Annotated in this window: 111 protein-coding genes, 8 pseudogenes and 1 riboswitch (1 of these 120 only partly in view); of the genes and pseudogenes, 45 read left to right on the top strand and 74 right to left on the bottom strand. The window is 32.8% G+C overall.

All coding sequences use genetic code 11. The features are described from left to right. The first annotated feature begins 30 nt into the window (after positions 1–30). On the top strand, positions 31–1,248 hold the full coding sequence (locus RBB48_RS18725; RefSeq protein ID WP_088063927.1) for a methyltransferase domain-containing protein: 1,218 nt from the start codon (positions 31–33) through the stop codon (positions 1,246–1,248). A gap of 93 nt (positions 1,249–1,341) precedes the next feature. Here the strand turns inward: RBB48_RS18725 and RBB48_RS18720 are convergent, their stop codons facing one another. Continuing rightward, positions 1,342–2,526, bottom strand: a complete 1,185-nt coding sequence (locus RBB48_RS18720) for an MFS transporter (protein WP_088063928.1) — start codon at positions 2,524–2,526, stop codon at positions 1,342–1,344. Between the two features lie 58 nt (positions 2,527–2,584). Further along, positions 2,585–2,684, bottom strand: a riboswitch (purine riboswitch). 496 nt (positions 2,685–3,180) lie between these two features. Here RBB48_RS18720 and RBB48_RS18715 point away from each other — a divergent pair. Together RBB48_RS18715 and RBB48_RS31865 are read left to right on the top strand one after the other, a co-directional pair. Beyond that, on the top strand, positions 3,181–4,476 hold the full coding sequence (locus tag RBB48_RS18715; protein WP_088063609.1) for an MFS transporter: 1,296 nt from the start codon (positions 3,181–3,183) through the stop codon (positions 4,474–4,476). Between the two features lie 69 nt (positions 4,477–4,545). Then, positions 4,546–4,701: pseudogene (locus RBB48_RS31865) on the top strand (methyltransferase family protein); the annotation flags it as partial. A 49-nt stretch (positions 4,702–4,750) separates the two neighbouring features. Here RBB48_RS31865 and RBB48_RS18710 read toward each other — a convergent pair. Further along, positions 4,751–5,464: a hypothetical protein gene (locus RBB48_RS18710; RefSeq protein WP_097890153.1), complete on the bottom strand. Its 714-nt coding sequence runs from the start codon at positions 5,462–5,464 to the stop codon at positions 4,751–4,753. Positions 5,465–5,959: 495 nt separating this feature from the next. Here RBB48_RS18710 and RBB48_RS18705 point away from each other — a divergent pair, with 495 nt between their 5' ends. Beyond that, positions 5,960–6,760 (top strand): GNAT family N-acetyltransferase, encoded by an 801-nt coding sequence (locus RBB48_RS18705; RefSeq protein WP_088063611.1) that lies wholly within the window; start codon positions 5,960–5,962, stop codon positions 6,758–6,760. Positions 6,761–6,805: 45 nt separating this feature from the next. Continuing rightward, positions 6,806–7,684, top strand: coding sequence for a glycerophosphodiester phosphodiesterase (locus RBB48_RS18700; RefSeq protein WP_088063612.1), 879 nt, complete (start codon positions 6,806–6,808; stop codon positions 7,682–7,684). A gap of 256 nt (positions 7,685–7,940) precedes the next feature. Here RBB48_RS18700 and RBB48_RS18695 read toward each other — a convergent pair whose 3' ends face one another. Then, positions 7,941–8,402: a hypothetical protein gene (locus tag RBB48_RS18695; protein WP_000021531.1), complete on the bottom strand. Its 462-nt coding sequence runs from the start codon at positions 8,400–8,402 to the stop codon at positions 7,941–7,943. A 175-nt stretch (positions 8,403–8,577) separates the two neighbouring features. Between RBB48_RS18695 and RBB48_RS18690 the strand changes: the two genes are divergently transcribed. Continuing rightward, positions 8,578–9,108 carry a DUF4269 domain-containing protein gene (locus RBB48_RS18690; RefSeq protein WP_060486812.1) on the top strand — a complete coding sequence of 177 codons (531 nt, stop codon included), beginning with the start codon at positions 8,578–8,580 and terminating at the stop codon, positions 9,106–9,108. A gap of 45 nt (positions 9,109–9,153) precedes the next feature. On the opposite strand, the gene pdxR (RBB48_RS18685) is transcribed toward RBB48_RS18690, so the two are convergent. Continuing rightward, positions 9,154–10,587, bottom strand: coding sequence for a MocR-like pyridoxine biosynthesis transcription factor PdxR (pdxR, locus tag RBB48_RS18685; RefSeq protein ID WP_088063614.1), 1,434 nt, complete (start codon positions 10,585–10,587; stop codon positions 9,154–9,156). 148 nt (positions 10,588–10,735) lie between these two features. On the opposite strand from pdxR (RBB48_RS18685), the gene RBB48_RS18680 reads away from it, so the two are divergent. The 15 genes and pseudogenes from RBB48_RS18680 (at position 10,736) to RBB48_RS18610 (ending at position 23,188) form a co-directional block, all read left to right on the top strand. Next, on the top strand, positions 10,736–11,650 hold the full coding sequence (locus RBB48_RS18680; RefSeq protein ID WP_306007968.1) for a DMT family transporter: 915 nt from the start codon (positions 10,736–10,738) through the stop codon (positions 11,648–11,650). Positions 11,651–11,772: 122 nt separating this feature from the next. Next, the gene (locus tag RBB48_RS18675) at positions 11,773–13,134 is read left to right on the top strand and encodes a family 8 glycosyl hydrolase (RefSeq protein ID WP_306007967.1); all 1,362 of its coding nucleotides are present in this window, start codon (positions 11,773–11,775) and stop codon (positions 13,132–13,134) included. Positions 13,135–13,327: 193 nt separating this feature from the next. Next, positions 13,328–13,786, top strand: a complete 459-nt coding sequence (locus RBB48_RS18670) for a GNAT family N-acetyltransferase (RefSeq protein ID WP_088063617.1) — start codon at positions 13,328–13,330, stop codon at positions 13,784–13,786. 60 nt (positions 13,787–13,846) lie between these two features. After that, positions 13,847–14,293 (top strand): annotated as a pseudogene (locus RBB48_RS18665) (NUDIX domain-containing protein). Positions 14,294–14,491: 198 nt separating this feature from the next. Then, complete coding sequence (locus tag RBB48_RS18660; RefSeq protein ID WP_060486806.1) at positions 14,492–14,755, top strand: heterocycloanthracin/sonorensin family bacteriocin; 264 nt, start codon at positions 14,492–14,494, stop codon at positions 14,753–14,755. Between the two features lie 102 nt (positions 14,756–14,857). Next, a complete protein-coding gene (locus tag RBB48_RS18655; protein ID WP_088063618.1) occupies positions 14,858–15,874 on the top strand; it encodes a serine hydrolase domain-containing protein in 1,017 nt (338 codons plus the stop codon). A 31-nt stretch (positions 15,875–15,905) separates the two neighbouring features. Continuing rightward, on the top strand, positions 15,906–16,049 hold the full coding sequence (locus RBB48_RS18650) for a hypothetical protein (protein WP_087984441.1): 144 nt from the start codon (positions 15,906–15,908) through the stop codon (positions 16,047–16,049). A gap of 284 nt (positions 16,050–16,333) precedes the next feature. Further along, positions 16,334–17,542, top strand: a complete 1,209-nt coding sequence (locus RBB48_RS18645) for an L-lactate MFS transporter (RefSeq protein ID WP_306007966.1) — start codon at positions 16,334–16,336, stop codon at positions 17,540–17,542. 235 nt (positions 17,543–17,777) lie between these two features. Beyond that, entirely contained in the window at positions 17,778–18,404 is a 627-nt protein-coding gene (locus tag RBB48_RS18640) for a cadmium resistance transporter (RefSeq protein WP_088609366.1), read from the top strand. 179 nt (positions 18,405–18,583) lie between these two features. Next, positions 18,584–19,000, top strand: coding sequence for a GNAT family N-acetyltransferase (locus RBB48_RS18635; RefSeq protein WP_306007965.1), 417 nt, complete (start codon positions 18,584–18,586; stop codon positions 18,998–19,000). A gap of 216 nt (positions 19,001–19,216) precedes the next feature. Further along, positions 19,217–19,732 carry a DinB family protein gene (locus tag RBB48_RS18630; protein WP_088063621.1) on the top strand — a complete coding sequence of 172 codons (516 nt, stop codon included), beginning with the start codon at positions 19,217–19,219 and terminating at the stop codon, positions 19,730–19,732. Positions 19,733–20,013: 281 nt separating this feature from the next. Further along, complete coding sequence (locus RBB48_RS18625; protein ID WP_088063622.1) at positions 20,014–20,457, top strand: NUDIX hydrolase; 444 nt, start codon at positions 20,014–20,016, stop codon at positions 20,455–20,457. Positions 20,458–20,487: 30 nt separating this feature from the next. Continuing rightward, on the top strand, positions 20,488–21,618 hold the full coding sequence (dnaN, locus tag RBB48_RS18620) for a DNA polymerase III subunit beta (RefSeq protein ID WP_088063623.1): 1,131 nt from the start codon (positions 20,488–20,490) through the stop codon (positions 21,616–21,618). A 22-nt stretch (positions 21,619–21,640) separates the two neighbouring features. Continuing rightward, positions 21,641–22,152, top strand: a pseudogene (locus RBB48_RS18615) (NUDIX hydrolase). Positions 22,153–22,249: 97 nt separating this feature from the next. Next, positions 22,250–23,188, top strand: a complete 939-nt coding sequence (locus RBB48_RS18610; RefSeq protein WP_088063624.1) for a hypothetical protein — start codon at positions 22,250–22,252, stop codon at positions 23,186–23,188. A gap of 60 nt (positions 23,189–23,248) precedes the next feature. On the opposite strand, the gene RBB48_RS18605 is transcribed toward RBB48_RS18610, so the two are convergent. Continuing rightward, positions 23,249–24,211: an MBL fold metallo-hydrolase gene (locus RBB48_RS18605; protein ID WP_088609368.1), complete on the bottom strand. Its 963-nt coding sequence runs from the start codon at positions 24,209–24,211 to the stop codon at positions 23,249–23,251. Between the two features lie 293 nt (positions 24,212–24,504). Here RBB48_RS18605 and RBB48_RS18600 point away from each other — a divergent pair. Both RBB48_RS18600 and RBB48_RS18595 read left to right on the top strand, forming a co-directional pair. Continuing rightward, positions 24,505–25,500 (top strand): annotated as a pseudogene (locus tag RBB48_RS18600) (LAGLIDADG family homing endonuclease). Between the two features lie 152 nt (positions 25,501–25,652). Continuing rightward, a complete protein-coding gene (locus tag RBB48_RS18595; RefSeq protein WP_306007972.1) occupies positions 25,653–26,048 on the top strand; it encodes a RidA family protein in 396 nt (131 codons plus the stop codon). Positions 26,049–26,780: 732 nt separating this feature from the next. Here the strand turns inward: RBB48_RS18595 and RBB48_RS18590 are convergent. From RBB48_RS18590 to RBB48_RS18565, 6 genes and pseudogenes are all read right to left on the bottom strand, one after another. Then, positions 26,781–27,596, bottom strand: a complete 816-nt coding sequence (locus tag RBB48_RS18590) for a YwqG family protein (RefSeq protein ID WP_097890145.1) — start codon at positions 27,594–27,596, stop codon at positions 26,781–26,783. Positions 27,597–27,674: 78 nt separating this feature from the next. Further along, on the bottom strand, positions 27,675–28,082 hold the full coding sequence (locus RBB48_RS18585; RefSeq protein WP_097890144.1) for a DnaJ family domain-containing protein: 408 nt from the start codon (positions 28,080–28,082) through the stop codon (positions 27,675–27,677). A 21-nt stretch (positions 28,083–28,103) separates the two neighbouring features. Next, positions 28,104–29,302: pseudogene (locus tag RBB48_RS18580) on the bottom strand (alpha/beta hydrolase). Between the two features lie 80 nt (positions 29,303–29,382). Beyond that, positions 29,383–29,748 carry a hypothetical protein gene (locus tag RBB48_RS18575; RefSeq protein WP_088063628.1) on the bottom strand — a complete coding sequence of 122 codons (366 nt, stop codon included), beginning with the start codon at positions 29,746–29,748 and terminating at the stop codon, positions 29,383–29,385. Positions 29,749–30,016: 268 nt separating this feature from the next. Continuing rightward, positions 30,017–30,367, bottom strand: a complete 351-nt coding sequence (locus tag RBB48_RS18570) for a YxiJ-like family protein (RefSeq protein ID WP_306007964.1) — start codon at positions 30,365–30,367, stop codon at positions 30,017–30,019. Positions 30,368–30,379: 12 nt separating this feature from the next. After that, positions 30,380–31,231, bottom strand: a complete 852-nt coding sequence (locus RBB48_RS18565; protein ID WP_088063630.1) for a patatin-like phospholipase family protein — start codon at positions 31,229–31,231, stop codon at positions 30,380–30,382. A 179-nt stretch (positions 31,232–31,410) separates the two neighbouring features. Here RBB48_RS18565 and RBB48_RS18560 point away from each other — a divergent pair, with 179 nt between their 5' ends. After that, complete coding sequence (locus RBB48_RS18560) at positions 31,411–31,788, top strand: PH domain-containing protein (protein WP_000522465.1); 378 nt, start codon at positions 31,411–31,413, stop codon at positions 31,786–31,788. Positions 31,789–31,909: 121 nt separating this feature from the next. On the opposite strand, the gene RBB48_RS18555 is transcribed toward RBB48_RS18560, so the two are convergent. The 5 genes from RBB48_RS18555 to RBB48_RS18535 all read right to left on the bottom strand — a co-directional run bounded on the left by RBB48_RS18555 (position 31,910) and on the right by RBB48_RS18535 (position 35,686). Beyond that, positions 31,910–32,383: a GNAT family N-acetyltransferase gene (locus RBB48_RS18555; protein ID WP_097890143.1), complete on the bottom strand. Its 474-nt coding sequence runs from the start codon at positions 32,381–32,383 to the stop codon at positions 31,910–31,912. Between the two features lies 1 nt (position 32,384). Next, positions 32,385–32,906: a YfiT family bacillithiol transferase gene (locus tag RBB48_RS18550; RefSeq protein WP_087984454.1), complete on the bottom strand. Its 522-nt coding sequence runs from the start codon at positions 32,904–32,906 to the stop codon at positions 32,385–32,387. A gap of 13 nt (positions 32,907–32,919) precedes the next feature. After that, the gene (locus tag RBB48_RS18545; RefSeq protein WP_087984455.1) at positions 32,920–33,450 is read right to left on the bottom strand and encodes a GNAT family N-acetyltransferase; all 531 of its coding nucleotides are present in this window, start codon (positions 33,448–33,450) and stop codon (positions 32,920–32,922) included. Between the two features lie 62 nt (positions 33,451–33,512). Then, positions 33,513–34,835, bottom strand: a complete 1,323-nt coding sequence (locus RBB48_RS18540) for an FAD-dependent oxidoreductase (RefSeq protein WP_199694276.1) — start codon at positions 34,833–34,835, stop codon at positions 33,513–33,515. A gap of 71 nt (positions 34,836–34,906) precedes the next feature. Further along, a complete protein-coding gene (locus RBB48_RS18535) occupies positions 34,907–35,686 on the bottom strand; it encodes an undecaprenyl-diphosphate phosphatase (protein ID WP_060486786.1) in 780 nt (259 codons plus the stop codon). 132 nt (positions 35,687–35,818) lie between these two features. On the opposite strand from RBB48_RS18535, the gene RBB48_RS18530 reads away from it, so the two are divergent. Then, positions 35,819–36,025: a hypothetical protein gene (locus tag RBB48_RS18530; protein WP_000267713.1), complete on the top strand. Its 207-nt coding sequence runs from the start codon at positions 35,819–35,821 to the stop codon at positions 36,023–36,025. Positions 36,026–36,078: 53 nt separating this feature from the next. On the opposite strand, the gene RBB48_RS18525 is transcribed toward RBB48_RS18530, so the two are convergent. The 4 genes and pseudogenes from RBB48_RS18525 to RBB48_RS18510 form a co-directional block, all read right to left on the bottom strand. Continuing rightward, entirely contained in the window at positions 36,079–36,459 is a 381-nt protein-coding gene (locus tag RBB48_RS18525) for a nucleotide excision repair endonuclease (RefSeq protein WP_001048941.1), read from the bottom strand. A 77-nt stretch (positions 36,460–36,536) separates the two neighbouring features. Beyond that, on the bottom strand, positions 36,537–37,100 hold the full coding sequence (locus tag RBB48_RS18520) for a GNAT family N-acetyltransferase (protein WP_306007963.1): 564 nt from the start codon (positions 37,098–37,100) through the stop codon (positions 36,537–36,539). Positions 37,101–37,139: 39 nt separating this feature from the next. Then, positions 37,140–37,728: pseudogene (locus tag RBB48_RS18515) on the bottom strand (YybS family protein). Between the two features lie 74 nt (positions 37,729–37,802). Then, entirely contained in the window at positions 37,803–39,233 is a 1,431-nt protein-coding gene (locus RBB48_RS18510; protein ID WP_098133366.1) for a PQQ-dependent sugar dehydrogenase, read from the bottom strand. 201 nt (positions 39,234–39,434) lie between these two features. Here RBB48_RS18510 and RBB48_RS18505 point away from each other — a divergent pair, with 201 nt between their 5' ends. Next, entirely contained in the window at positions 39,435–39,692 is a 258-nt protein-coding gene (locus RBB48_RS18505; protein WP_098133367.1) for a hypothetical protein, read from the top strand. A 48-nt stretch (positions 39,693–39,740) separates the two neighbouring features. Further along, the gene (locus tag RBB48_RS18500; RefSeq protein WP_306007962.1) at positions 39,741–40,190 is read left to right on the top strand and encodes an NUDIX hydrolase; all 450 of its coding nucleotides are present in this window, start codon (positions 39,741–39,743) and stop codon (positions 40,188–40,190) included. 43 nt (positions 40,191–40,233) lie between these two features. Here the strand turns inward: RBB48_RS18500 and RBB48_RS18495 are convergent, their stop codons facing one another. The 6 genes from RBB48_RS18495 to RBB48_RS18470 all read right to left on the bottom strand — a co-directional run bounded on the left by RBB48_RS18495 (position 40,234) and on the right by RBB48_RS18470 (position 45,056). Further along, the gene (locus RBB48_RS18495) at positions 40,234–41,349 is read right to left on the bottom strand and encodes an NAD(P)/FAD-dependent oxidoreductase (RefSeq protein ID WP_306007961.1); all 1,116 of its coding nucleotides are present in this window, start codon (positions 41,347–41,349) and stop codon (positions 40,234–40,236) included. 126 nt (positions 41,350–41,475) lie between these two features. Beyond that, entirely contained in the window at positions 41,476–42,129 is a 654-nt protein-coding gene (locus tag RBB48_RS18490) for a YdeI/OmpD-associated family protein (RefSeq protein ID WP_088063640.1), read from the bottom strand. Positions 42,130–42,273: 144 nt separating this feature from the next. Then, positions 42,274–43,044, bottom strand: a complete 771-nt coding sequence (locus tag RBB48_RS18485; protein ID WP_088609376.1) for an arylamine N-acetyltransferase family protein — start codon at positions 43,042–43,044, stop codon at positions 42,274–42,276. Positions 43,045–43,182: 138 nt separating this feature from the next. Then, positions 43,183–43,686, bottom strand: a complete 504-nt coding sequence (locus RBB48_RS18480; RefSeq protein ID WP_141555565.1) for a MepB family protein — start codon at positions 43,684–43,686, stop codon at positions 43,183–43,185. A gap of 105 nt (positions 43,687–43,791) precedes the next feature. Next, complete coding sequence (locus RBB48_RS18475) at positions 43,792–44,163, bottom strand: DUF4180 domain-containing protein (protein ID WP_088609378.1); 372 nt, start codon at positions 44,161–44,163, stop codon at positions 43,792–43,794. 200 nt (positions 44,164–44,363) lie between these two features. Continuing rightward, a complete protein-coding gene (locus tag RBB48_RS18470; protein WP_189339445.1) occupies positions 44,364–45,056 on the bottom strand; it encodes an HAD family hydrolase in 693 nt (230 codons plus the stop codon). 447 nt (positions 45,057–45,503) lie between these two features. Here RBB48_RS18470 and RBB48_RS18465 point away from each other — a divergent pair, with 447 nt between their 5' ends. From RBB48_RS18465 to RBB48_RS18450, 4 genes are all read left to right on the top strand, one after another. Beyond that, positions 45,504–46,169, top strand: coding sequence for a response regulator transcription factor (locus RBB48_RS18465; protein WP_000800743.1), 666 nt, complete (start codon positions 45,504–45,506; stop codon positions 46,167–46,169). Continuing rightward, on the top strand, positions 46,162–47,634 hold the full coding sequence (locus RBB48_RS18460) for a sensor histidine kinase (RefSeq protein WP_088609380.1): 1,473 nt from the start codon (positions 46,162–46,164) through the stop codon (positions 47,632–47,634). The genes RBB48_RS18465 and RBB48_RS18460 overlap by 8 nt, the downstream gene beginning before the upstream one ends. A 357-nt stretch (positions 47,635–47,991) precedes the next feature. Then, positions 47,992–48,924 carry a class A beta-lactamase gene (gene bla, locus RBB48_RS18455; RefSeq protein ID WP_088609381.1) on the top strand — a complete coding sequence of 311 codons (933 nt, stop codon included), beginning with the start codon at positions 47,992–47,994 and terminating at the stop codon, positions 48,922–48,924. A 328-nt stretch (positions 48,925–49,252) separates the two neighbouring features. Further along, positions 49,253–49,435, top strand: coding sequence for a hypothetical protein (locus tag RBB48_RS18450; protein WP_060486771.1), 183 nt, complete (start codon positions 49,253–49,255; stop codon positions 49,433–49,435). Positions 49,436–49,730: 295 nt separating this feature from the next. On the opposite strand, the gene RBB48_RS18445 is transcribed toward RBB48_RS18450, so the two are convergent. Continuing rightward, positions 49,731–50,408: an ABC transporter ATP-binding protein gene (locus RBB48_RS18445; protein WP_306007960.1), complete on the bottom strand. Its 678-nt coding sequence runs from the start codon at positions 50,406–50,408 to the stop codon at positions 49,731–49,733. 11 nt (positions 50,409–50,419) lie between these two features. Beyond that, positions 50,420–51,850: pseudogene (locus RBB48_RS18440) on the bottom strand (ABC transporter permease). Between the two features lie 155 nt (positions 51,851–52,005). Here RBB48_RS18440 and RBB48_RS18435 point away from each other — a divergent pair. After that, positions 52,006–52,173 carry a hypothetical protein gene (locus RBB48_RS18435; protein WP_162862808.1) on the top strand — a complete coding sequence of 56 codons (168 nt, stop codon included), beginning with the start codon at positions 52,006–52,008 and terminating at the stop codon, positions 52,171–52,173. A 312-nt stretch (positions 52,174–52,485) separates the two neighbouring features. Continuing rightward, positions 52,486–53,442, top strand: coding sequence for an alpha/beta hydrolase (locus tag RBB48_RS18430; RefSeq protein ID WP_097857633.1), 957 nt, complete (start codon positions 52,486–52,488; stop codon positions 53,440–53,442). Between the two features lie 111 nt (positions 53,443–53,553). On the opposite strand, the gene RBB48_RS18425 is transcribed toward RBB48_RS18430, so the two are convergent. The 7 genes from RBB48_RS18425 to RBB48_RS18395 form a co-directional block, all read right to left on the bottom strand. Continuing rightward, positions 53,554–55,008 carry a pyridoxal phosphate-dependent decarboxylase family protein gene (locus RBB48_RS18425; RefSeq protein ID WP_262719965.1) on the bottom strand — a complete coding sequence of 485 codons (1,455 nt, stop codon included), beginning with the start codon at positions 55,006–55,008 and terminating at the stop codon, positions 53,554–53,556. A 55-nt stretch (positions 55,009–55,063) separates the two neighbouring features. After that, positions 55,064–62,074, bottom strand: coding sequence for a non-ribosomal peptide synthetase (locus RBB48_RS18420; RefSeq protein WP_306007959.1), 7,011 nt, complete (start codon positions 62,072–62,074; stop codon positions 55,064–55,066). A 32-nt stretch (positions 62,075–62,106) separates the two neighbouring features. Continuing rightward, the gene (locus RBB48_RS18415) at positions 62,107–63,084 is read right to left on the bottom strand and encodes a SagB/ThcOx family dehydrogenase (protein WP_061672242.1); all 978 of its coding nucleotides are present in this window, start codon (positions 63,082–63,084) and stop codon (positions 62,107–62,109) included. Positions 63,085–63,956: 872 nt separating this feature from the next. Then, positions 63,957–66,521: a type I pullulanase gene (gene pulA, locus RBB48_RS18410; RefSeq protein WP_306007958.1), complete on the bottom strand. Its 2,565-nt coding sequence runs from the start codon at positions 66,519–66,521 to the stop codon at positions 63,957–63,959. Positions 66,522–67,006: 485 nt separating this feature from the next. After that, positions 67,007–68,710: a M4 family metallopeptidase gene (locus RBB48_RS18405; protein ID WP_087984479.1), complete on the bottom strand. Its 1,704-nt coding sequence runs from the start codon at positions 68,708–68,710 to the stop codon at positions 67,007–67,009. An 893-nt stretch (positions 68,711–69,603) separates the two neighbouring features. Beyond that, a complete protein-coding gene (locus RBB48_RS18400) occupies positions 69,604–71,550 on the bottom strand; it encodes a bifunctional metallophosphatase/5'-nucleotidase (protein WP_306007957.1) in 1,947 nt (648 codons plus the stop codon). A gap of 553 nt (positions 71,551–72,103) precedes the next feature. Beyond that, a complete protein-coding gene (locus tag RBB48_RS18395) occupies positions 72,104–72,619 on the bottom strand; it encodes a DinB family protein (RefSeq protein WP_098089966.1) in 516 nt (171 codons plus the stop codon). A 505-nt stretch (positions 72,620–73,124) separates the two neighbouring features. On the opposite strand from RBB48_RS18395, the gene secY reads away from it, so the two are divergent. Then, a complete protein-coding gene (gene secY / locus RBB48_RS18390; RefSeq protein WP_048547274.1) occupies positions 73,125–74,429 on the top strand; it encodes a preprotein translocase subunit SecY in 1,305 nt (434 codons plus the stop codon). Between the two features lie 17 nt (positions 74,430–74,446). Here secY and RBB48_RS18385 read toward each other — a convergent pair whose 3' ends face one another. Beyond that, a complete protein-coding gene (locus tag RBB48_RS18385) occupies positions 74,447–75,484 on the bottom strand; it encodes a DnaA N-terminal domain-containing protein (protein WP_306007956.1) in 1,038 nt (345 codons plus the stop codon). Between the two features lie 134 nt (positions 75,485–75,618). Next, positions 75,619–76,536, bottom strand: coding sequence for a DMT family transporter (locus RBB48_RS18380; protein WP_060486758.1), 918 nt, complete (start codon positions 76,534–76,536; stop codon positions 75,619–75,621). A 146-nt stretch (positions 76,537–76,682) separates the two neighbouring features. Here RBB48_RS18380 and pdxR (RBB48_RS18375) point away from each other — a divergent pair, with 146 nt between their 5' ends. After that, positions 76,683–78,116, top strand: coding sequence for a MocR-like pyridoxine biosynthesis transcription factor PdxR (pdxR, locus tag RBB48_RS18375; protein ID WP_087983905.1), 1,434 nt, complete (start codon positions 76,683–76,685; stop codon positions 78,114–78,116). Positions 78,117–78,237: 121 nt separating this feature from the next. On the opposite strand, the gene RBB48_RS18370 is transcribed toward pdxR (RBB48_RS18375), so the two are convergent. Further along, complete coding sequence (locus RBB48_RS18370) at positions 78,238–79,167, bottom strand: NADP-dependent oxidoreductase (RefSeq protein WP_048547280.1); 930 nt, start codon at positions 79,165–79,167, stop codon at positions 78,238–78,240. A gap of 195 nt (positions 79,168–79,362) precedes the next feature. Between RBB48_RS18370 and mleBCA the strand changes: the two genes are divergently transcribed. Further along, the gene (gene mleBCA / locus RBB48_RS18365; protein ID WP_306007955.1) at positions 79,363–80,217 is read left to right on the top strand and encodes a BCA family alpha/beta fold macrolide esterase; all 855 of its coding nucleotides are present in this window, start codon (positions 79,363–79,365) and stop codon (positions 80,215–80,217) included. 118 nt (positions 80,218–80,335) lie between these two features. Here the strand turns inward: mleBCA and RBB48_RS18360 are convergent, their stop codons facing one another. Then, positions 80,336–80,671 (bottom strand): hypothetical protein, encoded by a 336-nt coding sequence (locus tag RBB48_RS18360; protein WP_001257747.1) that lies wholly within the window; start codon positions 80,669–80,671, stop codon positions 80,336–80,338. An 11-nt stretch (positions 80,672–80,682) separates the two neighbouring features. Further along, on the bottom strand, positions 80,683–81,852 hold the full coding sequence (locus RBB48_RS18355; RefSeq protein WP_000025617.1) for a ParM/StbA family protein: 1,170 nt from the start codon (positions 81,850–81,852) through the stop codon (positions 80,683–80,685). Positions 81,853–82,062: 210 nt separating this feature from the next. On the opposite strand from RBB48_RS18355, the gene RBB48_RS18350 reads away from it, so the two are divergent. After that, complete coding sequence (locus RBB48_RS18350) at positions 82,063–82,464, top strand: hypothetical protein (protein WP_088608801.1); 402 nt, start codon at positions 82,063–82,065, stop codon at positions 82,462–82,464. Positions 82,465–82,588: 124 nt separating this feature from the next. Here RBB48_RS18350 and RBB48_RS18345 read toward each other — a convergent pair whose 3' ends face one another. From RBB48_RS18345 to sleB, 9 genes are all read right to left on the bottom strand, one after another. Beyond that, positions 82,589–83,170 (bottom strand): SMI1/KNR4 family protein, encoded by a 582-nt coding sequence (locus RBB48_RS18345; RefSeq protein ID WP_088608802.1) that lies wholly within the window; start codon positions 83,168–83,170, stop codon positions 82,589–82,591. A 91-nt stretch (positions 83,171–83,261) separates the two neighbouring features. After that, positions 83,262–83,690 carry a hypothetical protein gene (locus RBB48_RS18340; protein WP_088608803.1) on the bottom strand — a complete coding sequence of 143 codons (429 nt, stop codon included), beginning with the start codon at positions 83,688–83,690 and terminating at the stop codon, positions 83,262–83,264. An 89-nt stretch (positions 83,691–83,779) separates the two neighbouring features. Continuing rightward, a complete protein-coding gene (locus RBB48_RS18335) occupies positions 83,780–84,316 on the bottom strand; it encodes a DUF1697 domain-containing protein (RefSeq protein WP_088608804.1) in 537 nt (178 codons plus the stop codon). Position 84,317: 1 nt separating this feature from the next. Then, on the bottom strand, positions 84,318–85,400 hold the full coding sequence (locus tag RBB48_RS18330) for an aromatic acid exporter family protein (protein ID WP_088608805.1): 1,083 nt from the start codon (positions 85,398–85,400) through the stop codon (positions 84,318–84,320). A 109-nt stretch (positions 85,401–85,509) separates the two neighbouring features. Continuing rightward, positions 85,510–86,007, bottom strand: a complete 498-nt coding sequence (locus tag RBB48_RS18325; protein ID WP_088608806.1) for a GNAT family N-acetyltransferase — start codon at positions 86,005–86,007, stop codon at positions 85,510–85,512. Positions 86,008–86,033: 26 nt separating this feature from the next. Continuing rightward, entirely contained in the window at positions 86,034–86,390 is a 357-nt protein-coding gene (locus RBB48_RS18320; protein ID WP_088608807.1) for a hypothetical protein, read from the bottom strand. Positions 86,391–86,497: 107 nt separating this feature from the next. Continuing rightward, positions 86,498–87,094, bottom strand: a complete 597-nt coding sequence (locus tag RBB48_RS18315; RefSeq protein WP_048547299.1) for a YhcN/YlaJ family sporulation lipoprotein — start codon at positions 87,092–87,094, stop codon at positions 86,498–86,500. 26 nt (positions 87,095–87,120) lie between these two features. Next, positions 87,121–88,461, bottom strand: a complete 1,341-nt coding sequence (ypeB, locus tag RBB48_RS18310; RefSeq protein ID WP_087983897.1) for a germination protein YpeB — start codon at positions 88,459–88,461, stop codon at positions 87,121–87,123. Positions 88,462–88,476: 15 nt separating this feature from the next. Next, positions 88,477–89,256 (bottom strand): spore cortex-lytic enzyme, encoded by a 780-nt coding sequence (gene sleB / locus RBB48_RS18305; RefSeq protein ID WP_048547302.1) that lies wholly within the window; start codon positions 89,254–89,256, stop codon positions 88,477–88,479. Between the two features lie 144 nt (positions 89,257–89,400). Between sleB and RBB48_RS18300 the strand changes: the two genes are divergently transcribed. Then, on the top strand, positions 89,401–89,733 hold the full coding sequence (locus RBB48_RS18300) for a DUF3889 domain-containing protein (protein WP_048547304.1): 333 nt from the start codon (positions 89,401–89,403) through the stop codon (positions 89,731–89,733). Positions 89,734–89,830: 97 nt separating this feature from the next. On the opposite strand, the gene RBB48_RS18295 is transcribed toward RBB48_RS18300, so the two are convergent. From RBB48_RS18295 to kynU, 4 genes are all read right to left on the bottom strand, one after another. Beyond that, positions 89,831–90,748 (bottom strand): serine hydrolase domain-containing protein, encoded by a 918-nt coding sequence (locus RBB48_RS18295; RefSeq protein ID WP_088063661.1) that lies wholly within the window; start codon positions 90,746–90,748, stop codon positions 89,831–89,833. A gap of 117 nt (positions 90,749–90,865) precedes the next feature. Then, positions 90,866–91,705 carry a tryptophan 2,3-dioxygenase gene (gene kynA, locus RBB48_RS18290; protein ID WP_087983895.1) on the bottom strand — a complete coding sequence of 280 codons (840 nt, stop codon included), beginning with the start codon at positions 91,703–91,705 and terminating at the stop codon, positions 90,866–90,868. A gap of 32 nt (positions 91,706–91,737) precedes the next feature. Continuing rightward, positions 91,738–92,367: an arylformamidase gene (gene kynB / locus RBB48_RS18285; protein WP_088608810.1), complete on the bottom strand. Its 630-nt coding sequence runs from the start codon at positions 92,365–92,367 to the stop codon at positions 91,738–91,740. Between the two features lie 2 nt (positions 92,368–92,369). Continuing rightward, positions 92,370–93,656 (bottom strand): kynureninase, encoded by a 1,287-nt coding sequence (gene kynU / locus RBB48_RS18280; protein ID WP_088608811.1) that lies wholly within the window; start codon positions 93,654–93,656, stop codon positions 92,370–92,372. A 159-nt stretch (positions 93,657–93,815) separates the two neighbouring features. Here kynU and RBB48_RS18275 point away from each other — a divergent pair, with 159 nt between their 5' ends. After that, positions 93,816–94,427 (top strand): TetR/AcrR family transcriptional regulator, encoded by a 612-nt coding sequence (locus tag RBB48_RS18275; RefSeq protein WP_088608812.1) that lies wholly within the window; start codon positions 93,816–93,818, stop codon positions 94,425–94,427. A gap of 271 nt (positions 94,428–94,698) precedes the next feature. Here the strand turns inward: RBB48_RS18275 and RBB48_RS18270 are convergent, their stop codons facing one another. The 6 genes from RBB48_RS18270 to RBB48_RS18245 all read right to left on the bottom strand — a co-directional run bounded on the left by RBB48_RS18270 (position 94,699) and on the right by RBB48_RS18245 (position 99,160). Continuing rightward, positions 94,699–94,938 carry a DUF3953 domain-containing protein gene (locus tag RBB48_RS18270; RefSeq protein WP_073515272.1) on the bottom strand — a complete coding sequence of 80 codons (240 nt, stop codon included), beginning with the start codon at positions 94,936–94,938 and terminating at the stop codon, positions 94,699–94,701. A gap of 21 nt (positions 94,939–94,959) precedes the next feature. Continuing rightward, positions 94,960–95,205 carry a DUF3977 family protein gene (locus tag RBB48_RS18265; RefSeq protein WP_088608813.1) on the bottom strand — a complete coding sequence of 82 codons (246 nt, stop codon included), beginning with the start codon at positions 95,203–95,205 and terminating at the stop codon, positions 94,960–94,962. A 112-nt stretch (positions 95,206–95,317) separates the two neighbouring features. Next, positions 95,318–97,168, bottom strand: a complete 1,851-nt coding sequence (locus RBB48_RS18260) for a sigma-54-dependent Fis family transcriptional regulator (protein WP_106383331.1) — start codon at positions 97,166–97,168, stop codon at positions 95,318–95,320. Positions 97,169–97,482: 314 nt separating this feature from the next. After that, a complete protein-coding gene (locus RBB48_RS18255) occupies positions 97,483–97,821 on the bottom strand; it encodes an NIPSNAP family protein (protein ID WP_088608815.1) in 339 nt (112 codons plus the stop codon). A 4-nt stretch (positions 97,822–97,825) separates the two neighbouring features. Next, positions 97,826–98,377, bottom strand: a complete 552-nt coding sequence (locus RBB48_RS18250) for a GNAT family N-acetyltransferase (protein ID WP_306007954.1) — start codon at positions 98,375–98,377, stop codon at positions 97,826–97,828. Between the two features lie 12 nt (positions 98,378–98,389). Further along, positions 98,390–99,160 carry a DeoR/GlpR family DNA-binding transcription regulator gene (locus tag RBB48_RS18245; RefSeq protein WP_088608816.1) on the bottom strand — a complete coding sequence of 257 codons (771 nt, stop codon included), beginning with the start codon at positions 99,158–99,160 and terminating at the stop codon, positions 98,390–98,392. 250 nt (positions 99,161–99,410) lie between these two features. Between RBB48_RS18245 and RBB48_RS18240 the strand changes: the two genes are divergently transcribed. Beyond that, positions 99,411–99,902, top strand: coding sequence for a hypothetical protein (locus RBB48_RS18240; protein ID WP_073515277.1), 492 nt, complete (start codon positions 99,411–99,413; stop codon positions 99,900–99,902). 49 nt (positions 99,903–99,951) lie between these two features. Here RBB48_RS18240 and RBB48_RS18235 read toward each other — a convergent pair. Further along, positions 99,952–100,573 (bottom strand): annotated as a pseudogene (locus RBB48_RS18235) (DUF4085 family protein). 220 nt (positions 100,574–100,793) lie between these two features. Between RBB48_RS18235 and RBB48_RS18230 the strand changes: the two are divergent. Then, positions 100,794–101,390 carry a hypothetical protein gene (locus RBB48_RS18230; protein WP_088063671.1) on the top strand — a complete coding sequence of 199 codons (597 nt, stop codon included), beginning with the start codon at positions 100,794–100,796 and terminating at the stop codon, positions 101,388–101,390. Between the two features lie 82 nt (positions 101,391–101,472). On the opposite strand, the gene lpdA is transcribed toward RBB48_RS18230, so the two are convergent. The 5 genes from lpdA to RBB48_RS18205 all read right to left on the bottom strand — a co-directional run bounded on the left by lpdA (position 101,473) and on the right by RBB48_RS18205 (position 106,791). Then, positions 101,473–102,852 (bottom strand): dihydrolipoyl dehydrogenase, encoded by a 1,380-nt coding sequence (lpdA, locus tag RBB48_RS18225; protein WP_306007953.1) that lies wholly within the window; start codon positions 102,850–102,852, stop codon positions 101,473–101,475. A 15-nt stretch (positions 102,853–102,867) separates the two neighbouring features. Beyond that, complete coding sequence (locus RBB48_RS18220; RefSeq protein WP_306007952.1) at positions 102,868–104,064, bottom strand: dihydrolipoamide acetyltransferase family protein; 1,197 nt, start codon at positions 104,062–104,064, stop codon at positions 102,868–102,870. Positions 104,065–104,091: 27 nt separating this feature from the next. Continuing rightward, positions 104,092–105,126: an acetoin:2,6-dichlorophenolindophenol oxidoreductase subunit beta gene (gene acoB / locus RBB48_RS18215; protein WP_088608819.1), complete on the bottom strand. Its 1,035-nt coding sequence runs from the start codon at positions 105,124–105,126 to the stop codon at positions 104,092–104,094. A 17-nt stretch (positions 105,127–105,143) separates the two neighbouring features. Next, complete coding sequence (acoA, locus tag RBB48_RS18210) at positions 105,144–106,142, bottom strand: acetoin:2,6-dichlorophenolindophenol oxidoreductase subunit alpha (RefSeq protein ID WP_088063675.1); 999 nt, start codon at positions 106,140–106,142, stop codon at positions 105,144–105,146. A 169-nt stretch (positions 106,143–106,311) separates the two neighbouring features. After that, positions 106,312–106,791 (bottom strand): DinB family protein, encoded by a 480-nt coding sequence (locus RBB48_RS18205; RefSeq protein ID WP_060486729.1) that lies wholly within the window; start codon positions 106,789–106,791, stop codon positions 106,312–106,314. Between the two features lie 187 nt (positions 106,792–106,978). On the opposite strand from RBB48_RS18205, the gene RBB48_RS18200 reads away from it, so the two are divergent. Then, positions 106,979–107,824 carry an oxidoreductase gene (locus RBB48_RS18200; RefSeq protein WP_218824977.1) on the top strand — a complete coding sequence of 282 codons (846 nt, stop codon included), beginning with the start codon at positions 106,979–106,981 and terminating at the stop codon, positions 107,822–107,824. 41 nt (positions 107,825–107,865) lie between these two features. Continuing rightward, positions 107,866–108,384, top strand: coding sequence for a GrpB family protein (locus RBB48_RS18195; protein ID WP_306007951.1), 519 nt, complete (start codon positions 107,866–107,868; stop codon positions 108,382–108,384). A 72-nt stretch (positions 108,385–108,456) separates the two neighbouring features. On the opposite strand, the gene RBB48_RS18190 is transcribed toward RBB48_RS18195, so the two are convergent. The 6 genes from RBB48_RS18190 to RBB48_RS18165 all read right to left on the bottom strand — a co-directional run bounded on the left by RBB48_RS18190 (position 108,457) and on the right by RBB48_RS18165 (position 111,321). Continuing rightward, positions 108,457–108,837, bottom strand: coding sequence for a DUF4181 domain-containing protein (locus tag RBB48_RS18190; protein ID WP_060486726.1), 381 nt, complete (start codon positions 108,835–108,837; stop codon positions 108,457–108,459). A gap of 22 nt (positions 108,838–108,859) precedes the next feature. Continuing rightward, the gene (locus tag RBB48_RS18185; RefSeq protein ID WP_088063678.1) at positions 108,860–109,300 is read right to left on the bottom strand and encodes an NUDIX domain-containing protein; all 441 of its coding nucleotides are present in this window, start codon (positions 109,298–109,300) and stop codon (positions 108,860–108,862) included. Between the two features lie 61 nt (positions 109,301–109,361). After that, a complete protein-coding gene (locus RBB48_RS18180; RefSeq protein ID WP_000558206.1) occupies positions 109,362–109,724 on the bottom strand; it encodes a DUF4181 domain-containing protein in 363 nt (120 codons plus the stop codon). 17 nt (positions 109,725–109,741) lie between these two features. Next, complete coding sequence (locus RBB48_RS18175; protein ID WP_137035753.1) at positions 109,742–110,584, bottom strand: PP2C family serine/threonine-protein phosphatase; 843 nt, start codon at positions 110,582–110,584, stop codon at positions 109,742–109,744. Next, the gene (locus tag RBB48_RS18170; protein ID WP_142291774.1) at positions 110,562–111,113 is read right to left on the bottom strand and encodes an HIT family protein; all 552 of its coding nucleotides are present in this window, start codon (positions 111,111–111,113) and stop codon (positions 110,562–110,564) included. Before RBB48_RS18170 ends, RBB48_RS18175 begins: the two co-directional genes overlap by 23 nt. Positions 111,114–111,153: 40 nt before the next feature. Beyond that, positions 111,154–111,321 (bottom strand): septum formation initiator, encoded by a 168-nt coding sequence (locus RBB48_RS18165; RefSeq protein WP_142291755.1) that lies wholly within the window; start codon positions 111,319–111,321, stop codon positions 111,154–111,156. 216 nt (positions 111,322–111,537) lie between these two features. Between RBB48_RS18165 and RBB48_RS18160 the strand changes: the two genes are divergently transcribed. After that, positions 111,538–111,774 (top strand): hypothetical protein, encoded by a 237-nt coding sequence (locus tag RBB48_RS18160; protein WP_137013974.1) that lies wholly within the window; start codon positions 111,538–111,540, stop codon positions 111,772–111,774. A 48-nt stretch (positions 111,775–111,822) separates the two neighbouring features. Here the strand turns inward: RBB48_RS18160 and RBB48_RS18155 are convergent, their stop codons facing one another. Both RBB48_RS18155 and RBB48_RS18150 read right to left on the bottom strand, forming a co-directional pair. Beyond that, on the bottom strand, positions 111,823–112,659 hold the full coding sequence (locus RBB48_RS18155; RefSeq protein WP_000095064.1) for an ABC transporter permease: 837 nt from the start codon (positions 112,657–112,659) through the stop codon (positions 111,823–111,825). Further along, positions 112,652–113,857: a quaternary amine ABC transporter ATP-binding protein gene (locus tag RBB48_RS18150; protein ID WP_000370614.1), complete on the bottom strand. Its 1,206-nt coding sequence runs from the start codon at positions 113,855–113,857 to the stop codon at positions 112,652–112,654. The genes RBB48_RS18155 and RBB48_RS18150 overlap by 8 nt, the downstream gene beginning before the upstream one ends. Before the next feature lie 171 nt (positions 113,858–114,028). Here RBB48_RS18150 and RBB48_RS18145 point away from each other — a divergent pair, with 171 nt between their 5' ends. Continuing rightward, a complete protein-coding gene (locus tag RBB48_RS18145) occupies positions 114,029–114,886 on the top strand; it encodes a glycine betaine ABC transporter substrate-binding protein (protein WP_306007950.1) in 858 nt (285 codons plus the stop codon). 44 nt (positions 114,887–114,930) lie between these two features. On the opposite strand, the gene clpP is transcribed toward RBB48_RS18145, so the two are convergent. After that, positions 114,931–115,343, bottom strand: partial view of an ATP-dependent Clp endopeptidase proteolytic subunit ClpP gene (clpP, locus tag RBB48_RS18140; RefSeq protein ID WP_000991621.1) — the 3' portion only. It continues 169 nt past the right edge of the window; 413 of the gene's 582 nt are visible here — the last part of the coding sequence; its start codon lies beyond the right edge, outside the window; it ends in the stop codon at positions 114,931–114,933.

The raw sequence follows: 115,343 nt of genomic DNA, 5'->3' as shown, positions 1-115,343 counted from the left end.
ATAAAAAAATATATAAATGGTAGTGATGCTATGAAAATAGGTAAATTTGGAGAATTAAATAACATAAGTATTGATACAATTAGACATTATATGGACCTGGGTCTCATTATTCCTGAAAAAAGGGGAGGGCATTATTTTTTTGATGAGTATTGTCAAATAGATTTAGAACTTATATTACATTACAAAGATCTAGGATTTAGCTTGAATGAAATTAAAGAACTATTTTTTTATAAAAATTTAGCGAAATCTATGAATTACGAAAATGATACTTTTTACCAATCTTTATTTAAATTGAAATATGACAAGATGGAACAGGAAATAGAGCTTTTGGGGAAGAGGCGGGATAAATTAAAGGAAGTGTTACAAGATTTATTATTAACAAATGAAACTTCAAATTCAATTATAGGGATAGATTTAAGCGTACTTCATTTACTTACATGTTCTAAGTGTAGCGAAAAACTAATTCTTCAAAATGGAATTATTACTAACAATCAAATTACTGAGGGGAAGCTAATTTGTAATTGTGGTGAAGAATATATTATTACTTCAGGAATTATAACTGCGGGTAAATTGTTTAAAGTAAATGAGCAAACGTCACTTGAAGATACTATTTCGGATTATATTCATGAAACTGATAATGCGTATTTGGAAAATATGCATAGGGAAGGGGAATGGGCGAAAAAGAAACTAGTACATTTAAATTTAAATAACAAATTAATACTGGATTTAGGATCGGGACTTGGATTCTTTTTGAGAAACATTTATGAAGAACTGCCCGAAAATTGCCTATACATTGCAGTGGATCGAGATTTAAATAAACTTTTATTTTTAAAAGATGTATTAGCGAGAAGAAATCCGAAAAGAAACATTCTCTTTATCTGTGCTGATTTTTTGAATATCCCTATTCAGAATCAGTCAGTTGATGTAGTAATTGATCATTCTGGTACGAGCAATTATAGTTTTGAGCATGAGGATTTTTTACTTCACGAATTAAATCCACTTTTTAAAACGGATTGTTATTTAGTAAGTTTATTTATTTTATTTAAAAATTTCAGCTCAAATAGCCAAATTACAAATAACTTTCGAGAAAATTTTACACTTTCAAAAGTAACGAAAGAAATCCAAAATCTACACTTTCAATCCATTGATGAAAGTACTTCAAATTATTTGACACGAGGAGGAAAGTACGAGGATTTCTTTGTTCAAGGAGAAGAAATTTATACATATTCATTTTTCGGAAAAAGATAAGGGCAATCCCGTCAAAAAAAGTCCGGTTTTATAACTGGACTTTTTTTGATGATTTATATTTATACTCTTTGCGATTAAAAGACAAAGAGGATGTTAATCTACATGTTTAGCACTCACATGACACTCTCTTATCGGTGTATGTCTAGTAAGAGAAAAGATAGCCAAAACTAAAGACAATAGAACTAGAGATCCACCAACCCAGGCCATGTAGGCAACATTCTCTACTTGTTTTAAAGCTATACCTCCAACTGCGGAACCGAGTGAGATTCCTATTTGTAGAGCTGAATTATTAAAACTTTGTTGTATATCTGACGTATCTGGGGCGGTTTGGATTAAATAACTTTGTTGAGGTGGTGCAAGTCCCCAACTTAATGCAGCCCAAACTATCATAACAGGAATAAATAGACCAATAGAAACTGTCGTGAACGGTAATATAAATAAGATTAGAGCAAATAAAGTAATAACTATCACAATACTTTTTGGAGCCCCTATTTTATCTGATAATATACCGCCGAACGCTCCGCCACTTACTGCAGCTATACCAAATACTAAATAAAATATGCTTATCCAATAAGGGCTTAGGTGAAACTTTTCTTCTAAGAAAGGAGTAAAATAAGCATATAAAGTATAGTGTCCTGCTAACATAAACATGGTAGCTAGATGAGCAGCACCTAGTTTTGGACTACACACGGCCTTTAATTGGATAGATAAAGGAGTTCGGTTTTCCTCACCAGGTATTTTCTCTAAAAATACTGAAATTAAGATAATAGATCCCAATGATAAAATAGCTATACAAAGAAAAATAACTCTCCAGCCAAATGTGTTTGAAATTAATATGCCTAGTGGTACTCCTAAAACAAGTGAAGAGCTAATACCCATATAAATTAATCCTAATGCTTTTGCTCGGTAAGAGGGATTTACAATCTTTGCTGCAATTGTAAGGGAAAGTACGACAACTAATGCTGTACTCATAGCAGTTAAAATTCTTGCTATCATCATAAAAGTAAAGTTTGGACTAAAATAAGTAAGTATATTACCAATTAGAAACATATAAAGTGAAATAATATACAATTTTTTTCTTTCCACTTTACTTGTAAAAATTAATAATACAGGACCTGCTATTGCATAAGTAAAGGCGAAGATTGTAATTAATTGACCAGCGGAACTTAATGAAACATTAAAATCTTTAGCGATGTCTGGCAATATTCCTCCAACAATAAGCTCTACAAGCCCTACTGCTATTGTTGCTAAAGCTAATATAAATACTTTGAAATTCATTTTTTGTATTCCCTTCTCGTCATTATTTACCTTAAAACAAAAAAACTCCTGACCACAAACGCTAAAAGACGCGTTTTGTAGTCAGGAGTTATTGGTTCCTGGTAGAGACCCCCAAGCCATATTCTTGGAGTTATACATGATTCTCATATGTAATTAGTCAATGTAATAGAAGATACCATATTACTTTTTACATTTCAATAAAAAAATTTCGTATTTGTACATGTGTACCTATATGAAAGAGATAAAATGGGCTTTCTGAAACTCTAATAATTTTACCTTTCGATGGAAGCGCGTCTAAATGATTCAACTATTGCTAACTTTCACTAATGAAGATTATATAAATAACAAACGTAAGTATTAAACGGCTATATAAAGTAAAAAAGCGACATCCTTTCTGTAGAATTAATTATAGAAAAGGGTGGCGTTTTTTATATGTATATTTTTGTATCTAATCAATTACAACTATTTGCTTAAGCAATTCTAAACTATTTATCTTCAAATCATTGACGGTAGATGAGATTAGTTTAATGGGCATGGGGTTAACCCCATCTTTTTTTATTTCTTTGTATTAATTTTTAAACACAATGTATTGATATTGGGTTAACCCAATAACTTACACTTAATGTAATACAAAGAAAAGTGGGGGGAATTGTTATGGGAAGTTTACGATTACATATAGAAAATAAAAAAAGAAACCAGGAACTAAGAAATATTTGTTTATATTCAATCGCAAAAACAGTATCAATATTCGGTACCGCTATGTATAGTTTCGCATTAGGATTATATGTTTTACAAATAACTGGATCTGCGTTAAATTTCGCGATTACGCTCATATTAGGAACGATTCCAATGATTGTTTTGAATCCCTTTGCTGGTGTAATTGCTGATAAGGTTGATAAAAAGAAACTAGTTATTTGTATGGATTTACTAAGTGGATACTTATTAATAGCTGTTTATATATTAAGCAGCTATTATGGATTAAACTTATTCATCATTTATACTACAACCTTTCTTATGACAGTGTTTACAACCTTTTTTGGAATAGGATTAGAGGCTGCAAAACCAAATATCGTCTCTAAAGAGAAGCTTATGAGTATTAATTCTATAAGTAAAATTATCGATTCTGTATCTTTAATTCTCGGCCCTATGTTAGGTGGCATCGTTTTTTCAGTATTTAATATTAAGACCTTTATAATTATAAACGGTATTTCTTTTATTCTTTCAGGGATAGCATTACTATTTATTCATTTTAGACTGTTCGAGTACAACATAAATGAGGGAAATTCAAAAAGAGGAGTTAATTTTATTAAAGATATAAAAGAGGGGTTTTCTTACTTACTTGAAAAGGAAAGCTTAAAGAATACGTTTCATATTTTAATTTCGTTTAATTTCTTCTTAGGCTTTGCTGTAACTGTTCCATTGCCATACATTATTAACACAGTACTCAATCTTGGTTCTAAGCAATTTGGTATCATTCAAGGGACTTTTCCAGTAGGGATGATAATTGGTGCAATTGTAGTAAAAAAGATAACTGATCGTTTTTCTTACTCTTATCTTTTGAAAAAACTAAGTTCTATGTTGTCAGTTTTTATGATTATTTTAGGAATTCCAGTTTTATTCAAAAGTTTTGAAGTGAATGATTTAGTATTCGTTATTACGTATTGTGTTGTTATGATCTTTTTAGGATTTATTATAGCGTTAATTGATATTCCTTTAATTTATTTCATGCAAAATGAGATTCCCGATGAATACAGGGGAAGGGTTCTCAGCATTGGATTAAGTATAGGTAAAATGATGCTCCCTATAGCAATGGCACTATCCGGTCTATTATTAAATTATATCCCAGCGTACACCATTCCAATTGTAGGGGGATTCTTATATTTCATAGTAATTAAAGTTTCATCAAATCGTTTCATATTAGAGGTTCATTCGAAAGATTATAGTGCTTAGTAGATTCTTAGATTATTTATAGAATGGATACTGCTACCTCTTTCAAGCTAAGAAAAGCAAATACTATAAAACGAAATTTATAGTTTGTTAATTCTTATAGGCCTATTCTTTGTATTTGTTTTTGACTATATTCCGCAATCTGATGATTACTTACAGAATAAGTACGGTGAACAATTTACAGTGTATAAACAGAAAACAAAAAAACTAATACCGTTTATTTGGTAAATCAGTTTCATAAATTATAAAAAGCGCAGGATCATCATCCTGCGCTTTTCTATCGTAATTCAGCTGTTTTTCTAATAACAATCTTATCAATATCATCTTCTTCATCACCATTAAATAACCCGCGTTCTTTTAAATACGCCTCAAAATATAAATCTGCTTCTGCACGTTCATCATACGGTTTTACAGATAGAACGAAACCTAATTTGTTTTGTTCCTCTAAATGAGAAGTGGAGATGTAGGCCGGTACATTGTGGCGTAAAAAGAGTTCTTTAACCGGAATAATCATATCTTTCATTAATTTCGTTAACATACCCATTTCAAACTCGAAATTAAAGCGATCTATGCTACATAAATCAGCGAATACTACACCGATAAAACCTGTATTAAATACTTCTTGATATTCTACTTCTTCATCATTACTGTAAAAATTCTTTTCGATTAAATAATTTACAAAATAAGCAACGCCGTCACTTTGTTCAAATGGTTTCGTTGAAAGAACGAAGCCGATTTTCTTTTGTTTATGTAAATACACACATGACATGTATGCTGAAATATTATGTTCTTTAAATAAAGAACTTGTTGCCCCAGAGAGGCCATCAAGTACGTGATGAACAATTTGAAGTTTTTTACGAGCGAAATAATAGGATTTCTTTTGTAACTCCAATGTATCAATAAAGACAGAGCCGATAAAGCCTGTATTTGAAATGATAGGTGTTTGCTTTTTTCTTCCTCTGCGCTTTGCTTGAGCCATTGTAAAAATCATCCCTTCATGTACAATTAAAATAAAAAGAACGTTTGTTCGTATATTTTTATTTTACTATTAAAACGCTATAAAGTAAAGGGTTTTTGACGAAAAAAACAACAAAAAGACACCTGTAAAAGGTGCCTTAAACGCTGTAGGGAAGAGGGTTCATCCCAACTATTTATATTATGATACAGAAACGATCTCTTCTGCATCTTCTACATCTAAATGACAGTCCATAGTACGAACATCTTGATCTTCATGACTTCCGAAATAAATAGTAATTTTCATATGTATCGCTCCTTTATTCTAGGAATACCTAAAATAATTACTAGTAATGTTACTATTTATTATATACCACTTTTTTCATTCCGACAACGTTATATCATTTTTAATTCTTTTAGGGCAAAAAGAGTAATGTATAGAGATATTTTTATAGAAATAGATACATTTCTTATGTGTTATATTTAATACTGAAGAATTCGAAAACGAATTTTTATGAAAGGAGCAAAATGAATGAATTATAAACAGTTACTAATAGATAACTTCACATATAAAACCTCATATATTGCGCGGCAGTTACATGGAATGAATGTAAAAGAAACGAAGGATTACATTGCTGTCGACTGTGGTTTACCGGCAGATACATTTAATATCATTACTATACTAAACAATAATTTAACGGAAGGTATTGAGAAACTATATAAAGTGGTAAACAACTATAATCAAAAGAAATTTCCAATGAGTGTTTGGTTTTGGGATGATAGGCATGAGCAGACTATAAAAAGCGAATTAATAAGGCTTGGCTTAAAAGAAACAGAACAAAATATCGCGATGATAGCAGACTTAAAAACAATTCATCCAACAATAAACATGCCAGAAGGTTTTACGATACAAAAAGCATCTTCGTCAGGACAAATTAAAAATTTTGGGGAAACGTTAGCTAATCTATTTGGTACTTCAGAGGAAGGTACACATGTACAAGCATTCTACAATGAAACTGCTTCTTTCGATTTATGGAATAGTGAGAATATGAAACTATATTTAGGGATTTTTAAAAATGAAGTCGTATCTGTTGGTTCGTTAGTATGTACAAAAGATAGTATTGGTATTTATGATATAGCAACGAAAGAAGAAATGAGAGGGCAAGGATTTGGCTCTACTATGTTTAATTACTTGCTACAAGAAGCAAAGGAATTAAACGTTTCTCAATGCGTATTACAAGCTTCACCTGATGGGATTAATATTTATAAAAAGGCTGGTTTTCAATCTGTTGGACAAATGACTGTATTTGAAAATAGACGTTTAATTGAATAAATTATTCAATCTAAATTGCTTTCATGTAGGAGTTAATACATCATTATGAAAAAAATATATATCGTTACAATCATTTTCACCTTTATAGTAATAGTCACTTTTGCTTTTCATAAAGTAAATGAACTTAAGTACACAAAAGCTATTAATCAATCAAATCATATAAAAAACATTGCACATAGAGGAGCTTCTGCGTATGCGCTGGAACATACAATACAAGCTTATAAACTAGGACAACAATTAAAAGGAGATTATATAGAAATTGATCTTCAAATGACAAAAGATGGACATTTAGTAGCTATGCATGATGAAACAGTAAACCGCACTACAAATGGTAAGGGGCTAGTTAAGGAACATACATTAGAAGAAATAAAGCAACTAAATGTAGGTTCTTTTTTCAATGAAAAGCATCCAGCTTTAGCAAAGAAAGAATTTGAGGATGCTACAGTTCCAACACTAGAGGAAATTATTGAAACGTTCAGGAATAGTACTAATTATTACATTGAAACAAAATCGCCAGATGAATATCCCGGTATGGAAGAAAAGTTATTAGAAATTATACAGTACTACGAAATAAGTGATAAAGTTATTATTCAATCATTTAGTAAAGTAAGTTTGCAAAAAATTCATAGTTTAGATGTTCATATACCTCTAGTACAATTACTACCTTACAAAAAGGCAGTTCAATTAACTGAATTAGAGATAAAAAAGTACAAAACATACTGTATCGGTATTGGGATGAACTATAAATATATTGATTCAGCTTATGTAAAGAGAATAAAGAAACACGGATTAGAAGTTCATCCATTTACTGTAGATAATGAAAAAGATATGAAAAAGTTACTTCTATGGGGAGTTGACGGGATGTTTACGAATTACCCGGATCGTTTACATTCGTTATTACAATCTTCAATTATAATGGTGTAATTATCACTGAATCAATACAACAAGTACCCACAAGTATACAAAGATAGTTTGTGGTCCAAATGGTAACATTATTGAATACATAGAGCCGATATTGAAATGAAATCCGAAAAAGAATCCAATATTTTTATTGGATTCTTTTTATTTAGCTCCAAGTGACGAACTTAAAGCAATTTGAATTTGAATTTGTTAATAAAATATTACATTGAGTATGATTTTTTGTAATTATCATTAGAAAGTAACGAAATTGTAATGAATTTTAACTACGCTTTTTATATTTTTTTGATACACTGACTACGAGAGGAATACCGATTAATGTAGGTAAAAACCAAAACCATATAGGCGGTAATAAATTAATTATGGGAATATGAATACCGACGTTTACTAAAAGTGCGGTAACGGCACCAATATAAGAACCTAACATACCTCTAATATGGTGATGAAGCCAATTTTTCCAACGTTTTTTTCGTGCGAGGTATCCATATATCGCAAATGAATAAGAGAAAATTGCTACATAAAATAAATATGCGATTTTATCCCAGCTTATAATGGATAATATAATTGCAGTAAGGGTGATGACAACATAGGATGCATGATATATTTCACCCCATTCCGTATGTTTTCCTTTCTTCTTTTGAGCAACCATCGCTACAATACCGGTGATTAAGCATATTGTTCCAAATAATATGTGGATGGTTAAAAGAATGTGAAAAATGCTCATAATAATTCCTCCTTTTTTATTTTTATAGTATTGCAGTATAGGAGGAAAGTTGAAACGCATTGTTTATTCACCTTAATATTTTGAAATAAATGTACTCCTAGCACAAATATAAACAGACAAATTTTTCTTGAACTTAGCGGAGACACGTATTACGTGAAAAGAAGGAGAGACTTCCATGTTTACATCTATTACATATTTACAATCTGGGAATGAGAAGCAACAAAAAGTGTATGATGTTTTGAATAAACTTAACATTATGGAGGATTTAATTTTGTATAGTCCGGTTCTTTGCGGGACAATTCCTATTAGAATTGATACTCTTCAATCTGACTTAGATATAGTAATGGAAGTACATAACTTTGATGTTTTTGAACAGGAAATGAGATCTTTATACGGTTCTTATAAAGGATTCAAAATAAAAAAGAAAAAAATTAAAACTACAGAATCGATAAAGGTAAATTTTGAATTTGAAGGTTTTAAATTTGAATTATTTGCTCAGCCTAAGCCAGTACGTAACCAAAATGCATATAGACATATGATAGTAGAGCACATGCTATTAATACAGCATCCCCATATAAGGGAAGAAATTCTTCGCTTAAAAGAGAACGGTTTAAAAACAGAACCTGCTTTTGCTCAAGTATTAAATATTGACGGAGATCCTTATGACGAACTTATTTTATTGGGACAGGAAATGAGATTGTGGTAAATACGATACACAAAAACTCCTCTATAGTTAAAAGAGGAGTTTTTGTTATGCCATGAGCTTACGGATTAATTCACTCAACAATTTAATTCCGCTAGTTATTTGCTCTGGAGAAACATATCCATATGATAAACGAATGTACCGATCTGATTCTTCTTCATATATACGTCCTGGGTTTAAAAGAATTCCTTTTGATAGCGCCTCTGAAAATAATTTCTTCATCGGAATGTTAGGTACAATCTTTAGCCATATAAATAATCCACCACTAGGAATATCCCACGATGCAACATCTGCGCAGTATTTATTTAAAGCTCGTATCATGAATTGTCTTCGTTCTTTTAATTGAATTCTTACGTTTGCAACATGTTCTTCATAAAAACCTTTATTTATCCATTCAGCAGCAACTCTTTGAGATAAAGAGCTCGATCCATAGTCTGTTTGCATTTTTATATCTGACAATCTATCAATAACTGGTTCGGGTCCAATGATCCATCCAATTCTAAGTCCTGGGCTAAGTGTTTTAGAAAGACTACCAACATATAATACATGTCCATGTTTATCTATCGACTTTAAAGGAGGTGGAGATGGTTCATCAATCCATAACTCTCGGTAAATATCATCTTCAATTATAGGTAACTGTTCCTTTTCACATATTTTTATTATTTCTTTTCTTCGTTCTTGAGACATTAATGCCCCTGTTGGGTTTTGAAAACTTGGGATAGAATATAAAATGTTTTTCTTTTGACTGTATTTAATACGTTTTAATAATTCGTTAGGTAAAATACCGTGATTATCCATACATATACCAGATAGATTTATATTTGCTGATTGAAATACATGAAGTGAATATAAGTAAGAAGGTTGTTCAAGTAAAACGGTTGATTCTCTATGCAAAAGACCAATTGATATTAATTGGAGTGCTTGTAATGCACCAGAGACGATTAATATAGAACTGGCTGAAGTATGTATTCCGAATGATTTTACGTATGTACTAATTGCTTCACGTAACGGCAAAAAACCTTTTTGTTCTTCGTATCCAAAATAATCTATTTCGTCACTTACGCTTTTCATAATGGACTGCATAGTTTCTAGCGGGAAAATTTGAGGCGCAAGTTCACCTTTACTAAGATGGATAAGTTCTTTATTTGCTTCTGCTTCATTGATTTCTCGTACCATTAACTTGCTAGGTTTGTGAATACCAGCTTTTACATAGTCACTCCAATCAGGCGGGGGATTCGTCGCTAATAATGACCATGTATTATTTGTTACAATTGTTCCTGCTCCAATTTTCCCTTGAATCAATCCATCTGCCATAAGTTCATCTAGCGCAGTTATTACAGTACTTCGATTTACATGAAATAATTTGGCTAACTGCCGTTGACTAGGAATCTTACTTCCAATAGGCCATTCTCCATTTTCAATTTTTTCTTTCATAAAGTTTACTATCTGCCGATACTTAGGCAGTTTTTTATTAGTTGTCATAAAAAAACTCCCTCGTTCACTTTATAAATGCCAAGTGGTTGGTTTTTACGATAAATAACTGGTTGAAGACATTGTAACAACTATTAAATATGATGAAAAGAAATAATTGGTAATTATAAAGTGGTTGGTTTGAAGGGGGAGAAAAAACATGAATTATAAAAAATGGGAATTTCGGATTATTTGTGCTCATGCTTTTACGATTTTAATATGGGGGACTGCCTTTCCAGCAATTCGTATGGGGCTCGAATCTTATACACCTGAGCACCTTACTTTACTACGTTTATTAATTGCTTCATTTATTCTTCTGTTGTTTTCTTTTATATACAAGTTACGACTGCCGGACTTAAAGGATATCCCAGCAATTTTTATATTTGGTGCTTTAGGATTTACTTTTTATCACATTGCATTAAACTACGGCGAAAAAACAGTAAATGCTGGATCTGCAAGTTTAATTGTTTCAGTCACACCTATAGTAACGGCTATTTTTGCATCTGTTTTTTTGAATGAAAAAATGAAATTAAATGGTTGGATCGGTGGTGTAATTAGTTTTATAGGAATTGCTTTCATATCATTTAGTCAAGGAGATGCTATTCAATTGAATAGTGGAGGATTATTTATTTTATTAGCAGCGATTTCAGAAAGCTTATTTTTTGTTTTCCAAACTTCTTACTTGAAAAATTATGGCTTCTTGCCATTTACTATATATACAATTTTATCTAGCACTGTATGTATGCTTATTTTCTCGCCAGGAGTGTATACAGAAATACTAGCAGCTCCTCTTGAAGTGAATATGAGTGTTATATATTTAGGTTTATTTCCAACAGTACTCCCATATATCGCAATGGCATATATCATATCTCATTCTGGTGCTGCTGAGGCAACGAGTTCTCTATATTTAACGCCAGTAACTGCATGTTTTATTGCTTGGTTATGGTTAGGTGAAGTACCGACTTTTGTTTCAATAATTGGCGGGGGAATTACTATACTTGGAGTTTTAATTACTCATATATCACTATCAAAAAAAGAAAAATATACAACTCTAGTAAATAATAAATCAATATAAACTCATTCCATAACCACTTTATTATACTTTCTTTTGTTGATAAATATAATATTTTGTATTTCAGTTAAATATTGTATGTTACATTTTATGTAGTAAGCATTTTAAAAGGAGATGACAACATAATGAATGGAAAAAGAAAAATTTTCACATGTATTTCTATTATAGGCATCGGACTAGCTAGTTTTTCTAATTCTAGTTTCGCAGCAAATGGAACGGACAATTCAGTACAAACTTCTATTCCCATAGTTAATCAACAAGTAGCTGCTGTAAAAGAAATGAAACCATTTCCCCAGCAAGTTAATTATGCAGGTGTTATAAAACCAAATCATGTTACACAGGAAAGTTTAAATACTTCTGTAAGAAGTTACTACGATAATTGGAAAAAGAAATATTTGAAAAATGATTTATCTTCTTTACCTGGTGGTTATTACGTAAAAGGAGAGATTACGGGTGATGCTGATGGGTTTAAGCCACTTGGAACTTCAGAAGGTCAAGGGTATGGGATGATAATTACAGTATTAATGGCTGGTTATGATTCGAATGCTCAAAAAATCTATGACGGTTTATTTAAAACAGCAAGAACTTTTAAAAGCTCTCAAAATCCTAATTTAATGGGATGGGTTGTCGCAGATAGTAAAAAAGCACAAGGTCATTTTGATTCTGCTACTGATGGGGATTTAGATATTGCGTATTCTCTTCTTCTTGCTCATAAGCAGTGGGGATCAAATGGAACGGTTAATTATTTGAAAGAAGCACAAGACATGATTACAAAAGGTATTAAAGCTAGTAATGTTACAAATAATAATCGACTAAATTTGGGAGATTGGGATTCTAAAAATTCACTTGATACGAGACCATCTGATTGGATGATGTCACACCTTAGAGCATTTTATGAATTTACAGGTGATAAAACTTGGCTTACTGTTATTAATAATTTGTACGATGTTTATACGCAATTTAGTAATAAGTACTCTCAAAATACAGGACTTATTTCAGATTTCGTTGTAAAAACCCCACCACAACCCGCACCTAAAGACTTCTTAGATGAGTCAGAATATACAAATGCATATTATTACAATGCTAGTCGGGTACCATTGAGAATTGTAATGGACTATGCGATGTACGGCGAGAAAAGAAGTAAAGTCATTTCTGATAAAGTCTCTTCATGGATTCAAAATAAAACGAATGGAAATCCTTCTAAAATTGTGGATGGTTATCAATTAAACGGATCCAATATTGGTAGTTATCCAACTGCTGTATTTGTTTCACCGTTTATTGCTGCAAGTACAACGAAAAGCGATAATCAAAAGTGGGTAAATAGTGGATGGGATTGGATGAAGAATAAGAAAGAAAGCTACTTTAGTGATAGTTATAATTTATTAACCATGCTATTTATTACAGGTAATTGGTGGAAACCAATACCTGATGATAAGAAAATAGAAAACCTAATAAATGATGAAACTCAAAAAGGATACGATAAATAACAAGGTTTTCTTTTTAGTAAAAGGAATTAGCACTATGCTAGTTCCTTTTTAATATTTCGTGAAACAATACAGCTTTACACTTAAATAAAGAAAAATTTAATAAGATCATGTTGTAGGTTGTTGTCGGAAAAAGGAGAATATGTCACTCTGTTGAATATAAAAATACAACCTATTTATAAAGGAGCCTAAAATATTGAATGTCCAGTTAAAGGTTGTTACGAGAGAGAATTGGGAAGATGCCTTAAAGCTACAAGTTAAAGAAAATCAGACGAAATTTGTTCCATCTGTAGCAGTTTCACTTGCTAAAGTATATATAAAACCAGATGGAGACAATGTGGAGTACATACCATTTGCGATATACGACGGCAATCTAATGGTTGGTTTTATTATGCATGCTGTTGTAAGAGAAACAACTGATATGTATTGGATAAATGGATTTATTATCGATCAAAAGCAGCAAGGGAATGGTTATGGAAAAGCGGCATTACAAGAAAGTGTTTCTTTAATAAAAAATACATGTAAGGCGTGTAAAGAAATAAGATTAACAGTACATAAAGATAATGTCTTTGCAAAGAAACTATATGAACGTTACGGTTTTCAACCATTGGGACATGAATATGATGGTGAGCAAGTATATCGTTTGTTCGTTTAAGTATTACGAAGTAAAGATGTGAAATGAAAGATGCTATTAAATGACTGGGAGGAATAGCAATTGAAAAATAAATTTCATCATATTGTACGAGCTGTTATGTTAAAGGATAATAGATTATTATTGGCTGAATATATTGGCCATCATTATTTTTTACCAGGTGGTCATGTTGAAGTTGGCGAGTCAGCTGAGAATGCATTAATAAGAGAACTATGAGAAGAACTCGGAGTAAATTGTAGTTTAAAACAATTTTTAGGCGTCATAGAAAACCAATGGCAAGACCATGAAGTTCTTCATCATGAAATCAATCATATTTTTGAAGTAGATTCGCAAGAGTTACATATTGATTTCATACCAAAATCTAAAGAATCTCATTTAGCGTTTCACTGGATAGATTATAATCAAGAGGCTTTACATACGTATAAAATCATGCCAGTACCTTCAGTTAAAGAGTTACTAGAAAGGAAATTAAGCGATGAACGACTAAACTGTTGGATTAGCAATTTTTAAACACCTCTATTAATAGTAAATACGTCCCTGAAAGGAGATTAAGAAAATAGGCTGAAAAACAAGGTACATCACCTAGTGTAAGTTCATATTTTGTTGATGTACGCATTTAGTCTATAGCCTTATTTCTACTTTGTTTGCAAAAATATATAAACTTTAACATTGGGACGGAATTTATTTTTATAAATGGAGGGTTTCGTAATGAATCAGTTTCAACAAGAACTACAATCATTAAACCTTAATGATTATCAATCTGGTAATGTTGTGTATTGGGATCAACTACAACAAAATCAATATCCATACTATTACATTCAAGACGATGCACGTCGTTGCGGCGGATGCGGAGGTTGTGGTGGTCGCTGTGGTGGATGTGGCGGCGGAAGATGTGGAGGATGTGGTGGTCGTTGTGTAGGCTGCGCTGGATGTTTCGGTTGTTTTAACTGCTGGAACTGGTGGATCATTTAAGTATAGAAAACTAACAATGGTGTACATGAAAGAAAGGTGTAAATACTATTTTATACTTTTCTTTCATGTTGTAATTTTTTATTCGTGTTAAGGGGGATTTATTTGTATACATACGATAAGTTAATTTCTTGGGTAGAAAATATAAAAGAAGAAAATCATAGTTCTGCTACAGCACTGTGTATAATAAAAGATAACAAAATCGTACTAGAGCATTATAGTGGCCATCATTCAAATACATCTATAAGTAAAAAAGTAACCGCATCTTCACAATTCAACGTTGCTTCTGCGAGAAAAAGTTATTTAGGTTTAATGGTAGCATTTGCGCTTTACGAGGGGAAAATAAACTCTATTGATGATGAAGCGATACAGTATCTTAAAGACTTTGATCCTGTATTACTTGGTAAAACAACAATAAGACATTTAGTAACCCATTCGCACGGTTTAGGAGAAACGCATGATGGGACAATTTTTCGTGAATTTGAACCTGGACAAGCATGGGCGTATAGAGATGTTAATGTCAGAATGATAACACGTCTTATTTATCAGCTATATAGCAAAAGTTTTCCTGAATTGTTAAAGGAGCGTGTATTTGATCTAGCTAACTTCAAAGAAACAGGTTGGAGAATTCAGGAAGATGAAAACTTAGTTAAAGTTGTTAATAATCCAAGTGAAGACGCGATTAGTGAAATCGGTACGGTAAATGATGGTACTGAAAAAAATCTATTTGTCTCAGCTAGAGAATTTGCTTATTGGGGCAATCTTCATTTAAATCAAGGTATGATAAACGGTAAACAAATTGTTCCAAAAGAAGTTATAAAAATTGCTACGAGTTTGCAAAGTCCAACATTTGCAAACAAAGAACTACCACAAAATGGGTTATTTTGGTTCGTTCAAAATGAACCTACGCTTTTAAGTGAACTTGGTGAACGAGTGCCGAAAGGAGCGTATCAAATATTAGGAATTACAGGACCGACTCTTTTAGTAATACCTGAATATAATGTAGTTGTTGCGAAAATGTATAATAAAAGGTATAACTACGGCGGTGATAATTATTTATATTATTTACGTGAATTTAGCAATTTAGTCGCTGATACATTTCGTAACGGTAATAGGGCATAATTACTCCTATAATGAAAAAGGAGTGAAAAAAATGAAAGATAAAATGAATAAAAATAAAAAACAAAATATAAAAGATATGAATACAGAACAAAATGCAATTTATAGCGATCCTAAAGATGCAGCTAATATGCAAACGGTACCGCAGCCGAAGGATTTTGATGAAATTGAATATTAATTTTTCGTTCATCCGACTATATGATGAATGAAAAATACATCTTAAGTCCCATCACATGATTGAAATCTTTTGGTATTCTATATACATAAGCATTTGAAAATGTCTTATCTTAACAAAGCTTTCTTTAAGTAAATCTAATATAACCTGCAGAAAGACACTTCATTATGGAGTGTCTTTTTGTGTACATGAATTCAATTTCCATTTTTCATTCAGTATCTTGCTTCTTATGATGGTTATACTAACTGTGAAAATTCATGTCATGATAAAAGAAGGGGACAGTTAGTATGAAACAAACTTCTATAAATCCGTTACTAATTGTTCTAGGTACAATCATTGTTCAAATTGGCCTTGGGACAATTTATACATGGAGTTTATTTAATCAACCCCTTGTTAGTAAGTTTGGATGGAACCTCAATTCCGTAGCGATAACTTTCTCCATAACAAGTTTTTCATTATCATTCTCAACCTTATTTGCAGGAAAGTTGCAGCAAAAATTAGGACTTCGTAAACTCATCGCTACTGCAGGGATTGTTTTGGGACTCGGTTTAATACTTAGTTCACAAGTTTCTTCCTTACCATTACTATATTTATTAGCTGGTGTCGTTGTTGGTTATGCAGATGGAACTGCTTATATTACATCACTATCTAATTTAATTAAATGGTTTCCAAATCGAAAAGGACTTATTTCTGGCATATCTGTTTCGGCATATGGAATGGGCAGCTTAATCTTTAGATATATAAACGGAAGTCTTATCGATAGTCTTGGTGTATCACAAGCATTTTTATATTGGGGTATCATCGTCTTGCTTTTAGTTTTAACCGGATCGTTCTTCTTACGTGAAGCAATCGTAAGTAACACTGTAACTGAATCATTAAACAATGACTATACGCCTCGTGAAATGATGCGAACGAAACAAGTATATCTTTTGTTTTTTATGCTATTCACATCGTGTATGGGCGGTCTATATTTAATCGGTATGGTAAAAGATATTGGGGTACAGCTCGTTGGACTTAGTGCAGCAACCGCCGCTAACGCCGTTGCAATGATTGCAATTTTTAATACGGTAGGTAGAATCGTTCTTGGAACGTTATCAGATAAAATTGGTCGAATGAAAATTGTTTCTGCAACGTTTATAATAATTGGATTGTCAGTCTTTACTTTAAGTTTCATTCCTCTAAATTACGGTATTTATTTCGCTTGTGTAGCAAGTGTTGCCTTTTGCTTTGGTGGTAATATCACAATCTTCCCAGCCATTGTTGGAGATTTCTTCGGATTAAAAAACCATAGTACAAATTACGGGCTTGTATATCAAGGTTTCGGGTTTGGTGCACTTGCAGGAGCGTTCATTGGAGCGTTACTGGGTGGATTTCAACCGACCTTTATTATAATTGGTGTTTTAAGCGTTATTTCCTTCATTATTTCGATATTAATTCGTCCACCAAAAGCAGAAAACAAAAAAGAAACACGACATTTATATCGGAAAGTAGCTTAATTATAAAAAGAGTCCTTGTATAGGGCTCTTTTTATATTACAAAATAAGTGAAAATGATTTGAAAGGTAATAAAGTAATTTATTTCTTTAGCAACTAAGTAGCAGATTAGTAAAATATTCATATTGTTTTATAAAGGCACTGAAATCATGTTATAAACCTACATTAACCACCTTTGTTATTAGATATGCAATTCATTTGTACACCATTATTTTATTATAAAGGTAGTTGGCTTATATTGGTTACAACTATAATTTCTTCTTTTATCGCATTCACTTTAACAAATATTGATGACATTTTTATACTTCTTGTTTTATTTTCGCAAGTAAGGACAGGAGTAATTAAGAAAGAAGGTAGTACTGTCCGAGGGAAAACTAAAATGAAAGAACTTTATATTGTTATTGGACAATATTTTGGGTTTAGTTTAATTATTTTTCTAAGTATCATCGGTTCTTTAAGCTCTTTTTTCATTCCTGTTTCGTGGATCGGATTATTAGGATTCGTGCCAATTTATATGGGAGTGAAAGGACTATTGTCACTTCGTTCTTATAAAAGTAACGAAGTCATTGCTAACGCTTCTAGTTCAATATTTAAAGTAGCTTCAATTACATTAGCTAATGGAGCTGATAATATTTCGATTTATATACCAATGTTTGCTAGTCAAAATCTTAATGCCAATATTGTTACATTAGTAATCTTTTATTGCATGATAGCAATATGGTGTTTTATTAGCTACAAATTGATAAGAGCTCCTATTTTAGCTAAAGTACTTGAGAGAAATTGTCATATTATCGTTCCAGTCGTTCTAATTGGTTTAGGAATGTTCATTCTTATCCGCAGTAATACAATTGAATTATTGTACTAATATGTTGAAACTTAGATTAAAAAGAATCAGACGCCATAAAAAGCCGTACTACAGATAAAATGTAGTACGGCTTTTCTTTATTTTAGTGAAATGAAACAGTGCTCTACGACTATTAAGTTAGACAGGATATTACGATTATTAAATTGAATAGATACTTTAAAAGGAGTGTGCTACTTAAAATGAAAATAGTAAAACAATGGGTCCAAGAAGATAGTGATTACATAAGAGAAAAAGTAATTGAATATAACCAAAAACATATTTCGGATGAAGAGAAAAAGCCTTCAGAAAAAATTAGTTTTATAGTGAGAAATGAAAAGGAAGAAATTGTAGGCGGAATAACTGCAATTACATTTTGGCACCACGTACATGTCGATTCCCTTTGGGTTTCTGAAGTGTATAGACACGAAGGCTACGGAAGCCAATTAATAAAGCTTATTGAAGAATTTGCAATTGAACAAGAGTGTAGGCTAATCAATTTAGATACTTTTAGCTTTCAGGCACCTGCGTTTTATAAAAAGCATGGATATAAAGTGATTGGAGTAAGTGAAGATCATCCGAAAGGACATAATCATTACTATTTAGAAAAACGTTTATAAAGTGTATATTGAATTAACATTAGTATTTTGAATACAAATTTATCCTTTTGGATTATGCATTTAAAGGAGAATCTTGAGTGAATTCATATTTAGAGGCACTTCTAAAGCAAAAAAAGATCGAAGTGGAATATTAGTTACGGGAAACTAATTATTTATAGCGAATATACCTAAAATAGGCATCTAAATATATGCATTCAGATGAAGGGGGGAAATGTTATGAATTCATTTGTAAATGATAGGTTTGATGAAACGAGAAAACATCTATTCGAGGAAATTATGATATTGGATGATGCTCAATTCAATAGTAAGCCAGACAAGAATAAATGGAGTATAGCACAAGTATGTCATCACTTAGTTTTATTGGATAAAGTGGTCATAAAGGTTATTTCATCTGGCTTAAAAAAGATTGATAGTACCCTAAAAGAGCGTCGAGAAATCCGCTCTATATTACAAGATAGATCGCTAAAATTTATAGCTCCAGGAATGATTGAACCAAGTTTAGAACCATTTGAAGTGCAGAAAATAATCGATATGTTAAACGAATCGAGAAAAGAATTAATGCGTTTCCTAAGTACAATAGAAGATGAATCTATATTAACGATTAAATCAGTGATGCATCCAGCTCTTGGAGAATTACATCTTGATCAGTGGATAGAACTGATCTATTTGCATGAACAGCGTCATATAGAACAAATCAAAGAGATAAAACTACTTTGTGAAATTGGGAAGTAAAAAATCTTTGGCTATTAACAAAAAATACGGGTTTCATATGTATACTTTTAAAATTGATCTAAAGAAACGTTAATTTGGAATCCGTTTGTTATATAAGTTTAACCTCGTCTCAAAATAGGAGCGGGGTTTTTACTAATTTAGGAGTTATTCTGGCATTTTCATTTAGTATTAATTTAATCAATTTTTATTCTAATACTTCGTGAACTTACTATTAAAACAAGTTAATGATAGAATGATAAATAGACAGAAAATTCCTTTTAGTAAAAACAGAGGAGGTACGTATGAAAAAAGTAAATGTTACATATGCACTTTTATACGATAAAACAAATGAAAAGATCTTAATGGTAAAAAATAAAGGAAAGAACGGTTCTTATTACACGCTACCAGGTGGCGCAGTTAAATTGGGAGAAACGTTAGAAGAGGCAGTAACTCGGGAAGTGAAAGAAGAAACCGGGCTACATATAACTGTAAACGGTATTTGTTACATTAGCGAAGCTTTTTTCGAAGAGAGAGGACACCATGCAATTTTCTTTAATTTTTTAGGTGAAATAATTGACGGGCAGGCAAATATAACAAGGCCAAAAGAAATTGAAGAGATTACTTGGATGGAATTACATGAAGCAGCACCGCATTTACGTATACCAGAACACTTACTTAATATATTACAAAGGAAAGAAACAGTGCCTTACTTTTTTAACGGGACAATCGTTCATCAATCTTCATAACATTATCAATTCATGTAAGGCGGGGAAAAAATGGAGTTTATCGTTAATCATAAACATTTCACTCAAGCACTTTCAGAAGTAAGTAAAGCTATATCTACCAAAGCTATAATCCCTATATTATCTGGCATAAAAATAACTGTAGATCAATCGGGAATTACTTTAATCGCAAGTGATTCAAATATTTTCATCGAAAAATTCATCCCTAGTTCCACTGAAGGCGACCAAATTACAACTATAGTAAAAGCAGGAACTATTGTAGTACCTGCAAAATATTTCATTGAAATTATAAAAAAAATGCCAAGCGATGTATCAATAAAAAGTACGAATGAGCAAATAATTACGATACAGTCAGAAGAAATCACATTAAACTTAAATGGACTTCCAGCATATGAGTTTCCGAAAGTACCACTTATAGACGATCATGCAAAAATACAAGCAGAAACAGAACAATTGATTGAAGTATTTAAACAAACTGTCTTTGCAGTAGCTAAAAATGAATCTAGACCCGTTCTTACGGGAGTACATATCGAATTAGAACACAACAAATTAATTTGTGCTGCAACTGATTCACATAGACTTGCTATACGCGAAACGATAATTTCTACAGAGGTAAAAGCAAGTTGTATCGTACCAAGTGCAACTATTAGTGAACTGCTAAAATTAATGAATAGTAATTCAGAATTCGTATACATCTATCTTTCAGAAAGTCACATTATTTTTACATTCGGTACAACTACATTATATTCAAGATTAATTGAAGGAAAATATCCTAATATATCTAGTTTAATTCCAAATGAATTTCAAACAGTCATTAACGTAGATAGAAAAAGAATTTTACAAGGTGTAGATCGATCCAGCTTATTATCAAGTGAATGGGCAAATAACAATGTTAACTTAGAAATCATAGACGAATCCACAATTAAAATTTCTTCTAACGCTTCTCAGATTGGAAAAATATCCGAGACACAACAGATAGATGAGATTCAAGGTGAAAAACAATTAAATATATCTTTCGATGGACGATTTATGATGGATGCTTTAAAGGCGATAAAAGAAGAAACGGTTACTTTAAGTTTCAGCGGTTCTATGAGACCAATATTAATTGAAGCAGGAACACCATCTGCAGCAGTACATCTTATATCTCCAGTAAGAGCTTATTAATAACAAAGGAAGGAATCACATTATGTACAAGCACACTTTATGTTTTATAAAGAGAAATGAAGAGATACTTATGTTAAATAGAGAATATGACCCTGTAAAAGGATTATGGAACGGGGTAGGTGGAAAGGTAGAAAAGGGAGAAACACCTTTAGAAAATGCGATTCGTGAAATAAAAGAAGAGACTAATATAGAAGTTACGCATGAACAAATTCAGTTTAAAGGCATTATTAAGTGGGAGGACTCATCTTACTCTGGTGGTATGTATGTTTATTTAGTAAAGCTACATAATGAATTTACATATCACACTCCAAAAAAGTATCAGAAGGAATTTTAGATTGGAAAGAGATTTCTTGGATTCTAAGTGACTATAATTACGGCGTAGGAGAGATGATACCTAAATTTTTACCGGATTTATTCCACAATGAATTAATATTAGAACACAATTTTGTTTTATCTAATCATAAATTAATAGATTATAGGAATGCGGAATTGATTAAGCAGGATAGTTCTATAGATAATATAGTTCAATTATAAAAAGCAGGAATTGTAATCTATAATACGCAGCACAATCATTATAACCTAAATATAAAAGCCATAGATTATTCGAAGAGTAGCTAAGGAGAAAACTTATATGAGGATGAGTGTAATGAAGAAAATAATTATTTTACTCATAGCTGTAGTTTTAATTACTTTTGCTTTTTATCAATACAACAAAAAAGATAGCGTAGCTAAAAATGATAAAGTGTATGTAGAAGACTTTAAAGGTAAAAATGATTCAAACAAAATACAATCTGCTATTAATAAAGCAGAATCAAGTACAATTAAAACAGTATTGCTTGAGGATAAGAAGTATAAAATCACGTCACCAATCGTAGTGAAAAAAGGTGTAAAATTATTATTCGGTTATGGAACACAGTTTGTTGTTGAAGGTAATTTCAGAGTTCTAGAATTAGAAAAAAACGCTTCTATCGAAGGAGCCTATATAGCTGTAAACGATCCTACATTTAATTCTGAAGTTATATATTTAGACGGCAAAAATAAGTATTATAACACTTGGCACAAAACACAAATAAAAGATATAAATATTATTAATTGGACAGAAACAAATAAAGGTACTGGAATTTCTTTGTATTCTGGTGGGAAAGAAAATGAAATTTCATTTATTAACTTTGAAAATATAAAAGTTGTAGGAATGGAAACTGGGCTGAAATTAGTAGCAAAGAAACCGCAATCTGGTTATGCTTGGATAAATGCCAACCGTTTTATAAACTTCTCACTTGAAGATTGTGTAAATATGATTTATATGGATAGTAATGTAACTACACCAAATGAAATTAGCGGTAATCAATTTACAAATCTACAATTACAGCCATCAAGTAAAACGAAAAATATATTAAGAGTAAGTGGACAACATAACGAGTTCAATGGAATGGTGTGGGATTTACAGAAAATCAATCACGAAAACGAACTTATTGAACTAACTGATAAAAGTATGAATACGGTTATTAATATTAACTCTGTACAAACAAATAGAGTTTTAGATAGCGGTAAAGCAAATATAGTGAAATAAGGTTAAATACAGAAAAAGAGCGAATTCCTTATAATAGAGATCGCTCTTTTTTATTTATAGTTAAATTTCTCTCCACCAAGTTGATGAAGGATAGTCTGTAGATTTTAACGTGATAGATTCACCAATTTGTGGCGTTGCAATATTAACTCCTAAACGCTTTGCTTCTTTTGTCACACGTTCAATAGGATCACTCCATTCATGTAATGATAATGTAAAAGCACCCCAATGAATCGGAAGAAGTAATTCTCCTTTCACGTCAATATGAGCTTGCACTGTCTCTTCTGGTAACATATGAATAGCAGACCACCTTGGATCATATTGCCCGCATTCCATTAACGTAAGATCGAATGGACCGTATTTATCACCAATCTCCTTAAAGTGAGGAGCATACCCGCTATCACCACTAAAGAAAACTTTAGTCTCTTGACCAAGAATAAGCCATGAACACCATAACGAACAATCTCTATCTGTCATACTTCGTCCTGAGAAATGCCTTGCAGGTGCGCAAACTAATTTTATATTATCAAACGTAATTTCGTCCCACCAATTATGTTCACTAATTTTGCTAGGTGAAACACCCCATTTAATTAAATATTGCGCAACTCCAGTTGGAACATAAAAATGCTTCGCACGATCTTTTAACTGCATAATACTCTTGTAATTCAAATGGTCATAGTGATTATGTGAAATGATAATCGCATCAATTTCTCGAAGGTCTTCACGTTCTAAAGAAAAAATACCACTATAACGTTTACTATTAAACAGAGGAAATGGGGAAGAGGCATCTCCAAACATTGGGTCTAATAACAATGTTTTACCTTCTATTTTCAAAAGAGAAGCAGAGTGCCCAAACCATGTCACACTCTCTAAAGACTCATTATTTTTATCCGATAAAACAATAGGTAAATTCTTTAAAGGACGCAGCTTTGATTTCATTTTAAAGTAATCAGTCATTAAACCGATTATATCTTTCGGTTTAAAATTTACATCAGTATGAATTTGATTCATATATTTCTTTTTCATTCGTTCTCCTTTTTACGTTTAACAATATACGTATGTTGTTATTGTAGCTATTTGTAGTTTAAACGAAATTAATTTACCTTTCATCTTAAATTCAGTACATTTCATAAATTTGTCAAATTCATTATTCTTATATATAAAAAATAAATCAGGCAGCAGATAAAACAAATATAAAGTAAATGTAAATTGTTTTAATTTGGTAAATACTTTCTTATAAACAACGAAGAACATACGTTTTGTTATATGTTGTAGAAGAAAATACGTCTCTAATTATTAAAAGGAAGGAGAGGATGTAAGTGCAAATAGAGAGAAAAAAGAAATCAAAATGTAAACTATCAAAATCTCAAATAACTCAGCTATATGCAGAAGGGAAGAGTACCTCAGAAATAGCTACGCTTGCCAATGTGTCTGCTAGATATATTCGTATGGTTTTAACAGACAATAACGTTCCAAGGCGTGCTATAGGGAGTTGGAAAAGGAAGTATGACATATCAGAAGATTATTTTAAAACATGGTCAAATAACATGGCTTATATTTTAGGATTTATAGCAGCAGATGGTGTTATACAGAAAGAAAATCAATGTGTCAGTATATCTCAAAAAGAAAGTTACATTTTAGAAGATATAAAACAAGAACTACACACCAACCAGCCACTATATCAAAATAAAAAAACAGGCGTATAGATGCTAAACATTAATAGCAAAACAATAAAAGACGACCTTATGAATATACATGGAATCATGCCATGTAAATCATTAAATATCAAATTCCCATTCGTGCCTGAAGAATATTTACATCATTTTGTTCGTGGATATTTTGATGGGGATGGTTACGTCAAGTATGAAACGTATACAGTCAGTTTTGTAGGAGGATCATATACTTTTATGAATTCTTTACATCAATTACTACAAAATCACAATTTATCAGCCGATTTACTAAATCAAAATAAACATTATCGCGTCATTTTAACCGGGAGAAAATCAATACAACTATTTTCAAATTGGATTTATACAGACAAAGATATTTATTTGTATAGAAAATATGAAGAATTTCAGAAAGAAAGTCTAAGTCTAGACCAATTAAAAGATCGAAAGCTAAAACAAACTTAAACCGCCGTTAAACAAAGAAAACAAAATTTCCTTAAAGCATACATGAAAGATAAGTGTAATGCTACAACTTGTTCAAATTTAGAAATAAGCGAATCGACTTTTAAACGTTGGTTAAAAAATGATAATCAATTTAAAACAGAGTATGAAAAGATTTGTTTGACAAGTTCCACTAGCGATAACTAAATATAAAACTCTAGAAAACCTTAGTATAGGTATGAAGATAGCAATACTAAGGTTTTTAATTTGAAATCATTAAAGGATTCTTAGTTTTATTTATAGAACATAACAAATACATAGATTTTATAATTAATTTGCTAAAAAAGGAGAGGGACACCCTGCAAAAGAAATTTATCAATCCAGAAACGATGCCACCAACTTTTGGATATTCGCATGTTGTCGAAGTTAGTAACGCTAAACGAACAATTTACATATCTGGACAAGTAGCAATCAATACTGATGGTCAAATAGTTGGCGTTGGTGATTTAGCTACACAAACACGACAAGTATTCGAAAACATTAAAAGTGCATTAGAAACTTCGGAATTACAATTTAATGATGTAGTAAAATTAACGTTTTTCTTAACAGATATTTCTCAAATGGCCATTGTTAGAGATATTCGAGATCAATACATTGATACTAAGAATCCACCAGCAAGTTCGGCTGCAGAAGTTAGAAAGTTAATTAACGATAACTTATTAATTGAAATCGAAGCAATTGCTGTAGCAAACTAATTTTAAAAACTTATTCGTAATCATATCAATGCAATTCGTTTAATGCGTTCATTTAAAACGAATTACATTTTTTATTGTCTTAAATATAATTTATATCTGGAGACATTTTTATCAACAACTTATAAAACAACAAAAAAACAAACAACTAAACAATCCATCACACAGAATGATTAAAAAGAACAAGGGGAGGCTAATCACCAATGCCAACATTTAATAAGTTTATTATTTTAAGTTAGTTAACATAATATATATTATAGGCAGTTGTAGAAAAAAGCGATATCAGGTATCAAAAACCAAGTAAACTATACTTAATGAGACGGAGCGGAGATTTTTAGTGAGATTTACATAAAATCGTATCTAAACGAATTTCTACAGTTTTTATCATTCTTTTTGTTATAAATCCATCACAGCAAATTCAAATCAATAATCCATTAAGAATTATCGAATCAAAAACATTTTTGATCGACAAGAAATTTTTATACAGAAAAATTATTTCTATACAAAATATAAATTATTAAATTCATTTTATGTTTTACTTAATAAATTTATATTGCTATTTACACACGTTTTATAACTTTAGATTATTTGTTGTTATTTCTGTCAGTTACACTTGACTTTTATTGTACTTACCGTTCTTTATTCTAGTTAACATAACGTTTATTTTTAACATAAAAAAATCTCCCTCACCTTTAGGAAGATTTTTTAGCTTGCTAGTATTTCAGTTATATGTTTTTAATAACAATCCCAATTGTAAATAACATTGGAAAAATCTAGATTTAATAAATCGTCTTTCTTTATAAAGAAATTAGCAACACCAGAATCTCCCCACATAATATTTAATGAATCATCTGTATCAATTTGCAACAATAACATGTCATGTTGCTGGTATTTTTCTTCCCATTCCCTTGGATCTGTCTGTGTGAAAAATGGATAACCACCAATTTTATGCCCTTGATCTTTACATAAATCATCATATAGTTCGCCTAATTCAGTATTATTTTCTTCATCAACAATTTTTTCCCAATCAATTTCCTCACTAAACATCTTTTCAAATCGATAATCCCTTGATGTTACTGGTTGATAACCTAATTCAAGCTTTAATTTCGCTGCTTCAGGAATGATAAAGTTCTCTAATTCTGAAGTGTTTAAATAACTAAAATCAGTAATTACCTTATTTAAATCTTCTATAATTGTAGAATGATAAATAATTCGAAAGTCTTTTTGGATTGTTGGATGATCAAAATCTGCTCCGTAAAGTTCATCTTCAGCACTTACGAAAAACTGTAGCATACCCTTTTGAGGCATATATTCAACATGCGGCATTTCTTCAAAGTTTAGCTGCGCTAGTAACATCATAGGTTGTCCATTTGAATCTTTAGGATGCTCTTGATCTATAGGTAAATACGGATAACCACCAAATTTACTTTCAAAAAGCGTTGTCTCTGCTAATGTTCCAGACACTTTAATATAAGGTTTCACACTTTCTTCTAAAATACTACGATACTGCTCTAGTTCTTTCGGAATTTGAAGCTGATACGTATTCTTCATTACATTTGCCTCCCTTTAATAATGAATTGAAAATGCCTTACTTAATTATATAGCAAAAGATAGCTTCATTGAAAATTGTTAAAAATCCGTTTTCACCCTCGTTTTTTGTGCACTTGGTGGACAAAGTAGATTATGTTCTAAAACCTTTTTATTAATAGTTCGAATTAAATCCGCTGCTTCTGTAGTATTTGTATTTTCTTTTAGCTTTTCTTTTAAATCATCAATTTCCTTTGAAAGCTCAATCCACCTAGGTAAAACATGATTATTCTTTAACGTTCTATAAAGTTGCTTTTCAGGATTGTATGAAAGGTCTTTATCAAGATTAAGAGGTTTCCCTTTACCTGGCAAATTATCAAAAGACCCTTTCTTTTCTGCTTCTTTAACGATAGAACTAATATGATCCTCATACGTATAAGACCAAACTTTCTCATCTTTTACTAATATCTCTTGCTTTTTTAGTTTTTTATCTAGTTCTTCTTGATTCATAAACTCTCTCTCCTTTTTAATTTAGAGTGTTGTTTTTGTAAGTTTTAATGCTTTCAATCCATCAAACAACTTTTCTCGCCACCAAACACCGTCATGTCCGCCTTGAAACTCTTCATAAGTAAAATTTGGTACCCTTTTTCTTTTAAAGCTTTATACAGGCGTCTATTAGCCGTTAAAAGAGGTTTGTTTTCAAGTTCTCCTGCTGCTATGTAAAAATGAGGTTGACTCGTATCGGAATCTATAGATGAAATTTGATTTTCAATCCAAGGAATTTGATTTTCATAACCATCCTTTTTCCAATGCACGGATCCAGACATTGACAACACGTTTCCGAAAACATGTGGATTTTGAAGTGCTGCATAAAAAGCTGCTAAGCCACCAAGACTGAAACCGGCAATTGTTGTATGTTTCGCTTCTTGATGCACACGATACTTAGCGTGAATCCACGAAAGTAATTCCTCCGTTAAAAATGCATTCATTTTATCGTTATAAGTTAGCTCTTCTAGTCGATCAACAGGATCTATTGCAACGGCAATACAAGATGGGATTTCTTTTTCGTATATTAAATAATTGAGTGTTCTTGCGATTGAAAGGTTATTAATGAATGAATTCTCATCAAATGCAATGAGAAGTTCTTGAAGATGTGAAGTGTGAGAATAGTCATGAGGCGTATAAATATGAATGTTACGTGTGTTATTTAAAATCGTACTATGAAAAGAATATGTTTCAATTTTTCCAGATGGATAATGATCTGAAGGGAAACGACTGCTATACTGCACTTCCATCCCTATACTTAACACTGATGCTTTATTAGCACCTTCTCCAAATGTATTTCCATTAAATCGGTCTAGTTCGTACTGTTCACTACGCTTTATCCAATCATTTTCGAAAAAATCGTTTACTGAAAAATAGTAAGTTGAAATAAAACTCTTATCCGTCCTAAACGTTTCATACCAAATATCTGTCTGTAACAATCGTTTTAATTGATTTACAGACAGATCCCAACCAGGAAAACTACCGAATACATAAACATTTTCAGTTTTTTGGTCCCCTAACCATATATACGTTATAAGCTTATACTGATTATTTACAGGACATTGTTCTATTAGTGGCGTATGATTTGACTTTATTTCATGCAAAAAAGTATAAAAAGCTTTCTCGTTTCCATTTTTTAATTGATTATTAAGCTCCTCTAATTTAGGACTAATTATTGAAGTCACCCATCTTCCTCCTTTGTATTTCTTTTCACTAGATTGCTTTTATAAAAATTAGGATTAGGATGATATTGTATTTAGATGAGTTATTTATTAGAAAGTTTATCAATTGCCTGAATAGAAAGTTCCAACGCTTTGATTCGTCTTGTTAAAAGAGTTCTTTGCGGACTACCTACTTTAGACTTATCATAGGCTCTCTCAATTGATGGAAGTAAACCAACAAGGACATTACGAGCTTCTGCTAACTCTTCTTGACTATACTGGTGACTTTCTTGATTCCAAACGTTTTCTAGTACTGCTAACCCTACACAAACGGCTTTAAGTCGTTTTTTCACTAATGTAGTATTTGCACCTTTTTGAGTCATCTGTAATAGTGCATTTTCAAGTTTACGAATAGTCGATTGTAAAGATTTTCTTGATTCCGATTTATCTATATTTGATACGTTTTCCATTTTACTGTTGTTCCTCCTGGCTTAACTTATTTAATACTGGATATAATAAGTACTTGATTTCACTCGAAATATTTTATCATAAATAACTAACGATATTCGAGTTGGACAATCCATTAAAGGAAAACAATCGCTAAACGCCTCTCCTCCCTTACTTCATTCTATAATTACTTCTTTCTGCACATTAAAATTCCTATATAAGCAAGGTATAAATATTGTCTTTTTTATGAACAAAATACGCACAAGCAGCATAACTTGTACGTTTTAATTTTTATTCAGTAAGATAATATAGTAATAGTTTTCGCGCTTTCTCATAATTCATGAAATCTCTATACAAAACGGGATACTTCACATATTGCGGAAACCATTCAAAAAACGATTTCCTTAACCACTTTATTTGCTGAAACGTAATGTTCTGTTCGTTTCCATTTAGTACAGAACTTAAAGTACTTGCTGTATGCATCCAATAATGATTAAAATCAGCGTTTATACAGTCATCATCTGTAAATTTACTTTTTAAGTCTCGTTGCAATTTTCCTGTAGCACGATACGGAAACGGTTTATGCAGCAGACTATGCATTTTCTGCAATTCATTAAAAATAACCATTTTACCTAATAGCAACTTTCCACCCCTTTATTTCTCTATCCAACTTAATAATTTTTCATAATGATATTGAGCATCTGTATAGCCAAGATTATATAAATTAACTAGCTTTTCTTTATTTCTTTCTATTCCGCTTATAGGAAGTTGTGAGCTAGGCTGAATTACATAAAAATTATCTTTCTGTTCGTTGCCATTCATATAAGTTACGGTTTCATTATAATAACGATAATGTTCTACTAAATGTTCTGCGATTTTCGGATATTTACTATATAAAATTTTAGCCAGACCAGAAAATTTATTCCGCTGCTTCTCATATCCTTCTGGCTTTGTCATAATCACGACGTTCTTTTGATAACCATCAGTTTGTGCTTTTAGAACCGGTATAGGATCTATAATCCCTCCATCTAGCAATTTTAGATTATCATATTCTACAGCAGGCGCTATAAACGGTACAGAACTTGATGCGCGAATGATTTTTAAAATATCATTTCCGTGTTCTATTTTATTGTAATAAACTGCTTTTCCTGAATCACAATCAGTCGTTCCTATAACAAATTGTTCATTGGAATTTAAGAAAGTTTGAAAATCAAATGGAACAACTTTATTAGGGACTTCATCAAATAAAAAGTCCATTCCAAATAATTCACGTTTTCGAATCAAATTTCGATAAGATATATATCGGTGATCTGACACTAGCTCTGTATTTACTTTTTTATTCCTTCCTTTTTGACGTGATAAATAAGTTGCGCCCATACATGCACCAGCGGATACGCCAACTACATACGGAAAGAATAAGTTCTTTTCCATAAAATATTCGAGTACTCCTGCAGTATATAGACCTTTCATTCCTCCGCCCTCTAATACTAAACCTATATTTTTCATGCTATATCCCTCTGCTTCTTTTTTCTTACTTACATGTTAACACAAGATTTTAAGACGAGGTTATATAAACGAATTGCAATAATAACCAGAAACTACTAAAGTAATGTCATAATTTCTTAGTAAATAGCATGGTACAATATAAGTAATACATTCCACAATTAACCGAGGAGGAATTTCATATGGGTTTATTTAGCGGTATTTTAGGAAATGCATCAAATGCGAGTACAGAAAGTGTAGAACGTGATTTAGAGAAGATTATGTTAGACGATGAGAAAGTTGAACATGCTTATAAATTAATTCGTGATTTAATCGTATTTACAAATCGTCGTCTTATTTTAGTAGATAAACAAGGGATATCAGGTAAAAAAACAGAGTATCATTCTATTCCTTATAAAAGCATTACACAATTTAGCATTGAAACAGCTGGGCATTTTGATTTAGACGCTGAGCTTAAAATTTGGGTATCTAGTTTGAGTACACCAATTACGAAAGAATTTAAAGGTGACGATAGTGTTTTAAGCATTCAAAAAGCGTTAGTAACATATACGACGAAATAACGCTTTTATGTATATTTATTCGGTTCCGAAATTACTAACCCGAGTATTTCGGAAGAATATGCATCGATTTTGTATATTTAATCTTAAGTAACAGAAAAAGGTAAAGCGTATTTCAAATGCTTTACCTTTCTTTTTTGTAATAAATGAGTGTAGTTTTATCATTTAATTTCTTTATTACTTCTGTTCTTTTATACCCCATTTTTTCGTATAGAAAACAATTTCTTTCTTCTTCTAAAATCGTAGCAAGTTCAAAACTCCTTGCTTTTGGAAACATCTTTTCAATTAAAATAAGTCCCTTTTGAGCGATTCCTTTCCCTTGATAGATTGGATGAATGAACATTGGACTGATCCAAAATTTATAAGGTAGTTCTTTTTGGGATATACATATCGCTCCAACAAGGTTCGAATCTATTATCATCTTATAAAAGTTGTTGCTTGGATTATTTATCCTTAAAATAGTTTTTTCAATAGTTTCATTTGCTGGATTTGTTTCATAGTCTTTATATTTATTTAATAAAGGGCTAAATGAGTCTATTTGCATTTGAAATAAAACTGCTGCATCATTTTCTGTTGCCTTCTCTAATGCAATCTCCATGTTACCAATTTAGTCGCTTTCTTAATGAAGTTATATGCGCTGTATGATGACGTCCATGCCATGCATATAGTCCAATTGCAGCAGCAAGTTTTGTTTCACCAGTTTCTGGATGATTAAATGTCTTTTCTAGATCTTCTAGTTCTAGAGAATATAAAAGGTTAACCCATCTTTTATGTAACGATTCTAACATTACTAGTGAAACGTCTACTGGTAATTTAGAATCAGGTAGTTCTGCCCACTTCTCTTCTTTATATGGTTTAATAGTAGGATTCTTTTCTGTTAGTGCTAATTTAAAGCGTATGTAGCTATTCATATGGCTATCAACAACGTGATGAACTACTTGACGAACCGTCCATCCACCAACTCGATATGGTGTGTCTAACTGCTTCTGATCTAAATCTTTAATTGCTTTTGCTAGTTCATTAGGTAAATCTTCAATTTCTTGAATCCATGTATCAATCATTTCTTCAGTTATAGGACGTTTGTATGTAAATTGCCCAATTGGATAACGTAAATCATTCATGTATAAGTCCCCCTTAATATAAGCGCGAAGTATTTCTCCATATATAATGTACAAAATTCACATGTTCTCCATTTAATTCTACAGATGTTGTATCTGCTTCGTTATGATAGGAAGAAAACCCGCTTTTTTCTAATACACTTTGTGATGCGAGATTATTAGTAGTTGTTTTAGCATGAATCTCATTAATTTTATTATTTTTCGCTACGTCTAAAACTAATTTTACAGCTGCTGTTGCAACCCCTTTTTTAGTAAACTTTTCTCCGACTCGATACCCTAATGAACTGCTTCGAGTTTCTGTATCAATATCTACTAAATTTATTCGTCCTACAATTTCTTTTTCTTCATTACGAATTAAATAAAAATAAGAATCTCCATCCGCTTGTTCTATTAATAAATCGTCTAGTAGCTTTCGGAAATATTCAAAATTAAAATATTGTGAGCCACGATTTGGTACCATTGTTTCAAAAAAAGATTTATTCGTAAGTTCAAACGTAAATAAATCTTTAGCATCGTGTTTCTTTAATTGTTCTATGTATATTTTCATCTCGCTCACTCCTTCTATATATACTAACTGTTATATATTCTTTTTAATCGATTATTTTCCTGCTATTTCTTTCGCTTCAGTAATACAGCAAGTAGTACTTTCGGATGAAATAGGTGCAATGGACTACGAATTAAATTCATCACTCTTACTAATCGAATATAAACATCAGAGTCAGTTGCAGATAGTTCATATATTTGTTTCGTATACCATAGCTGAAATTTTTGCTTCATCGATAATTTTCTTGTTAGCTGAGGATGACGTGATATTTCCGTTGTAGTCATTTCCCAAGGAGTTTGTATGATATTAGCGGTCTTTTTATAAAATCGCTGTGTAAATGTTTTATCAAGCTTTTGCCTCTTTTGCAAAAGTAACTGCAATTGGTGAGCTTCCATAGCTGCAACTGAAACACCTTGCCCAAAAACAGGATCAAAACGACAATGTGCATCCCCAACTACTAACAATCCTTCTGGTAAATGATTAACTAAATCAAATCGCCGACGTACTTGATAAGGAATTTTGTACGTTTTGATATTTGAAATTGCCTCAGCTTTATTTAGAAAATCTGTCACATTAGAAATTGATAGGTTTTCAGCAAAATCATAAAACTCATCATCTGTTTGTGGTGCTTTCTCATTTGCATATCCGCTGAAAGTAACAAAATAGCGATTATCCTCAATCGTTTGAATAAGAACACCATACGGATTGTCAGGGAAACTTGGAGACATTAGCATATTACAACAGTCTAATTTCTCATTTTCATTGAGTTTAAACATTCTAGTTGCGTAAAACAAATCAATGCGCACTTTCTCTTCTTGCACTTCAATATTGTATTCACGTAACCACGCTATACTTTTTGAACCGAATCCGCTTGCATCAACAACAATATCTGCTTGAATTTCTTCTTGCGTGCCCGTCTCTAAGCATTTAGCTTTTACTCCACTTACTTTGTTAAGCTTTCCATCTACTAATAAACCATCAACTAATGTTCCAAATTTAGTGGTAACATTTGAAATATCCTCAATTCGTTTTTGAATATGCCATTCAAGCAAAAACCTACTTTGTTGAATCATATGTACTTTACCTATGAATTGCTGTTTCCATAAACCAAATTGATGCCATTTTATATCACGAGTAAAGTTATTTACGATACTACCTGTTTCAATTAATTCATTAGTGATAGTAGGAAACAATTCCTCAATCGCTTTTTCTCCACCTTTTAATAACACATGAGGATGATTACTTTGTGGAACTCTTTTTCTCGAAGACTTTCCATCCCATCTTTCACCAGCTTCTATAATGATTACTTCTTTAAAAGTAGATGATAATGCTTTTGCTGCGAGTTTTCCTGCGATACTTCCGCCAATAACGATAGCCTTATTAAACATATTTTCCCCCTTAATGAAAGAAGACCCTGCCTTGTATGAATGAAACAGGATCTAAACGAATAGTTACTACATTAAAAAACATGAGTAAATTGTAACGTTAAAATTAAAATGCCTAATCCCCATACGTAATACGCGAATACTTTTAAGGAGTGACGTTTTAAATATTGAATCATCCATGAAACGGCTATATAACCGAAAAACGCTGCTGATAATGTGCCGACGATTAATGATGTACTAGAAATAGATTCTGCTTTCCCTTGATAAACATCTGCTAATTGCAAAATGATAGCTCCGACAATGGCTGGCGTTGATAATAAAAAAGAAAAGTAAGCAGCAGTTTCGCGGTCTAACTTCCTCCATAATGCAGCAACGATTGTCATACCAGAACGAGAAATTGCTGGGAAAATAGCAGCAGCTTGAAATGAACCGATAATAAATGCATCTTTATATGTAATGTCATCCATTTTTTTACGACCATTTTTTTGTTTATCAGCCATATATAGAAAGAAACCTGTCACTAAAAACTCCCATCCAATCGTAATGCCTGTTTTTGAAATATCCTCAAAAAAGTCTTTAAATAACAATCCGATTACAACTGCGGGTATCGTCCCGACAATAAGTAGTAGCATTAGTTTGGAAAATGGATTTTTAATTAAATATATAAATTCTTTTTTGTAATAAATAAACACTGCAAGCAAAGTTCCAATGTGCAGCATCGTATCTAAAAACAATCCTGCTTCATCTAATTGAAACAAATGCCTTCCTAAATAAAGATGACCCGTACTACTTATCGGTAAAAACTCTGTTAAACCTTGTATGATTCCTAATATAAAAGCTTCTAACCAATTCATGATGGTCCCCTTTCTCGTTTGCTTGTACCAATATATGAAGGTTAAATTTTCGATATGAAAAAAACTATATTTCTCTATGAATTTACTTTTATTTTATAGATATATATGTAAAAAGAGGTAAGGAGGGTTACTATGTGGCAACATACGAAATTCGGCAATGTATTACTGTGGGCAGGACCTATCCTTGTGTTTATAGGGTTATGTATGACAAATGTTATTTCTGATATTCCTTTTTTTGAGGGAAAACATAAATCGATTGGAATTGTACTTATATGTATAGGTGTATGCTGTTTTATTGTTGCTAATCATTTAAAAAAAGGAGAAAAATATGAGGACTAAATTTAAATAAAAAAACAATCCCAGTATATGCGCTAGGATTGTTTTTTTATTACTTATTTGTAGAATACTTTATCAACGTTATATTTTGCTTTATATTCATTAATAATGTAAGTTTCGTAAATTTCTCTTTCTGTTGGATCCTCTACGATACATGCATCGATGCGGTATACTTCATCACGGTGATTTTTAATTGGTGAAACATTGTCTTCAAAATGCTTCTTAATACGTTGTCTAATTTTACGAGCTTTACCTACGAAAAGAAGTTCGTCATTAATATTGTAAAACATAAAAATGCCGCCTTTATCTCTAGGGAACAAGTGGAAATCGATAAATCCATTAATTGGAGTAATTATTGGCTCGTCTCCTTTAATAACTTGTTTACGTTCAGTAATTGAAACATCAGCTTCAGGAATATTAATTTTAATCAAGTTCATTCACGTCCTCTTTTATTATAAAGATAAATAATAGCATACATATGTAAGAAAAGCTACGTTCAGAGGCATATTTCATTTTATAATTCAAATATTATAGGTGTATCATGTAAACTCTTCTTCCAAATCATATGATCGCTTGATTCTCCCCAATACTCCTTCAGTACATAACTAGGTTCTCCAAACTTCTTCGTCCATATACTTTGTGCTTTTTTGTATCCACTATCTAAACAGTATTCTGTTATTCCTCTGCTAAGTAACGTAATATACATTGCATGTAGTAATAAATTGCCTATGCCATTTCGTTGATATTCAGGTAGTACAAATACAGTTCCTATTTCATATAAATCTTTAAACACACCACCTGTACAACTATTAATCAATGTACTTGCTGGGCCGATTTCAATTGCTCCAATGATTTTATCGTTACTTGTATCAATTGCTAATAAAAAGTAACGACTTTCTCCATTACTCTCCAAATCATTTTTCAAATATTGTTTTTTCGTGTTAATTTCATTTTCTATGTCATCTAATAATTGTAATAACCCTTCATTTTTAAATGTATCAGTAATAACAAGACGAAAAAACATATTCAGTTCATCTACATCATCCGAATTAGGTCTTCTAATTTTAACGTTATACACGACTTGAATCTCCAATCTTTAAAAATATATGAGAAATTGTTAAGAACATACTTTATATACTCTATTCAACATTATTCTACAAATGCCTGCATAGATCCAGCAGTATAGAAAGCTCAGAATAAATATTAATAGAATAATTTTTATATCCAAAGTTGTATGAACAGTAGGACCTAATACAGGAAATCGAAAGATATCAAGTACAATTATAATACCTAGAAGTAGACATATTGCTGAAAAGGAAACAATCAAAATCCTTCTCTTGAATTGTATAAAGGATACTCCTAACGCTATACCTAATAAACCTGTAGTAAAAGGAAAGACAATTAGTTCGCTTGGCTCAATAATAAATAATAGGAGAATAGTAAGAATGTAAGAATGTAAGAATGTAAGAAAGTATTCCCGTGCGAGTAGAATAACAAATAGCGAAAAATATAGGCAGCGTCGCAAAAGGACTAATAAATAAGCCTATACCAGGGATTAGGTTCCCGGCAGATTGAAAAATAGCAGCAAGTGAACCGAGTAACGCTGTAATCACTAACCTCTTTGCTGGCGTCATCTTTCTTTTATGAACAAAATTCGCATCATGCGCGATCATCGGTTGATACCAATAGTTTCTAAAGTGATTCATCAAAATCCCCCTAAAGATATCTAATTATACAGTGGACGATTATATAATGAATAATTCCGAGAGTGTCTATCATATTAAGGAACGATTTCAAAAATAGTACCTTTGTTCAAATCAGTTACTTTCATAGAACCGTAAACTCCTAAATATAATCTAGTTTGATCCAAATTTGTTCCTAAACTCATAAAATAAGCTGCCTGCTCACCGAAATCATAATGGGTTTCAATAACATGAAAGTCAGTATGTTTACCATGCGTACCAGCTCTAGAATAAGCTAACGCACCTTTTACTGAAGACTGCGATTTTTCTTTTTTAGCAAGATCAGTAAACACAATACTACCAGTCAGACCAGGAATTGCAGTTCCCATATACGGTTGAACGCCAGTAAGTGAAGTTCCGTCAAATTTATCTGGTCTGGAATCATTATGATAATAACTAATTAGAGGCTGTATACGCTGCACTGATGTTTCTATAGTTTCATTATAATAAGCCGTTATCCTCTCATCCAAAGTAGGATTCTCAGAACAGTGCCTTATAAAAGAAGTAGGTAATTCCCCTTCCCATCCTCTCCACCCAAAATTAATAAATCCATATTGATCAGGAGTATCTCTTATTAAATGGGTTTGAACGATTTCGGTAACTGGTATTGATTTGTATTGAACAAAAGAAAAAATAGACTCTACAATGTCCTGTCCGACATTTCCGGCATATTTGATATATTGATTATAAAACCTTTGAAATGAAATACCTGTTATATTACGAACGCCTTTTGCAATTACTGTAAGTGTTTCTTGTATAGATAAAGGAAGTTCATTAAAGCGTGTAACTACTGGAGGATTGGTTATGAATGTATCTCCACTTACATCGATTTCAATTATTTTACCCGCTATTTCTAAATCATCCTGGCTTAAATTAAAGGGATCATAGCCAGAACCACCATCTCCATTTGTAAAAAGAAGTTTTCCAGTCTCAGGTGAAAAGTTTAAGCTATTTACGCCGTTATGATTAAAAAATGGCCTTTTTATATTAAGTAAAGTTCGTCGCTTTTGAGGTTGACCGTTTGATTGTAAAATCCATTCTTCAACTGTATCAATATGATCATATTGAGTATCTCTATTTGTCCACTTTAAATTTAAAGTTTTCGGGTCACAAGGATTCGGTTTAAATTGTTCTGAAAGCGCACCTGCTCCTTGCGTGCCGGCCATAGAATAATGAATATAAAACAAGCCGTTATGATTAAATTGCGGATGAAACGCTAATCCCAGCAATCCGCGTTCATCATAACCGCTACTAGAAACACCTTCTTCAAATGTACCTAATTTAATAATTCGGTGACGAATATTTAAAAATGTCTTTATAGCTCCGTCTCCTATGTAAAAAACCTCTCCTAATTGAGTTGCGATAAATAGTCTTTCGATCGATTCACCTGGAAGTATAGCTGTTTTCAATACAGTCGGTAAATTTATGTTATGAACGATGGGCCGTAAACGAACCTTAACTTTTGTCAATTAACTTTACACTCCTTATTATTCTTTTTAATAGAAGAATATGATGAGAGTAGTTAAATTAGTATCAAAACTATAGACGTAAAAGTGTGATATCCCTGTTCGTACAAGTCTGTTTTCTACTTAGCATCAATTAACTTACATTCCTTTTTATTACATTTTTGATATAATATAAGTATAAAATATAAATTAGGGGGACAATTCATGGCAATCTTACTACAAATCATCGTACCACTTATATGTGCAATATACTTATTTACCCTCTATCGTAATAGTACTATTGGAAAAGCTGCTTTTCTCTTAGCAGTCGTTATTGGGATTTTCGGTTTAGAGAATATCTTTCAATATGCTAGTTTAACAGACCATACTGTTTATCCGTATTGGGGGAGTTTGAAGGCTGTAATCTTTATTTTATCAGTGGTGTTTTTATTCAAAAGAACCCCCACTCCACATAATAATTAACAATTATTCATGTTTATTTAAAGCTTATTTTCAGAAAGAGGTTATGCAATGAGAGCACCATATCAAGTATTAATATTTCCCTATATAATAATTGAAGATTCTATTCAATACGCTATTTTTAACCGAAGTGATTATGGTTATTGGCAAGGAATAGCTGGTGGTGGAGAAGATGGTGAAACTCCTATTGAATCAGCAAAACGAGAAGCGTTTGAAGAGGCTGGTATTATAAAAGAATGTCCCTATATAAAATTAGATTCTGTTTCTTCACTACCTGTAGAGGATGTAGTCGGAGGATTTCTTTGGGGAGAAGATGTTTATGTAATAAAAGAATTTTCTTTTGGAGTTAATGTTCCTACAAAAAACATTTCATTATCCAAAGAACACTTCGATTATAAATGGTTATGCTTTGAGGATGCAGTAATGCTGTTGAAATGGGATAGTAACAAAACCGCGTTGTGGGAATTAAACAAAAGGTTATTAAAGCAATTAAAGAATTAGCTATAAATAAAAAAGATTAGGAGCGAATCCTAATCTTTTTTTGTTATTCAATTGCACCAGCAACGTCATAATCGTTTAAATCTAATTCAATTGTTTGTCCGAGTGCTAGTTTAGCTAATTCTGATCCTAAATATGGGCCAGCAGTTAAACCTGAAGCACCTAATCCGTTTGCAACGAGGATGCCTTCAAAGTTAGGTAGTGGTCCAATAACAGGTAAAAATCCTGGTGTAAATGGTCTAAATCCAACTCTCGTTTCAAGCATAGTACCATCTTCTAAACCAGGTGCAACTGTTAATGCTTTATGGAATACTTCATGTAAACCACCTGCTGTTATGCGATGATCGAAGCCAGTTTCGTTTTCATGAGTAGCACCAATTACGACATGACCATTGTCAAACGTTAAAATGTATTGATCATTTGGCGGCATAACAACTGGCATATTTTCGGTTGCTGTATTTTCCGTTTGTAAATGAACAATTTGTCCTTTTTGGAATGTAACTAAGAAATTGATTCCTAATGGATTCAATATTTCATTCGCCCATGCGCCTGCGGTTACAATTACCTTTTCTGCTACCATTGTTTCGTCATTTACTTTAACTCCAGTAATATGATTACCTTCACGGACTAATACTGCGTCTCCTTTTATAAAAGTTGCGCCATGTTTTTTTGCAGCACTTATTAATGCGTTACGTAATGATCTTCCGTTTACTCGTGCAGCGCCACTAATATGAACAGAACTGTATTCTTCAGATAATGCTGGGAATAATTTTTTCGTTTCTTCAGCTGATAAGCGAGTGATTTCACCAATCTCTGTTGCATCTTCACGTCGTTTATAAGCGCGCTCTTCCATTTTATCTAACTTTTTCTCATCAGTATGTAAACTAATTGCACCTACACGTTTGTATCCTGTATCCGTTTCACCGTCTGCTTCTAATTGCTGAATTAAAGAAGAATAGTAACGTGCACCGCCTTTAGCAATTTTATACCACGCTTTATTACGACGCTGTGAAAGCCAAGGACATACAATACCAGCTGCTGCATCAGTTGCTTGTCCTAATTGTTGTCGATCAACGATAGTAACATTCGCACCTGCTTTAGCAAGATGATAAGCAGTAGACGCCCCTAAAATACCAGCTCCAACTACAATATACGATTTCATTTCAAACACCTTTTCTCTTTTGCTAATTATTTAAATATAAGAACTTACTTTAGTATACTGAAAGGAATCCTTTTTTCAATGTGCTAAGCGTAATTAATTGTTGCATCATTGTGATTTTCCTAACCATTATTTTTTCTTCTTGCGGAATAATTCAATTGTTTTATAGCCTTGTGAAAGAATTTCAATCATTTTCTCAAGACGTTTGTCACGTGTTTTTTCTTGTTTTACAGAAAATAAATTACGCGCCCAATCTTTTTGATATCCAGGTGTTAAACTTTGATAAAATTTAAGTTCATTTGGATGATTAACTAATAATGCTTCAACATCTTTAATACGATCTGCATAATCGGCAACACATTGACTCATAGCAGGCGTTTTCTTCTCTTTTTTCTTTTCACGCTTTAAACCTACAACAGTAAAGACGTCGTCCATACTTACCATTCGTGCAAATTTAATATCACTCTGTCCTACATACCCATCTTCGCCAACGTTTAACGCTGGAAACATCTCATCACGGTGAATAAACGTACTGTAACGAGAATTACCTTTTTTCGGATATGCGAAGAATATGTAGCCTTTTTCAATTAGTAATTCTTCATTACTAATAATATAATTCGTTTGTTTCACCATTTCATCAAGTGTTTCTACAAAAATAAAAATGGCATCGTGTTCTTTTGAAAATGCAGTTTCTTTTCCTGTGAAAATGTCATAATCACTAGGTTCATTCATTACGACCATATTTGTATACTTATTAAGTTTCAATTTATCAATAATTGACATAAAAATCTTCCTTTACATTCAAAATTCATTGTACATACTGTTCTAGTGTATTATATCTATTAATAAAATCAAACTTTAATAGTTATTTTAAATTAAAGTTAATAAAATAGCCGATTCTGCGTAAGAACCGGCTAGCTATTCGTTTCATCTCAACTCAATAGCAAATAAAGTATTTAATAGCTCTCTATATTGATCTTCTGTAATTTCACATTTTATTTTTTCCCCATTAATCATTTCAGTAAAACTCGTATTCGTTAAAGAGACATGGCCATAGTCCGTTAATTTCACTGCAATTGGTCCCTTATTAAAAATAGATTTCTCATCTTCTATTACTCTTTTTTGAACATCGTTCACTACTGTCTCATCAATGATACGATTATAAAAGGCATGACAAACTTTCCACTCTCCGTTCGTATCTTTTCTTTCTAGAACGTAATTTCCTTTACTTGTGTCTCGTTTTCTCACTCGATACGAACCATTTTTAGAGGAAACAGGCTCTTCAGTAAAAGGTACAGGGATTAAAGGTACTAAGGAAGCAATACCTACATCAATTAAGTATCGTTCGTTAGCATACTTTAAAATAATCGTTATATGTCCATCTTCAAGTGCCCATGCATTGATTTCATTTTTATATACGGTTCCAAGTGCAAGTTGTACATCATAACCACAATCTTTTAAAAAGTAGTAAAAAAGAGTATTTAATTCATAACAAAGTCCGCCGCGAGATGTAGTTAAAATTTTATTCTGTAAATTTTCCATAGTAATTGTATTCGCATTGCGTGCTATAACATCTAAATTCTCAAATGGTATAGTGTGTGCAAATGCAAAGAGAATTGTATTTAATTCTTCAAACTTCACTTCAGTACGGTTTGTAAGATTCAATCTTGTAAACAGTTTGTATTGTAGACTTGTCATATTCAGCACCCCTTAACATTTATAAGTTAAAATAGTATATGCTGATTGTAAATTTGATGGGGTACTGAAACAATGTACATTTCGTTTAACTGTACCGGTACAAAAAGTCTAATTCACAAGATTACTTAAGAAAAGAAGCTACAAATACAAATGTAATAGTTTATCTATAGGTAAATTATTATGATCGCTTATATCAACAAAATATTGAAGTTGCCACATTTGGCTCTTTTTAGCTTGGTTGCTAACAGGGGTATCCCAAATTGGATAAACTCTCATAGCCATCTTCCCTTTTTGACTTTGCGTTTTTAATATTTTTTCTTTAAGAAGAATTTCTTTAGGGAAAATAAATTGTCCTAGTTGATTATCATCTATACAAGTGATAACTAATAAGTCAGGAGCAGCGTCATAAGAAAATGCTTGATTATGCATATTGTCATCTTTCTCCCAAAAAGAAACAAATTGACCAATTTTATTAGGCGTAATTTTTGATACTCTAAAACGGATAGTTTTGTTATTTAAGTGAAATAAACATCCTACATATTCTGCGTTTTGCTTTTCTTCTTTTAGATTCGTAATCATTAAATTGTTAGGTTTGTAAACTAAATTGTTTAAATTTCGGATTGTATCATTAAAATTGTACAAGAAAACTCCCCCTTTATTCATCTCTTAGTTTACCACAAACATCAGTTCTTATATGTTGTGAATAATAAGCGACGTGAAAAAGAGGGAGATTTTACTATGGTATTATTAATGCTTCAATGTACTTAGTTTTTCAATTGCTTGTTGTTCAGTTGCTAAGTAAAAAATGTCTTTCCCTTTATTACATTCATAAATAAAATCCTTGAAGCTTTTACTCGTATACATAGAGAAATCTCCAATAATAGCAACCTTTACTCTGTAATTTATAAACTTTTGAAGGATATCACCAGCAAGGCGTGTTTTTAAGTCAAAGAAACTTTCAGTTATTAATGATTTGTCGATAATAATATGTTTAGCATCTACCTCATATTGAACTGTTGCCATAAGATCCAACGCAGTTTGAACATCGGATATTAGTACTTTATCATTTTTTATGACCGCAATATTTATTCCATCGATAACTAATTTCTTTATTTCCATAGTCCCACCCCTTTATAATTTACACAGTATGAGTAAAATTATTTTAAAAACTTCGTATTAACCATAGATTAAATTAGCTGCAACTATTAAAATCGCCACTATTTTTTATTGTAAATATCTATTTTTTATTACTAATACGGTCAATGAAATTAATGATAGTTTCTCTTTTTATATTTTTAAATATATATATGAAATTGCTTTTACTTGTTATAAAAATATTGTGGATTAACATAACTTAACAAACTATCCAAAGTGTTAATCTCGGCATATGGTTGTATTTGGGTAGTATTCTTGATTTTCTGAGGGTTAAACCACACACCTTTTATATTTGCATTTTGAGGACCAGCAATATCCTTTTCTAAGTCATCTCCAATAAATAATACATCTTCTGGTTGCACATTAAGCTTATTTAATGCTAGTTCGAATATACGTTTATCAGGTTTACTCAATCCTACTTCTTCAGAAATAATAATCGTATCAAAGTAATTGTTTAAATTCGTGTTAATTATTTTAGCTTTTTGTCTATGCGTTGAGCCGTTTGTTATAATTCCAATTTTAAAGTGACTCTTTATATGATTTAAGAAATGAATAGTATTTTGGTCTATCGAAAAACATTTAGGGAAATTTAAATTCCAAAAATCTTGGATATAATCGCCTGGCAATCTATATTTCGGCGCGAATTCATCAAATAATGATTCTAAAACTATCGTTTTATCACTAATGCCGTATTCCCTTTTATCGTATTCTTTGAATTTCTGTAACATATTGTTTTTGACTGTATCACTAACATCCTCATAACATTTTTCTAAAACTAATAAAAACAAGTTATCTACTGCCTTATCCCTATCAATTAACGTATCATCTAAATCAAACAGCATCGCTTTATAACCTATCAAATAATTTCACAACCTTTCTCACATGATTTAAATAATCCCTTGTTCGCACCTTAGGCCTTTACTAAATTAGCAAAAAAACTAAAAAGTTTGTGGCGTACGCTATAAAATTTCGCTGGCTTCTTTTATATTTAAATTCATCTCCCTTTCCCCTTCTAGTAAAGTATCGAAAGTATATTTTCAAACAGTTTAAAAAACTACATGCAATTTACATTATTATACATTAGTTTTTTGTAAATATTAATCGTTTAGCTTTTTATATAATAAGTTTTTTCAAGCACACAAATATTTCTCCATAAAAAAGGAATATGGGTAATAATACTTTTTTGTGGAGAATACACAATCTTGAAAATGGAGTTACTACGTTAAACGTCCTATGAAGTTTCCTACTGTATCTCCACATAAACTACAGATAGTACGGCTATAATGACTACCAGAGGTGATATTATGAAAAACTATCATATCCTCGTGGTTGAGGACGATCAAGAAATTCAGGAATTAATTAAACAATTTTTAATGACACAACAGTATACAGTGGTAGTTGCTTCAGATGGACTAGAGGGTATGACACAATTTAATAAGCAATCCTTTGATTTAGTGCTTCTAGATGTAATGATGCCCAATCTTAATGGATTTGAAGTTGCTAAAATGATTCGAAGTCAGTCAAACATACCAATTATTATGCTAACTGCGTTAGAAGAAGAGGAAGATCAAATGAAAGGGTTCGATCTTGGGATTGATGATTATATAACAAAACCCTTTTCGTTTCATGTTTTGATTAGACGAGTCGAAGCTGTACTTAGAAGAAGTTATGATAAAAATGTAAATAATTATTTGGTATTTAAAGAAGTGCGCATTGATGTTGATGCATATAGAGTATATGTAAATGATGTTGAAATTTTGTTAACGACAAAAGAGTTCGAAATTCTACAACTACTATTTCAAAATGAAAGAAAAGTACTTACAAGAGAAAATATCGTAGAAAAAGTTTGGGGATACGATTATTTTGGAGAAACACGAATAATAGATACACATATTAAAAATCTACGTAAAAAACTAGCTATCCCCTATATTAAAACAATAAAGGGGATTGGTTATAAAATTGATGAATAGAATTGTAAAAATCATGAAGATGAAGCAAATTACTTATAAACTCTTTATGACTACATCTCTCATTTTGTTATCCTTTGCAGTGTTGATTTATTTAACTTTATATTTCTTTCTCCCTACGTTTTATGAGCAATACAAAACAGATCAACTTCAAACAGGGATAAAAGAAATAATTGATAAATCCAAAGATCTTACGTTTCAAGATGCGATACCACTTTTTGATGAATACGCAAAAAAAAATAACGCGATGCTTTCGCTTCAAAATAAAGAAGGAATAATTATTTACTCGCCTTCATTTTCTTTTATTCAAAGTGGTACACAAACAACAGTAGTTACTAAAGCAGCAAGATTTGAGAATGCAGGTACCATTAGCAATTCATATAATGTTACGGAACCAATTCAATTCCAAGATGGTAGTTTAACGCTTGTAGTGTTCGCAACATTTCAACCGATTGATGAAGCTTCGCAAGTATTAGTGCGCTTTCTCCCCTATATTAGTATCATTGTGATCGTAATTGGTATAGGGAGTGCTTATTTCTATTCCAGGTTTATTACAAAGCCACTTATTTATATTAACGAGGGTGCACAAAATATGGCAAATTTAGATTTCTCCGAAAAAATTGAGGTTCGCTCTACAGATGAGTTAGGAGAATTATCTAATAGTTTGAATGACATGTCTATTAACTTACAACAAGCTATGTTTGATTTAAAAAAAGCAAATGAACAATTAAAAAATGATATTGAAAAAGAAAGAGAAATAGAAACAAAACGCAGAGAGTTTTTTGCGATTGTAGCACATGAATTAAAGTCCCCTCTTACTGTAATGAAAGGATACTTAGAAGGGATGATATACAATATTGGCCCTTATCAAAATCGTGATCAATATTTAAAGAAAAATCATCAAATTATTGAAAGTATGGAACAATTAGTTCGTGAAATTTTAAGTATGTCAAAGTTAGAACAACACACTTTTAAACTAAAAATAGAAGAAGTTAATCTTTCAAAGTTAATAGGTACAATCACAAAAGATCTCGAATTTTTCGCTTCTCAAAAAAGCATCCAAATAATAAAAGAAATTGACTCTGACCTTTCTGTTTATACAGATCGTGTTCTTTTTGAAAAAGCATGTAAAAATATTATCCATAATGCAGTTATGTATTCACCACATAATGAAAAAGTCTATATAAAGTTAAGTAAGGATTCTAAACAAGGTCAAATTAAAATGCAAATTATAAATACAGGTATCAATATTAAAGATGAAGATATACAACAAATTTTCAAACCATTTTATCGAATTGAAAAATCAAGGAATCGAAATACTGGCGGAAGTGGTTTGGGGCTATATATTGTTAAACAAATTCTTGAAACGCTAAATATAAAGTATTCTATAAAAAATATGGAACATAGTGTGCAATTTTGCATGAACATTCCTTTATCTAAACAACAAACAAACAAACTCCCCTCTTAGTAGGACGAGTTTGTTTGTTTTTGTAGCAAGTATAATCTTATTAGGAATCAATAAGGGGGACTTTTCGTTTTTTAAGCTCTTTATTTCTACCATCCAACTTTATTAAGTGGAGTTCAAAAAATGGAGTTTGCGATGCTTAAAAACAAAGTTAATAGATATGTTAAAAACCTTAATCATAAATGGAACAAATGTGTTACTTAGATTGTCTATTACGTATAAAAAAGGTATTCTTGGTAGTCCTCTCATTTTGTAATGCAAGAAATACAAGAGAAGTGCTATCCAGTGCATTTGTTAATTGTATAGGTATGTAAAATACTTATACAAAATCCATATATTCTTGAAAGAGGTTGAAAATGTATGATAGTTTCAAAGAAGGTTTTTCACATTGCACAATATAAAAAGATGCTACCTGTAGTATTACTTTCATGTGTAATGCTTATAAGCTGTTCCAATAGTAATATTCAATCCGAACCATCGAAACAAACCAAACAAGAAAATATAAGTAGGCATTCTTTTGTAAAGCTTGAAAAAGAATATGATGCTAAACTTGGTATTTATGCATTGGACACAGGTACGAATCAAACTGTTACTTATCGTTCAGATGAACGCTTTGCATACGCATCTACCCACAAAGTCCTTGCTGTTGGAGCACTGTTACAAAAGAAATCAATAGAAGATTTAGATCAAAAAATTAAGTATACCAGCAAAGATCTAGTGAACTACAATCCAATTACAGAAAAATATGTAGGAACAGGTATGACTCTGAAGGAGCTTGCAGATGCTTCCATTCGATATAGTGATAATACTGCACAAAATCTTATTCTTAAACAATTAGGTGGGCCAAGTGAATTCAAAAAATCACTAAGAGAAATAGGAGATTCTGTTACAAATCCTGAACGTTTTGAACCAGAATTAAATGAAGTGCAGCCAGATGACACTCGTGATACTAGTACCGCAATGGCATTAGCTACTAGTCTTCAAACTTATGCGCTAAGTGATATCCTTCCAATTGAGAAACGGAACTTTTTAATAGATTTGATGAAAAGAAATACTACGGGAGACAACTTAATCCGTGCTGGAGTTCCAGCAGGATGGGAAGTAGCCGATAAGACTGGCTCTGGGTCTTATGGAACAAGGAATGATATCGCAATTATTTGGCCACCAAATAAAAATCCAATTGTACTTGCGATACTTTCTAATCATGCTAAAGAGGATGCGAAATACGATGATAAACTTATTGCAGACGCAACTAAAATAGCGTTAAATGCTTTAAAAATAACGAATAAATAATTACTCCTACTTTACGGTACTTATATTTTGAAAGACATACACGTGTCTAAACGCTAAGAAGTATTAGTGAATTTATCCGAATTAATCAATATCGAATAATAAGTATCTCTTGGTAAAGGTTTACTATATTTTAAATGAGCAAATACTTTAGTATATATAGCTTTTGAGTAATCAAATTTTCGTTTTTTGAAATATAGTATACTGTATTGGAAAAGAGAACCATCCACTATATTTGTCGAATCACTTTTATTTTGTCTAATATTCGGTACTTAGTTTTCTCCAGACTGATATATTATACATACAACTATTCTAGAAAGGTGATGATGTTATGTATGAACAACAAAATAATAGGGATAGAGATCAAAAAATGGTGTTTTCTATGCACGGAGTTCCCTCAAATAAAATTAACATGAATCAATTACCTAAATGGATTAGAATTTTTGGCTATTGTGCGTTTGGTTGGATGATAGTATTTAGTTTAATTATGATTGTAGGTTTAATTCTGCAATAACTATACAAATACACAGTTAAACGGGACAGCATTTAGATTATATATCTAGGTAATGTCCCGTTTTTTATGTGTGATTATCCCATGATATAGGTAACCAATTATAATAAAAAGAACTGGTAGAATATCCTACAAGTTCTTTTTCAAGTATTGTTAAAAAGGAAACAACAAACTATTTTAACATTCAGTACAGGGAGACCATTTTGATTATGGCTTGATTTTATTATATATCAAGTATAAGCTTTTGAAATGGATGGTTTTTGAAAATTATGTGAATTAAAAAGCTAAGATATTTGTATTAGATTTGGTTTACGACCAACTTCTTCTTACTTAAATACACTGCACGATCAGATTTTTTAGCAACTTCCTGTGAATGCGTTACAACAATAATACATTTATTCTCTTTATGTGCAAGTTCTTGAAACAGTTCTATAATATCCATCGCTGTTTCTTCGTCGAGGTTTCCTGTCGGCTCATCTGCAATAAGTAAATCAACATTACAAGATAATGCTCGAGCAATTGCTACACGCTGTTGTTGCCCGCCACTTAGTTGCAAGACATTTCGTTTCGCTTCTACTTCTGTGAGTCCTACCTTCTCTAATAATTCTAATGCTCTTGCTTTTTTATTATGTACCTTCACACCTGTAATTTCCATTGCCGTTAGTACATTCTGAAGAGCAGTCATATAGGTAATCAAATTATACGATTGGAAAATTACGGATACATTTTGATTACGGTATCGATCCAAACCAATTTTTCGAATATCCTTGCCATTGTATAGTACATAACCGTTTTTAGGTATGTCCAGCCCACAACCTAAGCTAAGAGTTGTGGTTTTGCCAGATCCAGAGGGCCCTAAAATCGTGTAAAAATGCCCTTTTTGAAAAGAAAAATTAACATTATCTAGTATCGTTACTTTTTTCCCGTTACTTTCATAATAATAATCTAAGTTTTTAAATTGTAAAATCGTCTCCATATCGAGCCTCCTTATTCATCTTTTAAAAGAATTTGTTTTGGATTTAAGCGTAGAATAGATAATGCTGGAAGAAGCGTTGCTAATATAGCAATAGTTAGTCCAATCCCTCCCATTTTCCCTAAATCCTCTCCTGTTACACTTACATCAATTTTATCAATTGGATCTTCATTTTGGTTTTGTGGAGTACCACCAGCTCCAACCATCATTACACTACCATTTTGTGAATTGTCTTTTTCTTCGCTTGCAATAGCAATTTCACTCGAAAGTAAATTATCCCCGATATATTGAGAAACCTTAGCTCCTGTTGTTATGGATAATCCAAATGCTAAAATAGCGACACATACTACTTCTACTACGAACTGCGCCATCAGTTTCCATTTTTTCTCTCCAATAGATAACAGAATTCCCATTTCCTTACGACGTCCTTTAATTGATAGCATAATGATTAACCCTAATATAATCGCACCTGCAATTGAAACAATATAAATAATCATTTGAGAAGTCGAAGAAATATTTTCGATAGGACCAATCATTTGCTTGTACAATGAATCATGCGCATCTAATTTATAATAATTAAAATCAATATTAGATTTTTTTGCTTCTTTTTTAAATGCATCAATATATTGTGGATCATTCAAGAAATACACGACTTGAACACTACTTATACCTTGGTCTACTTCTAATTTTTTCATAGTTGAATGCGGTATATATAGTTTATTAGCTGGATCCATAATAGGAGGAGCCTGTTGACCCATTGCTTGCTCATTCGTTTCGTAAATACCGATAATTTCAATCTCGAGGGTTTCCTTCTTATCCCCTGATTGCACTTTTACTTTGTCTCCTACTTTCAAATTGTTTAATTCTGCTAATCGTTTTTCCATTAAAGCTACATTCTGATCTTTCATCTGTTCTGTAATTGGTTTCCCATCAATGATTTTACTTTTTCCGTTTTTAAAGCTTTCTTGTAATGCAGTCTTGCGAACTCCCTCAATTATAAAAGAAGCATTCATATCTATTTCTGTACCGGAACTTGAACCACCTCGTACAGCCACCATCCCCGCTTTACCTTTCCCTTCGTCTTCTCTATCTGAAGCTCCTACTTGTTTAAGTCCATCAGAAATTCCAAAAGTGTTGCCTATGTAATTATAGTCTTTTACATATTTTGACTCCGCTAATTGATCTGCTTCTTTTGTGTTAAGCTTCGGCAGATTAGGCATTTCTCCAGTTTCACGAGCTTATTGACCTAATTTGTCAAAATCAAGACCTAAAGTAACATCTGCGCCCAGTTTTTTTCTTGCAGCATCCGCTGCTTTTTTTGATGCATTTTGGATTGTGAACCCTGAAAGAACCAAATTTGTAACAATCAGAAATACTGCCATCAAAATTAATGATGTTCCTATCCTTTTTTTCATACTGAGAATTGCGCGTTTCATAAAATTCATTTTCTCTTACCTCCTTGATAACTTGTATTCTATATATGTTATCTAGAGTCTATATGGAGCTAATCGGTAGTTTATCTAGAGATATAAGGAGTTTATGTGTAGTTAGTTAAAGTCCAATTGCAAAGTTTTGTATCATCAATACTGATGAGGAAATTGTGAAAGCATATTGCGGAGAGAATGCAATTAAACATGTAGCTGGAAATAAAGATGGTTCAGCGGATGAACTTCATACAGTTATTAAAGAGGCTACTAATAAAGTAAGACATAACTCTTATACAATTCCAAAATTAATCAACCTTCATTTAAGGAATACAAATGTATGAATTCTTACCGAGTATGAATTCGAACAGGTATCATTTGCAATATGTCATTAAAATAAAAAAGATCATCACTTGGTTTAGTTAGAAAACTAAGTGTACATAAATACAACGACATGAAAACACTTTGTTCCTAAATCCACTACTTGTATTATTGGTTGCGTGAAACTCCTTCTTGAGAAAGGTTATTATTTCTGAATATTCTGTTGACTGTTATAACATATCCAATTTACAATTTAATTATGGTGTTCTTTCACAATTAAACTACTTAGAATACACTTCATTTATTTGAAAATAATTACAAATAGAGGTGCTCAAATGAAAAATAGAGTAAATCCAGAATTATTACAAGGGTTAGAGATGTTTCCAGATCTCGATTTACGCCCGGAAAACTTGCAATCAATTAGAGAAGGAATAGCTCAAATGAGACCACCTACCGTTGTTGATGACTCCCTTTCGTTAACAGATGAAGTCATTGTTGGACCAGATGCTAATCCTTTACCATTAAGAATTTATCGTCCAAAATCAAATCATAAATCTTTACCTGTCTTATTATGGATACATGGTGGTGGTTATATCTTAGGTTCTATAGATGATAACGATGATACTTGTATGAGGTTTGCAAAAGAAGCTCGCTGTGTGGTCGTATCTGTAGACTATCGCTTAGCTCCTGAACATCCTTACCCAGCACCAATTGAAGATTGTTATGCAGCTTTAAAATGGATTGCTGATAATGCAGAGTTGTTAAACATTGATTCGAATCGAATTGGGGTTGCAGGAGTAAGCGCTGGAGGTGGACTAACAGCAGCATTATCATTATTAGCCCGAGATCGAAAATACCCTTCGATTTGTTTACAAATGCCACTCTATCCAATGATTGATGACCGAAATAATACACCTTCGGCCAATGAAATTAAAGAGGGATTTGTTTGGAATCAAAAGGCAAATGAAGCTGGTTGGAAAATGTATTTAGGAGAAATGTATGGAACGGATCAAATCCCTGCCTATGCAGCACCTTCTCGAGCTGAGGATTATAGTGGCTTACCATATACCTACACATTTGTTGGTCAATTGGATCCATTCCGCAGTGAAACATTAACCTATGTAAGCAATCTAGCGCAAGCTGGTGTTGATGTCGAATTTCATTTATATCCAAATGCCTATCACTGGTTTGAAGGATTGAATCCAAATGCCGAGGTATCTATTTACGCTGTGAACGAAATAGTACAAGCAATAAAAACTGGTTTCAAAAGAGTATCTAAAGTTGAAGCTTAATCCCTTTACAAGAGAAACATTCATGAATAGTTTGCATTGGTGAGTATTTATTTAAATATAATAGCCGATTTTTTTAAATCGGCTATTATTACGTAAAACTTACCTAATATATCAAGTCTGAGAAACAGATATAAGATGTTTAGACGAAGTGTTTATTTCCTCTGCCACTGCTTTTATGCTCATCATGATTTGAAGCATTTCTTCTATTGTTGTCCTTGGATTGATAGAGCAAAGTCGAATTACTACTTTTTCTTTCAATCTAGTCGTACTTAGCATAGAAAATCCTCTTTGATTAATTTCTTCCACCAGTTTTTTGTTTATTTCATGAATTGTATCTGTAGACGTTAGACCACAAGGAATGTAACGAAAAGTAACAATCCCTAATTGAGCAGGTGTTACTACTTCCCAATCTTTTTCTTTCCTTAAAAACTCTTCAACTTGTTCAGCCAACATAATACCATGATCTATTGCCTCACGAAAAGCTGTGATTCCAAATGCTTTAAAAGAAAGCCATACCTTTAATGCTCTAAATCTACGAGAAAGTTCAATTCCGCGCTCCCCAAAATTCACTTTTTCTTCTAAATTAGTTTCCGTATCCTTAATATACTCTGGGATCATACGGAACGTTTTACTTAAATATTGGCTATTTCGAATGAGTACACAACCAACATCATAAGGCTGAAAAAGCCATTTATGCGGGTCTAACGTCAAAGAATCAGCACGATGAATTCCTCTTAACAACTCCCTTCCTTTTTCACTGAGAATTGCTGCAGCCCCATAAGCCCCATCCACGTGTAGCCATACATCTTCATCACCACATAGATCAGCCAATTCATCGAGAGAGTCCACCGCTCCGCAATTCGTTGTCCCTGCATTGGCAATAACACAGAATGGTTTTTTCCCTTTTAATCGATCTTCTTTTATTTGCTTTTTTAAAGTACTAACTGAAATTCTTAGCTCTTCATCTGTTTCAATTCGGCAAATTTGATGATGTTTAAACCCTAATACTTTAAGTGCTCGATCTACAGAAAAATGAGTTTGGTTAGAGAAATACACAACCGCATTTTCTATGTCATTATTCAACTTGACCTGTCTCGCTACAGTAAGTGCAGTCAAATTAGCCATGGAACCGCCACTGACAAATAGTCCTTCTGCTGAATCAGGGAATCCTAGCATTGATTTTAACCAGTTGATTGTCGTTAATTCAATTTGTTCAGCACCTGCACCTACTATCCAAGCTGTAGGAAATACATTAAATCCACTTGCTAAAAAATCTGCTACTACACCAACATAATTATTAGGACCGGGCACAAAAGCCATAAAATGAGGATGATCCACATGAGTAATTTGATTAAACACATTGTTATTAAGGAAATGAAGTAACTCTTTTGGATTGGATCCGTTTTCCGGAATCGTTTCAATTAGCTTGTCTCTAAAAATATTACTATCAATCGTTTCCGAAACTGGTTTACTTTTTAAATGATTCATATGATCAACAATTAAGTCAACCGCTTGATATCCTAACTGACGCATCTCTTCAGCTGATAACTGCAGGTTTTTTGTCATTTGGTTTACCCCTATTCTATTTAAAAAGGCGAGTTCTTTCTCGCCTTTTTATTTTTTATAATTTGTATTCACCGATTGCCTGTATTGGATTTTGAAGAATCATGTTGATTAACTGATGGATGTGATTCAATATTTCTTGTATTGTCGCTGCTTCATATACGGTTTGATTATATCCAAACTTTATTGTAAGTGTCTCTTCAGGGAAGCACATAATTCCATACTTTACATGCGGCTCATCAACAACTTCGTAATCTGTGATAGCAAAATTTCTGTTTTCATTTGAAGAGAAGATAGCTTGGTTAGTTGGATAGTTTTCAAAAACCCAAAGATGGTCAGTCAACTCGGTTTTTAATTCACTTTGCTTTTGTATATCAACAAATGAATAATATGCATACTCATTACACTTCAATGTTTCTAGTTGTACTTTTTGCAGGAAATCTACAAAAGTTTGCGTTTCTGTCCATGCTAGTCGGATAGGCAAAACATTTGTGAACAGACCAAACATATTTTCAATTCCTTCTACTTCGGGAGGTCTGATTGATACGAGATTAGGTAATACTATTTCTCTTGTTCCATTGTATTTGCCAAGCAATATTCCCCATACAGCTAGTAATGCCGTATTCATAGTTATATTGTTTTTTGTTACAAATGCCTGTAACTGACTAGTCAAATCCTTATTTAATGTTAAATCCATAAATGTGAAGTTTAACCCTTCACTTTGAGTTATTACTTTCTTTTTAGGAATACTAATTTTCCGATTGTACCCTGATAAATAATCGCGCCAAAAATGACGTGCTCTCTCATGATCTTGTGCTACAGTCCAATTTATGAATGTTTCAAAAGGTTTTACAATAGGTAAATCCGCCATAGTTCCGGCATTTTTTGTTTCATAGAGTTGGAATAATTCGTCTATTAAAATGCTGACGCTCCAACCATCACATAACAGATGATGGGAACTCCAAACCACCTTATGCTCCTTATTACCTAGTTGGAATATACAGAGACGGTTCATGAGTTCATCATTTTTAAATCCTCGACTTAAATTTTCATTCATCCAATGGTCTAGGAATTGTTGCTGTTCTTGTTTCGTCATATCAACCAATTTTTTTATCTCTGAAATCATTTGAACATCATGTAGAACAGCTTGCCAAGGTTGTGCTTGTTCATCTTGCACAATTATTGTTCTTAAAGAATCATGACGATTAATTAATTGTTGGAAACACTGAATAAAGAGATCAATATCCAGTTCCCCCTCAAGTGACCAAATTATTTGTTCAAAATATGCATTTGTATCCGGTTCAGTCGCAGCATGTTCATAAATAACTTTCTGGAAAGGTACTAATGGGTAAATACGTTCTATATTTATATCCGGCATTTTTTCTTGTATTTTGGTAAGTATATGTTGATTAAGTTGTTTATCTTTAACATTTAGTAATGTAGCTTTATTATCGTTCATATTGTTTACATCATTTGTTTGTGAACTTGAAAGATGGTCTAGCTTTTTAACAAATTGAACCATGTCCCCTAATATAGGAAATGAAAATAGATTTTTTGGCTCTAGCTCAAATCCTTGTCTATATAGTCTGACGGACACTTGAATTGCTTTTATCGAATCTCCACCTAAGGCAAAGAAATGATCATTTACCCCAACTCGATCTACTTTGAGTACTTCTTGCCAAACACTAGTTAATATTTTTTCCATTTCAGTTTTTGGAGCAATAAATACTTCATTTTTTTGTTTCTCTGGAGTAGGGAGCGCTTTTCTATCTAATTTCCCGTTTGGAGTCAAGGGTAATTGTTCCAAATAAACAAAATAAGAAGGAATCATGTAATCCGGCAAGTGATCTCGCAAATACTTTCGTAGTTCTGTTGTACTAATATTTTGCTCATTTACCACATATGCAACTAAAAATTTTATTCCATTCTCATCTGTTTGATCAATTACAACAGCATGTTCGATTTGTTTGTAAGTTAGAAGACAATGGGCAATTTCTTCTAACTCTACTCGATATCCTTGAATTTTCACTTGATAATCTTGGCGGCCTAAAAATTCAATATATCCCTCAGGATGCATTTTTCCACAATCTCCTGTCTTGTATAAAAGACCAAAATCAGGATGTGATACAAATGCGGCATTCGTTTTCTGTTCGTCATTTAAATATCCTTTAGCAAGGCCCACTCCCCCGATATATAAATCCCCAATTACACCAACAGGGCACATTTTCTTTTCATAGTTCAACACATAATACGTTTGATTCGCCAAAGGCATCCCATATGGAATACTATTCCAATGTGATTCCACCTGTTTGACCGGATAATAAATTGACCAAATCGATGCTTCTGTTGCTCCTCCTAGTGAAACTACTTCTGCAATTGGAAAATGCCGTTTTATTTTTCCTGGCAAAGAAAGTGGAATCCAGTCTCCACTATGTAAAACTAAACGCAAAGAAGATTGTTCAAAATGAGAACCTACTTGATCCAATGCCAAATCCATGATTGCAGGCACTGTATTCCAAATTGTAATTCCTCTACGCTCGACGGTACGGATTAATTCTTGCATGTTTCTTGGATCACGAATCATTACCAACATTGCACCTGTGCTTAACGTTCCGAAAATATCGTATACAGATAGGTCAAAACAGATGGAAGAGATACCAATAATACGATCATCTTCATTTATCTGATATTTTTGATTAATGTCTTGAATGGTATTTGCAACCGCTTGATGAGTAATAATTACTCCTTTTGGTTTCCCTGTACTTCCTGAAGTGTATATGATATAGGCAAGATCTTCTGGACCAGCAATAGCGGGCATATCTTCTGTTGTATATAATGACAAATGTTTTTCTTCATAAAGACTAGGTTCTAATAAAAGTTTGCATGAGCTATTTTTTAAAATATATGTTTGGCGATCTAAAGGATGATCGGGATCAATCGGAACATAAGCGGCACCTGCTTTTAAAATACCTATCATATTAGCAATTGTGTCAACTTGTCTTTTTGCTAAAAGACCCACTTTGTCACCTAGACCAATGTCTTGCTCTTTTAAGAAATGCGCAATTTGATTGGAGCGTTTATGAAGTTCCGAGTATGTTAACCATTCTTGCTCAAATACCACTGCTACTTCATCCGGTGTACGTTTTACTTGGTCTGTAAATAATTGATACAGAGTAGTTAAAGGTATTTTTTCAGTTGTTTTATTATATTGCTCAATTAAAGTTTGATCCGATTCTTTCATCTGCAAAGATGTTACGTCGCTTTGTTTCACTAATTGTTCCAATAAGTCAACAAATTGGGAAAACATTGCTTCTATTACATCACCATCAAACAACTCTTCAACATAGTTCCAGCTAATTAATAACTCTCCATTTTTTTCAATTACTACATTATCCAAATACACTTGTGGAGTCCGAGCATGAATATGGCGAAGAGAACCAAGCTGTTCCCAAGCAAACGAACCCGCACCTGCTAGCATCGAGGTGAAAACAATTGGCATAACTGCTTTTGGCGTCATTTGGTGGTATCGAGTAAAATCTCGAATAAAGTTAACTCCATCGTAATGACGATGTTCAAGGCCATCCAATAAAGTAGATTGCGTTTCTTTTACTCTAGTAAAGAAAGATTGCTCTGGTTTTACATCAACATCCAACAAAATAAGCGATGTGAAATCTCCCACAATCTGTTCTACTTCTTCATGAACAGGATAACGGTTAAATACAGTCAAATTAATTGCAAATTTACGTTGATTACTCCAATATGCCAACACATCACCATATATTGTACAAAGCAGAGCGGAAGGAGTTACTTCTTTCTCTTGTGCTAACTTTCGTAGCTTTGTCCACTTTTCATTGTCCAGGATCTTAGTAAGTGATTGGAATTTAGGAGTAGCAATCTCTGCTGGATCCTTTTTTAACAGCAAAGAAGGTGCAAATGGAAAGTCAGGAAGCTTACTTGTCCAATAATCTTTTGCTGTTTTATATTCTTCACTTTGTTCCATTTCATCATAGATAAACATGTAATCTTGAAAATCAAAAGATAGAGATTCTAATTTTTGATTTGGTTTATAATAATAATGCAACAAATCCTGTCCAACTATGTTCATGCTTGCTCCGTCCATTAATAAAGCATCGTATCGAAAACATAATAAATACGTGTCTTCTTTTAAAAGAAAGGCTTTTAATTCAAACAAAGGCCATTTCCCCAAAGGGAATACATGGTTAGTCATTCGAGAACGTTCTTCTTGTAAGCGAGCATTTTGATTCCTATCATCTAAATCTATGAGACTAACTATTTCAATCTCGTAATCAGGAACGCTTTGTAATATTTGCTGTTCTCCCTCTGGTAAAATTACAGCTCGCAACATTGGATGACGATGAATTACCTTTTGAAAACTTTTTGAAAGACGATTAATATCCAATTTTGTTTCATATTCAAAATATGTTTGAGGTGAAATACCACTTAATTCAAACTGTGAATTCCTCCCTAACATGTACGCTGTCTGAACCTCTGTTAATGGAAATGACTTAGACAAATCTTTAACATGAGTTGGTCTATTTTCAAAGTTTTCCCCTTTATGCTCTACCTCTACACAAGAACTAAGTTGAGCAATCGTAGGATGCTTAAAAAAATCTGTTGTACTTATTTTTAAGCAGTCTTTTCTTAATAAATTAATTACCTGAAGTGCTTTAATCGATTCTCCTTTTAAAGCAAAAAAATTATCATGAATACCGATTCCCTCAATCTCCATAACTTTTTCCCATGCATGCACCAATGTTTGTTCAATTTCATTGCGCGGTGCAACGTATGGAATTGATATATAATCCGTTTGTGTTATATCTAATAATCTTTTCCTATCTACTTTCCCATTTGGATTCAGCGGAATCTCTTCCACCTGAATCATTTTTTCAGGAATCATAAACTCAGGTAATTTATCACTTAAATATTTTCTGATTTCATCAAAAGAGACCTTATTATCGGATACATAGTACGCAGCTAATAATTTCCTATTTCCATATACTTGATCAACAACGATAGCTTGCTTTATTTGTGGATATTCCCTTAACTGGCTTTCGATTTCTCTTAATTCAATCCGATATCCCCGAATTTTTACTTGATGATCCATTCGACCTAGATATTCAAGTTCTCCATTAGGCAACCAACGAACGAGATCACCCGTATGATACATCATTTCTCCTGCAGTAAAAGGACTCGGTACAAATTTTTCATCTGTCAGTTTAGATTTCCCAAGATACCCTCGTGCTACCGCCACGCCACCAATACAGAGTTCACCCGGAATTCCAAATGGTTTTAATTGACCATACTTATTCAATATATAGGAATGATAATTCGGATTGGGACTTCCAATCGTAACTTCTTTGGCGGAGCTCAAATCCTTTACTGTTGCACAAATGGTTGTTTCTGTAGGACCATAAATATTTAAAATTGTCGCTTCACTGATGCATCGAATTTTTTCAACCAAATCAATGGAAAATGCTTCTCCTGCTAACAAAATAGATTTTAAATCTTTCAGAAAATTTACCCCTTCTGGATCACTTAAAATCACTTCCATTCGCGATGGCGTTGATTCCCATAAATCTACCTTATGTACTTTGACCAAATGAGCCAATTCTTTTGTTGCAAACTGGTCCTCTGTAGCAATGACTACTTTCGAGCCTTGTGTTAAAGGAAGACATATTTCTAACAAGGAAATATCAAAAGAAACACTAGCAAGAAACAAGAATGATTGATTATCTTTTACTTTTTCTCTCATTGCACTTAAAAAATGAACAAGAGATTTCTGTTCCACCATTACTCCTTTTGGATTTCCTGTTGATCCTGATGTGTAAATGACATAAGCTAAATCATTAGGATCGCCTTCCCGAATTAAATTACTTTCTTCACCTTGGAAGAGATGTTCCTCATCAAGATACAGCACTTCACCAGCAAATTGCGGTAACTCTACTTCCGTTCTCTTGCTCAATAAACATTTTGCTTGACTATCTTGTAACATATATTCAATTCGTTCATTTGGATAGTTAGGATCGATTGGTAAATATGCTGCACCTGCTTTAAAAATTCCCATCATGCCAATGATCATTTCTAATGACCGGTCTACCATAACCCCAATAATACTTTCCTTGGATACACCTTTACTTTGAAGAATAAAAGCCAATTGATTTGCTTTCTTATTCAATTCTTTATATGTTAAATATTGATCATTACAAACAACAGCGATTTGATCTGGGGTTTTTAACACTTGTTCTTCAAACAAATCTTGAAATGTTAGAGACAAGTCTATGTTTGTATGACTGTTATTCCATCCTTCTAACAACTCTTTCTCTTCTTCTGCAATAATACACGTATCTTTCACTGCCAAATTTGGATTTTTTAATACTTGCTTTAAAATATAAAGATACGAATTTGCAAACTGTTGCAAAGAAGAAAACGAATGAGATTTGAAAGAAATTTGAAATTCAAATTCATTATGTATTTCATTCCATTTTCTTTGTATCCAAACCGCTAAATTATTCTCTGCATATTCTTCTATCGAATTTTTATTATGTAACCCTTCCATCCCAATAATAATTTGAAAAGGAGTTAAAGGATGTTCCACTAATAATTCAGAGAGTGGATACCCCTGATTGTCATACCCGAATAAAGTCGTTTCTTCAATCTGATTCACTACTTGTTTAAAGCTATGATGCGGATGGATTTCACTTCCTAAAGGAATCAATTTATTAAGATTCTCGCTTTTTTCAAGATTTTTTTCGATTACAGGAATACCAATAGTAATTCTTTCTTGATCTGTATAGTGTGCCAAACAAATCCTTAACGCGGCCTGTAACCAGCTAAATAATAATAAATCTTGAGACTTACTTTCTTTTTGTATACTTTTACTCAACTCTACATTCATTATGATTTGAACGTGCTCACAAGGATTTTCTTTATTTAGTTGGTAATCACTATTAAATATAGAAAAATCAAGAACCTCGGAAGATAATTGCTCCTTCCAAAACGCTTCTACCCCTTTATTTCCATGAATAGAACTTCGATCTTTAATGTGCATGTTTATCTTTATCCCCCTAATATTCATTTCTTCTATTCGTTAATTTTCAGGCCAACTTCAAGCCCATGGAGAAATACTTGATGGTTATCCAAACATAAAAATTGCTGAATCTCTTCAAATTTCATATGACCAACTGAACAAACGCCTAAATTTAATGTCTCAGCAACCATATTTAAGGTAGCAGTGATAATGCCTGACTCAATACAAGCAAATAAATATCCATCTGAACCGTATTTCGGGATGGAAGCGTTCGCATTATAAACCAAATAAACTGAGAAAGCAGATTGAGTAAATAAATCCTGGTTAATTAACTCATGATCACTTTTGATTACTTGATCAATGTTGTTTACAATCACAAGACTATTTTTTGATGGGTTATAATAATAAAACCCAGCTTTTATACCTTCTATACGTTTTGGTTTTATATAAACAAAGATATCAATAGGGTAGAGTCCGCCTGCACTTGCGTAATGATAGTATATTTTTTCTTCCCTAACCTGTTTTAGAGTTGATATGAAATGGGAAAATTCTAAAAAATTAATATGTTTTTTCATATCAAATTGGCGACAAGACCTACGTTCCTTGATTATAGTGGGTAGCTCATTTGTTGTTTCAAGTTGAATTTCGGTTGATCGCGCAGCAACGTGCGTTCGATTAAATTGTTCACGCATATACGTATCTAACTCTTCTTTAGAAAAGCGAATCTGGTTGCTATATGGATTCGGAAAAATCTTTTCTTGTGTGGAAAATACTTCTCTTGGGTGTAATATGTTACTTACTAACACACGATTTTTTATCATAAGCTCTATTGTTTTTTGTGTCTCTTCTATATTTCCTAAAGAAAAGCGCTCTACTAGTTTACTAATTTTTACACCTTTTTGAGCCATAAAATAAAACTCAGGAAACCACTCAGACAGAATGCCTGTAAATCTCATTTCCCCTATCAAAACTTCATTATGCAACTTTTCCCAATGCTTAATAGGAGACCAGTAATAAATTTTCTCGTTCATATAACCCTCCATAAACTTTTAACTTATTTTTGAAATGCAATTTTCTAATCTACAAAAAATATTTTTTAGATTCTGATCCTTGTCTCATAGTGATTATAAATACATGCACTTCAACGAAACTTGAAAATAATGAAATAACTTTTTCTTCATTAATTTTTTTTATTTCATCATAAAAAGTGTTTTTTTATTAGATATTTCACATCCTTTCCCATAGTAATCCTATAAGGTATAAACCATTTAGAATGTTAAGAACATTGACGCATTTGCAATGTGAAATTATTGTAATGGATTGGAAAGCAGATGGGTATAGATATTAAACATATTAATATTGAGAAAGTTTTATTTGTTATATCGATAAAATTTTCTCGTGATATTTATTACATATAGATTAAGAAAAAATTTTAAAATTTTTCTTTTGAAGTTAGTTTAAAAATGTAACGTACTATTACATACAAGTGAGTTACTAACATATCGTATTTAAAAAAGAGAAAAGACACCATTTAAGGTGTCTTTTCTCTTTTTTATGCCATATACTTTTTAAGCCTTTTTTATCTTTAAACAATTTGTAGAAATTAATACAACTCGAACATCTAGCCCGTTATATGTTCGAATATGTAATAAAAATTATATAAATTAAGAATGTATTTTAGATAATTTTATTGATAAACATCAAGGTATCTTCGCCTCCTCCTATCATAATAGCAATGTTTCCTTGCCTATCTCTTTTATTAATTTATAATATAATTACAGTATGTGAAATTATATTACATGAACTTTAAAAGTGAAGTGAAAATAACCGTCACTTCGCTTTTTGAATTTATAATCCGTATTTAAATTACTCAATTCTATATATACTTCCACATTATTTGCTTTTATTTAATTGGTTTCTCCGTTTTTAAAACTAGTGAACTTAATGCAGGAACTTTAATTTTATTATCATGGACAACGTAAAGTGTTTTACTACCTGCCTGTTTTCCGTCTACTAGTACTTTCCACGGACCTTTCGATGGAAGTGTTATGTCAACGGCTTCCCTATTTGCATTGTGAGTCACCATAAAGTATTCATTTTTATTCCCATTTCCCTTTATTGAATAAGCCACAACATTTTTGGGAGTATCCATAAAAGCTATATGTTTTTTTATTTGTTCTGCAGATGTCATTCGAAAAGCTGAGTACTTTTTGCGTAAATCTATTAAGCCCTTCATATATTCTACCTCATTATTAAATGCTGCACGGCGCAACCAGTCCATTTGGTTAATTGAATCAGGAGATTTGTAACTGTTATGATCACCATATTTCGTACGCATAAACTCTTGTCCTGCATGTAAGAATGGGATACCTTGTGATGTTAATAAAATCGAAGAAGACAATTTGTGCATTTGTTTTCGCACTTCTTCACTATCACTCGAATTAGTCAACTCAAGTTTGTCCCATAATGTATGATTATCATGTGCTTCCACATAAGTTAGCACCTGCTCCGGATCTTTATACGTAGACGAATTTATATCGTAGTCAATGCCTGCCGTAATCCCTTTTTTAATACGGTCTTCCATGTTTTCCTTTCCATTTACAAATCCATTTTCCTTTTCCTCAAATACACTACCTTTTAATCCATCACGTATATTATCGTTAAAATGAGCAATCCCTTTCATTTTCACTGCATTTTTTTGATTTGCTTTCAATTCAGCTGCAAGAGGTGTATTTAAATCCCAACCTTCTCCATGCAGTATAATAGAAGGGTCAATTTGATTGACAGCTTTACGTATTTCATTCATCGTTTCATAATCATGAATACCCATTAAATCAAAACGGAATCCGTCTAAATTGTATTCTTTTGCCCAATATGTGACGGAGTCAACCATAAATTTCCTCATCATTTTCCGTTCTGAAGCTGTATCATTTCCTACTCCAGTTCCATTTGCAAATGTTCCGTCTTCATTGTAACGATAATAATAACCTGGAACTAACTTATGAAAATTAGATTCAGCAGCATTATACATATGGTTATATACTACATCCATCACAACACGAAGATTATTATCATGCAGTGTTTGAATCATTTGCTTTAATTCGGTTATTCGAACAGTTGGTTCATATGGATTTGTAGAATAGGATCCCTCTGGAACGTTGAAGTTTTTCGGGTCATATCCCCAGTTATATTGTGGTTCGTTTAAATTCTCTTCATTTACTGAAGCATAATCAAATATCGGTAAAAGCTGTACGTGCGTAACACCAAGATCTTTCATATGATCAAGTCCTGTTTTCACATCTTTAGGCCCTCTTGTTCCTTTTTCAGTTACACCTAAATATTTTCCTTTATGTTTTATACCACTTTCGGGCTGAATAGAAAGATCACGTACATGCAATTCATAAATGATTGCATCTTCCGGATTTTTAAATTTTGGCTTTTTGTTCTTTTTCCATTTTTCAGGAGTTGTTTCTTCTAAATCAACAACTGCACCTTTATCTCCATTTACAGAAGCAGCACGCACATACGGATCAACTGCTTCTGTCCACCTATCACCAATTTTCACCTTATACGTATAAAAGAGACCTTTTTGGTTCCCTGTAAGTTCTGCTTTCCAAGTGCCTTTTTCACTTTGTTGCATGTTTATTTCAGTACCTATTTTATCGTTCCATTTTTTATATGTAACTAACTTCGCTTCACTCGCAGTAGGAGCCCATACACGGAACTTTGTATGTTGTGGTGTATATATATTACCTAAATCGTTACCACCATAATAAAATGAATGATCAAACTCCGCACTACGAATGACTTTACCGATTTCGGTATACGTATCAGCTACGTTTTCGATTTTAACTTTGTATGTCTGTTTTAAATCAATTTTCTGTTCCGTAATTATTTTCACCTTATTTGTAATATCTCCACCATTTTTATCAAAAGGATTAATTTCCTTAATTTTAATGCCCTCAATTTCAATTTTCTGTTCCTTACTATTAAACGGAACATTAGTCGTTACAGTGATTTCATTAAAACTATCAATAGTTGCTTTTTGAATTGATAGATCCGAAGAAGGCTTAGAAGTATATACTTTATCATCACCCGAAAGAATCCACACTTCAGCACGACCGTCCTTTATATTTTCAATCCAACGATCGCCACCATCTTTTTCCCACTCATTTGTACGAATAATAAATCCTACACGATTATAGTCATCATCTATATTAATCTTAGCGTACTTTCCAAATTCATCTTCACCAGTAAATTCATATGATTTACCATTCGCATTTTCTCCCCATAACCAAAGGTTCCAATCCTTTGTATTTCCAGACTGTTCTTTGTAATGAATGATAACTTCAGTTGTTTTCGAATTTGAAACTGCCTTTACACTTTGAAAAGAGAAAACAGATGATAACATAACGATTATAGTAAGTAATAAAACTGATTTGTTAATTAATCTTTTTATCATTTGCACCACATACACCCTTTCTTTAAATAGTACGTACAATTTATTATGCTCGTACTAAATTACACTACTTAAATTAATCTAGAACTCTCTTTTACTTCACCCCCATATTGGCTATTTTCACATATGTATTTCAATGATCTTTTAATACGAAAACGTTTGCATTAATGTTTAAAAAAATAGGTTTATTTATGTCTTCATATATTTGTAAATACTAAAAGATCAAGGAAATCATTTTAAAGCAATCGTTTGTTATCGCTTTCATTTTATAGCACTTTCTATTAAGAGGTCAATATATTATTAATTTTCTGTTTTTATACACTTTAAACCTTATATATGTTTCGTAACTTCATAAAGATAGACAACCTAATTATTGCTTATTAATTGTATTTTCAATCATACATTGCTGTATAAAAAAACAGCTACTATCTTTAAAATGACAGTAGCTGTTTTTCATAATGTAATAATATATGAATGAAAACTATATTTCTAACTTACTTAATTTTTGCTGCATCAAATGCCTTTTGAACCGCTTGAACTTCAGCAGTATTTGCTCCATATTTATTCGTTGCCACTCGAATACATGCTGATCTCAACTCTTTGAAATTAGAAGTCATGTTTAACTCATCTGTATTTGCATAATAGAAGATATCAAACATTTTATCTTCACCAATCCCTTTAACAGTTACACCGTTATGAGTTCCACCTTTTGCAATGAGATACGCAACTTTATTGATAATACTTGAATTAAAATGAACGCCACCTTGATCCCATCCATTAAAATCGTTAAATTCACTGTAATCATCTGGATAAGGTACTCCAAGTGAAGATGGAACAGAAGCCGGGTTTTCCATATCACGGAAAACAGATCCAGTTTGTTCTCCCATAGTCCAGTTAAAACTTCCATTGTTTACGTATTTCTCAATAGATGTTCCCATAATATCAGATAGCGCCTCATTAATCGCACCAGATTCACCGTAATATTCAAGATTAGATTCGCTAGAAGTAACTGCATGTGTAAATTCATGGCCAGCTACGTCGTATGCCTTGACGATAGGATCTCCGTATACAAGCATACTTCCATTATTCGCACTTAATGCATTCTGCCAATTTTTCGGATCATTCGTATCTCCAGAATCCCAAGCGTGTACAACTGAAACTACCTTTTGTCCCTTATTATCAAAGCTATTACGCTTGTATTTATCTTTATAAAAATCAAATACTTTTGTTGCTAAGTAATGAGCACTTACTGCTTTTGGATCGTTAAATGTTGTCGAAGTACTAGTTGCTAATGTACCAGGATAATAGCTTTCTTCTTTAGTAATGTCTCTATAATTCACATCATATGTTTCGATTCCTTGCCCTCTTGTATAATCAGCAAGAGCATATTTTCCATTACTTTGTTGAGAGATTCCAAATGTACGTGATATACCTAAATCATCTTTTCCTGTTCCAGTTAATGATGTAAGATTGCTTTTTTTACTTTTCTTTAATGCTCCAACTAGTTTTTCACTTGCTTTTAAGTTAGATTCTTGTACCATATTTTTTAACATATCACCATTTTGTGCATTTACTAAATAAGTTCCGGAAACATATTTTGGTGTTGCAGCTTCAAATGTAACTTGGTATGCATTGCTAGCTTGTCCATTATTTTCATCAACAAAAATAACTTCTTTAACTTCGGGCTCAGAAATAAAATTGATATCGTTCCCGTACTTCGTATAAATATATTGTTTTGCTTCATCTTTTGATAGATTAATAGTTTTTTTCAATTCTTCTTGTTTTAAATTTTGCGCACTATCGCCTGAAATACTTTTAATAACACCGTTATTATCTACGTGTGCAGTTAATTGATGGCCGTATACTTCTTTTCCTTCGTATGTTTGCTGAATACGTACAAGTGTAGTCCCATCATATGAACCACGTTTTTGAAGAACTTTATAATCTACTCCTGTTTCTCCATTGACTTGCTTTGGAGAAAGAGCTTGTTCTGTTTTCTCCTTAAGAGCATCTTTTACTACATTCTCTGGTGCCTTTTGTGACGGTTGTGTAAGTTCACCCGAACGGAACGATTCTTCCTGAATTTGAACTTGAAGTTGATCTGTTTCCTCTGCATAACCTACTCCGTATGGTGCAACAGCCGTTAAAGCTAAACCTGTTGTTAATGCTACCTTAGTTAATGTCTTTTTGTTTTTCATTTTGTTCACCTCGTATAATTTTTGAAATAGAAAGCTTGTACAAAGTATACTTCCTGTTTCTGTCGAAAAAAAGGGAAAATACACAGTTTATGTAACATTATGCAAAATTACATATATGTGGTCGATGATATAAATAAAGAACGACACATATATGTATATTAATTTCAATAAAAAAGAGCTCTTTTAGGCGCTCATCCAATTGGTTAGTTGTTAATTATCTATATTCATTCTAATCAAAGTGCCCTTACATCTAAATAACAACATAAAAACCCACTCTTTACTATTTTAAGAGTAGGTTTAATGCTATTAAAATAAAAATTGTTATAGGACATCTTATAATTTATATTACTTATTTAAACTTATATTTCGGACATGAAGTTGATTTAGGATAAAGATGGATCAAATGAATACTAATGACCTTGATAAACAAGAAAAAGAAAGTGCGTGTTTTGTTTTATGATGTATATAGTATATAAATACTGTAGTGAAGCAGCGCATCTACAATTTAGATTTTTTAATATAATGTTGTTATGTATGTCTATAGCTGCAAAGATGGATTGTAACGTTATGAGATAGCTGAAGTCTCATATGAGTTTCAGGCTTTTTTATTTTGTCAAAAATATCTTTAATTTGTCTCCCATTTAAATATAGTAAAGGACACATCTATTGCATGTTATTAGCTCAAGGTATGTTCTTTTAAAGCATATTATAAATATGCATAGTAAGAAATAAAACCATAATTATTCAAATAAAAAATCCCCCGGATTTGTTTAATGATCCAGGGGATTTTTTATTGTTGATTCTTTATATTTCCATACCGATCACAGACTTTTTTAGGATAATGGTATGTCCAAGTTTAATAGTTCTTTGCACGAGAGCTATCTATTTTATATTTATTTAATTATCCTACTAAGTTTTTTGTAAAATTCACCTTTTCTTTTTACATGATTAAACTGATTTGGATTAATATTAACTTTTTGTGAGAGTGCTACAATCTCTTCTTTTGTAATTGAATCTTTAGTATTTATAGATGCTATATTTATATATTTTCCATCTTCTGTTTTTGGAATTTCTAAAATCCCTTTATTCACAAGATCCACTACAGCCTTGTGCTCTGAAGAATGTGTATTCACCCCAGTAATTTTCCAATTATGCATAACTTTTGGTGTGTATATACCATTCTTTACCTCTTTTAAATATGTAATAGCAAGGTTACGAATGGTGCCACCAGTTTCCCCAAATGCATTCTCTTGTTTAGATGACCATATTTGTTCAAACTTACGCCCCTCTAAAGCTCCACCTTTCGCCTGAAGAGCCTCCATTCTATAAGCATTCATTCCCAGCGTCATAACATCGCTCATTTTAATTGGTTTATTTGTACGAATAGAGCGTAAATTTGTAATTCTACTTCCATAGGGTTTTGTTAAGTCAATTTCGTATTTTACGCCTCCAAAGAAATCGTTCGTACTGTATTTAGAAGCACGACGGGTTTTATCAAAGCTAACTGTTACATCTCCGGCACGAGATGAGTTAAAGTACCCTGCCGCCCATTCCATATAGTCTTTTAAGTCTTTCCCAGTTACCTTATATACTGTAATTTCTCCCAAAACATATTGATAGTTATACGCAATATCTTTCTTCTTAATAGGACCTACATCCAAACGGGCATTATCGTTATCAATTTGATGGGCGACTACATCTGCTTTGCTGTAGTAGAGCATGACTTCATGAAAGAAATCTGATAAAGGTGTCTCTTGAATCTGCACACTTGGAATACCCTTTATTTCATTTTCAGGAACAAGGTTTCTACCCTTTAATTGAGCGACAACAACATTTGCATCTCCTCTCGCATACTCGTGAAAAGGTGTCAGTGTGTCTTCAAGTGTAGGATCAGATACTATTGTTGTTCCATCAGTATTTTTTACAGGTATAGCTGTAGCAGTTTTATCTTTTAAAACCAGCTTTCCATTTTGCTTTGTAAAAGTAAGGTCAATACGTGAGATATGTGTTCCATATTTATCTGGTTCTGTAATAATAACGCCATTTACAACTTCTTTTTTAACAAGTTTATGCATATGAGCTGCAAAAATAGCACTTAGTTCCGGACAAGCATTCGCAATATCTTGAACACCAGTACCAGGGATTCCATTCTCATTTTCTAGTCCCATATGCATAACGCCTACCATTACATCTACTTTACCTTCTAATTCTTTAATTGCCTTTTTTGTCTCTTCTACTGGATTTTTCACAACTAAACCATCCAAATGATCTGTCCCTTTTTCAAAATCACTAATCATTGGTGTATTCATACCAATAATCCCGACTTTAATTCCACCTTTTTCAACAATTGTATATGCAGGAAGAAAACGCTCTCCATTTTCCTTATAAATATTTCCTGCTAGTGTCTTGCCCTTATATTGCTCACTAACTTTTTTCAATGTATCTAATCCAAAGTTAAATTCATGATTTCCAAATGCCCAGGCGTCATATTCCATTGCATTCATCGCTACCATCATTGGCGATTGTGGCTGATCATTGAATAACTCTACTGAATTTCCTTGAATTGTATCCCCAGCATCTACTAATATGGTATTGGGATTTTCTTGACGCACCTTCTTTATAACCGTATAAAGCTGCGTTAAACTTCCACTCGTATTTGCACCATCAAGCGCATAATCCCAAGGCATAAATCTACCATGAATATCGGCAGTACCTAACAGTGTAATATTAACATCAGATTCCTCAGCTTTTGAGATAGATGGTTTGACTGTTACTGCTGTTCCAAGAAGTATAAAAATAACAAAATAACATAAATAGTTCTTCCATTTCATTTTTTGCATAATAACAATATTTCTCCCCTTTTTGTACTTTCATAAAGTTGCTTGAACTTTAAAAATGTAACTTATTATTCGGAAAACTTCAACTGCAAAAGAAAATTTTGGAGGTGGTTCTGCTGTGAAAATATAGAGAATAAAATGCATATACCCCCTAGCAGAATAGTATTTACTTCTTCCTCCAACGTGTGAAGAGCGCTAAACCAACGGTAGATGTATATGTACTGTCAAAATTATGGACATATAACTCATTTCCGGAAATCATTATAACTTAAAGATATAGTGTGTAATGCTGATTACATTTTCGGATTTCATTGCTAATTTATTTCCTTCTAAATGAAAATGCTGAGATCACTTCCAAAAATAATAACCCCGTTCTTCATTTAAGACGGGGTTCCACTTATAGAGCAATTCGGATTCAGTTTTTTTTCGAATATTCGTTTCCTATTCAAGAGTAAGATCTGCTAGTTTCGTATTTTCTTCTGCTTATCAGGACTTATATTTTATCACTCGAACCCTTGATGCTTTCCTAAATCGCTCAATAAATAGATAATAATTTTTACTTTTCAACTTCACAAAGCAATTTTACCTCTTTGATTTGTTCTATATGACGTTGTTCATGCAAATAGATTAATTCTATCCACTGATCAAGAAGTAATTCTCCAAGAGCTGGATGCATCACTGATTTTTTTGCCAATTTAGATTCATCTTCTATTGTACTCAGAAAACGCATCAATGCTTTTCTAGAGTCGTTTAACAAATCAACCATTTGCAGCACTTCAAATGGTTCTATACTTGGTTCAATCATTTCTGGTGCTATAAATTTTATTGATCTATCTAATACAATAGTATGAATTTCTTTACGCTCATTTTGGAAACTATCCATCTTTTTTAATCCTGACGAAATAACCGTTATAACTCTCTCATCTAATAAAACTAAGTGATGACAAACTTGTGCTATACTCCATTTATCCTTATCTGGTTTTCTATTAAATTGAGTATCACTTAACAAAGTAATTTCCTCAAATAATTGATTTCTCGTTTCATAAAACTTGTCCTTTACAAATGTATTCATGTGAATTCTCCTTTCATTAGAACCTATATACTTAGATTCCTGCGTTAGAAATATTCTCTATAGAAGAAAGATTTTCCTTCACTACTTTTTCTCTAATTCACGACTAAATATATGAGTTTTCTCAACATCCTTGAAGGTTTCCTTGAGGTTATCATGTGCTGCAGCTACACCATAATACTTTCCACCGAATCCTTTCAATACAACTACATAAAACGTTCCTAATTATCAATCTAGCATTAAATAAATGTAAAAAATGCCCCTATTCATTCATTTTTCATGCGTATGTATGTACATTTGTTAATTTATTCGATATATTATGTGTATTGAATGATTACGAAAAGCTTATTGGTCGCTAAAAAACACCTTATATTTTTATATCCGAGAAAACTACAAAGTGTATAAAATTCCATTTGTCAAATGAATTTAATGCGGAAGGAGGTTTGTGGTTACTTCATCGGGATATAACCATCAGTTTTGAACTGATAAAAATATAGGAGGCGACATAATGTTTCGTACGATTTCAAATTTCATGAGAGTAGCTGAGATAAGAAACAAAATTCTTTTTACACTAGCGATGCTAATTGTTTTTCGAATTGGCACGTTTATTCCAGTTCCTCATACTAACGCAGAGGTATTAAAAGTACAAGATCAAGCTAACGTTTTAGGTATGCTAAACGTATTTGGCGGAGGAGCACTGCAACACTTCTCAATCTTTGCTGTAGGTATTACACCATATATTACAGCTTCCATCATAGTACAATTACTACAAATGGACGTTATACCTAAATTTTCGGAATGGGCAAAGCAAGGAGAAATGGGCCGAAAGAAATCAGCTCAATTCACTCGATACTTTACAATCATTCTCGCATTCATACAAGCCATTGGGATGTCTTATGGTTTTAATAATATAGCAGGTGGACAATTAATTACAGATCAAAGCTGGACTACATACTTATTTATTGCGACAGTTTTAACTGCAGGTACTGCATTTTTACTTTGGTTAGGTGAACAAATTACCGCTAATGGCGTTGGTAACGGTATTTCGATGATTATCTTCGCAGGACTTGTTGCGGCGATTCCAAATGTTGCGAATCAAATTTATTTGCAACAATTTCAAAATGCAGGCGATCAATTATTCATGCACATCATAAAGATGGTCTTAATTGGTCTCGTAATTTTAGCGATAGTTGTTGGTGTTATTTACATTCAACAAGCTGTGCGTAAAATACCGATTCAATATGCAAAAGCTGTTTCAGGAAACAATCAATATCAAGGAGCAAAAAACACTCATTTACCTCTTAAAGTAAATAGTGCTGGTGTAATTCCAGTTATCTTTGCTTCCGCATTTTTAATGACGCCGCGTACAATTGCGCAGCTCTTCCCTGATTCAAGCGTATCGCAATGGTTAGTTGCAAATCTTGATTTCGCACATCCACTTGGAATGACGCTTTATGTCGGTCTGATCGTTGCTTTCACATACTTCTACGCATTTATTCAAGTAAACCCTGAACAAATGGCTGAGAATTTGAAAAAACAAAATGGCTATGTGCCTGGTATTCGTCCTGGTAAATCAACAGAACAATATGTAACGAAAATTTTATACCGTTTAACATTTATCGGTGCAATTTTCTTAGGTGCCATTTCAATTTTACCGCTCGTATTCACAAAAATTGCTACATTACCACCTTCTGCACAAATTGGTGGTACAAGCTTACTTATCATCGTCGGTGTAGCACTTGAAACAATGAAGACGTTAGAAAGTCAGCTTGTGAAACGTCATTATAAAGGGTTTATAAAAAAAGTAAATTAAGTAAAAAACACAGTTGGTTATTTTTCCAACTGTGTTTTTGATTCTACTACCTCTAATTTTCCCACTAATGTATCAATCACTTTTTCTAAGTTCACAATTTTTTCATCTAATGCTTGGATGCGTTTTTCGCTATCCTCTACATTATTATATTTTAACTCATCATTGGAAGATTTGAACTGCTCCCATAATTCAAAAATAGTATTTTCAGTAGGTGATTTTGATTTTTCACCACTACTGGTTGCATCTTTATTTGATTCTAATTCAAATTGAAGTTCATATGTATTTCCAGTTAACTCTTTAGCTATTTCCGCAATTAAATCTTTATAAGACTTTTCAACCCATCCTTGTTGGAATTCGTTTTCAAAATAAATGATTAATGAATTTTCATTTATTCTGGCTGTCGTTTCTTTAACCCATGTTTCATATGAAGGTCTTGAAATTATTAATTGCATTTTACCTTTTATTTCATTCCAAATTGTATTGGGTTCTTCTTGTCCGGAAGTGAGTGGATTATTTTGCATATGATGAATATGTGTGATAGGAGTGGTTTTTGATTCTATTTCGAACCAAATTTGATATTCTTCATTAGTAAGTTTCTGTACGGTACTTGAAATTATATTTTTATACTCACCTTCAAGAAAATCACGATGAAACGCATCCTCACAAAAGATTATTAATGTATTATCTTCTATAGTAGCATTTGTATTTCTAACCCAGGTTATAAATGTTTTCTCTGCTAATTTTGGCCTTAACGCTTTCTTTACTTCATCCCAGCTATTTAGCCTTTCTTTTGGAACATCTTTCAACTTTGATGGTTCGTCATTACATAGATCAAACTGAATTTCAAACGTCGTATTAAACATTTCTCTTAATGTATGAAATACTAATTCTTTGTAGTGAGATTCTAACCAGTCACGAGCAAATTCATTTGGACAATAAATTGTTAATATATCATCCTCTAAATAAACAGTAGTATTAGTAAACCAAGTTTCATATGATGGTTTTGAAATTTGCGGTCGAATTTTTTCCTTTACTTCAGTCCAATTCATTTTCATAATAACTCCCCTCTTTTTATAGTTCTCTTTCATATAGCTTAATAATATTACGCCTTTCCAATAAATAAAGTCAATCCGTATCATGAATAAAATTCAAGCAGCCCTGTTATATACAGGGCTGCTTCTTTATACAACTACATTTCCTTCTCAAATAATTTCCCTTGTTTGAAATAGCTCCGGAGTGTGGATCGATTAGCTAAAAATACACCAACCAAAATAAAACAAGCACCTATTCCCATTGTAGGGTTTAAAGGTTCTCCTAATATGATATATCCTACAATAATAGCAATTAACGGTGATACATATAACCACGTTGACGGGAATACAGGATTTGTTTTTGATAAGAGCCAATAATATAATCCGTGCCCACCAATTGATCCGATAAAGATAAGATATAAAATAGGCCACTGTACACTCCATGAAGCTAATACAGATACATTCGGTTGTTCTACTATGACGGATGCGATTAGTAATAATACCCCTCCGTAAAACATTTGAATACCATTAATGAGAAATGGTGATACACTTTGTAAATCCGAAAGTATTTCTTTTGAGCGAATAGAGCCTATTCCGTAAAATAACTCTCCTATTATTAAAACAAAACAAGCGATACTCCATATGAGACTTACTTCTTGGTGCGTTCCTGGTAAAGAAACAAAAACAACACCTATTAGTGCGATAATTAAAGCAAAAAGTTGCTCTTTTTGTAATTTTTCCTTATTTCTCTTTGCCTGTAATAATAAAATCATCATCGGCCCCGTAGCAGAAAGTACAGCAGCTAATCCTGAAGAAATATATTGTTCCGCCCAGTACAATGTAGCAAATGTCATAAACGTTAAGCAAAAACCAGCATATATAATACGTTTTGAAAATACATGTGGCATAATTTCCTTTCGCTTTAACTTAAATATAATCATCAGAATGACGCCTGCTAAAAAGAAACGAATTCCTGCTGAAAATAATGGGGGCGCTCCTGCTTCAATTCCGATTTTTATCGTTAAAAATGTTGTTCCGAAAATAATACATACTAAAATATAATTGAAAATGACCATTTTTCTTCCTCCTTTTTACTCTTAACATGAGTATAGAAGGTATGGTGTATAACAGTGTATCTATGTATATAACAGTTACTTAAAATTGTAGTTGATTCTCTTTATATTTTTCGCTTTAATAAAATAAAAACGAAAAAGGTGAAACCATGAAGATTGTCCTTCGTAAAGAATCCAACATACCGTATTACCAACAAATATATATGCAAATCGTTGAAAGAGTACAAAGTGGCATGCTTGCGCATGGTGATCTCCTTCCATCTTTACGCTCTATGGCCGAAGATTTGCAGATTAGCCTATTAACTGTTCGTAAAGCATACAAGCAATTAGAAAAGAAAGAATATATACGCATTGAGCAAGGAAAAGGTGCTTATATACATAAACATGTAAAGAAAGATTTCAAACCAATTCCGTACAAATGGCAACAAACGAAAACGATTAATGTTATGCGATCTCAATATGCAATGAATCAGCACCGAAAATATTACGATTTTTCACAAGCGATTTTGTATCCTCGTTTATTGCCAAATCCATTCTTAGCAGACGAAATGCATAAAATACTTCATAAAGACCAGATGATCCTAGCAACTTATGGGCCAGTACAGGGTGATTATGAACTGCGAGTTGAAATAGCAAATTACTTAAGTGAACACCAGAATTTAGTGACCGATCCATCTAAATTATTAATTACAAGCGGAGCACAACAAGGAATTGATTTAATTGCTCAAACATTATTAAAACCTGGTGATATTGTATTAGTGGAAAGTCCTTGTTACAGTGCTGCGCTTGATATTTTCATCAATAAAGGTGCTAAAATTATACCAGTTTCTCTTGATAATCATGGAGTTCGCTCCGACTTAATCGATGATATTTGTCAAAGTAAAAATCCCGTATTATTGTATACGAATCCAACTTTCCAGAACCCGACAGGTACAGTAATGAGTAATGAACGGCGAATGGAACTTATAGAACTAGCAGAGCTATATGAGTTTTTTATAATTGAAGATGATTCTTTCGGAGAAATATATTTTGAGGGTGCTACTATTTCCTCTCCTATCAAAAATTTTGATACGAATGGTCATGTAATATATATAAAAGGATTTAGTAAAACGTTAGCACCAGGATTGCGTATCGCATCTCTTATTGCCGATGGGCCTATTTTTGAATGGTTATATGCTGTAAAAGGTTCAATGGATATCGGTAGTCCTTTATTAACGCAAAAAGCACTCCTTCCTTTTTTACGTGCAGAACGTATGAAAAATCATTTAGAAAAATTACGTACGGCTTTACAAATTAGACGTGATATAACTATTGATATGTTATCACCACTTAAAGAATTACGATTTGAAATACCAAATGGTGGCTTTAATTTATGGATTACACTTCCTGATTCGATAGATCCCTTTACCTTATTACAAAAAGCAAATGAAGTAGATGTCTCTTTTTTACCAGGAACAGCTTGTCTATTAAATACAGATATAAGTAATAACCAATTACGGATTAGCTACTCAATGTTAAATGAAAAAGATATGTTGATTGGTTTAGAGAAATTACATGATACAATACGAAACTGTATATTATAGAAATAACATTACATATCCAATAAGAAATACTATCCAAAATGAAAATGTGACTTTTTGGATAGTATTTTCTTCTGCGTTTTTTGTAGTTCAACTTCACTTTCTCTACAAACCACTATTTTCATTATCCTCCGACTTTCATTACAATTTTACCTCTAATATGTTGACCTTCACTCAAAATATGAGCTTCTCTAACCCCCTCTTCATTAAACGGCACAACTTTACTTATAATTGGTTTTATTTTTCCGTGTACAATTAATTTTGATAATGCTTCTAATTGCTTTCCGTTTGGTTTTAGCCATAAAAACCCTGATTTTATCCCTTTTACTTTTTGAATTGGCTCATGAACAATCGAAACTAACACACCACCAGATTTTATAATTTGAAAGCTTTTTTCTTGTACTTCGCCACCTATTGTATCTAATACAATATCGAAATCTGATAGTAACTCTTCAAATTTATCTTTTTTATAATCAATAACGAGATCTGCTCCTAAAGACTTTAAAAACTCTTCATTCTTACTACTTGCAGTTGTCGCAACAAAAGCTCCAAATGATTTTGCGATTTGGATTGCCAAACTTCCAACTCCACCAGCTCCAGCATGAATGAGTACTCGGTCATGTTCTTTTATTTTTGCGTAATCTACAAGACTTTGCCACGCTGTAAGTCCTGCAAGAGGAATAGAAGCTGCCTCTTCGAAACTTAGATTAGTAGGCATATAAGATACTAAATCCGATTTTACTGTAATGAATTCAGCATAAGAGCCCTTCCCTATATTTTCAGGTTTCGTAAATACTTTATCTCCTACTTTGAAGCACTCTACCTCTTCCCCAACTTCTTCAATAACCCCAGCTACATCCAACCCTAAAATAATTGGAAATGAAAATCGCAACTGTTCTTGTAAGTCTCCTTTTCTTATTTTCCAATCAACAGGATTAACAGATGTCGCGAGAATACGTATCAATACCTCGTTACCTTTAACAATTGGTTTTATAACTTCTCTTTCTTTTAATTCTTCAACATTACCATATTGATCTATAACAATTGCTTTCATTTCCATTCCTCCTTGCTATTTATTTTAATAACATACAAATATTTCTCAAAATTTTTTGCCTTGAATTATCATAAACTTATTTTTGGGGGTAATTACGTAAGAAGCGTTATGAATTCCGTAAAAAAACGTACACTCACCTTAGAATCACTCAAAACTGTATTTTCAATTACATTCAAAAGAAATGGGGAGAACTCTATGACTGAAAAGATATTTAAAATAAACGGGATTGATATATGTACAGAAAGCTTTGGGAACCCTAAAAACCCAGCTATTTTATTAATTATGGGTGCTACGTGTTCAATGGTTTATTGGGATGAAGAGTTTTGTGAACAGTTAGCTAACACGGGGAAATTTGTTATTCGTTTTGATAACCGTGATGTAGGATGCTCTGTTACATATGAGCCTGGAACTTCCAATTATACAGTTACAGATATGGCTGAAGATGCAATTGGGGTCCTCGATGCTTATCATATTGATAAAGCACATCTATTCGGTATGTCATTAGGTGGAATGATCGCTCAAATTGCTGCTGTAAAACATCCCGAAAGAATTTTAACGTTAACATTACTGGCTACAAGTGTGATAGGCTCTGACGATAACACGCGCGATTTACCTCCGATGAACGAAAGAATTTTAACACATCACGCAAATGGCACGCATTTAGATTGGACAAATAAAAATGTTGTAGCAAAATATTTAGTTTCCGGATCTCGCCTATTATGTGGGTCCAAACGAACATTTGATGAAAAAAGAGTCTATAATCAAGTAAAACAAGAAATAGAACGCGCAAACAATCTATTAAGTATGTTTAATCACGCTTTACTTCAAGGTGATGATGCTTATGAAGGTGTGCTTCACTCCATACAAGCACCTACATTAGTTATTCACGGAACAGACGATACTGCACTCCCTTTTGAACATGGTCTCGCACTTATTGATGAAATTCCTAACTCAGTCCTACTAACCCTTGAAGGCGCAGGACATGAAAATCATCCTGATGACTGGGGAGACATCATTCATGCAGTTATTGAACATACATCTAAAATATAGATAAATAACGAATAGAAGGGGCACACCATAATTTGTGCCCCTTCTATTCGTTACATGTAAAAAAGCCCATCACTGTATCCGTATGTATAGTGATGGGCAATACTTATTTTTTCTATGTTTAAAAAAACGGACAATCTAATTGATCAACAGATTCCCATGATTTTTTTTTTATATTATCGGTGGATTTATTAGCTTCTAGTGGCACATTTTTAAAGGGATTTACTTCGACCTTTAATAAAGATGATGGCTCCACGTATAATGAGAAAACATGGCTACTTGGTATAGCTTTTGACACATCAATATCTCCTACTTGTTTAAAGAGTTGCTGCGCTGCAAAGAAAAAGAAATTGGTTGGGTTTGATTGTTTATTCAGCCATGCAATCATTTCAGGTGATACTGATTTATGAATATTGATTTTTACTCGATCACCACGTTTATATCGCCTAGATCGCATACTTCCACCAACTAACTTATCGTTAAGTTTGTAAATCCTAACTCTTTTTGCTTATGCTCTCTATATTTTGGCGAACAAGTGTAGACTAATAATCCACGTGCATTTGTAAATAATGGATTATCTACAAAGATTACATTTGTTAGTCGTCCTTTTTGTTTTAAAATCATTTTTAAACTGTTTTTAATAATTACTGCGCCCCCGCCATAAATAAATACGTATGGATCGTCTTTCATGTCATCAATTTTGTTTATGATATCTGTTGCGACACGCGCTGCTAAACCTAATAATGCTGGTTGTGATTCTTCAACTAGTAACGCATTTCTTGGGTGCTTTTCATTTAAATAAATTTGGTTAAACTCTGTAATACTATCAATCGTCTTTGTTGGATACTTCCGATTCCATCTTGTAATAATTTGTAGTAACGTTTCTTTCACACCGTATGATAAGCCCTTACTTAGTTGTGGTCTAAAGTTCACACCTAGTGAAACTACTTCTTCTGTCGTCCCTGCGCCAATATCAAAAGACAATAAAGTTTTATCAACAAAATCAATTTCTGAAACTTGATTTTGTTCACATTCTATTTTATGTTTCACTACATTTCCTTCTTCATCATATACAATGCCCCACGTACCAGAAGCGCCCTCAGGTAGGCATTTACAATATTCGATTGAAATATTAATTGTCACATCACGTCCGTTAGGATAATGGAACACAACCTTATGATTGCCCATATAACGTTTCGCATTTTCCGCAGCTATTTCTTGTGTAATAAGCTGCATAGGAAGAGCAACAGATAAATCATAACGAATATTAATATGACTAGAAGTTGGACTTTGACGCATAGCACTTACTGCTAAACCAGATAGAATTGTAATAACCATTAACTCATCAGTTGACTTATTTGATTTCTTCTCAACCTCAGTGCCTTTTAATTGATCTTGAATGACTTTTTCCCCAACGATATACCGCACGTTATTTAACATTAGCGATGGAGAACTAATGGTCACGTCAATGTGATTTTCTAATTCAGATAATGAAACATCACTCTCATCTAACAATCCTGTAGGCTCTCCTATATATAAAGAATATATACTCGGAATAAAAATAGGGTCTTGCCCTTTCACCATTAACTTCAAACCGTTATTTCCTGCATCAGCACCAGCTTTTAATAGAATAGACATAACTACCCCCTAAATTAATCTGACATCCCTTCCAAATATATGCGAGCCCATTCTTTTACATTCAAATGTAATGTAATTTTTTATTAATCATAAAAACAAAATATCATGTTCTTGCACCATTTATGTAAAAAGTATTTGACATAAAACTTTTCCAATTTTATACTATGGATGTAAAGAGTTTTTTACAACTATGGAGGTGTTATTTCTAATATGAATCGCAAAAATTTCATTTTACTAACAATCGTTTTATCGTTACTTGGAGTACTTATACATGGAGTCTATAAATACATCTCTGAAGGTGCGATTTTAGGTGGAACAATCTTCGCAAGTGCAATAATAATTAGCTACCTCATCAATCATATTACGTGGGGAGATCCAAACGGAGTATCAGAAGAAAGCAAAGATGAAATGGGACAACAAATTAAATATAAAAGTTTTAAAATTGCTTATTTTGTACTTATATGTCTTATGTTTTTTGTTTTACTATTATCAGAAGGATTTGCATTCCTATTACTCGATGAAATAAAGAATCTTCCTCTTTTTATCGCACTTTGTTCTTCGTTCTTTATTTATCCTATCGTTGAACTTATAGTCGCAAAACAATATAAATAAAAAGATGAGATTTTGTAAAGTGATAATAATGTTATTTAATTTTGATTTAAAAATATAAATAATAAATTTGTTTAAATCTTGTTCAACTAAAGCTCCCATTAGTTAAAGTGTAATTCTTCAAAAATTATTGAGATTCTTCTAGAAAATTAAAATCACCATCAATAAGATCCTGTAAATACTTATCAAAGCTGTTTGCAATCACTTCATATTCATCAGGGTCGTGTAAAAAACGAATGATTTGACCACATACCCCTTCGTCAGAAGGATTAAAATCAATATACAGCTTTGATGTTCCACCGTTGTTCATACAATCTGAAAAGTGAATATACGTGCCAGGGAGAAGTCCTTCTGGATTTATTTTAGAGTCAACAGCATCCTCTTCATCTTGGTATTCTAAAAGATAGGAGACGTCTTCTCCTTCTTTTGAACTTTCGATCATCTCCTGTGTAGAAAGTAAATAATATGGATACTCTTCAACATCTGAACCTAAAATACATACCCCAACTTTGTTTTCTCCATATTTCCGCCAATATGTACCATCGATATTTTCAAGTAAGGAGATTAATGATTCTGGACAATTCGGATATTTCAACCTTAATATATCAATATCCTCTTTTGTAGCACCGCACGCTTTATTTAGTGCTTCGAGATCATCTGTTGATAATGCTGCTCTCAAGCCGTTTAAAAATTTGTTTACCAAATCCATTATTTTATCCTCCCAATAATCAAATATAAATTTTTTAGTCTATATACCTAACATAAATAAGATTTGGCCTTTAACTGTTTTCACATCTAATTTAATTAGTACCATTACGCTCTAGCTCTTCTCGATTAAAGTATTGTTCTAGTAACTCTTTACCTGTTTTGATTGTAGTATAGTACTCTCCACCATACAGTTTCCCTTCTGATGGATTGTGAAAATCTTCGTATTTCTTGAAGTCTTCATTTTCTTCAAATGATTTCTTTGCAAGGTCCATGTCTGTTGTTTCAATTGCACCAAATACCCTACCTATATCATAAACGTCCTCTTCATCAAAACTCTCTTCTAAAAGATAGTGTTTATCTTCTTCTATAGACGTTATCTTACCTTTTGTAAGTGAGTATAGGTGCTTCGTTTCTTCTACTTGTACCATGATAAAAATCCAACCAACTCTTACAACCGTACATGGTGCTAAACCCTCTAATGTAAGTGCAACTACCTTTTGGTCTTTCACAAATTTCCCCATCTTACCTACCCCTTAATTCGTTTATTTTATACTATAACCATAGTTTCTTAAACATTTATCTGCTCTAAGTGAATCTCATCTTTTAATATTTACATTCCTTCAACTATCGCTTTTAATTTATTCACAGTCCGCCAATTTCTTACTGTAGCTGGTGTATGTAACTTCTGAAACTGGTTCATTAATTTAGAATTTCGAATGCTATTTTTGAAAAATAAATAAACAACTTTTTCATAAATATAGCAATCTTCAGTCTCATTTTTTTGCATAAGCAGCTGAGCTTTTTCTTTTTCAGAAAGTTCGTTTGCTAAGAAAGCAACATGTATACTTTCACCTTCTAGCAATGAATCGGCTTCATAGGGGCATCTTTTTATCATATTTATAAATTCCTCATGTGTTCTTAACATGACTGGAACATCAAAACCAAAAACGTTTTTAATTTCCGATTGTATTCGTTTATTTAAAAAATCAACATCATTTTCAGATTCGAACACGATATTACCGCTTTGAATATATGTTTTTACTTGTTTTAACTCTATTGATTCAAACATTTGTTTTAAATCCGCCATTTTGATTACCTTATGCCCGCCTACATTGATTCCTCTTAGTAATGTAATATAAATTGTCATATCAATCCTCCCCATTTAAATGAGCCGAACAATTGAGTTGATTTTCACTCTTATATTTCTCGGATATTTGTTTTAATTCCTCTAACATATCATGTATAGATAATACCTCAAACAAAATGATAGATTCGCTTGAAAAGTGATGATGATATTGATTTGGTTTACAATGTCCTAAATCATTTTTATAATCCCAAAATTTTTTGTCTAATTCATCAATCAGTTTAAAATGTTCTTCATCTATTTCATTACAATTATTTCTTAATATAGAAATTACAGAATGAACCGTTCGCTGTAATATCTCTTTTTTATTTTGTGACCAGTCCCATGTTTCAATTGGTGCTCGAGCTAAATTATCTATATGGTAAATAATTTGCTGCAATATATGGAGTTGCTTCTGCATGGCTAAAAAGCTTCTCATTTCATTCTTTGTATGTCGATGATATTTCCAATCTTTTTGCTCATATTGAACAAATTGTAACGCTTTATGTAATGATAAATTCAAATTAGATAGATTATAAGTTGTCTCTTTCGTTATAACTTTCCCTTCAATTAATGTATTAAGCCATTCCTCCATAATATTTGCAGTTTTAACAAATAGCTCCTCTGTACATCCCGAAATGGTTTCAAGGTAGTGTGGTGGCAAAATGAAAAAATTCACTAAAGTAGATACTATAATACCAGTAGATGTAGTAGCTAATCGAATTAAAAATGCAGTGAAATAATGATCTGCCGTAATAGGGATCATTGCAACAGCAGTTAATGTTGCGACTAACGTTCCCGCATGTAACTTTAGTTTTTGACATGTAACGATTGTAAACATCGCTGCTAACGCATAAGAAAGAGCCTGATGACCTAGGGAAAATGTGAAAGTCATTGCATACGCCGATCCAATTGTTGAAGCTGGAAAACGAATTAGCCCTTTTTTTATAGAATCCGTTGCAGTTGGCTCAATCGTTACAATAGCCGTGATGACAGCAAAAATAGTGGGTATATTGAAACATTCACAAACTAGAACTGTAAGAAAAACTGCTATTCCGGTTTTTATCACCCTTCCTCCAACAATATTCCATTTTCTAACTTGATTCATTTTGTATTTCCTTCATTTCTATTTCATTTATATATATAATCTACATTATATATCGTACTAAATAAAAAAACTTACTACTTTGTTATGCAAGAGTAAGTTTTTCTTCTCGTTATTTCATGATAGGTAAATGCATTATAATTTGTTGACCAATTGGTCCCATTCTTCTAAAGCCTTTATCTTGGAAGCCGACTTTTTCATATAAATTTTGTGCAGGAATATTTTTTTCATTCACAGCAAGTACAACCTCATTTTTTATCGGGAAATAACGTTTTACAAACTCTTGTAATAATGCCAATGATTTTTTAGCATATCCTTTTCTTTGTCTATTGTGATTTATAGAAAACGAAGTTAAAAGTAAAGCATCTTGATTGTCTGTGAACTCCTGTACTCTATCCCCTGTTTGCAATGCGAAAAGACCAACAGGTACCCCATTGTAATCTAAAATAACAATCACATTTTTTGTTCGATCACTTTTTGCTTTCTCCAATAATTCACCTGGATCTGATGTGAATTGAACTTGTTCACTTGGTAAAGTAAATGTTTGTATAACTTCTTTATACTTCTCCTTATACGGAACTAATTGAATTTCCCCTGTATGTATGTTCATGCTAAACTCTCCCATTTTTCAACTTATTAACTTAAACCTTGCTGCGCTTTTGAATGCACTTTTCCATCTAAAAAGGTAATTTCAACTAATGAAGTTGGATCGCTTCCCTTCCATGAAAAAATTTGTTTAATTTGTGTAGAATCTTCTACACCTTCTTCTATAAGTAAATTACCATCAAAACCAATTACATCTTTCACTTCAATATAAGTCATTCCTTCATTTATATTCGAGAAATGTTTTATATTGATAGACTCTTTCTTCTCACTTTCCAACACAGTAGAAGAAGTCGCTGTTTGTTTTTTTACTTCTTTCTTCTGTTCACACGCTGTCATACTGAAACCTAAGCATAAACTACATACTATTAATGCGCTTTTTTTCATCATAACAGTTGTCCCTCCCACCATAATTAAACCATATATTCCCTTAAAAATAAACTGAATATTAAATATTATATTGAAAAACCCCCGTACAATTAAGTACGGGGTTAACTTTATTTATTCAAATGATTATTTGATTGGTCATTCTGTTCTTTTCTTAGTTCTTGTTCTTCATCTTTTGGTAATTGTTTATCATTATCTTTAATTGGATTCGTTTCTCGATTTTCAATCATGTCATTTGGAACTTGTGGCATTACTCGGCCAACAATTGCTGCTAACTCATCAAGTATACCTTCACCTGTTTTTCCTTTTTTAATTTGCTTTCCAATTTGTTTGAGTCGTTCATACGTATCAACATCCGCTACAACGACTGCATTAGCACCATCCGGATCGTTTTTTAAACTTTCTGCTACAGAGTATTTAATGGACTCCACGCGAGTTCGATCGAGTTTCGCTTTTACATCAATACCTACAATAGCATATTTCCCCACAACTACCGCTGTTGCATCATTCACACCTGGCACACTTGCGGCTAAAGATGCTAAATGGTCCGCCGCTTTTTCATTTGGCTTATTTGGTTTGTTTGTATAATTAACATTTTTCGTCGAAACATTTTTTTGCTCTGGTTTTTCGTTTGGATTGTCCTTTTTTCCAATACTACATCCTGTTATAAAAAAGCAAAGCATCAACATATATATTAAGATCTTCATTATTCTCACCACTTTACTATTAAAGTTTAATCATAAATTTTTTCAACAGCTTGCATTTTCTTCACTTTTTCCTCTGCTCCGCTATTTGCATTAATGAAAATTTGGTACGTATCTTTCCCTAAAGTACCTACAAATTCATAGCAAAGTACTTCATTATGCAAATCATTTACAACTACGGCTTTACGTTCTTCCATAACTTTAACATCTGGATTGATTTTCTTTCTTGCTTCTGCTGCAGTTAGCTTTGCTGAGGGAACTGTTCGTTTTTGGTGTGATGCTAAATATTCTTTTGCAGAAAAACCAACGATAGAACCATCATCTAAAGCAATTTTCATTTGAATTGCTTCTGGATAAATTCGTACGCCATTCTCATTTACTACATACGTAAATACACCAACGTTATCATATTGTGAGCTATCAAAAAGCTCCATATTATTAAACTTGTGGTCCTTTAAAAATTTCAAACCTTTACTTCCTGCATCGTTTAAACTAATTTTCTGTTCTTTAATTTCTCGGTTATTCATAACCCAAATTGGATATCCGCCTTTTCCGGTAATATCCATATAAAACTCATTATTCGTTGCTGGATCTTTAATTTTCACACTATAGAAAGATTCTTTCGCACCTTTTCCGCTTTTCTCAACTTCTACTTTTTCATTTCCTTTTAAATTCAAAAATGATTTTGCGATTTTCGCCGCTTCATCTTTAGAAATTGCCTTTCCTTCCGCTTCAAATCCACCTTTTTTATTTTTTTGTGCACTTGTAAAAGTCGGTCCGAAGTTTGTAGATGAATACGATGTTACGTTTTTCTCTACTGTTTTTAATCCATCAATAATTGTATTGTCTGCAGGATCACGATTTGATGCGAGTGCCATCTCAACATCCATCCAGCGTAAATTATTTTTCAAAACAAGATGTTGTACTTTTCTTAGTTCATCTTGTATATTGCCTGCATTTGAATATAAAGTTTCCAACGTTTTGTATTCTTGATCATTTAACGGCTCTTTTTCTAAATCACGAATGGCTGCACGGTAACTAAAATCACCGATATTTGCTAAAAATTCTTCCGTTTTATTAAAAGGCATTAATGTTAAAGGCAGTTGTCCTACATCCGAACGAGCTACAGATGTTATTCTCCATACGTCTGCTAATGCAGGTGATAAAGATGCACGGGAATTCATCGCGAGCGTTGTTCCAATTTTGTCGTGCAATAAATCAACCTCATATGCTAAATCATGAAACGCACGTTGATAGCTATTTTCTGCTCGAATTAATACTGCATTCTTCTCTTGATGTTCTTTGTAGCCCCAATATCCTGTTCCAACTACACCGACTGTTAATAATACGATTATAATACCTCGTAACATAGTTCCACCTCCGCTCTATTTACAGAAAATATGTTTCCCGATCTTTTTAATTTGTGGACGAGTCCAAATCCATTTACTTGTTGCGGTATCTGGATTGAAATAGTACAATGCATTTCCTGTTGGATCCCATCCATTAACTGCATCTAATACAGCTTTTTTCGCTGTTTCATTTGGCGTTAAATATATTTGTCCGTCTGCTACCGCTGTAAATGCTCTTGGCTCAAAGATTACACCCGAAACGGTATTTGGGAATGATGCACTTGTAACTCGATTCAAAATAACCGCAGCTACTGCAACTTGCCCTAAGTACGGTTCACCACGAGATTCTCCATATACTGCGTTTGCCATAAGCTGAATGTCATTTTGAGAATAACCATTTGGAACATTTGTCCCTTTATTTTGAGATGGTTTATTTTCTTGTGCAGTACCACCACTATTTCCTTTATTCGTTGTCGTTCCTTTATTAGCTGTTGACTTGTCATACTTCGTTGCTTTTACTAGCATTTGCTTCGTTTTAGCTCCAGCTAAACCATCAACAGGTAATCCGAATTTCTCTTGAAAATTTCGAAGTGCCCAGTATGTACCCCATCCGAAAACACCATCCACTTTTCCCGTATAAAATCCGTTATATTTCAAACGAGATTGCAGTTCAATGACATCTTCGCCAGATGCTCCTCTTTGAATGACTTGATTAGAAAAAGCTTCAACATTTTTTAGTTGTATACTACTTACCATCAAAGATAGTCCTATGAATGCAAGTAAAATTGCTATTTTAAAAATAGCTTTTTGACGCATGATTTTCCCTCCTTAATTACGGAAATGATTTCTTGGTTATGTTTTGTAAAAGCCTCGCTTTTATGTAAAGAAGACAAAAAAATCCAAACTCATATCGTTGAAAAAATATGTAAACAATATAAAAAAATATAAAAGGAGTTCATCATGAAAAAATTGTTAAAGCGTATCGCACTCGTCATTTTGTTCATAACTACATGTTCAAATATATATACTGTCCCATCAATTGTTCATGCGCAGCCTCCGTATGCCAAATGGGGGAAACTTGCTGTAGAAAAGACGAAAGAACAATACCCAAAAGCGGAGATTATTGATTACCTTCATATAGGTAGAAAACCGAAAACCGTTCAAATAACGGTTGAAAAATTTAAATTGTGGCTACGTGAAGATGGAAAAGAATATGGTGTTTTTGTTGATGTAGAATTTGAAACGAAGACAGATAAATTTATAAAGATGACATTTCAGAAGACGAGTAGATAAAATGAAAGAACCCGTACTGTTTATATTTTAAACAGTGCGGGTTCTTTCATTTCTATAATCCATTCCTAAATTTACACCTTTCAAACATTCTCTCTTCTTATATAAACTTATAATGCTCCTGTACATGCTCAATAAACAATTTCAATGGAACAAGTCCACGTTTTGGCATATGACTACTTATTACAGCAACAAGTTCTAACTGTGGAATGATAACGATGTATTGTCCGCCATATCCCATAGCAAAATACATACAATACGGTATGTGAAATCTTTCGTTATTCAAAACCCACCAGTGATATCCATAAGCCCCCACATGTTCATACGTTTCAAATAGAGCTTTACTAGATTCTTCTAACCATTTCGATGATACAATTTCATTCCCTTGCCAATATCCATTCTGCAAACATAATATTCCGAGCTTTAATAAATCTTTAGATTTCATTTTCATACCGAAACCGCCGACATGTATGCCTTGCGGATCTTGTTGCCACTCATATTCGGTAATTTCTAATGGATCAAATAAATATCTTTTCGCAAACTGCTCTGTCGACATTCCGGTAACTTCTTGAACAATATAGCTAAGCAAGTGAGAAGACCCTGAGTTATAATTCATTTTTGTAGCTGGTTCTTCCATTATTGGTTTTTCTAATATATACTGCACCCAGTTTTCCGATTCTACAAAATCATTTGGGAACACTACTCCATTTCCGAACTCTTTCCAATCCTCACCTGTAGTCATCGTTAATAAATGATAAAGAGTCAAATCCCGCTTTTCATTAGATACATTTTCAATCCACTCTATAATCGGTGTATGTATATCATTTATATATCCTTTATCAATTGCAATACCAATTAATATAGATACAATGCTTTTTGTAATCGAGTTTATTTTATATAAATTACTTGCACATTCTATCGTTTTATAATATTCATTGGTTAGCTCACCTTTTTGATAAACGAGAAATGTATTTACTTTTTTCTTTTCAAATTTATTTTCTAGTTGCTTGAAATCCAAAACTTTACCTCCAATTAAATCATTACCTTATTTATTATATCTTGTAGCTTTAATTAAAACATAAATGTGTTCAAATAAAAAACAAACCTGCCAGTAATAAACTGACAGGTTTGTTTTTTATAATTTCGTACGAACATTCCAAAGCTCTGGGAAGAAACATTGATCAAGTACTCGTTTTAAATACGATACACCAGAAGATCCGCCTGTTCCCATTTTATGACCAATAATACGTTCTACCGTTTTCATATGACGGAAACGCCATTGTTGTAGCCAATCTTCGATATCAATTAATTTTTCAGCAAGCTGATATAAGTTCCAATATTTTTTCACATCGGCATACACTTCTATCCATGCTGCTTCTACTGTTGCGTCTTCTTCATAAGGCTGCGTAATATCACGATTTAACACATCTTTATGAATAGGGAATCCTTCTTTTACAAGTGCTTGAATTGCCACATCATACAAACTTGGTGCGTGTAGCGCTGTATGAAGTCGAGCGTGTAATTCTGGATCTTTTTCATAAATTTTTAATGCGTGCGGCGTTTTATAGCCAAGCGCATACTCAATCATACGATATTGATACGATTGAAAACCTGAAGCTTGACCGAGTGAGTCACGAAACTCAATGTACTCTGATGGTGTTAATGTCGCAAGAATATCCCAAGATTGAATAATTTGCGACTGAATTTTTGATACACGTGCTAACATTTTAAAAGCTGGTTGTAATTTATCTTGTTTAATAGATTCAATCGCTGCGTTTAACTCATGTAAAATAAGCTTCATCCAAAGTTCACTTGCTTGGTGAATCACGATGAATAACATTTCATCATGATGATCTGATAATCTCTTTTGAGAAGATAGTAAACTATCTAATTGTAAATACTCCCCGTACGTCATATTCTCTTTAAAGTCCGTATGAATTCCTTTTTCCATAATTACCTTTTCGTTTTCTTTCATATTAGCCAAACGCCCCTTTTATATAATTCTACTTATATTGGTCTAATAACTGCTCGAACTGGACTTCCATCTGCATCTGTTAAGGCAAGTGGTAATGCGATTAATTCATAATCGCCGTCTGCTACATGATCTAGTACGACATTTTCCAAAATGTGTATACCATGTTTAAACAATTGGTGATGCGCTGCCAATTCTTTATCGTCTAATGGATCTACTGATGGTACATCTACCCCAATTAAACGAATTCCCTTTTCAGAAAGAAATGGTGCGATATCAGCACGTAAATGCGGAATTACATTCGGGAATTCATTCGCTTTACCATGTGAAGATGTGCGTAACAACAAGCGTTCTATACCTTCTAAATGAAAGGTTTCTAATTCCTTTTTCCCAATGCTTTCAAGATTAGAAACATCAATGATCCGCGCTGGACCGACATAAACTTGAACATCTAAATCTATTACTTTCTTTCCATCATTATCAAAATGAAACGGTGCGTCAATATGAGTACCTGTATGAATACTCATCGTTAACTTTCCGACATTTACTGAGCCACTCTCTTCTTTTGACCATGAAACTTCATACGAGAACGGTGTATCACCTGGCCAAGTAGCAATATCATTATTTAGCGGTTGTGAAATATCAATCCACTCTGAAGCTTTCATACTTATGCCACAACCTCCCGCTTATTTTCAAACTGCTTATACGCTTCATCTTTCATAATTTTCTTTAATATTTGTACAGATTTCCACACTTCTTCGTATGTGTTATATAAAGCGACCGGCGCAAGTCTTACTCCATTAGGTGCACGGAAATCAGGGATAACTCCATTTGCTTTTAACGCTTTACATATGCGTGCTGCTTCTGCATGTTCTAAATAAATGTGCCCGCCTCGTTTTTCATCCTCTAATGGATTTCCAATTGTAAATCCGTAATCTTTTAATTCATAATCAATTAAATCCAGCATGTATCTTGTAATATGTAGCGATTTTTCACGTAAACGTTCTATACCAGCATCTTTAAATATTTCAAGAGAACCAATTAAAGGTGCAGTACTTAATAAGTGCGGTGTACCAATTTGATAAGCACCTGCATGATCAGCAGCTGTTAATGTATGTTCCATATCAAACTGCTTATCTTTTCTAGAACTAAACCAACCTGATAATCCTGGAAGTCTATTAAAATGCTTTTTATTTACATAAAGGCCCGCAACTGCACCAGGTCCTGCATTTAAATATTTATAATTACACCAAATGGCGAAATCAACATCCCATTCTTTGAAATGATGCGGAATAGAACCGATTGAATGACATAAATCAAATCCAATATGAATACCACGCTCATGAGCTTCCGCTGTTAAACGTTTCATATCAAGAATTTGTCCACTTCTATATAGTACAGAAGGCAATAAAATTAACGCGATATCATCTGTCATTGCTTGAATAATATCATCTTCAGAAAGTGTTCTACCGTCTCGGCTCTTCACTCGTACTAAATGCTCATCTGGATCTAGACCCTTTAAACGAATTTGACTTTGAAGTGCATATATATCTGACGGAAATGTTAATTCATCAGCAAGAATTTTTGTACGTATTCCTTTCGGCTCATAAAACGTCGCAATTACTTGGTGAATATTCGTCGTTGTGGAACCGGTTACAATTGTTTCTTCCGGTAAAGCTCCAATAAGAGGCGCAGTCAATTCACCTAATTTCTCCGAAAGGAAAAACCACGGATGCTCTCCTTCAGTCCAGCCGTCAATTCCATACTCCTTCCATGAATCGAGCAACGTAAGTAATGATTTCTCTGCTCTTTTTGAAAGTAGCCCTAATGAGTTTCCATCTAAATATATCGTTCCTTCTTTTTTATAGAATTCAGTTTGAAAATCTTTCAGTTCATCATGTTTATCACATTCAAGCGCATATTCATAATTCGGTTGAAATGGTTCTTTATACATGGTGTCACCTTCTTTTAATTTTCTTTTTATTCTAACTAATTGAAATATATCACCTTAGTTGATATAACGTCAATGATATTATGTCAGTTGACTTTATATATGAATTCCTTTTACAATACAGTTATATTTTCAGATATTTCAGTATAAAGAGGTGGTTCTTTGAAAAACAATACTCTTTCATCAAGAAAACACCGCTCCTTAGAAACAAAGAAGAAACTATTACACGCTGGTTACACTATTTTTATACATAACGGATTTCAAAAAACGACTATTACACAAATTATTAAACATGCAGAAACTGGTTATGGAACGGCATATGTATACTTTAAAAACAAAGATGATCTCCTTATCGTTTTAATGGAAGATGTCATGAATCAATTTTATGATATCGCTGAGCGCTCCTTTTCCCCTCAAACGAAAGAAGAAGCACATAAAATGATTCAAAATCAAGTTAGAGCATTCCTACAACTAGCAGAAAAAGAACGAGCTATATTACAAGTTGTGCAGGAAGCAATTGGATTATCAAAAGAGATACGTCAAAAATGGGACGAGATACGGGAACGCTTTATAAACAGTATTACGCAGGATATTACATACTCTCAAGAAGGTGGATTAGCACAGCCTGAATTAAATAAAGAAATTGTAGCACGTGCTTGGTTCGCGATGAATGAGATGTTTCTTTGGGCAATTGTGAAAAATGATAAAGAATTAGAGTTAGGAGAAATTGTGCATACATTGACGGAAATGTATACGACTGGGCTATATAAATAGCACACTCATTTATATAGGTGTGCTATTGTATGGTCTATAAAAATATTTTATCTGGTTATGGTGATGCTAAAAGTGTTTTTTTAAATAACGGGAATGTCTTAGCAATATTTCCAAGGTAAGAAAAGCGAACATAGCCTTGCCTCTTCTGAACTTGCCTATTGGATAACAGAAAGATTTTGTATTGATAAAGAGATTTACCAAACAGCTATTAAAATTTTTAATGAGCAAACTTCAAAAAAATAACCTGTTACTCAACAAATTAAGTACCAGGTTATTTTAAATATTTTATTACCGATACAATAATACAAATTAGCGATGTAAGTAAAAGCAACAGTCCCATATTCTTATTCTCTTTTTCATCCTTCTTAACATTTTGTATCCCCATTCCAGCAAGCATAAAACCTAACAATAATTGCAAAATAAGCATACTTTGCTTCGAATCATCATTCCAACTGTAAATAGAATAGCCCATTACAATAATAGCGAGTATAAATGTGGTAATTCTAATTATAAAAACACCCCCTATTTGATTCTATTGTGTTAACCTACTTACAATCCCAACAATAAACTTATACTCATCTCTACTTTTTCTTACTTTCTTAAACCCTTCTTTCGTATCAAAAATAAAACACGTTTTCCGAAACCAAATCCGTACATATAAAGACTCAAAGTAAATAGGTTTTATAATTCCTCTTTCCTCAAATTCAGTTCCATCTTTATTTTCTATTTCTGTTCGAACGAACCACCTATTTCCAATACCAATTTCAATATACTTCACATAAGTCCACCTTTCGGAAATTAATTTTTAACTATTCTATTATTTCCCCGGTAAGCGCACATTCCGACAGAACATGAGCCCATAAAGAAAAAGTAGATTACAAAAATCTACTTTATAACTTATATTTTTGCATTCGTTTATAAAATGTACTGCGAGGTACATCTAACAGTTTTGCAGCTAAAGAAACATTTCCATTCGTCTTTTCTAGCGCTTCAATCATACTATCACGCTGTATTTTTTCACGAAAATTTAATGTATGTTCTGTTTTATTTTCTGTTTGCAATGCAAGTTGATGTTGATTTCCCATCATTGTTTGTAATAAAAAAGAGATTTGTTTTTCGCATATTTCGCGACCTTGCGACAAAATGTAAATCCGTTCTAATACATTTAATAATTCCCGAATATTTCCGGGCCATTTATGCTGTGAAAATTGATTACAAATACTCTTTGGGAATACAACATTCCAATTCTTTCGTTCACAAAAATCTTGTATGAAGTACGGAATATCCTCTTTTCTTTCTATTAACGATGGAACATATAGCGGATAAACATGTAACCGATAATATAAATCTTGACGGAATTTCCCTTCTTCTACTAATCGCAGTAAATCTTTATGTGTCGCTGTAATAATACGAATATTTACTGGTACTTCTTTTGAACTGCCAATCGGGGTTACTGTTCGTTCTTGTAAAACACGCAATAATGCTACTTGCATCTCCGGCGGCACTTCACCAATTTCATCTAAAAATATTGTTCCACCGTCTGCTTGTTCGAATTTCCCTTTATATCCTTGGCGCCGCGCACCTGTAAACGCACCTTCAGCATAACCGAATAATTCACTTTCCATTAATTCTTTCGGCAACGAACCACAATTAACAGCTATAAAAGGGCCATTTTTTCTTGGACTATTTTCATGAATCGCTCTCGCTACATATTCTTTCCCTACACCTGTTTCACCACAAACATATACACTAGCGTCAGTTGGAGATACAAGCTTAATTTCTTCTAAAGTATGTTGAAATGCATTGCTTGTCCCTATAACTCCTGGGAAAGTAATTCCGTTTATAAATGGGGAAGCTGAAAATAAATTTCCTTGTTTATTTTCCTGTACATAAATACATTTCCCGATCATTCTATCATTACTATATACTGGTACTTCTAATTTAGGCTTCAATCCATGTTGCATTAAATCTTCAAGTTTCATTCGTGACCAATTAGAAACACGTTCTCGAACCTTTTTGCTTGCGGAAACGATAACATCACGATGATTACAAATGACAACTTGTTCATCACTGTCAATTACATCTAAAAAACGATGGATTAAATGTAGTTCATTTTGATGCACTCGAATACTACATTCACGTTCAATCGCATGTGCAATTGAAGTTACAATCCCTAGCATATACGGATGTGAAAATTCAATTGGACAGGAGAAATCTAGAACACCAATTAATTTCCCATCATCGTTATGAATCGGAGCGGCCGCACAACTCCAGCTATGAGATGCGACAGAATAATGCTCTGTACCACTTATCATAATAGCCTCTTCAATCTGTAACGCGGTTCCTATCGCATTTGTACCAACAGCTGCTTCCGTCCATTTCACACCCTCAATGAAGTTAATATGTTTTGCTCGTTTTAACGTTTGTTGATTTCCGCTTAACGATAGAACGTAACCGTCTGGATCAATTAATAATGCCATCATTTGCAGTTCATCAATGGTTTTCCTCATATTTTGTAATTGAGGTATTGCTATATCAAGGAAGATTTCACTCTTTTTCTTTTGATCTTGAAAAATATTAGAAGACAAAATTTTCTGACCTTTATTCATATGAGGATTCACATTTGCTTGTTTACATCGATGCCATGACTCTGAAATTCTTTCGTTCATACGGTTCGAATCAAGGACTCCTTCATCAATAAACTTTTTCCATGTATGTAAGTAAAACGGTGAAGCTAACATTGTATCATCTCCCTATTCATTATTTTGGAGATCTGTAAAAACATACTTTTATTATAAAACTGAATAAAAGCGTTTTCAATAAAACTAGAAAGACGACACAAATATGTTAATAATTTGAATATCTTAATGCGCTTCTTTATTCTTTTTTAGTAAAACTATATTTTGTATAATAGACGCAAAGAAAATACATAACCAAAACCACTTTTGTGGATTGCTGTTTATAAAGAAAACTATCAACGCTATTGCAAATAAAGTAGTGGATGCTAAACTAAAATATAATTTTGTTTTAATTCCCACTATCCCTCACTCCTCTATCACTTTACAGTACATATTAACTCTTCATTTTTTAACTCTAATATGTACTTTTGTAAAACATATTCTCTTCCGCCATGTTTTTCATACCAATCCTGTATTCTTTTAACATGCATCTCGTCACTTCTAATTTTTGATTCAATGTCTTTATACTGTTCATAACTGTCATATTCCCATATGGCGAATATTTCTGTTGTACCATCATTATTATCTTTCATCCAGCGTCCTATTAGCCTGGAACCATGCTTTAACTGGTTAGGTAAGTTTGTGTTAGTAAAATGCTCATTAAATATTTCTGAAAATTCTTTTTTTACTATATAGTACTTTCTTCTGTAAAACATCCCACTACACCTCTTTTATGAATCTTCCCATTACAACCGTATTATAATACTTCCCATCCGACAGCTTTTTTTCATTTTTCAAAATACCTTCTACTTCAAAACCTAATTTTTTATAAAGTTGAATAGCTTTTTCATTTGTCTCTAGCACTTGTAATGATATCTTTTTCACTTCATTTTCATCAGCCCACTGAATAGATTGTTGCAAGAGACTCTTACCGATTCTATATCCCCAAAACTCTCTTAAAATACAAACACCAAATTCTACCTTATGGGATAATCTCTTCAAATTTGATCCTTCACATCTTGAAAATCCTACGATTTGGTTGTGCACTTCTGCAACTAAAAACAGATTCTTTATCTCTTCACTATCTGTTTTTATTATTTTTTGAAACCCTATCTTATTTATAAATCCCTCTCCAGCTTCTCTATCCATATTTTCAGTTTCGCCATCGATCTGAACTCTAATTTCTGATAACTGCTCAGCATCCGTTTCAGATGCAGAACGAATTGTATAAGTTAATCCATTTATATGAAACTCTTGTCCTTTTATAATCATTACAAACTCCTTTTAAATGCAATCTATTGATGCGATTATAATTTCTTTACCCTGTTTCTCAAATTGTTGAATCGTTTCTTTACTAGCTTCTTCATCTGTTATTATAAGGTCAATTTCTATCAGTGACTCTCCTTTTATAAAGCAGTCTCTTCCAAGTTTCTTATGAGGAGCTAAACAAATATTTCTTCTAGCAATTTTACTTACTCTTTTTCCAAAATAAGCAACTTCCGGAGTTGCAGTACTTATACCGTTCAATGAAATGCCACCACCTGTAGAGAAATAAAGATCAATAGATAATCTACTTATCATTTCAGAGGCAAGTGTATCTGTCATATTCCCTGATGGTTTCACCTTTCCACCAATTAAGTATGTATCAATGTTCTTATATTCCCGTAAGGTACTAGCAATTTCTAAAGCATTCGTAATCACTGTAAATGACATTTCAGGTAAGTATTTTAACATGGCATAATGAATAGAAGCCCCGCCAATAAAAACGGAATCACCTTCTTGTATGTAGGATACAGCAACTTTCGCAATCGCATCTTCCTCTATTGAAATATCACGATAACGTTTCGTTGGTTCGGCAGCTAAGTTTCTCACTCGCGTCAGTTCGATTGCACCTCCGTGCGTTCTTTTTAACAAGCCATCCTTCTCCATAATAGATAAATCTCTTCTTATCGAATCAATAGACATATCGAAACTTTCCGCAAGATCTTTAGCAATTACCCTTCCATCTTTCTTAAGTAACTCCAAAATTTTCTCTCTACGCTCTTCAGTAAACATATACCCACCGCCCTTATTGAAGATTCTGAAACCTCATCCTTATTTTAATTATATGCATGTCTCTTCCGTTTTACAATATTTTCAATTCTTATTCACTCCGTTTTATTCAGCTTTTCCCCTCTTTCTATTCCGTTAACTTCAGAACGAAATAAATGTATATTTGTATATTCCACAAACATACTTCCATTTAACTTCCTATTGATGTAAAATTATTCCTATGTTTTACTTTTTAACACAGAAAGGAATTATTATGAAATCTATAATTAAAGTAACTTGTACAGCATTATTATTTACAGGACTAATGGCAGGATGTAATGGGAATACTGCACCGAAACAAGAAAAGAGCGCTCTTGAAAAGGATGCAATGCACTATGGGGAAATATATAAAAATGAATACTATAGAGCAACTGTTGAAAATGCTAAATTCGAAAAAATAGACAAAGAGTGGCGTCTCACAGCTCGAGTTACTATAAATAATGCTCGTACTGACGGACAAACGATAGATCTTTCAGAAATAAAATATTTCATAAAAGATGAAAAAACGGGTGAAAAATACGAAGGTGAAGTTATACAAAATGAAAATGCTAAAAAGGTTCCTTCTGAGTTTTCTTTAACTACCGACATTGTATTTAATATGAAAGCTTCTCCAAAAGATTTAAATACCATGTATTTATACATAGATAGCAAAGCTGCGCCGTTAACAGATACTTATTGGAAGCTTGATAATTTAGCATCTAAATAAAAAACAGTCTTATAAGACTGTTTTTTTGTTTGTAAAGTTATAAAGTTTACTAGTTACCTATCTCAAGCAATACGTCTTTTGCACAAATTGTCACTTCTTCAAATGGGCCATCAAATAATACACCCAATTCGAACCCTTCATTAGTAAGATCTATTTCATGACATAACCACCAAGCACCTTCAAAATCTTCCGGAATAGAACATTTCGTTACGCCTGTAAAAGTTACTTCCAGTTTATCAAATTCACTGCAAGTACCACTGCAATCTAATATAATAATTAGCGTATCTTTTGATATTCTCTCTACTGATTTGACTACACTGTCATGTAGTGAGTAATCATGTAACTGAATAACATTTGTTGGGAGTTTTTTCTTAATCGAATGGAATTGCTCTAAGTAGAATCGATCTAAATGAGCCCTTCTTTTCTCACAATCCTCTATCCATTCTTTCATAAGTTTTTTCAATTCACTAGAAGGATATTCTGAATTAATTATGGTGTTATGAATAAATGGGTGTATGGATTCAGGAAGGAATTTTAATAAATCTGTTTTCCTTTATTTCCTCTATTAAACTTTGTATATCCATTTCTGACCATTCTTTTATAGACTCTATAAAACTTACAAATTCTATAATTTGCATTTCTTTATACCAATCTCCAGTGAAATTCTTCAATCGCACCACCCCTAAAACATTTTAACATCCCACAAAAGCAATACATCTATTTATTATATCATTCCAATAACTATTTTTTCTAAAGAAAAAATGCAAAACTATAAATATTCCGCCTTTTATTTCTAAAACTTCAGAATATTTACAATAGTTTATAATTAGAATACATTTTACTAGTACAAAGTTTCACCTGTACAAAATCTAAACAAAAAGGGATGGTTATATGTTGAAGAAATTAGTAGCAGGTACACTAGTAGCGGGATTTGCATTCACTGGAGGACTTGGAGTAGCAAGTGCTGAAGAAAAAGCTAACACAATTAAGTCTTTTGATTATTTAAAAGTGGATGAACAGGATGTTAATTCACTTACAAAATTAAGTGATCAGGACAAGAAAGATATCCAAATTACTATGGTATTACCAGAGCAAAATGAAAATGGAGATTGGTTAGCTTACGGTTTTACTAGCCGCGAAACATTAGATGCTTATATTGAAAAGGATAAAAAAGTACTTAAAAATAAAATTAATCCTTTAGGTAGCGGTGCTGGTAGTACTGATTTTTATGAACATAAAGATAAAGGTGGCCAATATATTTACTGGAGCAGCGGTTTTAAAAACTTACCTTCTAGCTGGAATGACAGAATTTCTTCTGTAAGTACAGCATCGCCTTCAGCAAGTTATTCAACGACACTTTGGGAGCATACTTCAACACAAGGCTATGGAAAAGGTGTTGTATTCAAACATGCTGATTGGTACGGTAAAACTGCTAATTTAGCTGCTGATTGGAACGATATTACTTCAGCGATTGACGTAAAAAAATAATAAGATATTCAATTTTCCCTGTAAAAATTCAAACCACTATTCTCTTATTCATTTAGAGAATAGTGGTTTATTAATTTTCTATTTAAGCATGTACAGCATGCCCTACAGCTTGTAATAACGCTTCATGAATCGCTTCAGATAAAGTTGGATGCGCTGCAATATAATCTCTCATAATATCAACGGTAACTTCTGTATGAATCATTACAGTTCCTTGTCCGATTAGTTCGGTTGCACGAGGACCGATAATAGAAATCCCAACAATTTCTTGATATTTAGGTTCCACGATAACTTTTACTTTACCCGTTTGTTCTCCAATAATAAGCGCCTTTCCGTTCGCTGTAAAAGGAAATTCTCCTATAAGAATATCACCGTATTGTTCTCTTGCATCTTTTTCGTTTAAACCAACACTTGCGATTTCTGGGGATGTGTATATACATCGAGGTACTGCATGATAGTTAACTTTCACATCTTCTCCACTCATATGTAACGCTGCTGTCGTTCCTTCATGGAAAGCAACGTGAGCAAGTTGTATTCCACCAATCACATCACCTGCTGCGTAAATATGTGATACATTTGTTTGCATATGTTCATTCACAGAAATTCCTTTATTTGAAAATTGAACACCTGCTTTTTCTAAATCTAATTTTTGTACACGTGGTTTTCGGCCGACAGAAACGAGAACATATTCCGGATTGGCTTCTTGGATACTTCCTTCATATTCAAATGAAGCTTGCTTCTTATAATTATTTAATCCTTTTAAAGCAGCTCCTGTAAATATTTCTACGCCATCATTTTCTAGTTTATCTCTTAAAATATGTGCGATATCTTCATCTTCACCATGTAATAATTGCGGTGCCATTTCAACAATCGTAACTTTTGTTCCAAGACGACTATAAATACTTGCAAACTCGCAACCTATTACACCACCGCCAACGATTAATAATGATTTCGGTATATTTTCTAGGGACATTGCATGGCTACTATTTAAAATCCACTTCCCATCAAATGGAGCAAAAGGTAATTCAGTCGGTTCTGAACCTGTTGCTATAATGAACTGGTCTCCATCTACTACATCTACTTTATCACCGTGTGTAACTCGTACACGGTGATCCGTTTCAAATTTCGCTTTACCTTGTATAACTTTTATTTTATTTTTCTTCATTAAATATTGAATTCCTTGGACAAGCTGCGTTACGATCTGTGATTTCCTCGCCTGTATTTGCTTCCAATCAATTGATATACTTCCTTTGTTAAGCGTAACTCCGTAATTATTCGCTTTTCTCACAATGTCATGCACTTCCGCACTTTCTAACAATGATTTTGTAGGCATGCAACCAACATTTAAACAAGTCCCGCCAAGATCAGCTTCATCAATAAGAGTGACATCTTTCCCATTTTGAGCCGCGGTAATTGCCGCTACATAGCCAGCAGGTCCGCCTCCAATAACGACTAATTTACTCATTCTCTCACCTTCTCTTTATAAAAGAATTGTTACAGGTTCTTCTAAATAACGTTTAATTGTGCGTAAAAATGCAGCTGCTGGTGCGCCGTCTAATACACGATGATCGAATGTTAAACTTAAAGGTAACATACTTCCTTTTCTTAATTTTTTTCCTTTATATACAGGAACATGTTCAATTGCACCAACACCTAAAATACCAGTTTCAGGTGTATTTAATACTGGTGTGAAATATTCAATCCCAAAGCTACCTAAATTACTAATTGTAAAGGTTGTCCCTTGCATATCGTCACTACTTAAATTACCTTCTCTTGCTTTTTGTGCCACAATTTTAATTTCTTTAGATAACTCTACTAAAGATAAATTATTAGCAAAGCGAATAGACGGAACGACTAATCCTTTTTCTAACGCGACTGCCATGCCTAAATGAACATGTTCAAATTGATGAATTGCATCATCTATATAAGCGCTGTTCATTTCTTTATGCTCCGCAAGTGCTAATACAACAGCGCGAGAAACGAAATCCGTAATGGTTAGTTTATCGTATCGTTTTTGTACAACTTCCGCTATGTCTTTATGTAAAGCTACTAAATCTGTCACATCTACTTTCATCGTTAATGTTAATTGCGCACTATTTTGTAGGCTTGCATGCATACGGTTTGCGATTGCTTTCCTCATACCAGTCACAGGAATGACTTTACTTTCTTCTTGTTCAAGTACTTCTGGAATTGCAACTCTTTCCTCAAGTGCCTTTAAAACATCTACCTTTGTTATTCTTCCTCCAGGTCCTGTACCAATTAATGATCTAATATCAAGATTTTCAGTTTTTGCAATCTTTTTCGCAACCGGAGATATTTTGATTCTTTGCTTCGCTACTTCTTTCGCATATGGTTCTGTATGTTGTATATTTTTAGGTTCTGCATTAGGTGTTTTTTCTTCTACAACATTTGTATTTTCATAGACTTCTACTTTTTCGTTCGGCTTACCGATATAGCAAATTACAGTACCCGGCGGCACTCCCTCATCTTCACTTACAGCTATATCAAGGACAGTTCCATCCGCTGGTGCTTCTATTTCAGTTTCGATTTTTTCCGAGTTAATGCTAGCAATTAGTTCACCTTTTTCTACATTATCACCTGCTTTAATATTCCAGCTCGTAATAATACCTTCTTTCATCGCCATACCTAACTTTGGCATTACAACTTCAACAGCCATGTTTCTCTCTCCCTTCTCATCGTTTCATTACACATGTAATAAAGATTGGTCTCCGATCATTTCTGATACGGTTTCAATTACTTTTTCCGGCGTTGGTAAGTATAACTTTTCAAGTGGTGGAGAGAACGGAACTGGTGTATGTGGTGCTGTAATTCGTTTAATAGGTGCATCTAACAAATCGAATCCTTTATCCGCTACAATTGCTGCAATATCCGTTGCGATACTACATCTTGGATTTGCTTCGTCAATAACAATTAGGCGATTCGTTTTTTCAACAGATGCTAAAATCGTATTTTCATCCAATGGTGATAAAGAACGTGGATCAATTACTTCTACTTCAAGTCCCTTTTTCGATAATTGCTCAGCAGCTGCAAGTGCTGTATGAACTTGTTTTCCAATTGCGACGATTGTTACATCAGAACCTTCACGTTTAATATCTGCTTTCCCTAATGGAATTGTATAGTATTCTTCTGGTACTTCGCCTTTCATATTGTAAAGTGTTTTATCTTCAAAGAAGATAACTGGATCGTCATCTTCAATTGCTGCTAATAATAAACCTTTTGCGTCATACGGAGTAGAAGGAACGACAACTTTTATACCTGGAATGCTCGTAAATAACGCATATAAACTTTGTGAATGCTGTGCCGCTGCGCTAAAACCAGCACCATGCATCGTACGTACTGTAACTGGCACTTTTGCTTTACCACCGAACATGTAGCGGAACTTTGCGCCTTGGTTTAATACTTGATCAAGACAACTACCGATAAAATCATTAAACATTAATTCAGCAATCGGACGTAATCCTGTTGCAGCAGCTGCCATTGCCGCTCCCATATAACCCGCTTCTGAAATAGGTGTATCTAAAATACGATTTCGACCAAATTCTTGTACAAGGCCTTTCGTAACACCAAGCACACCGCCCCATGCTTCATCGTCTTGCAAGTGATCAACTTGTGCACCGCCTGCAACATCTTCTCCGATTAAAATTACATTTTCATCACGACGCATTGATATTTTCATCGCTTCATTAATTGCAGTTGACATACTTACTGTTCTAGTCATTATTTTTCACCCTCCTCTTATTTGTAAGAAACGTATACATCTTTTAATAATTCTTCATCCTCTGGATATGGACTATTTTCACTAAATTCAATTGATCTTTGCACTGCTTCATCTACTGCCTTTTCCATATCGACAAGTTCAGATTCAGTTAATAGCGCTTTATGAATTAAATGCTTACGGAAATTCACAATCGCATCTTTTTCATTTAAATGTTCTTCTTTTTCTTCTGAAGTTTTATACGTTTGTGCTTCACCTTCGAAATGACCGTAATTGCGATATGTCATACATTCAATTATTGTTGGACCACCACCATTACGCGCACGTTCTACTGCTTCTTCCGCGGCTTTATATACTGCAAGTAAATCTTTTCCATCCACTTGAACACCTGGAATATTGTAAGCTTTTGCTCGATCTGCAATGGAATCACAACTTGACGCATATTCAAATGTTGTTGCTTCACCGTAACCGTTATTTTCGGCGATAAAAATAACTGGTAACTTCCAAATCGCTGCTAAGTTAACCCCTTCGTGAAATGTCCCTTCATTATTTGCTCCGTCACCGAAGAAGCAAACACTCACATCTTTCGTTCCTTTATATTTAGCTGTTAATGCTGAGCCGCAAGCAAGTGGAAAACCTCCGCCTACAATCCCATTTGCACCAAGCATTCCTTTATTTAAATCGGCAATATGCATGGAACCGCCTTTACCTTTACATAACCCTGTCACTTTCCCAAAAAGTTCAGCCATCATCCCGTTTAAATCACAGCCTTTTGCGATACAATGTCCATGTCCTCTATGCGTACTTGTAATACTGTCACGATCCGTTAAGTGGGCACATACACCAACTGCTACCGCTTCTTCACCTGCGTATAAATGAACGAAACCTGGCAGAACGCCTTGGGCGAATAATTCATGCACCTTATCTTCAAACTTACGAATCTCTAACATTTTTTCATACATCCAACGAGCTTGTTCTTTCGTAATTTCATTCCCTTTACTTTCAGTTGTTTTTAACATGTCCAGCCCTCCTATTTTCTTGTTCATCTTTTATATTGCAAGTACTGTGCCAAATTCTAATCATTGATTTCATCGGTTTTCTCTTTCCTTTAGAAATAAAAAAGTGGACAAAATGAGACATATGTCTCGTTTTGTCCACTTTTGTTCACTTAATGTTAGAATGATTATCTTATTCATTATCAAAACTCTTCTGTAACTTCCGGATGTAAATAATTTGACCAATATGATAAGCGTTATGAGTTGTTACATTTGCTAATATTTCCCACCACTTTGCAGAAACAGGAAATCCAACTACATCACTTTCAACCTTCTCTTCATTTATAAGCTTTTGCCATTGTAACAGTTTCTCTAGTAGTTTTTCTCTTAACTCATCGAAGGTTTGATTATTTGAAAGCATAAAACTTTTGTTATTATCACCAATAGCGGGCACGGCATCCACATTCGATTCTTTGTACCTAGTTTGCCACGTTGAATTCCAATACAGTAAATGTTGTACAATTTCAGCTATACTATTACTCTCTTCATTCGGTTTCCAGAAAGCTTCTCTCTCAGGTAGATCTTTCACTGCATCTGAAAATGGAATATACCAACTAGGATCGTTTGCATTCGCTAATAATTGATCTGCTAAAACATCTTTCACATGGGCCATTTTTTCCCCTCATTTCATTAACATATTCATACTCACTTCTCTATATACGCTGAGTCTTTATAATTCCCTTTTTTAAAAATCTCATAGAATATAGAATTAACGGGTATTGCTCTCAAAACGAATGTAAGAATAATAGATTTTCTTATCATAACTCGTTATGATAAAAGAAAAAGAAAGCTGGCGGAAAATGGATAAAAAAATCGCAGTTATAACCGGGGCTTCAAGTGGTTTCGGTCTTTTAACAACACTTGAGCTTGCGAAAAAAGACTATTTAGTCATAGCTACAATGCGAAACCTTAATAAACAAGAAGATTTAATATCTCAAGCTACTAAACTGAACTTACAACAAAACATAACAGTTCAACAATTAGATGTAACCGATCAAAACTCTATACATAACTTTCAATTATATATAAAAGAAATAAATAGAGTAGATCTTCTCATTAATAATGCAGGATATGCACATGGGGGCTTTGTAGAAGAAATTCCAGTAGAGGAATACCGTAAACAATTTGAAACGAACCTTTTTGGAGCTATATCAATTACTCAACTTGTATTACCTTATATGAGAGAACAAAAAAGTGGAAAAATCATAAATATAAGCAGCATTAGTGGTCAAGTTGGATTCCCTGGTCTATCTCCTTACGTTTCTTCAAAATATGCGTTAGAAGGCTGGAGTGAATCACTTCATTTAGAAGTAAAACCGTTCGGAATAGATGTTATATTAGTGGAACCAGGTTCTTATAACACGAATATATGGGAAGTGGGTAAACAACTAGCTACAAACCAATCTGAAACTACTTCTCCTTACAAAGAATATATGGATAAAATACAAAAACATATTAATAGCGGCAGCGATACATTTGGTAATCCGATAGATGTTTCTAATAAAATTGTAGAAATTGCTGAATCTAAGCGTACGAATTTACGATATCCAATTGGAAAAGGTGTAAAATTTATGATCTTTGCGAAGAGGATTCTTCCTTGGAGATTGTGGGAATACCTTGTATTGAGAACCTTTAAGAAAATGTAGTTAACTTTTTTGATAAACATTTTGAAAGAGGTGCTAATTAAATGTTAGGTTTACCGTATGGAAAAGTGTTTTTAGTTCCGTGGACTGAACAATGGGAAATTGAATTTATGAAAGAGAAACAATTCATTGAGGAACAAATTGGCGAACATATTTTAGCAGTACACCATATTGGTAGTACCTCTATTCCACATTTAAGTGCAAAGCCAATTATTGATATTGCAATCGAATTAGAAGATTATACGGACGGTTTAACATGTATTAAAAAGTTAGAACTGCTAAACTATAAATACAGAAAAGATGTACTACCTGAACGATATTATTTTAATAAAGGAGAACCACGAACTCATCAAATTCATATGTATGAACAAGGAAATACATATTTAATAGAACAATTACAATTCAGAGATTACTTAATAAACAATAAGACTTCTCGTATACAGTATGAACAGTTAAAGATTCAACTTTCACAAGCTAATCCTAATGATAAACATAAATATGCTGAGGATAAAACAAATTTCGTTACATCTATTATAGCTAAAATAAATGATAAATTTAAATAAGAAACCATTTACTACTCAATGGTTTCTTATTTATTAGTTAACTCTTGATTTGTACCATCAATAATCACCTTATTATGCAGCAGGTGGAACGAAATAAACTAGTATTGAGAGCATCAATATAAATGCAACCATTCCCGTTATCGAGAGTATATATTCTTTTGATTCTCTATCATACTTCCATTCCATCCATGCTCTTAAAGTCGATGATATCCCTAAATAAATGAACATGACATAAGCCATTTTAGAGTTTTCAAATTTAAACATATAATAACAACTACCTATTATATAAATAATAATAAGTCCTATTTCTATTTTTACATGTAAACTATTCACATGCTTATATCCGAAGAAGCCTCTTTTCTCCATATTTAATTTTATTCTTAAACACTGTTCTAAAAAGTAACCTCCTATAGCCAGTCCAATAATAATAATCAAGATTGTAGAAATACCCATTGTTATCCCCCTTCTTATTACTTTATTTATTTTTAGAAATAGAGTGGACTATATTACGTTTATTCTCTTCTAAATAACTTACAATTCCTTCAGGATATGTGGACCTCTCCTTTAATTCATTTATATTTTTCCAAATTAATATAATATCCTCATATTCTTTATGTCTAATTTCATTTATTCCCCGGTCTTTAACAATTCCCCTATGTATCAATGTACAATGATGTCCTTTTTCGTTGTCCCACTCGAAAATATGTTCATTTACTACTGCCAATTCTTGAACATCAATCTTCAAATTGTATTCTTCTATTAATTCTCTTACTATTGCTTCTTTTGCTGTTTCACCAAATTCAATGTAACCTCCTGGAAAACGATAAAATGTTTCTCTTAAATCACATTGTACAAGTACGTTAGAATGATCTTCATTTAAAATCATTACTTCAGCACGTAATCGAGGACTTTTCATTTCTTCTCTCCCTATAATTGCTCATTTTGTGATATTGCCATAGTGTCTTAATCAATACGTATTAAATAAGGAAATATAGAATTATCCCCGTTATCAATAGTGATACAACTCCGCCTAAGGACATCAAAAACTCCCTTGATTCTCTATCATATTTCCATTCCATATATGATTCGAAACTATACAACGTAATTAAAAACAGAAAGGGTAGGAAGCCCATGTATAGAGGGTTCGAAAGAGAAGAACATATAATTATAACTACTATATACGAAAAAATAATAATCCTGTTTCCCCATTTATGCAGCTTATTTACATATTTATTATTCCATCCTTTTTGTTTCGGTATATTTAGCCTTTTTCTCACTATATTTTCTAAAACAAATAAGAATATGATCCATAAAACTAATACAATTACTTTCACATGCATTAGAGAGATCACCTCCTTTATCTTATCGTCTGGATTTTCTCCGGCTGATCACTCGGATACGTAGTACTCATTTTGTTCTCTACGTCCCAACTAATAATAGTCGCACTATCTCTCCCTAATTGCTGATGAACGTGTTCTAAAACATTATGAACATTTTCTTTTAGTTCTACATTACTTCCGTTCATATCATTATACAGATTCAATGGTGTTTCATAATGACGTTCCCCGCATTCTAATACCCCATCTGTGACTATTACAATTCGATTCTTTCCAGCACGTAATTCACGAATTCCTGTTGAATAGCAAGGGACTGGTAAATTAAATGTGTTTATATTTCCAATCCATTCGTAAAAATGACGTTGATTTAATGCATATTGTCCTAACTTATGTAACTCTTCATGAAATACATAAACTAAACAATCACCAATAGATAACCACCATATGTAGTTTTCTTTTCTTACACATATTAAGCACGCTGTTTCCCCTTTTACTCTTTTGCACTTTTCTTTAAATGAGAGGGATTGAAAGATTGTAAGTAGATGATTTTCAACAGATCGAAATACTGTATCAATCGATTCATTCATCATTACTTTTATATTTTCATATTCTTTTTGGATTGTATTTACTACTAAATCAACACTTTCCGCACTATTATGTCCATCTAAAATAGCTGCAAATTCCCAATCACCATTTGACCAAACTAACGCACCATCTTCGTTCTTTTTTGCTCCGGCGCTTATATTCCCACCGTATTTTCCAAGTACAACGTCACCATATTGTTTAACTGAAATTTCTCCTAAACACATTTCTGTATTTCCAACCCATGAATATTGTCTATTATTTGTTGTATGCATACTCATTTACCATATACTTTCGTATTCTTTCACATATTTTTTTGATTTTCTCTTCGTCACCATATGGCGCATCAGTCCATTTCGCTACTTCAGTTGGTGACCAAAATTCTTTGGGTGTATTTGGATAACGCGGTATGATGTGCATGTGCATATGTGGTACACCATTTCCTGAAACAAAAGTGTAAATATGCTCTGCACCTTCGCTTTCTTTTAACGCTTTACTTACTCTACTTGTTATAAGTCCGAACGTTTTCGCTTCCTCATCTGTTAGTTCAGCAAGACCAGGTATATGTCTTTTTATATCTATCATTACATAACCAAGGTATGTTTCTTCACTATCCCAGTGGACATGTCCAACATAAACGAGTTCATCTTCATAAATAGCTCCACCCGGAACTGTAATATTTCCTTTATGTTTCTCGCAAATAAAGCATTTTCGTTCTACTTGATTATTTGTTGACATATCCATCACCATCCTTTTTATTAATAATATCATAAAAAAAGGAAAAATAGGATTTATATTCCGAAAATTCATTCTTTCAATTCGGCAATTTTTGAAATAAATTTGCACCTTATTATTTCTTCAAAAACGCAATCCCAATTACGATTCCAATCACAATTCCGATTACTAAATTATTAGTAAAAAAGCTTTGAAATACACCGATTACAACCCCTATACCGACACCTATTGCCAAGGCATCATTCCTTTTATTATTTTTAGCCAAAATTGCATCTCCTCCCATCATTTCTCCCTAAATAACATACATTTACTTGAATGTATTAATATATTCACTATCTCACTTGAATATTTCCAAAAAATGCACTATAACTTCACATATAATATTTTCCATTTTCTGTACATACTCCTTTTATAATGAAAAATTTCAAGTAACCATTAAATATATATAGGCATTTACTATAAGAAATATCAGTAAGTCATTTAAGGAGGAACGATTCAAATGCATCCTCGTTGGAATCCAAATATAAATCAACAATATGTATATTCCCCCCATCCCGTAAGGAATACATTGCATCAAGATTCACAATATATGATGCAGCGTATTGCAAGTCTTGAAAGTCAATTAGCGAAACTAATCTCATTAATCGACGAAAATAATCAATTAATTAAATCAATGGAACAACAACAAAACCAAGTTTGCACACCAGCTGGCGGTTCTGTTATCGTTCGTATGTAACTTTTTGAACAAAAAAACACACTTTGTATAATAAAGTGTGTTTTCCTTTTATCTTCTTTTTTGATGAAATCCTTGTGTAATGCGGTCTAATATAATCGCAATGACAACAATAGCTAGTCCGGCTTCAAATCCCATTCCAATATTAACTTGTGTTACAGAACGGTATACATCAACTCCAAGACCTGGTGCTCCTACAAGAGATGCTGTTACTACCATCGATAAAGAAAGCATTATACTTTGGTTCACACCAGCCATGATTGTTCCAGTTGCGAGTGGTAATTGTACTTTAAATAATTTTTGTGATGCGGTAGAGCCAAACGCATTCGCTGCTTCAATTAAATCTTCTGGAACTTGTCTAATTCCTAAGTCAGTAAAACGAATTGTCGGTGGCATTGCAAAGATTACGGATGCGATAATCCCAGGCACTACACCTACTCCGAAAAATGTAATTGCAGGAATAAGATATACGAAAGCCGGCATTGTTTGCATAAAGTCTAATGTCGGTTTTAAAAATTTTGAGAATCGTTCATTTTGAGAAGCTAAAATTCCGATTGGGATTCCTACAATAATTGAAATAATAACAGACGTAAGTACAAGTGCTAATGTTTGCATCGTCTGTGCCCAGTAGTTAATATTTAAAATAAATAATAAACCAATCAGTGTAAAAATAATTAAAGATACCTTTCTCGTTGTGTACCAAATGAGGAAACAAAGGATAATAATCATCAATATGGCCGGTATTATTGTTAAAAAATTAGTGAGTAAATCAACGAATCCACCGATAATATAAGAGAATCCTCGGAATAAGCCTTCAAGGTGCTCATATAAACTTGCAACAAATGAATCGACCCATTCCCCTAATGGAATACGTGGTATACTACTCATCGTCTTTCACCTCTTCCTCAATATTACCTGCAAGAGCTTGAATGACACTTTCGCGTTTAATAATTCCTCTAAGCCTTTTCTTCTCATCAATTACTGGTAACGGATATTTCATCTCCGCCATTTTCGCATACGTTTCTTCAAGTAAAGTATCTAAATACACATGCGGGATATCGGTAAGTAATAAATCAGCAATTGGCCACTGTTTTTGAACGGCTTTACTCGCATCATCTGCCGTTAATATCCCTAAAAACTCATACTTTTTGTTAACAACATACACAGTAGAAACGCCAGCGTTCCTCATAATTTGAAGTGCTACACGCGGTCCACGATCAATTAATAAAGTCTCCGGTCGTTTTAATATAGATTCCGCCGTAATTACTTTTCCTAAATTTACATCCGCTACGAATTTCTCTACAAATTCATTGGCAGGACTCATCATAATTTCTTCCGGTGTTCCAATTTGGACAATCTCTCCATCTTTCATTAATGCGATACGATCTCCAATTCGAAGAGCTTCATCTAAATCATGTGTAATAAAAATAATTGTTTTCTCCATTTTATCTTGTAATTCTAACAGCTCATCTTGCATTTCTTTTCGAATCAGTGGGTCTAATGCACTAAATGACTCATCCATTAACAATACATCTGGATTATTTGTTAATGCCCTTGCGATTCCAACACGTTGCTGCATACCGCCACTAAGTTGACTTGGATAATTATCTTTATGATGATCAAGTCCTACTAACTGTAGCGATTCTAACGCTTTATTCTCTCGTTCCTCTACTGGAACTCCTTGAATTTCTAACCCGTACGCAACATTTTGTATCACTGTACGATGTGGAAATAAAGCGAACTTTTGAAACACCATACTCATCTTCGTTCTTCTCACTCTTCGCAACTCTTCTTTTCCCATCGTTGCGATATCTTCACCATCTATGTATATATGCCCCGCTGTTGGTTTAATTAATTGGTTTAACATCCGAACTAACGTAGATTTCCCGCTACCAGACAAACCCATAATAACGAAAATCTCTCCAGTATATACTTCAAAGGTTGCCTTTTTTACACCAACGTTCATTCCTGTCTCTTTCAAAATTTCCGATTTGCTTTTTCCTTCTTTTAATAAAGACAGCGCTCTTTGCGGGTGTTTCCCAAATACTTTTGTTACGTTTTCAACACGCACCTTTGTATTATCCATGTCACTACTCCTTTTCTACCCATCTATTCATATAGTGTTGCGATTTTACAAAGAAATATTACATAAAAATGACATTCATAAGATTTCTTTAAAATTCGCGTTTCCGTTCATAATAAGAATGCTTACTTATACATTTATTTAAAAAGGCAAACATTTCTTAGGAGGGTTTCGATGAAAAAGAAAATATGGCTTATATGCCTTGCATTATTTATTACTATGATATTCTCTTCATGTAATGCAACAAATGCAAATTCGAAAGGAAAAATTAAACTTGGTGTAACAAGTTGGAAAGAAAACATTGCAACGGCAAACATGTGGAAAGTTTTATTAGAACAAAAAGGTTACAAAGTTGAGCTCATGTACTTAGAAAAAGCTGCAATTTGGACTGGCGTTGCTCGCGGTGATGTTGATGCTAATTTAGAAGTATGGCTACCTGTTACGGATAAACCGCTAAATGCTCGTTATAAAGATGATATAGTCTTAAAATCAAAATGGTATGAAGGTACTGGACTTGGCCTTGTCGTCCCTTCTTATATGAAAAACATTAACAGTATTGAGGATTTAAATGCTCATAAAGATGAACTAGATAACAAAATTGTCGGTATCGAACCCGGTAGTAGTCTTATGAATTTAACAAATAAAGCGATGAAGGAATATGATATTAAACTAAAACTTGTCCAATCTTCTGAAGCTGCGATGATGAGTGAATTAAAGAAAGCATATACGAAAAAGAAACCAATCGCTGTTACGCTTTGGAATCCGCATTGGGGCTTTTCAGAATTTGACTTAAAATATTTAAAAGACCCTAAGAAAGTATATGGTGAAAAAGATGATATTTATTACTCTGTTCGTAAAGGTTTCGAAAAAGATTATCCAGATATCGTGAAATACTTTGACAAATGGAAAATGAACGATGAACAACTTGGTACATTAATGGTCATGTTAAATAAAACGAAAGACCCTGAAGAAGCGGCGCGCAAATGGATTGAAGAGAATCAAGCGCTAGTTGATGAATGGGTAAAAGATTAATAAAACAGGCTAGAGGATATGCTATTCCTCTAGCCTGTTTTATCTTATTTTTTCGTAACAACATCATCTACAATCCCATATTCTTTCGCTTCTTCAGCAGTCATAAAATAATCTCTTTCTGTATCATGTGCTACTCTTTCAATCGATTGCCCCGTTTTTTCTGCAATCATTTTATTAATATCACGCTTTAACTTTAGTATTCTTTTCGCTGTTATTTCAATTTCTGTTGCCTGGCCTTGCGCACCACCAAGTGGCTGATGAATCATAATTTCACTGTTAGGGAGCGCAAACCGTTTTCCTTTTGCACCTGATAATAATAACAATGCACCAAATGATGCTGCAAATCCCATGCATAGCGTTTGTACATCTGGTTTAATGAGATTCATCGTATCTAATATGGCAAAACCCGCTGTTGTTGAACCACCTGGGCTATTGATGTATAAATATATATCTTTCT

This window comes from Bacillus sp. MMSF_3353 (genome assembly GCF_030733445.1).
Taxonomy (GTDB): Bacteria; Bacillota; Bacilli; order Bacillales; family Bacillaceae_G; genus Bacillus_A; species Bacillus_A wiedmannii.
Note: the sequence above shows the minus strand (reverse complement) of the source record. Positions and strands in the feature narration are given on the sequence as shown.

Excerpts from the sequence above, each read along its gene's own strand:
- RBB48_RS18465 (WP_000800743.1), top strand. The coding sequence starts at position 45,504 with ATGAAAAACTATCATATCCTCGTGGTTGAGGACGATCAAGAAATTCAG.
- secY (WP_048547274.1), top strand. The coding sequence starts at position 73,125 with ATGTTTCGTACGATTTCAAATTTCATGAGAGTAGCTGAGATAAGAAAC.
- RBB48_RS18345 (WP_088608802.1), bottom strand. The coding sequence starts at position 83,170 with ATGGATTTGGTAAACAAATTTTTAAACGGCTTGAGAGCAGCATTATCA.
- RBB48_RS18650 (WP_087984441.1), top strand. The coding sequence starts at position 15,906 with ATGAAAGATAAAATGAATAAAAATAAAAAACAAAATATAAAAGATATG.
- RBB48_RS18530 (WP_000267713.1), top strand. The coding sequence starts at position 35,819 with ATGTGGCAACATACGAAATTCGGCAATGTATTACTGTGGGCAGGACCT.
- RBB48_RS18575 (WP_088063628.1), bottom strand. The coding sequence starts at position 29,748 with ATGGAAAACGTATCAAATATAGATAAATCGGAATCAAGAAAATCTTTA.
- RBB48_RS18680 (WP_306007968.1), top strand. The coding sequence starts at position 10,736 with ATGAATTATAAAAAATGGGAATTTCGGATTATTTGTGCTCATGCTTTT.
- RBB48_RS18260 (WP_106383331.1), bottom strand. The coding sequence starts at position 97,168 with ATGTTAGCTTCACCGTTTTACTTACATACATGGAAAAAGTTTATTGAT.
- RBB48_RS18230 (WP_088063671.1), top strand. The coding sequence starts at position 100,794 with ATGTTGAAGAAATTAGTAGCAGGTACACTAGTAGCGGGATTTGCATTC.
- RBB48_RS18505 (WP_098133367.1), top strand. The coding sequence starts at position 39,435 with ATGGCAATCTTACTACAAATCATCGTACCACTTATATGTGCAATATAC.
- RBB48_RS18605 (WP_088609368.1), bottom strand. The coding sequence starts at position 24,211 with ATGAAAAAGAAATATATGAATCAAATTCATACTGATGTAAATTTTAAA.
- RBB48_RS18205 (WP_060486729.1), bottom strand. The coding sequence starts at position 106,791 with ATGGCCCATGTGAAAGATGTTTTAGCAGATCAATTATTAGCGAATGCA.
- RBB48_RS18560 (WP_000522465.1), top strand. The coding sequence starts at position 31,411 with ATGGGTTTATTTAGCGGTATTTTAGGAAATGCATCAAATGCGAGTACA.
- RBB48_RS18565 (WP_088063630.1), bottom strand. The coding sequence starts at position 31,231 with ATGAAAAATATAGGTTTAGTATTAGAGGGCGGAGGAATGAAAGGTCTA.
- bla (WP_088609381.1), top strand. The coding sequence starts at position 47,992 with ATGATAGTTTCAAAGAAGGTTTTTCACATTGCACAATATAAAAAGATG.
- RBB48_RS18700 (WP_088063612.1), top strand. The coding sequence starts at position 6,806 with ATGAAAAAAATATATATCGTTACAATCATTTTCACCTTTATAGTAATA.
- RBB48_RS18445 (WP_306007960.1), bottom strand. The coding sequence starts at position 50,408 with ATGGAGACGATTTTACAATTTAAAAACTTAGATTATTATTATGAAAGT.
- RBB48_RS18710 (WP_097890153.1), bottom strand. The coding sequence starts at position 5,464 with ATGATTTTTACAATGGCTCAAGCAAAGCGCAGAGGAAGAAAAAAGCAA.
- RBB48_RS18255 (WP_088608815.1), bottom strand. The coding sequence starts at position 97,821 with ATGTTTTACAGAAGAAAGTACTATATAGTAAAAAAAGAATTTTCAGAA.
- RBB48_RS18535 (WP_060486786.1), bottom strand. The coding sequence starts at position 35,686 with ATGAATTGGTTAGAAGCTTTTATATTAGGAATCATACAAGGTTTAACA.
- RBB48_RS18370 (WP_048547280.1), bottom strand. The coding sequence starts at position 79,167 with ATGAAAGCAATTGTTATAGATCAATATGGTAATGTTGAAGAATTAAAA.
- RBB48_RS18300 (WP_048547304.1), top strand. The coding sequence starts at position 89,401 with ATGAAAAAATTGTTAAAGCGTATCGCACTCGTCATTTTGTTCATAACT.
- RBB48_RS18400 (WP_306007957.1), bottom strand. The coding sequence starts at position 71,550 with ATGCAAAAAATGAAATGGAAGAACTATTTATGTTATTTTGTTATTTTT.
- RBB48_RS18340 (WP_088608803.1), bottom strand. The coding sequence starts at position 83,690 with ATGGGGAAATTTGTGAAAGACCAAAAGGTAGTTGCACTTACATTAGAG.
- RBB48_RS18450 (WP_060486771.1), top strand. The coding sequence starts at position 49,253 with ATGTATGAACAACAAAATAATAGGGATAGAGATCAAAAAATGGTGTTT.
- RBB48_RS18635 (WP_306007965.1), top strand. The coding sequence starts at position 18,584 with ATGAAAATAGTAAAACAATGGGTCCAAGAAGATAGTGATTACATAAGA.
- acoA (WP_088063675.1), bottom strand. The coding sequence starts at position 106,142 with ATGTTAAAAACAACTGAAAGTAAAGGGAATGAAATTACGAAAGAACAA.
- dnaN (WP_088063623.1), top strand. The coding sequence starts at position 20,488 with ATGGAGTTTATCGTTAATCATAAACATTTCACTCAAGCACTTTCAGAA.
- RBB48_RS18420 (WP_306007959.1), bottom strand. The coding sequence starts at position 62,074 with ATGCACATTAAAGATCGAAGTTCTATTCATGGAAATAAAGGGGTAGAA.
- RBB48_RS18625 (WP_088063622.1), top strand. The coding sequence starts at position 20,014 with ATGAAAAAAGTAAATGTTACATATGCACTTTTATACGATAAAACAAAT.
- RBB48_RS18385 (WP_306007956.1), bottom strand. The coding sequence starts at position 75,484 with ATGAAAATGAATTGGACTGAAGTAAAGGAAAAAATTCGACCGCAAATT.
- RBB48_RS18380 (WP_060486758.1), bottom strand. The coding sequence starts at position 76,536 with ATGGTCATTTTCAATTATATTTTAGTATGTATTATTTTCGGAACAACA.
- RBB48_RS18485 (WP_088609376.1), bottom strand. The coding sequence starts at position 43,044 with ATGACAAGTCTACAATACAAACTGTTTACAAGATTGAATCTTACAAAC.
- RBB48_RS18540 (WP_199694276.1), bottom strand. The coding sequence starts at position 34,835 with ATGTTTAATAAGGCTATCGTTATTGGCGGAAGTATCGCAGGAAAACTC.
- RBB48_RS18545 (WP_087984455.1), bottom strand. The coding sequence starts at position 33,450 with ATGAAAATATACATAGAACAATTAAAGAAACACGATGCTAAAGATTTA.
- RBB48_RS18705 (WP_088063611.1), top strand. The coding sequence starts at position 5,960 with ATGAATTATAAACAGTTACTAATAGATAACTTCACATATAAAACCTCA.
- RBB48_RS18160 (WP_137013974.1), top strand. The coding sequence starts at position 111,538 with ATGCATCCTCGTTGGAATCCAAATATAAATCAACAATATGTATATTCC.
- sleB (WP_048547302.1), bottom strand. The coding sequence starts at position 89,256 with ATGCGTCAAAAAGCTATTTTTAAAATAGCAATTTTACTTGCATTCATA.
- RBB48_RS18550 (WP_087984454.1), bottom strand. The coding sequence starts at position 32,906 with ATGAATGATTTACGTTATCCAATTGGGCAATTTACATACAAACGTCCT.
- RBB48_RS18170 (WP_142291774.1), bottom strand. The coding sequence starts at position 111,113 with ATGAATTTTCGGAATATAAATCCTATTTTTCCTTTTTTTATGATATTA.
- RBB48_RS18495 (WP_306007961.1), bottom strand. The coding sequence starts at position 41,349 with ATGAAATCGTATATTGTAGTTGGAGCTGGTATTTTAGGGGCGTCTACT.
- RBB48_RS18585 (WP_097890144.1), bottom strand. The coding sequence starts at position 28,082 with ATGAATCAAGAAGAACTAGATAAAAAACTAAAAAAGCAAGAGATATTA.
- RBB48_RS18355 (WP_000025617.1), bottom strand. The coding sequence starts at position 81,852 with ATGTCTATTCTATTAAAAGCTGGTGCTGATGCAGGAAATAACGGTTTG.
- RBB48_RS18610 (WP_088063624.1), top strand. The coding sequence starts at position 22,250 with ATGAGGATGAGTGTAATGAAGAAAATAATTATTTTACTCATAGCTGTA.
- lpdA (WP_306007953.1), bottom strand. The coding sequence starts at position 102,852 with ATGAGTAAATTAGTCGTTATTGGAGGCGGACCTGCTGGCTATGTAGCG.
- RBB48_RS18155 (WP_000095064.1), bottom strand. The coding sequence starts at position 112,659 with ATGAGTAGTATACCACGTATTCCATTAGGGGAATGGGTCGATTCATTT.
- RBB48_RS18590 (WP_097890145.1), bottom strand. The coding sequence starts at position 27,596 with ATGAAGAATACGTATCAGCTTCAAATTCCGAAAGAACTAGAGCAGTAT.
- RBB48_RS18675 (WP_306007967.1), top strand. The coding sequence starts at position 11,773 with ATGAATGGAAAAAGAAAAATTTTCACATGTATTTCTATTATAGGCATC.
- RBB48_RS18220 (WP_306007952.1), bottom strand. The coding sequence starts at position 104,064 with ATGGCTGTTGAAGTTGTAATGCCAAAGTTAGGTATGGCGATGAAAGAA.
- mleBCA (WP_306007955.1), top strand. The coding sequence starts at position 79,363 with ATGACTGAAAAGATATTTAAAATAAACGGGATTGATATATGTACAGAA.
- RBB48_RS18250 (WP_306007954.1), bottom strand. The coding sequence starts at position 98,377 with ATGATTATAAAAGGACAAGAGTTTCATATAAATGGATTAACTTATACA.
- RBB48_RS18715 (WP_088063609.1), top strand. The coding sequence starts at position 3,181 with ATGGGAAGTTTACGATTACATATAGAAAATAAAAAAAGAAACCAGGAA.
- RBB48_RS18690 (WP_060486812.1), top strand. The coding sequence starts at position 8,578 with ATGTTTACATCTATTACATATTTACAATCTGGGAATGAGAAGCAACAA.
- RBB48_RS18315 (WP_048547299.1), bottom strand. The coding sequence starts at position 87,094 with ATGAAGATCTTAATATATATGTTGATGCTTTGCTTTTTTATAACAGGA.
- RBB48_RS18325 (WP_088608806.1), bottom strand. The coding sequence starts at position 86,007 with ATGAACATACATACAGGGGAAATTCAATTAGTTCCGTATAAGGAGAAG.
- RBB48_RS18475 (WP_088609378.1), bottom strand. The coding sequence starts at position 44,163 with ATGGAAATAAAGAAATTAGTTATCGATGGAATAAATATTGCGGTCATA.
- RBB48_RS18695 (WP_000021531.1), bottom strand. The coding sequence starts at position 8,402 with ATGAGCATTTTTCACATTCTTTTAACCATCCACATATTATTTGGAACA.
- ypeB (WP_087983897.1), bottom strand. The coding sequence starts at position 88,461 with ATGTTACGAGGTATTATAATCGTATTATTAACAGTCGGTGTAGTTGGA.
- RBB48_RS18335 (WP_088608804.1), bottom strand. The coding sequence starts at position 84,316 with ATGACAATTTATATTACATTACTAAGAGGAATCAATGTAGGCGGGCAT.
- RBB48_RS18725 (WP_088063927.1), top strand. The coding sequence starts at position 31 with ATGAAAATAGGTAAATTTGGAGAATTAAATAACATAAGTATTGATACA.
- RBB48_RS18460 (WP_088609380.1), top strand. The coding sequence starts at position 46,162 with ATGAATAGAATTGTAAAAATCATGAAGATGAAGCAAATTACTTATAAA.
- RBB48_RS18630 (WP_088063621.1), top strand. The coding sequence starts at position 19,217 with ATGAATTCATTTGTAAATGATAGGTTTGATGAAACGAGAAAACATCTA.
- RBB48_RS18175 (WP_137035753.1), bottom strand. The coding sequence starts at position 110,584 with ATGAGTATGCATACAACAAATAATAGACAATATTCATGGGTTGGAAAT.
- RBB48_RS18350 (WP_088608801.1), top strand. The coding sequence starts at position 82,063 with ATGAATCGCAAAAATTTCATTTTACTAACAATCGTTTTATCGTTACTT.
- RBB48_RS18150 (WP_000370614.1), bottom strand. The coding sequence starts at position 113,857 with ATGGATAATACAAAGGTGCGTGTTGAAAACGTAACAAAAGTATTTGGG.
- RBB48_RS18360 (WP_001257747.1), bottom strand. The coding sequence starts at position 80,671 with ATGCGATCTAGGCGATATAAACGTGGTGATCGAGTAAAAATCAATATT.
- RBB48_RS18200 (WP_218824977.1), top strand. The coding sequence starts at position 106,979 with ATGGATAAAAAAATCGCAGTTATAACCGGGGCTTCAAGTGGTTTCGGT.
- RBB48_RS18395 (WP_098089966.1), bottom strand. The coding sequence starts at position 72,619 with ATGAATACATTTGTAAAGGACAAGTTTTATGAAACGAGAAATCAATTA.
- RBB48_RS18320 (WP_088608807.1), bottom strand. The coding sequence starts at position 86,390 with ATGATGAAAAAAAGCGCATTAATAGTATGTAGTTTATGCTTAGGTTTC.
- RBB48_RS18525 (WP_001048941.1), bottom strand. The coding sequence starts at position 36,459 with ATGAACTTGATTAAAATTAATATTCCTGAAGCTGATGTTTCAATTACT.
- RBB48_RS18415 (WP_061672242.1), bottom strand. The coding sequence starts at position 63,084 with ATGAACGAGAAAATTTATTACTGGTCTCCTATTAAGCATTGGGAAAAG.
- kynA (WP_087983895.1), bottom strand. The coding sequence starts at position 91,705 with ATGAAAGAAAACGAAAAGGTAATTATGGAAAAAGGAATTCATACGGAC.
- acoB (WP_088608819.1), bottom strand. The coding sequence starts at position 105,126 with ATGACTAGAACAGTAAGTATGTCAACTGCAATTAATGAAGCGATGAAA.
- RBB48_RS18430 (WP_097857633.1), top strand. The coding sequence starts at position 52,486 with ATGAAAAATAGAGTAAATCCAGAATTATTACAAGGGTTAGAGATGTTT.
- RBB48_RS18330 (WP_088608805.1), bottom strand. The coding sequence starts at position 85,400 with ATGAATCAAGTTAGAAAATGGAATATTGTTGGAGGAAGGGTGATAAAA.
- RBB48_RS18180 (WP_000558206.1), bottom strand. The coding sequence starts at position 109,724 with ATGCATGTGAAAGTAATTGTATTAGTTTTATGGATCATATTCTTATTT.
- RBB48_RS18500 (WP_306007962.1), top strand. The coding sequence starts at position 39,741 with ATGAGAGCACCATATCAAGTATTAATATTTCCCTATATAATAATTGAA.
- kynU (WP_088608811.1), bottom strand. The coding sequence starts at position 93,656 with ATGTATAAAGAACCATTTCAACCGAATTATGAATATGCGCTTGAATGT.
- RBB48_RS18145 (WP_306007950.1), top strand. The coding sequence starts at position 114,029 with ATGAAAAAGAAAATATGGCTTATATGCCTTGCATTATTTATTACTATG.
- pdxR (WP_087983905.1), top strand. The coding sequence starts at position 76,683 with ATGAAGATTGTCCTTCGTAAAGAATCCAACATACCGTATTACCAACAA.
- pdxR (WP_088063614.1), bottom strand. The coding sequence starts at position 10,587 with ATGACAACTAATAAAAAACTGCCTAAGTATCGGCAGATAGTAAACTTT.
- RBB48_RS18645 (WP_306007966.1), top strand. The coding sequence starts at position 16,334 with ATGAAACAAACTTCTATAAATCCGTTACTAATTGTTCTAGGTACAATC.
- RBB48_RS18240 (WP_073515277.1), top strand. The coding sequence starts at position 99,411 with ATGAAATCTATAATTAAAGTAACTTGTACAGCATTATTATTTACAGGA.
- RBB48_RS18490 (WP_088063640.1), bottom strand. The coding sequence starts at position 42,129 with ATGTCAATTATTGATAAATTGAAACTTAATAAGTATACAAATATGGTC.
- RBB48_RS18190 (WP_060486726.1), bottom strand. The coding sequence starts at position 108,837 with ATGGGTATTTCTACAATCTTGATTATTATTATTGGACTGGCTATAGGA.
- RBB48_RS18555 (WP_097890143.1), bottom strand. The coding sequence starts at position 32,383 with ATGGAGATTGCATTAGAGAAGGCAACAGAAAATGATGCAGCAGTTTTA.
- RBB48_RS18245 (WP_088608816.1), bottom strand. The coding sequence starts at position 99,160 with ATGTTTACTGAAGAGCGTAGAGAGAAAATTTTGGAGTTACTTAAGAAA.
- kynB (WP_088608810.1), bottom strand. The coding sequence starts at position 92,367 with ATGAAAGCTTCAGAGTGGATTGATATTTCACAACCGCTAAATAATGAT.
- RBB48_RS18405 (WP_087984479.1), bottom strand. The coding sequence starts at position 68,710 with ATGAAAAACAAAAAGACATTAACTAAGGTAGCATTAACAACAGGTTTA.
- RBB48_RS18185 (WP_088063678.1), bottom strand. The coding sequence starts at position 109,300 with ATGAAAAGTCCTCGATTACGTGCTGAAGTAATGATTTTAAATGAAGAT.
- RBB48_RS18720 (WP_088063928.1), bottom strand. The coding sequence starts at position 2,526 with ATGAATTTCAAAGTATTTATATTAGCTTTAGCAACAATAGCAGTAGGG.
- RBB48_RS18195 (WP_306007951.1), top strand. The coding sequence starts at position 107,866 with ATGTTAGGTTTACCGTATGGAAAAGTGTTTTTAGTTCCGTGGACTGAA.
- RBB48_RS18660 (WP_060486806.1), top strand. The coding sequence starts at position 14,492 with ATGAATCAGTTTCAACAAGAACTACAATCATTAAACCTTAATGATTAT.
- RBB48_RS18165 (WP_142291755.1), bottom strand. The coding sequence starts at position 111,321 with ATGGGAGGAGATGCAATTTTGGCTAAAAATAATAAAAGGAATGATGCC.
- RBB48_RS18425 (WP_262719965.1), bottom strand. The coding sequence starts at position 55,008 with ATGACAAAAAACCTGCAGTTATCAGCTGAAGAGATGCGTCAGTTAGGA.